This window comes from Streptomyces sp. NPDC060035 (assembly GCF_042736635.1).
In the GTDB taxonomy this organism is placed as follows: Bacteria; Actinomycetota; Actinomycetes; order Streptomycetales; family Streptomycetaceae; genus Streptomyces.
Genome location: NZ_JBHWVO010000006.1, coordinates 1 through 109,532, shown reverse-complemented (window position 1 = coordinate 109,532; position 109,532 = coordinate 1). Strand labels below are relative to the sequence as shown.

At 67.8% G+C, this 109,532-nt stretch carries 104 protein-coding genes and 25 pseudogenes; 63 read left to right on the top strand and 66 right to left on the bottom strand.

Annotated elements, in window-relative coordinates:
• The first annotated feature begins 238 nt into the window (after positions 1 to 238).
• Both ACFWBQ_RS11780 and ACFWBQ_RS11775 read left to right on the top strand, forming a co-directional pair.
• The gene (locus ACFWBQ_RS11780; protein ID WP_385486704.1) at positions 239 to 838 is read left to right on the top strand and encodes a GNAT family N-acetyltransferase; all 600 of its coding nucleotides are present in this window, start codon (positions 239 to 241) and stop codon (positions 836 to 838) included.
• A 62-nt stretch (positions 839 to 900) separates the two neighbouring features.
• A complete protein-coding gene (locus ACFWBQ_RS11775) occupies positions 901 to 1,641 on the top strand; it encodes a Type 1 glutamine amidotransferase-like domain-containing protein (RefSeq protein ID WP_385486702.1) in 741 nt (246 codons plus the stop codon).
• A 673-nt stretch (positions 1,642 to 2,314) separates the two neighbouring features.
• Here ACFWBQ_RS11775 and ACFWBQ_RS11770 read toward each other — a convergent pair.
• Entirely contained in the window at positions 2,315 to 4,375 is a 2,061-nt protein-coding gene (locus ACFWBQ_RS11770; RefSeq protein ID WP_385486700.1) for a phosphocholine-specific phospholipase C, read from the bottom strand.
• A 522-nt stretch (positions 4,376 to 4,897) separates the two neighbouring features.
• Here ACFWBQ_RS11770 and ACFWBQ_RS11765 point away from each other — a divergent pair.
• Positions 4,898 to 5,290, top strand: coding sequence for a glyoxalase (locus tag ACFWBQ_RS11765; RefSeq protein ID WP_385486698.1), 393 nt, complete (start codon positions 4,898 to 4,900; stop codon positions 5,288 to 5,290).
• A gap of 827 nt (positions 5,291 to 6,117) precedes the next feature.
• Here ACFWBQ_RS11765 and ACFWBQ_RS11760 read toward each other — a convergent pair.
• From ACFWBQ_RS11760 to ACFWBQ_RS11750, 3 genes are all read right to left on the bottom strand, one after another.
• Positions 6,118 to 6,930 carry an alpha/beta fold hydrolase gene (locus tag ACFWBQ_RS11760; protein WP_385486696.1) on the bottom strand — a complete coding sequence of 271 codons (813 nt, stop codon included), beginning with the start codon at positions 6,928 to 6,930 and terminating at the stop codon, positions 6,118 to 6,120.
• A 375-nt stretch (positions 6,931 to 7,305) separates the two neighbouring features.
• Complete coding sequence (locus ACFWBQ_RS11755) at positions 7,306 to 8,229, bottom strand: LLM class F420-dependent oxidoreductase (protein WP_385486694.1); 924 nt, start codon at positions 8,227 to 8,229, stop codon at positions 7,306 to 7,308.
• Between the two features lie 866 nt (positions 8,230 to 9,095).
• Entirely contained in the window at positions 9,096 to 10,196 is a 1,101-nt protein-coding gene (locus ACFWBQ_RS11750) for a DUF4037 domain-containing protein (RefSeq protein ID WP_385487177.1), read from the bottom strand.
• A gap of 209 nt (positions 10,197 to 10,405) precedes the next feature.
• Between ACFWBQ_RS11750 and ACFWBQ_RS11745 the strand changes: the two are divergent.
• Both ACFWBQ_RS11745 and ACFWBQ_RS11740 read left to right on the top strand, forming a co-directional pair.
• A pseudogene (locus ACFWBQ_RS11745) lies at positions 10,406 to 10,498 on the top strand (IS5/IS1182 family transposase); the annotation flags it as partial.
• 184 nt (positions 10,499 to 10,682) lie between these two features.
• Positions 10,683 to 11,009: pseudogene (locus ACFWBQ_RS11740) on the top strand (ATP-binding protein); the annotation flags it as partial.
• 16 nt (positions 11,010 to 11,025) lie between these two features.
• Here ACFWBQ_RS11740 and ACFWBQ_RS11735 read toward each other — a convergent pair.
• From ACFWBQ_RS11735 to ACFWBQ_RS11715, 5 genes and pseudogenes are all read right to left on the bottom strand, one after another.
• The gene (locus tag ACFWBQ_RS11735) at positions 11,026 to 11,475 is read right to left on the bottom strand and encodes an NUDIX domain-containing protein (protein WP_385486692.1); all 450 of its coding nucleotides are present in this window, start codon (positions 11,473 to 11,475) and stop codon (positions 11,026 to 11,028) included.
• A 306-nt stretch (positions 11,476 to 11,781) separates the two neighbouring features.
• Positions 11,782 to 12,546 (bottom strand): crotonase/enoyl-CoA hydratase family protein, encoded by a 765-nt coding sequence (locus ACFWBQ_RS11730; RefSeq protein WP_385486690.1) that lies wholly within the window; start codon positions 12,544 to 12,546, stop codon positions 11,782 to 11,784.
• A gap of 159 nt (positions 12,547 to 12,705) precedes the next feature.
• Positions 12,706 to 13,010, bottom strand: a pseudogene (locus ACFWBQ_RS11725) (transposase family protein); the annotation flags it as partial.
• A 160-nt stretch (positions 13,011 to 13,170) separates the two neighbouring features.
• Complete coding sequence (locus ACFWBQ_RS11720) at positions 13,171 to 13,686, bottom strand: hypothetical protein (protein ID WP_385486688.1); 516 nt, start codon at positions 13,684 to 13,686, stop codon at positions 13,171 to 13,173.
• A gap of 697 nt (positions 13,687 to 14,383) precedes the next feature.
• A complete protein-coding gene (locus ACFWBQ_RS11715; protein ID WP_385486686.1) occupies positions 14,384 to 15,184 on the bottom strand; it encodes a GAP family protein in 801 nt (266 codons plus the stop codon).
• 362 nt (positions 15,185 to 15,546) lie between these two features.
• Here ACFWBQ_RS11715 and ACFWBQ_RS11710 point away from each other — a divergent pair, with 362 nt between their 5' ends.
• A complete protein-coding gene (locus ACFWBQ_RS11710; protein WP_385486684.1) occupies positions 15,547 to 16,605 on the top strand; it encodes an NAD(P)-dependent oxidoreductase in 1,059 nt (352 codons plus the stop codon).
• A gap of 196 nt (positions 16,606 to 16,801) precedes the next feature.
• Here the strand turns inward: ACFWBQ_RS11710 and ACFWBQ_RS11705 are convergent, their stop codons facing one another.
• On the bottom strand, positions 16,802 to 16,963 hold the full coding sequence (locus ACFWBQ_RS11705; RefSeq protein WP_385486682.1) for a hypothetical protein: 162 nt from the start codon (positions 16,961 to 16,963) through the stop codon (positions 16,802 to 16,804).
• 393 nt (positions 16,964 to 17,356) lie between these two features.
• On the opposite strand from ACFWBQ_RS11705, the gene ACFWBQ_RS11700 reads away from it, so the two are divergent.
• The gene (locus ACFWBQ_RS11700) at positions 17,357 to 17,806 is read left to right on the top strand and encodes a spore-associated protein (protein ID WP_385486680.1); all 450 of its coding nucleotides are present in this window, start codon (positions 17,357 to 17,359) and stop codon (positions 17,804 to 17,806) included.
• 545 nt (positions 17,807 to 18,351) lie between these two features.
• Here ACFWBQ_RS11700 and ACFWBQ_RS11695 read toward each other — a convergent pair.
• The 4 genes from ACFWBQ_RS11695 to bagM all read right to left on the bottom strand — a co-directional run bounded on the left by ACFWBQ_RS11695 (position 18,352) and on the right by bagM (position 21,879).
• Positions 18,352 to 19,437, bottom strand: a complete 1,086-nt coding sequence (locus ACFWBQ_RS11695; protein ID WP_385486678.1) for a prephenate dehydrogenase — start codon at positions 19,435 to 19,437, stop codon at positions 18,352 to 18,354.
• On the bottom strand, positions 19,434 to 19,583 hold the full coding sequence (locus tag ACFWBQ_RS11690; RefSeq protein WP_385486676.1) for a hypothetical protein: 150 nt from the start codon (positions 19,581 to 19,583) through the stop codon (positions 19,434 to 19,436). The genes ACFWBQ_RS11695 and ACFWBQ_RS11690 overlap by 4 nt, the downstream gene beginning before the upstream one ends.
• Positions 19,584 to 19,741: 158 nt before the next feature.
• Entirely contained in the window at positions 19,742 to 21,235 is a 1,494-nt protein-coding gene (bagN, locus tag ACFWBQ_RS11685; protein WP_385486674.1) for a bagremycin/ferroverdin biosynthesis UbiD family decarboxylase BagN/FevL, read from the bottom strand.
• Positions 21,232 to 21,879: a bagremycin/ferroverdin biosynthesis UbiX family decarboxylase BagM/FevK gene (gene bagM / locus ACFWBQ_RS11680; RefSeq protein WP_385486672.1), complete on the bottom strand. Its 648-nt coding sequence runs from the start codon at positions 21,877 to 21,879 to the stop codon at positions 21,232 to 21,234. The genes bagN and bagM overlap by 4 nt, the downstream gene beginning before the upstream one ends.
• A 59-nt stretch (positions 21,880 to 21,938) precedes the next feature.
• On the opposite strand from bagM, the gene bagL reads away from it, so the two are divergent.
• On the top strand, positions 21,939 to 22,403 hold the full coding sequence (gene bagL / locus ACFWBQ_RS11675; protein ID WP_385486670.1) for a MarR family transcriptional regulator BagL/FevM: 465 nt from the start codon (positions 21,939 to 21,941) through the stop codon (positions 22,401 to 22,403).
• Here the strand turns inward: bagL and ACFWBQ_RS11670 are convergent.
• Positions 22,393 to 22,515: pseudogene (locus ACFWBQ_RS11670) on the bottom strand (IS5/IS1182 family transposase); the annotation flags it as partial. The gene bagL and the pseudogene ACFWBQ_RS11670 overlap by 11 nt on opposite strands.
• Before the next feature lie 758 nt (positions 22,516 to 23,273).
• Positions 23,274 to 24,146: a Rieske 2Fe-2S domain-containing protein gene (locus tag ACFWBQ_RS11665; protein WP_385486668.1), complete on the bottom strand. Its 873-nt coding sequence runs from the start codon at positions 24,144 to 24,146 to the stop codon at positions 23,274 to 23,276.
• 1,106 nt (positions 24,147 to 25,252) lie between these two features.
• Between ACFWBQ_RS11665 and ACFWBQ_RS11660 the strand changes: the two genes are divergently transcribed.
• The 3 genes and pseudogenes from ACFWBQ_RS11660 (at position 25,253) to ACFWBQ_RS11650 (ending at position 27,393) form a co-directional block, all read left to right on the top strand.
• Positions 25,253 to 26,218: a hypothetical protein gene (locus tag ACFWBQ_RS11660; protein ID WP_385486666.1), complete on the top strand. Its 966-nt coding sequence runs from the start codon at positions 25,253 to 25,255 to the stop codon at positions 26,216 to 26,218.
• A gap of 61 nt (positions 26,219 to 26,279) precedes the next feature.
• A pseudogene (locus ACFWBQ_RS11655) lies at positions 26,280 to 26,595 on the top strand (transposase family protein); the annotation flags it as partial.
• Positions 26,596 to 27,051: 456 nt separating this feature from the next.
• Positions 27,052 to 27,393: a SpoIIE family protein phosphatase gene (locus ACFWBQ_RS11650; protein ID WP_385486664.1), complete on the top strand. Its 342-nt coding sequence runs from the start codon at positions 27,052 to 27,054 to the stop codon at positions 27,391 to 27,393.
• Positions 27,394 to 27,406: 13 nt separating this feature from the next.
• On the opposite strand, the gene ACFWBQ_RS11645 is transcribed toward ACFWBQ_RS11650, so the two are convergent.
• Both ACFWBQ_RS11645 and ACFWBQ_RS11640 read right to left on the bottom strand, forming a co-directional pair.
• Entirely contained in the window at positions 27,407 to 27,589 is a 183-nt protein-coding gene (locus ACFWBQ_RS11645) for a hypothetical protein (protein WP_385486662.1), read from the bottom strand.
• 68 nt (positions 27,590 to 27,657) lie between these two features.
• Positions 27,658 to 28,323: an aromatic acid exporter family protein gene (locus tag ACFWBQ_RS11640; protein ID WP_385486660.1), complete on the bottom strand. Its 666-nt coding sequence runs from the start codon at positions 28,321 to 28,323 to the stop codon at positions 27,658 to 27,660.
• A gap of 877 nt (positions 28,324 to 29,200) precedes the next feature.
• On the opposite strand from ACFWBQ_RS11640, the gene ACFWBQ_RS11635 reads away from it, so the two are divergent.
• Positions 29,201 to 29,518 carry a hypothetical protein gene (locus ACFWBQ_RS11635; RefSeq protein ID WP_385486658.1) on the top strand — a complete coding sequence of 106 codons (318 nt, stop codon included), beginning with the start codon at positions 29,201 to 29,203 and terminating at the stop codon, positions 29,516 to 29,518.
• A 279-nt stretch (positions 29,519 to 29,797) separates the two neighbouring features.
• Here ACFWBQ_RS11635 and ACFWBQ_RS11630 read toward each other — a convergent pair whose 3' ends face one another.
• Positions 29,798 to 30,481: a TetR/AcrR family transcriptional regulator C-terminal domain-containing protein gene (locus ACFWBQ_RS11630; RefSeq protein ID WP_385486656.1), complete on the bottom strand. Its 684-nt coding sequence runs from the start codon at positions 30,479 to 30,481 to the stop codon at positions 29,798 to 29,800.
• A 119-nt stretch (positions 30,482 to 30,600) separates the two neighbouring features.
• Here ACFWBQ_RS11630 and ACFWBQ_RS11625 point away from each other — a divergent pair, with 119 nt between their 5' ends.
• Positions 30,601 to 31,305 (top strand): DUF4386 domain-containing protein, encoded by a 705-nt coding sequence (locus tag ACFWBQ_RS11625; RefSeq protein WP_385486654.1) that lies wholly within the window; start codon positions 30,601 to 30,603, stop codon positions 31,303 to 31,305.
• Positions 31,306 to 31,430: 125 nt separating this feature from the next.
• Here ACFWBQ_RS11625 and ACFWBQ_RS11620 read toward each other — a convergent pair.
• Positions 31,431 to 31,975, bottom strand: a pseudogene (locus tag ACFWBQ_RS11620) (alanine--tRNA ligase-related protein); the annotation flags it as partial.
• 6 nt (positions 31,976 to 31,981) lie between these two features.
• Between ACFWBQ_RS11620 and ACFWBQ_RS11615 the strand changes: the two are divergent.
• The 4 genes and pseudogenes from ACFWBQ_RS11615 to ACFWBQ_RS11600 form a co-directional block, all read left to right on the top strand.
• Positions 31,982 to 32,140: pseudogene (locus ACFWBQ_RS11615) on the top strand (lamin tail domain-containing protein); the annotation flags it as partial.
• A 486-nt stretch (positions 32,141 to 32,626) separates the two neighbouring features.
• Entirely contained in the window at positions 32,627 to 33,361 is a 735-nt protein-coding gene (locus tag ACFWBQ_RS11610; protein WP_385486652.1) for a dienelactone hydrolase family protein, read from the top strand.
• Between the two features lie 556 nt (positions 33,362 to 33,917).
• Complete coding sequence (locus tag ACFWBQ_RS11605) at positions 33,918 to 34,613, top strand: restriction endonuclease (RefSeq protein WP_385486650.1); 696 nt, start codon at positions 33,918 to 33,920, stop codon at positions 34,611 to 34,613.
• 242 nt (positions 34,614 to 34,855) lie between these two features.
• Entirely contained in the window at positions 34,856 to 35,062 is a 207-nt protein-coding gene (locus ACFWBQ_RS11600) for a hypothetical protein (protein WP_385486648.1), read from the top strand.
• A 373-nt stretch (positions 35,063 to 35,435) separates the two neighbouring features.
• Here ACFWBQ_RS11600 and ACFWBQ_RS11595 read toward each other — a convergent pair whose 3' ends face one another.
• The 4 genes from ACFWBQ_RS11595 to ACFWBQ_RS11580 all read right to left on the bottom strand — a co-directional run bounded on the left by ACFWBQ_RS11595 (position 35,436) and on the right by ACFWBQ_RS11580 (position 38,147).
• Positions 35,436 to 36,383 carry a hypothetical protein gene (locus ACFWBQ_RS11595; RefSeq protein ID WP_385486646.1) on the bottom strand — a complete coding sequence of 316 codons (948 nt, stop codon included), beginning with the start codon at positions 36,381 to 36,383 and terminating at the stop codon, positions 35,436 to 35,438.
• Positions 36,323 to 36,715, bottom strand: coding sequence for a hypothetical protein (locus ACFWBQ_RS11590; RefSeq protein ID WP_385486644.1), 393 nt, complete (start codon positions 36,713 to 36,715; stop codon positions 36,323 to 36,325). The genes ACFWBQ_RS11595 and ACFWBQ_RS11590 overlap by 61 nt, the downstream gene beginning before the upstream one ends.
• Before the next feature lie 202 nt (positions 36,716 to 36,917).
• Positions 36,918 to 37,706 (bottom strand): N-acetylmuramoyl-L-alanine amidase, encoded by a 789-nt coding sequence (locus ACFWBQ_RS11585; RefSeq protein ID WP_385486642.1) that lies wholly within the window; start codon positions 37,704 to 37,706, stop codon positions 36,918 to 36,920.
• A gap of 123 nt (positions 37,707 to 37,829) precedes the next feature.
• The gene (locus tag ACFWBQ_RS11580; protein WP_385486640.1) at positions 37,830 to 38,147 is read right to left on the bottom strand and encodes a hypothetical protein; all 318 of its coding nucleotides are present in this window, start codon (positions 38,145 to 38,147) and stop codon (positions 37,830 to 37,832) included.
• A gap of 395 nt (positions 38,148 to 38,542) precedes the next feature.
• On the opposite strand from ACFWBQ_RS11580, the gene ACFWBQ_RS11575 reads away from it, so the two are divergent.
• Entirely contained in the window at positions 38,543 to 39,034 is a 492-nt protein-coding gene (locus ACFWBQ_RS11575) for a DUF4279 domain-containing protein (RefSeq protein WP_385486638.1), read from the top strand.
• Positions 39,035 to 39,224: 190 nt separating this feature from the next.
• On the opposite strand, the pseudogene ACFWBQ_RS11570 reads toward ACFWBQ_RS11575, so the two are convergent.
• From ACFWBQ_RS11570 to ACFWBQ_RS11560, 3 genes and pseudogenes are all read right to left on the bottom strand, one after another.
• Positions 39,225 to 40,019: pseudogene (locus ACFWBQ_RS11570) on the bottom strand (IS110 family transposase); the annotation flags it as partial.
• Positions 40,020 to 40,471: 452 nt separating this feature from the next.
• The gene (locus ACFWBQ_RS11565) at positions 40,472 to 41,104 is read right to left on the bottom strand and encodes a hypothetical protein (protein ID WP_385486636.1); all 633 of its coding nucleotides are present in this window, start codon (positions 41,102 to 41,104) and stop codon (positions 40,472 to 40,474) included.
• A 123-nt stretch (positions 41,105 to 41,227) separates the two neighbouring features.
• Positions 41,228 to 41,308: pseudogene (locus ACFWBQ_RS11560) on the bottom strand (IS5/IS1182 family transposase); the annotation flags it as partial.
• A gap of 72 nt (positions 41,309 to 41,380) precedes the next feature.
• On the opposite strand from ACFWBQ_RS11560, the gene ACFWBQ_RS11555 reads away from it, so the two are divergent.
• From ACFWBQ_RS11555 to ACFWBQ_RS11535, 5 genes and pseudogenes are all read left to right on the top strand, one after another.
• Positions 41,381 to 41,764: a hypothetical protein gene (locus ACFWBQ_RS11555; protein WP_385486634.1), complete on the top strand. Its 384-nt coding sequence runs from the start codon at positions 41,381 to 41,383 to the stop codon at positions 41,762 to 41,764.
• A gap of 75 nt (positions 41,765 to 41,839) precedes the next feature.
• Positions 41,840 to 42,199, top strand: coding sequence for a hypothetical protein (locus tag ACFWBQ_RS11550; protein ID WP_385486632.1), 360 nt, complete (start codon positions 41,840 to 41,842; stop codon positions 42,197 to 42,199).
• An 85-nt stretch (positions 42,200 to 42,284) separates the two neighbouring features.
• Entirely contained in the window at positions 42,285 to 42,542 is a 258-nt protein-coding gene (locus ACFWBQ_RS11545; protein ID WP_385486630.1) for a hypothetical protein, read from the top strand.
• 135 nt (positions 42,543 to 42,677) lie between these two features.
• Positions 42,678 to 43,827, top strand: a pseudogene (locus ACFWBQ_RS11540) (NF041680 family putative transposase); the annotation flags it as partial.
• Between the two features lie 298 nt (positions 43,828 to 44,125).
• Positions 44,126 to 45,142, top strand: a complete 1,017-nt coding sequence (locus tag ACFWBQ_RS11535; protein ID WP_385486628.1) for a hypothetical protein — start codon at positions 44,126 to 44,128, stop codon at positions 45,140 to 45,142.
• A 425-nt stretch (positions 45,143 to 45,567) separates the two neighbouring features.
• Here ACFWBQ_RS11535 and ACFWBQ_RS11530 read toward each other — a convergent pair whose 3' ends face one another.
• The 4 genes from ACFWBQ_RS11530 to ACFWBQ_RS11515 form a co-directional block, all read right to left on the bottom strand.
• Positions 45,568 to 46,308, bottom strand: coding sequence for a PP2C family protein-serine/threonine phosphatase (locus tag ACFWBQ_RS11530; RefSeq protein WP_385487175.1), 741 nt, complete (start codon positions 46,306 to 46,308; stop codon positions 45,568 to 45,570).
• A 173-nt stretch (positions 46,309 to 46,481) separates the two neighbouring features.
• Positions 46,482 to 47,612 (bottom strand): site-2 protease family protein, encoded by a 1,131-nt coding sequence (locus ACFWBQ_RS11525; RefSeq protein WP_385486626.1) that lies wholly within the window; start codon positions 47,610 to 47,612, stop codon positions 46,482 to 46,484.
• Between the two features lie 887 nt (positions 47,613 to 48,499).
• On the bottom strand, positions 48,500 to 49,072 hold the full coding sequence (locus ACFWBQ_RS11520; protein ID WP_385486624.1) for a SixA phosphatase family protein: 573 nt from the start codon (positions 49,070 to 49,072) through the stop codon (positions 48,500 to 48,502).
• Positions 49,069 to 49,872 carry a hypothetical protein gene (locus ACFWBQ_RS11515; RefSeq protein WP_385486622.1) on the bottom strand — a complete coding sequence of 268 codons (804 nt, stop codon included), beginning with the start codon at positions 49,870 to 49,872 and terminating at the stop codon, positions 49,069 to 49,071. Before ACFWBQ_RS11515 ends, ACFWBQ_RS11520 begins: the two co-directional genes overlap by 4 nt.
• Before the next feature lie 247 nt (positions 49,873 to 50,119).
• Here ACFWBQ_RS11515 and ACFWBQ_RS11510 point away from each other — a divergent pair, with 247 nt between their 5' ends.
• On the top strand, positions 50,120 to 50,461 hold the full coding sequence (locus ACFWBQ_RS11510; protein WP_385486620.1) for a hypothetical protein: 342 nt from the start codon (positions 50,120 to 50,122) through the stop codon (positions 50,459 to 50,461).
• Positions 50,462 to 50,635: 174 nt separating this feature from the next.
• The gene (locus ACFWBQ_RS11505; RefSeq protein ID WP_385486618.1) at positions 50,636 to 51,373 is read left to right on the top strand and encodes an alpha/beta hydrolase; all 738 of its coding nucleotides are present in this window, start codon (positions 50,636 to 50,638) and stop codon (positions 51,371 to 51,373) included.
• Positions 51,374 to 51,525: 152 nt separating this feature from the next.
• Here the strand turns inward: ACFWBQ_RS11505 and ACFWBQ_RS11500 are convergent, their stop codons facing one another.
• A complete protein-coding gene (locus ACFWBQ_RS11500) occupies positions 51,526 to 52,485 on the bottom strand; it encodes an alpha/beta hydrolase (protein WP_385486616.1) in 960 nt (319 codons plus the stop codon).
• A gap of 703 nt (positions 52,486 to 53,188) precedes the next feature.
• Here ACFWBQ_RS11500 and ACFWBQ_RS11495 point away from each other — a divergent pair.
• Positions 53,189 to 54,196 (top strand): alpha/beta fold hydrolase, encoded by a 1,008-nt coding sequence (locus tag ACFWBQ_RS11495; protein WP_385486614.1) that lies wholly within the window; start codon positions 53,189 to 53,191, stop codon positions 54,194 to 54,196.
• 464 nt (positions 54,197 to 54,660) lie between these two features.
• On the opposite strand, the gene ACFWBQ_RS11490 is transcribed toward ACFWBQ_RS11495, so the two are convergent.
• The 3 genes and pseudogenes from ACFWBQ_RS11490 to ACFWBQ_RS11480 all read right to left on the bottom strand — a co-directional run bounded on the left by ACFWBQ_RS11490 (position 54,661) and on the right by ACFWBQ_RS11480 (position 56,227).
• The gene (locus tag ACFWBQ_RS11490; protein WP_385486612.1) at positions 54,661 to 55,233 is read right to left on the bottom strand and encodes a YceI family protein; all 573 of its coding nucleotides are present in this window, start codon (positions 55,231 to 55,233) and stop codon (positions 54,661 to 54,663) included.
• A gap of 98 nt (positions 55,234 to 55,331) precedes the next feature.
• A complete protein-coding gene (locus ACFWBQ_RS11485) occupies positions 55,332 to 55,766 on the bottom strand; it encodes a hypothetical protein (RefSeq protein WP_385486610.1) in 435 nt (144 codons plus the stop codon).
• A gap of 102 nt (positions 55,767 to 55,868) precedes the next feature.
• Positions 55,869 to 56,227 (bottom strand): annotated as a pseudogene (locus ACFWBQ_RS11480) (UBP-type zinc finger domain-containing protein).
• 256 nt (positions 56,228 to 56,483) lie between these two features.
• Here ACFWBQ_RS11480 and ACFWBQ_RS11475 point away from each other — a divergent pair.
• On the top strand, positions 56,484 to 56,657 hold the full coding sequence (locus ACFWBQ_RS11475) for an ATP-dependent DNA ligase (RefSeq protein ID WP_385486608.1): 174 nt from the start codon (positions 56,484 to 56,486) through the stop codon (positions 56,655 to 56,657).
• Between the two features lie 94 nt (positions 56,658 to 56,751).
• Here the strand turns inward: ACFWBQ_RS11475 and ACFWBQ_RS11470 are convergent, their stop codons facing one another.
• Positions 56,752 to 57,708: a transposase family protein gene (locus ACFWBQ_RS11470; protein WP_385486606.1), complete on the bottom strand. Its 957-nt coding sequence runs from the start codon at positions 57,706 to 57,708 to the stop codon at positions 56,752 to 56,754.
• 100 nt (positions 57,709 to 57,808) lie between these two features.
• Between ACFWBQ_RS11470 and ACFWBQ_RS11465 the strand changes: the two genes are divergently transcribed.
• From ACFWBQ_RS11465 to ACFWBQ_RS11435, 7 genes and pseudogenes are all read left to right on the top strand, one after another.
• Entirely contained in the window at positions 57,809 to 58,435 is a 627-nt protein-coding gene (locus tag ACFWBQ_RS11465; RefSeq protein WP_385486604.1) for an SMI1/KNR4 family protein, read from the top strand.
• A 309-nt stretch (positions 58,436 to 58,744) separates the two neighbouring features.
• Entirely contained in the window at positions 58,745 to 59,113 is a 369-nt protein-coding gene (locus ACFWBQ_RS11460) for a transposase family protein (protein ID WP_385486602.1), read from the top strand.
• Between the two features lie 181 nt (positions 59,114 to 59,294).
• A complete protein-coding gene (locus ACFWBQ_RS11455; RefSeq protein ID WP_384270134.1) occupies positions 59,295 to 59,618 on the top strand; it encodes a hypothetical protein in 324 nt (107 codons plus the stop codon).
• Positions 59,619 to 59,718: 100 nt separating this feature from the next.
• Positions 59,719 to 59,964, top strand: coding sequence for a transposase (locus ACFWBQ_RS11450; protein ID WP_385486599.1), 246 nt, complete (start codon positions 59,719 to 59,721; stop codon positions 59,962 to 59,964).
• 123 nt (positions 59,965 to 60,087) lie between these two features.
• Positions 60,088 to 60,216, top strand: a pseudogene (locus tag ACFWBQ_RS11445) (IS5/IS1182 family transposase); the annotation flags it as partial.
• A 22-nt stretch (positions 60,217 to 60,238) separates the two neighbouring features.
• Positions 60,239 to 60,496: a hypothetical protein gene (locus tag ACFWBQ_RS11440; protein ID WP_385487207.1), complete on the top strand. Its 258-nt coding sequence runs from the start codon at positions 60,239 to 60,241 to the stop codon at positions 60,494 to 60,496.
• Positions 60,497 to 60,884: 388 nt separating this feature from the next.
• Entirely contained in the window at positions 60,885 to 61,712 is an 828-nt protein-coding gene (locus tag ACFWBQ_RS11435) for an alpha/beta fold hydrolase (protein ID WP_385486597.1), read from the top strand.
• Between the two features lie 117 nt (positions 61,713 to 61,829).
• On the opposite strand, the gene ACFWBQ_RS11430 is transcribed toward ACFWBQ_RS11435, so the two are convergent.
• Complete coding sequence (locus ACFWBQ_RS11430) at positions 61,830 to 62,066, bottom strand: hypothetical protein (RefSeq protein WP_385486595.1); 237 nt, start codon at positions 62,064 to 62,066, stop codon at positions 61,830 to 61,832.
• Here ACFWBQ_RS11430 and ACFWBQ_RS11425 point away from each other — a divergent pair.
• Positions 62,034 to 62,111, top strand: a complete 78-nt coding sequence (locus tag ACFWBQ_RS11425; protein ID WP_385487173.1) for a hypothetical protein — start codon at positions 62,034 to 62,036, stop codon at positions 62,109 to 62,111. The two genes, ACFWBQ_RS11430 and ACFWBQ_RS11425, sit on opposite strands and share 33 nt — an antisense overlap.
• A gap of 93 nt (positions 62,112 to 62,204) precedes the next feature.
• Here ACFWBQ_RS11425 and ACFWBQ_RS11420 read toward each other — a convergent pair whose 3' ends face one another.
• Complete coding sequence (locus ACFWBQ_RS11420; protein ID WP_385486593.1) at positions 62,205 to 62,588, bottom strand: hypothetical protein; 384 nt, start codon at positions 62,586 to 62,588, stop codon at positions 62,205 to 62,207.
• A 228-nt stretch (positions 62,589 to 62,816) separates the two neighbouring features.
• On the opposite strand from ACFWBQ_RS11420, the gene ACFWBQ_RS11415 reads away from it, so the two are divergent.
• On the top strand, positions 62,817 to 64,910 hold the full coding sequence (locus tag ACFWBQ_RS11415; protein WP_385486591.1) for a SpoIIE family protein phosphatase: 2,094 nt from the start codon (positions 62,817 to 62,819) through the stop codon (positions 64,908 to 64,910).
• Positions 64,911 to 64,998: 88 nt separating this feature from the next.
• On the opposite strand, the pseudogene ACFWBQ_RS11410 reads toward ACFWBQ_RS11415, so the two are convergent.
• A pseudogene (locus tag ACFWBQ_RS11410) lies at positions 64,999 to 65,132 on the bottom strand (magnesium transporter CorA); the annotation flags it as partial.
• 16 nt (positions 65,133 to 65,148) lie between these two features.
• On the opposite strand from ACFWBQ_RS11410, the pseudogene ACFWBQ_RS11405 reads away from it, so the two are divergent.
• Positions 65,149 to 65,391: pseudogene (locus ACFWBQ_RS11405) on the top strand (hypothetical protein); the annotation flags it as partial.
• On the opposite strand, the pseudogene ACFWBQ_RS11400 reads toward ACFWBQ_RS11405, so the two are convergent.
• Positions 65,384 to 65,518, bottom strand: a pseudogene (locus ACFWBQ_RS11400) (hypothetical protein); the annotation flags it as partial. The pseudogenes ACFWBQ_RS11405 and ACFWBQ_RS11400 overlap by 8 nt on opposite strands.
• A gap of 336 nt (positions 65,519 to 65,854) precedes the next feature.
• On the opposite strand from ACFWBQ_RS11400, the gene ACFWBQ_RS11395 reads away from it, so the two are divergent.
• The 4 genes and pseudogenes from ACFWBQ_RS11395 to ACFWBQ_RS11380 all read left to right on the top strand — a co-directional run bounded on the left by ACFWBQ_RS11395 (position 65,855) and on the right by ACFWBQ_RS11380 (position 68,844).
• Positions 65,855 to 66,331, top strand: coding sequence for a DUF6294 family protein (locus ACFWBQ_RS11395; protein ID WP_385486589.1), 477 nt, complete (start codon positions 65,855 to 65,857; stop codon positions 66,329 to 66,331).
• A 290-nt stretch (positions 66,332 to 66,621) separates the two neighbouring features.
• Positions 66,622 to 66,783, top strand: a complete 162-nt coding sequence (locus ACFWBQ_RS11390) for a ferritin-like domain-containing protein (RefSeq protein ID WP_385486587.1) — start codon at positions 66,622 to 66,624, stop codon at positions 66,781 to 66,783.
• A 15-nt stretch (positions 66,784 to 66,798) separates the two neighbouring features.
• Positions 66,799 to 67,092: pseudogene (locus ACFWBQ_RS11385) on the top strand (ferritin-like domain-containing protein); the annotation flags it as partial.
• Positions 67,093 to 67,416: 324 nt separating this feature from the next.
• Positions 67,417 to 68,844 carry a phytoene desaturase family protein gene (locus ACFWBQ_RS11380; protein WP_385486585.1) on the top strand — a complete coding sequence of 476 codons (1,428 nt, stop codon included), beginning with the start codon at positions 67,417 to 67,419 and terminating at the stop codon, positions 68,842 to 68,844.
• Positions 68,845 to 69,101: 257 nt separating this feature from the next.
• Here the strand turns inward: ACFWBQ_RS11380 and ACFWBQ_RS11375 are convergent, their stop codons facing one another.
• Positions 69,102 to 69,746: a dihydrofolate reductase family protein gene (locus tag ACFWBQ_RS11375; protein ID WP_385486583.1), complete on the bottom strand. Its 645-nt coding sequence runs from the start codon at positions 69,744 to 69,746 to the stop codon at positions 69,102 to 69,104.
• A 260-nt stretch (positions 69,747 to 70,006) separates the two neighbouring features.
• On the opposite strand from ACFWBQ_RS11375, the gene ACFWBQ_RS11370 reads away from it, so the two are divergent.
• Both ACFWBQ_RS11370 and ACFWBQ_RS11365 read left to right on the top strand, forming a co-directional pair.
• Positions 70,007 to 70,273 carry a hypothetical protein gene (locus ACFWBQ_RS11370; RefSeq protein ID WP_385486581.1) on the top strand — a complete coding sequence of 89 codons (267 nt, stop codon included), beginning with the start codon at positions 70,007 to 70,009 and terminating at the stop codon, positions 70,271 to 70,273.
• 51 nt (positions 70,274 to 70,324) lie between these two features.
• A pseudogene (locus ACFWBQ_RS11365) lies at positions 70,325 to 71,456 on the top strand (IS630 family transposase).
• 7 nt (positions 71,457 to 71,463) lie between these two features.
• Here the strand turns inward: ACFWBQ_RS11365 and ACFWBQ_RS11360 are convergent.
• A complete protein-coding gene (locus ACFWBQ_RS11360) occupies positions 71,464 to 71,757 on the bottom strand; it encodes a hypothetical protein (protein ID WP_385486579.1) in 294 nt (97 codons plus the stop codon).
• 129 nt (positions 71,758 to 71,886) lie between these two features.
• Here ACFWBQ_RS11360 and ACFWBQ_RS11355 point away from each other — a divergent pair, with 129 nt between their 5' ends.
• Positions 71,887 to 73,182 (top strand): IS630 family transposase, encoded by a 1,296-nt coding sequence (locus ACFWBQ_RS11355; protein WP_385486577.1) that lies wholly within the window; start codon positions 71,887 to 71,889, stop codon positions 73,180 to 73,182.
• Here the strand turns inward: ACFWBQ_RS11355 and ACFWBQ_RS11350 are convergent.
• The 4 genes and pseudogenes from ACFWBQ_RS11350 to ACFWBQ_RS11335 all read right to left on the bottom strand — a co-directional run.
• Positions 73,179 to 73,522: pseudogene (locus ACFWBQ_RS11350) on the bottom strand (integrase core domain-containing protein); the annotation flags it as partial. The gene ACFWBQ_RS11355 and the pseudogene ACFWBQ_RS11350 sit on opposite strands and share 4 nt — an antisense overlap.
• A gap of 502 nt (positions 73,523 to 74,024) precedes the next feature.
• Entirely contained in the window at positions 74,025 to 74,276 is a 252-nt protein-coding gene (locus ACFWBQ_RS11345; RefSeq protein ID WP_385486575.1) for a hypothetical protein, read from the bottom strand.
• A 139-nt stretch (positions 74,277 to 74,415) separates the two neighbouring features.
• Positions 74,416 to 74,802 (bottom strand): hypothetical protein, encoded by a 387-nt coding sequence (locus ACFWBQ_RS11340; protein WP_385486573.1) that lies wholly within the window; start codon positions 74,800 to 74,802, stop codon positions 74,416 to 74,418.
• A gap of 228 nt (positions 74,803 to 75,030) precedes the next feature.
• Positions 75,031 to 75,978, bottom strand: coding sequence for an RNA-binding protein (locus tag ACFWBQ_RS11335; protein ID WP_385486571.1), 948 nt, complete (start codon positions 75,976 to 75,978; stop codon positions 75,031 to 75,033).
• A 316-nt stretch (positions 75,979 to 76,294) separates the two neighbouring features.
• On the opposite strand from ACFWBQ_RS11335, the gene ACFWBQ_RS11330 reads away from it, so the two are divergent.
• Positions 76,295 to 76,828 carry a pyridoxamine 5'-phosphate oxidase family protein gene (locus ACFWBQ_RS11330; RefSeq protein ID WP_385486569.1) on the top strand — a complete coding sequence of 178 codons (534 nt, stop codon included), beginning with the start codon at positions 76,295 to 76,297 and terminating at the stop codon, positions 76,826 to 76,828.
• 30 nt (positions 76,829 to 76,858) lie between these two features.
• On the opposite strand, the gene istB is transcribed toward ACFWBQ_RS11330, so the two are convergent.
• Together istB and istA are read right to left on the bottom strand one after the other, a co-directional pair.
• Positions 76,859 to 77,653 (bottom strand): IS21-like element helper ATPase IstB, encoded by a 795-nt coding sequence (gene istB, locus ACFWBQ_RS11325; protein ID WP_385486567.1) that lies wholly within the window; start codon positions 77,651 to 77,653, stop codon positions 76,859 to 76,861.
• Positions 77,650 to 79,285: pseudogene (gene istA / locus ACFWBQ_RS11320) on the bottom strand (IS21 family transposase). Before istA ends, istB begins: the two are co-directional and overlap by 4 nt.
• A 395-nt stretch (positions 79,286 to 79,680) precedes the next feature.
• Here istA and ACFWBQ_RS11315 point away from each other — a divergent pair.
• Both ACFWBQ_RS11315 and ACFWBQ_RS11310 read left to right on the top strand, forming a co-directional pair.
• Positions 79,681 to 80,574 carry a hypothetical protein gene (locus ACFWBQ_RS11315; RefSeq protein ID WP_385486565.1) on the top strand — a complete coding sequence of 298 codons (894 nt, stop codon included), beginning with the start codon at positions 79,681 to 79,683 and terminating at the stop codon, positions 80,572 to 80,574.
• Between the two features lie 686 nt (positions 80,575 to 81,260).
• Positions 81,261 to 81,737: an SRPBCC family protein gene (locus tag ACFWBQ_RS11310; protein WP_385486563.1), complete on the top strand. Its 477-nt coding sequence runs from the start codon at positions 81,261 to 81,263 to the stop codon at positions 81,735 to 81,737.
• 659 nt (positions 81,738 to 82,396) lie between these two features.
• Here the strand turns inward: ACFWBQ_RS11310 and ACFWBQ_RS11305 are convergent.
• From ACFWBQ_RS11305 to ACFWBQ_RS11290, 4 genes are all read right to left on the bottom strand, one after another.
• Positions 82,397 to 82,972: a class I SAM-dependent methyltransferase gene (locus tag ACFWBQ_RS11305; protein WP_385486561.1), complete on the bottom strand. Its 576-nt coding sequence runs from the start codon at positions 82,970 to 82,972 to the stop codon at positions 82,397 to 82,399.
• Positions 82,969 to 84,909 carry an ATP-binding cassette domain-containing protein gene (locus tag ACFWBQ_RS11300; protein ID WP_385486559.1) on the bottom strand — a complete coding sequence of 647 codons (1,941 nt, stop codon included), beginning with the start codon at positions 84,907 to 84,909 and terminating at the stop codon, positions 82,969 to 82,971. Before ACFWBQ_RS11300 ends, ACFWBQ_RS11305 begins: the two co-directional genes overlap by 4 nt.
• Positions 84,910 to 85,625: 716 nt before the next feature.
• On the bottom strand, positions 85,626 to 85,919 hold the full coding sequence (locus ACFWBQ_RS11295) for a hypothetical protein (protein ID WP_385486557.1): 294 nt from the start codon (positions 85,917 to 85,919) through the stop codon (positions 85,626 to 85,628).
• 344 nt (positions 85,920 to 86,263) lie between these two features.
• Positions 86,264 to 86,521 carry a WhiB family transcriptional regulator gene (locus tag ACFWBQ_RS11290; protein ID WP_385486555.1) on the bottom strand — a complete coding sequence of 86 codons (258 nt, stop codon included), beginning with the start codon at positions 86,519 to 86,521 and terminating at the stop codon, positions 86,264 to 86,266.
• A gap of 767 nt (positions 86,522 to 87,288) precedes the next feature.
• Between ACFWBQ_RS11290 and ACFWBQ_RS11285 the strand changes: the two are divergent.
• The 3 pseudogenes from ACFWBQ_RS11285 to ACFWBQ_RS11275 form a co-directional block, all read left to right on the top strand.
• Positions 87,289 to 87,974 (top strand): annotated as a pseudogene (locus ACFWBQ_RS11285) (IS701 family transposase); the annotation flags it as partial.
• Positions 87,907 to 88,176 (top strand): annotated as a pseudogene (locus ACFWBQ_RS11280) (hypothetical protein); the annotation flags it as partial. The pseudogenes ACFWBQ_RS11285 and ACFWBQ_RS11280, both read left to right, overlap by 68 nt.
• Positions 88,109 to 88,618: pseudogene (locus ACFWBQ_RS11275) on the top strand (DUF2199 domain-containing protein); the annotation flags it as partial. The pseudogenes ACFWBQ_RS11280 and ACFWBQ_RS11275, both read left to right, overlap by 68 nt.
• Here ACFWBQ_RS11275 and ACFWBQ_RS11270 read toward each other — a convergent pair.
• The 4 genes from ACFWBQ_RS11270 to ACFWBQ_RS11255 form a co-directional block, all read right to left on the bottom strand.
• A complete protein-coding gene (locus ACFWBQ_RS11270) occupies positions 88,551 to 89,741 on the bottom strand; it encodes an SUKH-4 family immunity protein (RefSeq protein WP_385486553.1) in 1,191 nt (396 codons plus the stop codon). The pseudogene ACFWBQ_RS11275 and the gene ACFWBQ_RS11270 sit on opposite strands and share 68 nt — an antisense overlap.
• Positions 89,742 to 89,812: 71 nt before the next feature.
• Positions 89,813 to 90,013, bottom strand: coding sequence for a transposase (locus ACFWBQ_RS11265; RefSeq protein ID WP_385486551.1), 201 nt, complete (start codon positions 90,011 to 90,013; stop codon positions 89,813 to 89,815).
• A 36-nt stretch (positions 90,014 to 90,049) separates the two neighbouring features.
• The gene (locus tag ACFWBQ_RS11260; RefSeq protein WP_385486549.1) at positions 90,050 to 90,337 is read right to left on the bottom strand and encodes a hypothetical protein; all 288 of its coding nucleotides are present in this window, start codon (positions 90,335 to 90,337) and stop codon (positions 90,050 to 90,052) included.
• A 373-nt stretch (positions 90,338 to 90,710) separates the two neighbouring features.
• Positions 90,711 to 91,154, bottom strand: a complete 444-nt coding sequence (locus tag ACFWBQ_RS11255; RefSeq protein WP_385486547.1) for a VOC family protein — start codon at positions 91,152 to 91,154, stop codon at positions 90,711 to 90,713.
• A 373-nt stretch (positions 91,155 to 91,527) separates the two neighbouring features.
• Here ACFWBQ_RS11255 and ACFWBQ_RS11250 point away from each other — a divergent pair, with 373 nt between their 5' ends.
• Together ACFWBQ_RS11250 and ACFWBQ_RS11245 are read left to right on the top strand one after the other, a co-directional pair.
• Positions 91,528 to 92,307 carry an IS5 family transposase gene (locus ACFWBQ_RS11250; protein WP_385486545.1) on the top strand — a complete coding sequence of 260 codons (780 nt, stop codon included), beginning with the start codon at positions 91,528 to 91,530 and terminating at the stop codon, positions 92,305 to 92,307.
• A 270-nt stretch (positions 92,308 to 92,577) separates the two neighbouring features.
• The gene (locus ACFWBQ_RS11245) at positions 92,578 to 92,724 is read left to right on the top strand and encodes a hypothetical protein (RefSeq protein WP_385486543.1); all 147 of its coding nucleotides are present in this window, start codon (positions 92,578 to 92,580) and stop codon (positions 92,722 to 92,724) included.
• Here ACFWBQ_RS11245 and ACFWBQ_RS11240 read toward each other — a convergent pair.
• The 6 genes and pseudogenes from ACFWBQ_RS11240 to ACFWBQ_RS11215 all read right to left on the bottom strand — a co-directional run bounded on the left by ACFWBQ_RS11240 (position 92,705) and on the right by ACFWBQ_RS11215 (position 96,604).
• On the bottom strand, positions 92,705 to 93,439 hold the full coding sequence (locus ACFWBQ_RS11240) for a DUF6193 family natural product biosynthesis protein (protein ID WP_385486541.1): 735 nt from the start codon (positions 93,437 to 93,439) through the stop codon (positions 92,705 to 92,707). The genes ACFWBQ_RS11245 and ACFWBQ_RS11240 overlap by 20 nt on opposite strands.
• Positions 93,440 to 93,666: 227 nt before the next feature.
• Positions 93,667 to 94,028: pseudogene (locus tag ACFWBQ_RS11235) on the bottom strand (cytidine deaminase family protein); the annotation flags it as partial.
• Positions 94,029 to 94,178: 150 nt separating this feature from the next.
• Positions 94,179 to 94,610 (bottom strand): hypothetical protein, encoded by a 432-nt coding sequence (locus tag ACFWBQ_RS11230; RefSeq protein WP_385486539.1) that lies wholly within the window; start codon positions 94,608 to 94,610, stop codon positions 94,179 to 94,181.
• 158 nt (positions 94,611 to 94,768) lie between these two features.
• Positions 94,769 to 95,746, bottom strand: a pseudogene (locus tag ACFWBQ_RS11225) (FAD-dependent monooxygenase); the annotation flags it as partial.
• Positions 95,747 to 95,836: 90 nt separating this feature from the next.
• The gene (locus ACFWBQ_RS11220) at positions 95,837 to 96,289 is read right to left on the bottom strand and encodes a serine hydrolase domain-containing protein (RefSeq protein ID WP_385486537.1); all 453 of its coding nucleotides are present in this window, start codon (positions 96,287 to 96,289) and stop codon (positions 95,837 to 95,839) included.
• A 138-nt stretch (positions 96,290 to 96,427) separates the two neighbouring features.
• Complete coding sequence (locus ACFWBQ_RS11215; protein WP_385486535.1) at positions 96,428 to 96,604, bottom strand: hypothetical protein; 177 nt, start codon at positions 96,602 to 96,604, stop codon at positions 96,428 to 96,430.
• A gap of 132 nt (positions 96,605 to 96,736) precedes the next feature.
• Here ACFWBQ_RS11215 and ACFWBQ_RS11210 point away from each other — a divergent pair, with 132 nt between their 5' ends.
• Positions 96,737 to 97,819: a hypothetical protein gene (locus tag ACFWBQ_RS11210; protein ID WP_385486533.1), complete on the top strand. Its 1,083-nt coding sequence runs from the start codon at positions 96,737 to 96,739 to the stop codon at positions 97,817 to 97,819.
• On the opposite strand, the gene ACFWBQ_RS11205 is transcribed toward ACFWBQ_RS11210, so the two are convergent.
• Entirely contained in the window at positions 97,717 to 99,321 is a 1,605-nt protein-coding gene (locus tag ACFWBQ_RS11205) for an FAD-binding oxidoreductase (protein WP_385486531.1), read from the bottom strand. The two genes, ACFWBQ_RS11210 and ACFWBQ_RS11205, sit on opposite strands and share 103 nt — an antisense overlap.
• A gap of 67 nt (positions 99,322 to 99,388) precedes the next feature.
• Here ACFWBQ_RS11205 and ACFWBQ_RS11200 point away from each other — a divergent pair, with 67 nt between their 5' ends.
• Complete coding sequence (locus ACFWBQ_RS11200) at positions 99,389 to 100,027, top strand: TetR/AcrR family transcriptional regulator (protein ID WP_385486529.1); 639 nt, start codon at positions 99,389 to 99,391, stop codon at positions 100,025 to 100,027.
• Between the two features lie 35 nt (positions 100,028 to 100,062).
• On the opposite strand, the gene ACFWBQ_RS11195 is transcribed toward ACFWBQ_RS11200, so the two are convergent.
• Positions 100,063 to 100,278, bottom strand: a complete 216-nt coding sequence (locus tag ACFWBQ_RS11195) for a hypothetical protein (RefSeq protein WP_385487205.1) — start codon at positions 100,276 to 100,278, stop codon at positions 100,063 to 100,065.
• A gap of 101 nt (positions 100,279 to 100,379) precedes the next feature.
• On the opposite strand from ACFWBQ_RS11195, the pseudogene ACFWBQ_RS11190 reads away from it, so the two are divergent.
• The 5 genes and pseudogenes from ACFWBQ_RS11190 to ACFWBQ_RS11170 all read left to right on the top strand — a co-directional run.
• Positions 100,380 to 100,499 (top strand): annotated as a pseudogene (locus ACFWBQ_RS11190) (DUF4396 domain-containing protein); the annotation flags it as partial.
• 150 nt (positions 100,500 to 100,649) lie between these two features.
• Positions 100,650 to 101,060 (top strand): four-helix bundle copper-binding protein, encoded by a 411-nt coding sequence (locus tag ACFWBQ_RS11185; protein ID WP_385486527.1) that lies wholly within the window; start codon positions 100,650 to 100,652, stop codon positions 101,058 to 101,060.
• A gap of 380 nt (positions 101,061 to 101,440) precedes the next feature.
• Complete coding sequence (locus tag ACFWBQ_RS11180; protein WP_385486525.1) at positions 101,441 to 102,118, top strand: response regulator transcription factor; 678 nt, start codon at positions 101,441 to 101,443, stop codon at positions 102,116 to 102,118.
• 20 nt (positions 102,119 to 102,138) lie between these two features.
• A complete protein-coding gene (locus ACFWBQ_RS11175; RefSeq protein WP_385486523.1) occupies positions 102,139 to 103,479 on the top strand; it encodes an ATP-binding protein in 1,341 nt (446 codons plus the stop codon).
• Positions 103,480 to 103,582: 103 nt separating this feature from the next.
• Positions 103,583 to 104,938, top strand: a complete 1,356-nt coding sequence (locus tag ACFWBQ_RS11170) for a hypothetical protein (protein ID WP_385486521.1) — start codon at positions 103,583 to 103,585, stop codon at positions 104,936 to 104,938.
• 79 nt (positions 104,939 to 105,017) lie between these two features.
• Here the strand turns inward: ACFWBQ_RS11170 and ACFWBQ_RS11165 are convergent, their stop codons facing one another.
• Together ACFWBQ_RS11165 and ACFWBQ_RS11160 are read right to left on the bottom strand one after the other, a co-directional pair.
• Positions 105,018 to 105,305, bottom strand: coding sequence for a CorA family divalent cation transporter (locus tag ACFWBQ_RS11165; RefSeq protein ID WP_385486519.1), 288 nt, complete (start codon positions 105,303 to 105,305; stop codon positions 105,018 to 105,020).
• A gap of 376 nt (positions 105,306 to 105,681) precedes the next feature.
• Positions 105,682 to 106,905: an MFS transporter gene (locus tag ACFWBQ_RS11160; protein WP_385486517.1), complete on the bottom strand. Its 1,224-nt coding sequence runs from the start codon at positions 106,903 to 106,905 to the stop codon at positions 105,682 to 105,684.
• A gap of 55 nt (positions 106,906 to 106,960) precedes the next feature.
• Here ACFWBQ_RS11160 and ACFWBQ_RS11155 point away from each other — a divergent pair, with 55 nt between their 5' ends.
• The 4 genes from ACFWBQ_RS11155 to ACFWBQ_RS11140 form a co-directional block, all read left to right on the top strand.
• Positions 106,961 to 107,323, top strand: coding sequence for a winged helix-turn-helix transcriptional regulator (locus tag ACFWBQ_RS11155; RefSeq protein ID WP_385486515.1), 363 nt, complete (start codon positions 106,961 to 106,963; stop codon positions 107,321 to 107,323).
• 146 nt (positions 107,324 to 107,469) lie between these two features.
• The gene (locus ACFWBQ_RS11150) at positions 107,470 to 108,570 is read left to right on the top strand and encodes a hypothetical protein (RefSeq protein ID WP_385486513.1); all 1,101 of its coding nucleotides are present in this window, start codon (positions 107,470 to 107,472) and stop codon (positions 108,568 to 108,570) included.
• An 11-nt stretch (positions 108,571 to 108,581) separates the two neighbouring features.
• Positions 108,582 to 109,160: a hypothetical protein gene (locus ACFWBQ_RS11145; RefSeq protein WP_385486511.1), complete on the top strand. Its 579-nt coding sequence runs from the start codon at positions 108,582 to 108,584 to the stop codon at positions 109,158 to 109,160.
• Positions 109,161 to 109,241: 81 nt separating this feature from the next.
• A partial coding sequence (locus ACFWBQ_RS11140) for a transposase (protein ID WP_385487171.1) occupies positions 109,242 to 109,532 on the top strand: 291 nt, incomplete at its 3' end.

Sequence of the window (109,532 nt, the reverse complement as noted above, 5' to 3'; positions counted from 1 at the left end):
AGAACCTCAGCAAGGCATCAGTCGAGTTCGGTTCGGCGTCGGTGCTTGCAGCGGCCACGTCATCCGGAGTCAGGGAGCGGATGCGCGGTACGGGGGAGGAGAGCAGCGACAGCACTCCGCCGACGGCACCGATGAGCAAGGGTGCCCGCAGGCCGAAGGCTGAGCAACGTACCCACGTCGGAAGCTGCCGCCGCAAAACGCGATTGCTCGGTTTGAGATCATCGCCGAGGATCTATCGATGACGTCGCTGACCTCACACCCGAAGTCCAACTTCTCGATCAAGCCGGTCCTGACGGCCGAGAAGGTGCTCCTGCGCCCGTTCACCATGGACGATGTCCCGACGATGGCTGAGATCCTGGACGACTTCGAAGTGCGGAAGTTTACCGGGGCCATCGACGCCTCGTTCGATGAACAGCATCTACGCTCCTGGTACTCGAGCCGCCACGATCAGGACGACCGGCTCGACCTGGCCGTGGTGGACCGAGTGACCGGCGACCTGGTGGGTGAGGTCGTCCTCAACGAGTGGGATGAGGCCAATCGGAGCTGCAACTTCCGCACACTGATTGGCCCGAAAGGCCGTGGCCGTGGCCTTGGCACCGGGGCTGCCCGGCTGATGGTCGACTATGGCTTCGAACAACTCGGCCTGCACCGCGTTTCCCTCCATGTTTTCACCTTCAACCCCCGGGCCCATCGCGTGTACGAGAAGGTCGGGTTCGTCGCGGAGGGCACTGAGCGCGAAACGCTGCTGTACAACGGCCTGTGGGTCGACTCCGTCCGGATGTCCATCTTGAACCGGGAGTGGGCTGCACATCGCGGCCGGCGTAAGGATGTTCTTTGAGGCGTCAGCGGACGGAGACCCAACGGAGGGGGATTGATCGCCGGGCGATATGGTCGGGAGTCATGACTGCATCGGAGCGCACCATCGTCGCCACTTCTGGTGGGCATCGTGCCGGAGGCCGCACCATGGTGATGTTCGATGCCTTGGTACACCACGCCGTCGATCTGTCGGGTGCTCATGGACGCCGTCCCCGGGTGATGTACGTCGGTACGGCCATCGGCGATGCCGAGCACTTCACGGCGCGCATGGCCGAAGCCGCCCGAGTCGCCGGCTTCGACCTGACGCCACTTCAACTGTTCCCCATGCCCAACCTTGAGGATGTGGAGAGCGCCGTTCTCCGTCAGGACGTCGTCTGGGTGATGGGGGGCTCGGTGGCGAACCTGCTGGCGGTATGGCGAGTCCACGGACTCGACCGCATTCTGCGCCGGGCATGGGAGGCAGGCGTTGTGCTCAGCGGGGTCAGCGCGGGGTCGATCTGCTGGTTCCGGGGCGGCACCACCGACTCCTTCGGGCCCGCACTTCAGCCGCTCACCAACGCGCTCGGCTTCCTGCCGTACGGCAATGGCGTGCACTACGACACCGACGAGGGCCGCCGTCCGCTGGTCCACCAGCTCGTCGCAGACGGCACGTTGCCAGTGACGCACTGTACTGACGACGGTGTAGGTCTGGTCTACCGGGGCACAGAGCTGGTTGAAGCTGTCACTGAAGTGCCTGGGAAGGGTGCTTATATCGTCGCGCGCGAAGGTGACTCTGCCGTGGAAGAGCGCATCGAGCCGCGCAAACTGCCCTCGTTGCAGCTCTGAAGACCTTGGACGAGGGCAGCGGAGACACCGGCAGGGAAGGTGGGCAGCTCACCCGCCCAAATTCCGCGCAGGCCGCGACGATGCACAAGGGCTGCCGACCGGCCCGGACTCGTTCGTCCGGCCCCGCCGCTGTTTGGCGGAACTCGGCCCGCTGAAGCCGAACGGCGTGATCTGGTGGATGTTTCGACGCCGTGGCCGCGGAGATGGACTGTGGCTTCAGCTGATCTCGATCCACCAACGTGTCCAGGCCAGAGCACGCGACCCAGGGTGTGTGCGTGCAGATTGGCCTCTTCACCAGGGAGGAGGCCGGTTGACCTCAGCGCCGGCCGCTCCTCGGCGCAGTGAGCCGGCTCCGGAAAGCCGACCCTTCATTACCGGAGAAGCCCTCCGGTACCGGAGAAGCTCGCCAGTACCGGAGAAGCTCGCCAGTACCGGAGAAGCTCGCCAGTACCGGAGAAGCTCGCCAGTACCGGAGAAGTCGGATCCGTCGCAGCACCCGGAACCAGAATCCGATGCCAAGCCTTCCTCTTTGCCTTGTCTGCCCAGCCCCGACAGTTCCTCTTTTTGAGACCCCTGGTGATCGCGAGGCGTCGGCTGGTGCACGCCCGCAGCCAACGCCCCACGGACCTGCCGGTCCTGGAACGGCGGCTGCTGCGCACACCGGAGGACCGCGTCAGACTGTCCTGATCGCCGGGTCGGAGACGCCCGAGGCGCCGGTCTCCACGTGACCGGCGAAGCGGCGCAGGAAGGTGGCGTCGGCGTCGGAGACGACCTTGATGTCGTACCAGCGGGCAGTCGTGCGCAGGTCGACCGTGTGGGAGACGGTCGCGCCCGGGTTGACCTTGAAGGTCTGAGCCGCGCCGCCGTAGGCATTGGTCACCGTCAGGTTGACCGCGGCCCGGGCGGAGTTGGTCATGCTGAGCGTCAAGTTGCCGCCGGCCGCCGCGTGACGGGCGGTGACCTCGGGGCCGGCCTTCTTCGCCGGACCCTGCCATGTGCGCAGGAAGCCGTTCGGGCCCCAGACCGTGAGATTGATCTGGTTGCCGGTGGAGCTGCTGGTGCTCCACGTGTCCGAGAGGGTCTTGCCCGCCTCGACGGTGTAGGGCCAGGGGCCGTCGGTACGGTTGCCCGAGGTGCTGTGGAAGTGGGCGCCCAGGGTTGGCCCTCCGGCGAAGGTCAGGGTGAACTTGCCGGTGGAGACGGTCGCGCGGCCGTCCACGTACGGGCTGTAGCCGAGGGCGCGGGTCGGCTTGGAGCCTGCCTCCTGCTTCGGGAGGGTGCCCGTTGCCGGCGGGGTCGGGTGGTAGGACGGGTGGCGGTTCTTGTCCGGCGGCGCGTATCCGGCCGTGGAGGGCAGCGCGGCGGGGGCCGCGTCCGCGCGGGCGAAGTCGAAGGCCGAGGTCAGGTCCCCGCATACGGCGCGGCGCCACGGCGAGATGTTGGGCTCCTGCACCCCGAAGCGCTTCTCCATGAAGCGGATCACCGAGGTGTGATCGAAGGTTTCGGAGCAGACGTAGCCGCCCTTGCTCCACGGCGAGACCACGGTCATCGGCACGCGCGGGCCGAGCCCGTACGGGCCCGCCGCGTAACCCCCGCCGCCCGTGTACAGGTCCTTCGACACGTCCGTCGTGGACAGGCCCCAGGCGGACGAGGCCGGCGGGTACGGCGGGACCACGTGGTCGAAGAAGCCGTCGTTCTCGTCGTAGGTGATGAACAGAGCAGTCTTCGCCCACACCGCCGGGTTCGCCGTCAGCGCGTCCAGGACCTGCGAGATGTACCAGGCGCCGAAGTTCGTGGGCCAGTTCGCGTGCTCGCTGAAGGCCTCGGGGGCGGCGATCCAGGAGACCTTCGGGAGGGTCCCGTTGACCACGTCAGCGCGCAGCCGGTCGAAGTACGTGCCGCCCGCCTTGACGTCGGTGCCGGTGCGGGCCTTCTCGTACAGGGCGCTGCCGGGCTGGGCATTGCGGTAGTTGTTGAAGTACAGCAGGGAGTTGTCGCCGTAGTTGCCGCGGAAGGCGTCGTTGATCCAGCCCCAGGACCCGGCGGCGTTCAGGCCGTCGCCGATGTCCTGGTAGACCTTCCAGGAGACCCCGGCTGACTCCAGCCGCTCGGGGTAGGTCTTCCAGCTGTAGCCGGCCTCCTGGTTGCCGAGGACCGGGCCGCCGCCCGTGCCGTCGTTGCCGGTGTGGCCCGACCAGAGGTAGTAGCGGTTGGGGTCGGTGGCTCCGATGAAGGAGCAGTGGTAGGCGTCGCACACGGTGAAGGCGTCGGCGAGGGCGTAGTGGAACGGGATGTCGTTCCGTGTCATGTACGACATGGTCGTGGCCGTCTTGGCCGGCACCCACTTGTCGTACTTGCCGTTGTTGTAGGCCTGGTGGCCGCCGGCCCAGTCGTGGTCCAGTCCCTCCAGGAACTGCATCCCGAGGTCGGCCACCTGCGGGTTGAAGGGGAGGATGTCCTTCGTCCCGTTGGACTGGTGGAAGACGGACTTGCCGTTGTCCTGGAGCACCGGTCGGGGGTCCCCGAAGCCTCGCACCCCCTTCATCGCCCCGAAGTAGTGGTCGAAGGAACGGTTCTCCTGCATCAGGACGACGATGTGCTCGATGTCCTGGATCGTTCCTGTGCTGCCCTGCGCCGGAATGGCGGCGGCCCTCGCGATGCTCTCGTTCAGCATCGTGAAGGCCGCGGTGCCTCCGGCGATCTGCAGGAACCTGCGACGGTCGAGCTCTGTCATGGGTGACGACCTCTGGGGTGATGGGGGGAGTATCAGGGGCGCCCCTAGGACAGCGGTCCCGGGGTACCGGACGGGGGTGGGTTCGTGACACCACGCCGTACACCTGGAGAACGAAAGCCCTCCCCAGCGGTACCACCTGCCCACGCCAGCTGCTGTGGTGGGAGGGTACGGGCAACAGGTCTGCGCACAACAGGCCCCGGTGGCAAGCTCTTTGCACAGGGGTCAGTTCCCGCCACGCGTACTCAACCCCGTGCGGATCGCGGTATGAGCATGCGTACTATCGAAAATTTTCCCCGGCCTTGGACGCCACCCGGTCGCAAGAACACCCGGTCGGACCCCGCCCCCACGCCACGACGTTCACTCAGCCTCAAACCCAACCCCGCAAAGCGACGGACGAGGAAATCAACCACTCCGCGTCCGCGCCGCACAGGTTAAGGAACGAGCTAACGGTGACACTGCTCCCCTTGCCCGCCTCTTCCGCTCCATATTACCTTGGCGTCAAGATAATATGGAGGAGTAGATGTGACTCAGCGGAACCCCGGGTACACCTTCGACGGCCTGCATCATGTGCAACTCGCGATCCCTCCGGGGGCCGAAGAGCTCTGCCGCGAGTTCTGGGGAGAAATTCTCGGCATGACCGAGCTGGAGAAGCCGTCGGTGTTGGCAGCTCGCGGTGGCTGCTGGTTCCGTGGGGGCGGTGTGGAAGTCCACTTGGGAGTCGAAGACGACTTTCGCCCGAACAAGAAGGCGCATCCGGGCATCCTTGTGAGCTCATTGGACGCGCTCGCCAAGCAGTTGGACGACAACGGAGTGAGCGTTACCTGGGACGACAACTTCCCTGGGCACAACCGTTTCTACGCGCTCGACAAGCTGGGCAACCGGCTTGAGTTCCTGGAGCCTGTCCGCGATGCCTGAAGCAGCGCGAGGAGGGGCCCCCAGCTGGCGCGCCGAATCTCACTCGCCCCGGACCCGGACGACCACCTGCGCTCGAAGAACCGCCACCCGGCCACCCGCCACGACGTGAGCGCCGAGTGCTGGCTGTCGCCGAGGCCAATTGCCGCCGTGTCCACCACAAAACAGGCACCGAGCCACGGCGCTGGTGATGAACATGCTCGGCGGCGATCCTCAGCGGAATCACCCACGCTCACCACCGGCTCCGGGGCGGAGGCCGCCATGAGCGCAAGGCGCAGTTCCCGTCGGCCGTGCGAACGCTCCAAGCGGCTATCCGCGATGGCTTCCTGAAGCGCAGCCTCAGCCACCTCGCATGCCTGCTGCATGCCGGTCCCTTGCGCGCGTGCCGTGTCACTCCAGCGGGACTGAGCCGTTTGAGCGGACATGCTCAACCAACGCCAAGCGCGCCGCATAGACGGCGCGTTGCAAGGCAAACAGGGACGCGGGGACCTCAATGCCAGCCGTGAACGCATGGCAGATGCCAGACCGTCAGATCGGCCGGACTTTGAACGTCGAGCTCAGCGCTATCCCACCACGAGAATCCGGTCTGGGTCTGCGGTCATGGAGTCGCCCGAGCGGGGTCCGGGAACGGGGTTCGTTTCCTCTCGGAGGATCTGCCGCTGGAGCAGCAGCAGCTGCGCAGGTCGCGGTCGGGCCGGGTGATGCGGCTTCGGTCAGCCGGCCACGTGGGCGACCCCGATGATCGGCAGGACCGTTCCCGCGCCGTCGACCCGTTTGGACGCCGACCTCGGTACCTGACGCGAACCGGCCGAGGCATGGGCGAGCTCCGGTCAGCGGGTGGTCACTCTCTCAGCGAGGAAGCCGAGCAGAGCAGTGTTGAACTGCTCCGGCTGCTCGGCGCAGGGAAGATGTCCTGCCTTGTCGATGACGGTGAGCCCGGCATGGGGGATATGCCGTTGGATCTCCTGCGCGTCGCTGAGGGGCGTGTAGACGTCGTCTGCACCGACAACGATCAGTACCGGGGCATGGACGTCGGCCAAGGTCTCTCGGTAGTCGGGACGTTCGGCGCGACCGCGCAGGGCGGCGGCGGCACCCCGGGGGTCGGTGGCGCGCATCATGCCCAGAACGCGTGCGGCCACGTCCGGGAGTGCGGCGACGTTGTACGAAGCGAGCATCTTGCCGATGACCTCCTCCGCGTAGTCGTTCATGCCTTCGGCGAGCAGCCGGTCGGCGAGGCGGTTGCGGGACTGCCTGCCCTCGTCGGTTTCGGCGAGGGCCGAGGTGTCGGACAGGACCAGTGCCCGTACCCGCTGCGGGTGGCGGCGGCAGAATTCCATGGTGATCTGGCCCCCCATGGAGACCCCGCCGACCACCGCTCGCTCTATGCCCAAGTGGTCGAGGAGAGCGGCGATGTCGTCCGCGAAGCAGGAGAGGAACACCTTGCAGGGTGTGACACTGCTGTCCCCGTACCCGCGCAGGTCGGGGGTGATCACCCGGTATCCGACCGCAACCAGTGCCTGGGCCTGCGGAGCCCACAGCGTGCGGTTGAACGGATGCCCGTGAACCAGGACGACAGGCATCCCGTCCGAAGGTCCGAGGTCGTCGTAGTGAAGCGTGGCGTCGTTCACCGTTACGCGGCTCATCGCGGGCACCCCTGGTGTTGATCGTCGGCGCTGTGGCGGCACGGTACGCCGGTGTCTGTTGCTCGAGCAAGCAGACAATGTTCGAGCGATGGCTGGTCAGGTCGGTGGACGAGGTCGTCAGCGTGGGCAGGCCGCTGTCGGTCCCGGCATTCATCCGTGTCTCGAGGTGCCCGCGGCGCTGGGTGAGGATGTCGGTGAACAGACGGACCAGGTCGGCTCGAGCCGGTCGGCAGACCTTCCACCCTCCAACAACGGGGGCTGACGCCCACTGCGATGGGTACCTGGGCCGGTCGGTGCCGGCGCTGTCCGTGCGGTCGGGTGCTGTTGCTTCCGGCGCGCAGCGGGCCGGGGAGGCGGGCCTCCCCGGCGCTGGGTTCACTCTGCCAGCTCGCCGAGCAGATCCCAGGTACGGCGCCGGTCGGTGTCCCCGGCGATGCCTGTCCCTGAGAACACCACCTCCGTGGCCCCGGCGTCCCGATAGCGCTGCACCTCGTCGGAGACGGCGCGCTCGTTGCCGATCACAGCCACATCGGCAGCCCGTTTGCCGCCGGAGAGTTCGATGACCCGTGCATAGGACGGGAACTGCTCATAGAACGCGAGCTGTTCAGCAGCCTTTGTGCGCACGGAGTCGGCATCGTCGGTGACCACGCCGTACACCAGAGCCACAATCCTGGGCGCAGGTCGGCCCGCGGCCTCCGCCGCCGCGGTCACGGCCGGCACGATGTGCTCAGCCAGGGCGCGCGGCCCGGCGAGGTAGGGAAGGATCCCGTCCGCCAGCTCGCCGCTGACGCGCAGCGCCTGAGGCCCCATCGCGGCGACCAGAAGCGGCACACCACCTTCGGCTCCCGGAACTCGTGCCGGGAGTGGTGTGGTCGCGGTGAGCAGCTCGCCGTGGAAGTCGGCGGCACCGGTCTCGGTCAGCTGCCTCAGAGCGGTGAGGAACTCGCGCAGCCGAGCAATGGGCCGTTCGTAGGGAATACCGAAGGCTCCCTCGGTCAGAAGCTTGGTCCCGAGCGCGAGCCCGAGGTGATAGCGGCCGTGCGTTGCCGCCTGGGCGGTCTGGGCCTGGCTGGAGACGAGCAGCGGGTGGCGGCCGAAGATGGGGATAGCGGACGTGCCCACCTGCAGGCCGGGTACTTCACGCCCGACGATCGCCGCGAGTTGAGGCGAATCGGCACCGAAGGTCTGCCCGAACCACGCGGAACGCAGTCCCGCAGCCGCCGCTTCCCTGGCAAGCTGCACGGTGGCGTCGATCTGGTTGTCGGGGCCGGATGCTTGAAGTGCTACTCCTACAGTCATGTCAGTCCAAACCAGAAGTCGGCCGACACGAATTCCGATTTCTGTGTGACAGCTTCTTGTCAGCTGTGTGTACGCGAGTGGCTCGCGGAGGCCGGCCACCCCGCCACCTGTGGGACGAGAGTGGCCAACACACGCCCGACCTCTGCGTCTTGGGGCTGGGGAGAACTCCGGGCGGATGATGACCGGACGGAGTCGGCACACCGGCCCCACGAAAGCCTCCCCTCTGCGGCTTCAGCGCGCCGCGTAAGGCAGGGGCCGAACTGCGTCGAGTCCACGGGCGGCACTCTCCGTCCTTCCGGTCTCGGCACTGCAGGACCGGGACGGTCGCACGGAAGTCGGGACGGTCATCGGCGAGACAGGTGACGCCGACGATCACGATGGGGCCTGCGCGGTCGAGGACCTCGCCAGGTGATCGACGTGGGCGTGGGCGTCGCGCGAGCACCCGTGCTGGGTAGTGAGGAGCCGGCGCCGACCTGAAACTGCCCGGACGAAACGCATTCGTCCGGTTGCTGGCCGCCCGATGCCGACACCGAAGTGCTTGCTGCCGCCGTGAGGCTGCTCGACGACCCCGGGCGAAGCAGGCTGCCGTAACGGGAGAGGAATGCGCTGAAGGAGAGCGGGTCGTGCAGCTCCCGCGACGGTGTGACGCTGAACCTGATCAGGACTGCGGCGTCAAGGGTGCTGCCCAGCGCCGCGTTCGGACCGAACCGGCGCTTGGCCGGCCTCGGCGGATAGATCCAGCGGATCTCCGTCTCCATCGACTGGGCCTGGCTGGCATTGCTCGCACTACGTACGACCCTGCCAGCCTGAACAACTTTCGCGCACCTCATCAAGAGCGTCCCACGGCACCGGAGGCTCCAAGCACTTCACCTGAGCGCGTTGATCGCCGCGCGCACGGGACGTTGTTGCCCGAGAAGATCTGTGTTGTCCGTCCACTGATCCACGCTCCCGGACAGGGGCAGGTCGCGCAGCGTCTGATCAGTGATCGTCTGAGCCAGAGCCTGCGCGAATCGTTCGGCATGCAGCACCTGGAACGGGCGGCTATGGTACTGCCGCCGTGTTGGGTCCACGTACTGGGCGAGCCTCGTGTCGTTCTGCAGAGCGGCCACGACCTCGTAGGCCTCACAGAGGTGCTGCTCACGCGCCGGGTATTCCGTTGCCGTCACCGCGCCCCGCAGCGATGGCAACAGCGCATCGGCAACCGGCAGTTGACCGAACGCACTCCCCAGCCACTTGTCGTAGGGCGCGTACCGTCGTCCGAGGAGCAGACACAGTCGCATCAGATCACGTACCAGCCGTCCGGCGACCACGGCCGATCCGAGGTCGTCTCCCACCTCGGCACAGCGTCCGACGAATGCTTCCTCCTGGGAGATCCGCTGCCACTGGCAGGCCAGCAGGTACCGCCACACCTCATCGGGGTACCAAGCCAGCCGCCGCCGCGCTTCCGTGAGAGTGCCGAGCCCGTCGTGAAACACTGCGCCGCCAGTGACCTCCGCAAGCCTCTGCTGCGGCATTGCCAGCCAGTCACCGACCGTCGGTTCACCGGACACCGTACCGAGGCCGAGCTGGTCGGTCAGCCACGCGCTGACGTCGTTCACAGGGACACGGTGGTTCACCAGGCCGTCCGTCAGCTCCATGAGACCGACCGGGTCACCCGGGTCACCATGAATGAAGTGCGTCGGCCAGCCCCGCACGTGCTTCGGGAGCCGTTCCCCCAGGAGTTCGTGCAGGTCGGCTCCGTAGTCGGCGGCTTCCTCCGGCGCGAGGAAAAGGTCCAGGCGCGGGCCCCACTCGTGGTCTGCTGACCGCGCGGTATCGAAACCAAGTACCTCAGATCCAGTCCCGACCCTTGCGGCGGCGTACTGAAGCCCGGGGTATGCCTCATCGAGAATCGGCCGCACTGCCTCCTCGTACAAGATCCGCGACAGTTCGAGACCGGGAATGAACTCGGGAACAGGTGTCATCATGCGATCACTTTGCGCGGCGAGATCCCCAAAAGCCACTGGGTATCGGCGTCTGCCCCTGCGATCGAGAACGGCTGGGGCTGACACTCGCTGAGGCGACTGGAGCAGCATCTGCCTTCAACAGGGCGGTGTGGCGGGGCGGGCGCTGGAACGATCACCGGACGGTGACCAATGGGTCCGGCGAGCGATTCAGGCCTACGCCGGCCACGTTCGGCCGTATCGACTGGAGCGTGGTCAGCGTGGACTCGACATCCTGTCGCGCCTGCCGGTGTGCGGCTGGAGCGAGCAAGAGAAGACCCCGCGTTCCGAATTCGCACGACGCCCGGGTGTCGGATCAGCGGGAGGCGCAGCCGACCGACGCGTGGCCGGCGCCGTTCACAGCGCTGCCGCATTCGCTGCGCATGGCACCGATGCCGTACCGAAGAGGATGGTCCGCTTTAGATCCGTCCCTGAACATCCCGGACTTCACCTGCTTCGGGGCAGGGGTGGGCGGGCTTTCCGCGGCAGAAGTCTCTGCGGGCCTTCGGCTTCGACGCCAACCCGACCATCGATGCAGCTACTGACCACACCCTCGCCAGCTGCGCTACGTGCAACTCGACCGACGCGGTGCCGAGCTTCTCTTTCAGGTCCGCACTGAACGCGAGGAGAACAACGGCGGCGCCATGCGTCGCACGAGTCCTTCGGCGGCTGGACCAAGACGTTCACGGACTCCCGCCTCTGCGCGGCAATCGTCGACGCCTCACCCTCAACGGCTCGATCATCGAGACCGGCACCGACTCCTATCCCTTCGCCATCGCCCGAGCCGAGGCCGGATGATCCGTGCGGAGGGGGCTCACCGAGCAACAATCGGCTCGGCACTGTCCTCAAGGAACCGCGCCACGGCCTCCGCAACATGCGAGGGCACCTTGGAGGGGAGGTTCGAGAGCGGGAAGAACCTCAGCTCTCGTCCTTCCCCTACCATCAGATCTTGCACCGGGCCTGCGTGATGAATGTGAAAGACGGTGAGGATCTTTCCGTTTCCTCCATCATCAAGAGCGTCAACCAGCTCAAAGAGCGGACGAGCGGCCTCCACATGGATGCCCGTCTCTTCGCGAAGCTCACGCTTGATCGCGGCCGGAGAATCCTCGCCTGCCTCAAGTGACCCTCCGGGGAAGCCCCAGCATCCGGGATGAGCAATCCCAGCAATGTCATCCCGAAGCTGCAGCAGCACCTCACGATCCGAGTTGGTCACGATGGCCACCGCAGCACGTCGAGAGTCGGGTACAGCAACTATGTCGATCATCACCTCACCGTATCGATCTTGGTGACCCGCGACCAGGCATGAGCCGAAGGCCTCCCACGTGAGACGGGTTGTGGTGCCGTCATTTCTCGGGTTCTGGTCCACGTTCCGTGGAGCGGTCGCAGGCTGTCGTTGACGCCCGCCGAGGTGATCACCCTTCATGCACAGTTGAGGGGCTGGGGCCAGGATGAGCGGATGGTCGCCAGAGGTGCATGAGGTTCTCATCTCCATGAGGGTCCGCGCCCGGACGGCCCAGATGCTGCGGCCGACGCACCCGGCGACGGCTGCCGCACCGGGTGCAGGACGGCATCAGGGTTCGCGAAAGGATCCGTGCCGTCCCGCCCCGGCCGAGAACCGTGCCGCGCCCTCCATGCTGTCGCCCAGCACGCGCGTCCCGTGGCGAAGTTCGCCCTGCATGGCGGCTTGCTCGTTGAGGCCCTCCTGGTCGAGGACGGAGTTCCGGTCGGCCTGGAGGCAGGCTTGCGGGAAGCGGGCGATCGAGGCGGCCAGGGCCTCGGCCTCCGCGCGTGCCCGGCCCGCTGGGACGATACGGTTCGCGAGTCCCATCTCGTGCGCCTCGGGGGCCGCAACGGGGCGGCCGGTCAGGATCATGTCCATCGCGCGGCTGGTGCCGATGAGGCGGGGGAGCCGTACGGTGCCGCCGTCGATGAGCGGTACGCCCCAGCGACGGCAGAAGACGCCGAAGACCGCGTCTTCCTCGGCGACCCGCAGATCGCACCAGAGTGCCAGCTCCAGACCGCCGGCGACGGCATGGCCGGCCACCGCCGCGATAACCGGCTTGGACAGCCGCATTCGCGTGGGGCCCATCGGCCCGTCGCCGTCCTCGGTGACGTGGTTGCCGCGTTCCGTGGCGAGCGCTTTGAGGTCTGCGCCCGCGCAGAACGTGCCGCCCTCGCCCCACAGGACCGCCACCCGGGCCGTCTCGTCGTTTTCGAACGCCCTGAATGCGTCGGCGAGTTCGGCCGCCGTCGGACCGTCCACCGCGTTGCGGACCTCCGGGCGGGAGAGGATGACGGTGGTGACGTGTTTCTGGCGTTCGATCCGGACAGGCATCGCGCGGACCCCTTCGTGTGGCGAAGCCAGCAGGTTACTCCCGAGTCACTCCGAGGGGCCAGATCACCTTGAGCCGTTCCAGGGGCCGGGCCGCGGGCGGCTTCTGGCTCACTTGTCGTGATGGGGGCACGCTCGTGAGGTCAGGATGGCAGAGCACATTTTGCCGACCACGACGACCGGGCGGGTGTCGCCGTCGATGATGACCTGCTGGTTGGTGGAGTACCGGTGGTTCCTCGACTGTGCGGCGATAGTGTGGTCGCGGGCGGGAACCAGGGTGCCGTCCACGATGAGCACGGTGCCCTGGCGAACCTCGTGCGGGACTGGGGCGCAAGCATCGGCCCGAGGTGGTCGATGATCCGGTCGACCGCCGACTTGGACGCTCCCAACAGCGGGACGATCTGGCGCATCGTCAGGTTCGTGCGCCAGGACGCCGCGACCAGCAGGGCCCGGTCCTTCAGCGGCAGACCCGGGTGAGCCCGGTGGGCGCGCCGCGCGGCACCGGGCAACTGCGGTCCAGCGGCTGCCCGCTCTCGGCGGCTGGTCACCTCCGGGAGCTACAAACCCGTGGCCTCTCGGGCGTTTTCCGCCCGCCGGGCCCGCGCGGCACGCCGCCGGGCGGAACCGTCAGGCGGCGCGGCAGAGCACCGCCGGGCCGGCCGGGGCCGAGGCGCGGGCCACAGTCGCGTGCACGGGGCGGACGGTGGCCGCAGCCGGCGAGTGGTTCCGCGCGAAGACGACGAGGCGCAGCACCGCGAACCGCGCGGCACCGGCGAGCGCGGAGGCCGACAGGTAGACGACCTGCTCGAGCACCGCACCGGGCTCCGCCACCAGCTGCTGCAGGACAAGCATCGCCACGCAGGTCACCACGTACGCGGCCGCCGCGGACCCGGCCGACTGCGCATGCTGGCGCCAGGTCGCGCGCCCGCCCGCGCCGAAGGTGAAGCGTGCGTGCAGCTCGGTGGCGAGGAGCGTGGAGGCCACGGTGATCAGGGCGTTGGCCAGGACCCAGGGAATCCATGAGGCGAAGGCCGCCACGGCGAAGCTGGAGGCGATTCCCACCCCGCCGCCGCAGAGAACGAAGCGGGCGAAGGCAGTGAAGGCGCCGGGCGTGGCCTGCTCCTGGCTCTGTGCTGTCTCCATGATTCGACCCCTTTGACGGCTCTCCGCGAAACGCGCATCCCTCTGCCTGCGAGGCCGAGGGATGCGCTGCCCATGCGCCATCATGGCACATGAGTAACGCCATGACGAGCCATATATGGCGCCATATGTGTCGCCAATGGCACCACTGCGTGGAAGGGGTCGTGAATGTGCAGGTCAGCGGCTGACTGCGTCCGAGACGTCCGTCTTGCGGCCGAGTAGGTTCTTGACCTGCCGGGTGTCGACCACAGCGATCGCGCAGGACTCCACGGCCTTGCTCCCTCCCTCACCGGACGGCCGAACAGCTCGCCGTTCCGGGATCAGCGCAGCTTCGGTGCGCGCCGGGGGTGTGGAAAATGCCGCGGCACGCGCCGGAGGTGCTTCTGTCTGCCCTGGCGTCGGCTGATGCCGGTCCGGGCGCCGGTCTCGACATCAGCAAGAAGGACGCCAAAACATGCATCCGCACCTCCCACGCACGCAGAGCCGGGGATTGTTCACCACCCAGACCTCCACGAACGACGACGCCGTGCTCGAGCTGTGGGACCGTCTGCTCGCCGCCGAGGTGACCTGTATGGCCCAGGCGAACGGGAGTGAGTCGGCTATGACCGCTGATGGGGCACTCCGACGCTCCCGCGTCCTGCTCAGGCTGTGGACGACCTTGCCCGGCCTCATGCCTCACCCGTGCTGACGATGGGCGGACCTACCGGCCGAGTCCGGTGAGTCCGTCGCCGAGGATGTTCGCGCCCAGAAGGACCAGCACGATCACCGTGATCACGAGGCTGTTGGTGACCATGAATTGGCTGATGCTGTCCAAAAACGATGCCGCACGCTGTCCACCACTGAGATGAATGACGACGGAGCCGAGAACTGTGCAGGAGCCGATGAGCACGAAGGCAATGACGGCCAGGGCGAGATCGACATCGTGAGCGCCGGCTTCGACGATCGACGCGGCGGCCGACGCCGTCAGGACGAGGTTCTTCGGATTGGCGCCCGACAGCAGCGCACCGAGGAGCAGGGCCCGCCCGGCCGTGGCGCCGCCGAGTGACGCCATCCAGCGCGGCGCCTCGGCCTCGTCACCGGCACGCGGACGCTTCCACCACTTGCGTGCCCCCAGCACGATGAGGGCTACTCCGGCGAATACCCGTCCCCAGTCGGCGATCGCCGACGACGTGCTGTCGGGGTCGTCGGCTCCGCCGAACACCACCACGACGAGCGTTGCCACGATCCCGAGCCCGGTGATCCACCCGGCCGCGAACAGCAGGCCGTTACGGCGGCCGTGCCGGCCGGTCAGGATCAAGACGACCCCAATGAGCGGGAAGGGGCTGAGTGCGACCGCCAACGCGGCCGGCAGCACGGCTCCGATTGCCTGGATCAGCACCTGCTTCCCTTCCGAACTCCACGCCTGGGCGAAGCATCGACTTGTCCCCTTCGATGGCCGCGCCGGATCGCTGCGAACAGCTCGACCTTCGGCATCTCCGGCATGACCAGCGCTCTTCGCCAAGGGCATTCTGATGCTGCCCTGGCAAACGCTGCGATGCCTCCCAAACTCATCAACATCACCCGACCGCGGATCGGGGCGCCTCCCAAACGATCGAAGACTGCACGAGCCCGATGAAGCCGGACTTGGGTTCGTTCACGGAATGTGTGCCAGCACCATTACTGCTCGATGAAGCCAGTTCATATCTGGCCGTGGCGGTGCTCGGACCTCCCCGCGGAGGCAAGCCCCGGCAGGCCCCGTGACGTGTCCGTTCAGGTGATCTGTCGGCGGGCCGGGAGCCACGGGGGCAGCCGACCGCATTAATGATCACCAGCGGGACAGCCCCTGGACTTCAGTAGGGTCCGTGCAGGGGAAGGGGGGACCACATGGAGCGGGCCCGAGTCCTGCTGCTGGACGCAGCTCCTGGAGATTCGCTCGGCCGGGAGCTGGAGCGTCTGCTCGGCTACGGGTTGGCCGTCACGCTGAACCTCCGGCGGGTGGCCGATCATGCCGGAGTGCGGGCTGCCTGGGCCGGCCGGGTAGACCTCATCGACTTTGACGCCTTCGACGAGTCCGCGCTGCTCGCCGAGGCCGTCCGGGACGGACTCGGTTACCACGCGGTCAAGTCCCGTGCCGGTGTGCCGCTGCGAGCCCCGTTCCTCGCGACGGCGACCGACGCCACGCTGGTCAACCGGCTCCGGGTGGTCGGCAGGGCCGGGGCGGGCACCGACCACGTCGACTTGACAGCCGCTGCCCGTCACGGGATCGCTGTCACCCATACCCCAGGGTCCAACGCGAACGCGGTCGCCGAGTTCGCCCTGGCCCAGCTACTCGCCCTGACCCGAGATCTTCCCGCGCACAACGAGGCCGCGCACCGTGGCAGCTGGCGCGCACCGGCCGCACCGACGGCAGAGCTGTCGGAGCTGATCCTGGGCATCGTCGGGCTGGGCCGCATCGGTCTGGCACTGGCCGAGCGGGCGACCGCCCTGGGCATGGAGGTCCAGGGCCTCTCGCGGCGCCCGACCAAGGCCTCGGTGGCCCCAGCTCACTCACTCGGCGCGCTGCTGGCGACCAGCAATGTCATTTCCCTGCACCTGCCGCTCACTGCGCAGACCCGAGGGCTGGTCGGGCGGGCGGAACTGGCACTGATGCGTCCAGGGTCGATCCTGCTGAACACCGCCCGGGGCGGAATCGTCGACGAGCAGGCGCTGGCCGACGCACTGCGCGACCCCGCACACCCTCTCGCGGCCGCCGCCATCGACACCTTCGAGCACGAGCACGCCGCCTTCACCTCGCCGCTTTTCGGCCTGCCGAACGCCTTGCTGACCCCGCATGTCGCCGGGATGACCAGGAGCGCCATGACCACAGCAGCCCTGCGTTGCGCGGACCACATCGCGGCTCTGCTCGCTGACCGCCCCGAAGGCGTACCCCTGGTGACCGTGTGACAGTCGCCATCAACGCGACGAGGCCCACCGCCCCGCAGAGTTGGGCGACCAACTGCCCCGCCGCCGCGTGGGTCATCGGACGCTACGGGGTGTCGCGGCCGCTCGCCCTTGGGCACCCACCGGGTGCCTGCCCCGCCCCCGGCCGGCTTTCTCCGGCCGGGGGCCCGCCCGTACGCGCCCGGCAGTCGGCTCCGCCTCAACCCTCCTGGCGGGGCGGGGCAACGACGCCATCGTCCCCTTCGTCGTGTGCGGTGGCGGTCCTGACGGCGTTGCAGATGATGGCTGTGGCTTCGTGCGGGTTGCGGTTCATCCAGTGCGTGAGGTGTTCGCCGACGATCTCCCGGAGATAGGTATGCACGTCGGTGTTGGCGAGCCTGGTCGCTCATTTGCGCAGGACAGCGGCCGGCACGGGTGGACACCAGCGTTCGCGGTGTCCTTCGGCGGTCGGGCAGCGGCGCAACCGAGGCATCCGGGACGGGCAATCGGGAATACCGGGTCAGCGTCTCTTTCCGTGAACTCTGGTTGTACGGGACGCCGCTGCATCTCACGGGACCGCCGCCGACCGGCATCGCGCAGGGCGGAGCTCCCGCCCCCGCTACCCGGCCAAGAGACCCCCTGCCCCGAGCACGAGGCAGGGCAATGCGGGATTCCGGGTAGGTCCGGTGCTTGGGGGCCCCGGTACAACCATCTGTGCGGCTTGTGGGTCACATCAAGTGGGAGCAAACGGCTCTCAGGGGCACAAGGGGGAAATATGAGAATCACCCGTAATATCGCGGCTGCCGGGGCGTTAACGGCGCTGGCGGTGGGCGCAACGACCGCACTCAGCACGACTGCGTCCGCGGCACCCAATGTCACACCGCGGACCGTCTGCGGTAGCGCCTACAAGACCGTGAATTCGGTGCCTGTTGGTTCGCTGGGTACCGTCTACCTGACGTACAACTCCTCGAACGGCAAGAACTGTGTCGCGACGATCCGCGCCAACCCGGGCACGGTCAAGAACATGTCGGCGTACATCTACGTCCCCGACACCGACGAGTGGGCCGGGGACTTCGGGAACTACACGTCGTATGCGGGGCCGGCCTACGTCTACGGCAGGGGTTACTGCGTGAGCTGGGGCGGCAACATCGACAACGTGTACGTGTCGGTGGAGAACTCCAACTGTGCCGCTCGGACAGAGCGCCGGGTCACCGAAGTCCGCTGATCCGGCTCATTTCCGGGCCGCGAGTTCCCGCGCCGCCGCCTTCCACAGTCCGTCCGGCGTTGCGGACCTTGCCGCTGACGGTTGTCGGGTAGGCAGCGATGAGCCGCAGGTGGCGTGGGATCTTGTAGTGGGCCGGCCTGCCAGAACCCGGGAGGTCGCTGTCAGTTGGTGTCCGTCGTCTGCCGGGGGAGTGCACCGTCGGCTAGTTGTGTGTGGCAAGGGCGCCGGTTGGGGCCTGGTGATGCACGACGTGCTCAGTTGGGACAAGGGCGACTGTGACTCCGTCGGCTGTCGGAAGGTCTGCCTGGCCGACGGTGAACTCGCTGTGTTTGTCACCGTGCTGTGCAGCGCGAAAGCGCCAAACCCTTCGGGCCCTTTCGTTCGTCGGAACGGTTCGAAGGGGGTCTTGGCGTGAGGTGTGTGCTCTGCATTCCCGCACGTGTGTTGTGTGAAGTCCTGGCGTGTTCCTGGTCTGTTCCTGGCTCGCCCGGGGCGTGTTCTCGGTGGGTGTGTGGGGTGCTGTCCGCCCCTTCCTGGTTTGGTTGTTACCGGCGGATCGACCAGCCGCGTTCGCTGAGGGCGGCGCTCAGGGCGGTGGCTGCTGCGGGGCCTGCCATGAGTTGTACGAGGCCTGCCTGTTGCCCGGTGGCGTGATCGATCCGTACGTCCTCGATGTTGACCCCGGCGCGTCCGGCGTCCGCGAAGATCCGTGCCAGTTCGCCTGGCTGGTCGCTGATGAGGACCGCCACCGTCTCGTATGCGGCGGGGGCTTCGCCGTGCTTGCCGGGCACCCGTGCCCGGCCCGCGTTGCCGCGGCGCAGGACGTTCGCGATGCCGGTGGTGCCGCCGCGCTGTTTGGCCTCGTCGGCGGACTGGAGGGCACGCAGTGATTCGATGGTTTCCTCGAGGTCGGCGGCCACCCCCGCGAGCACGTCGGCGACCGGGCCCGGGTTGGCCGAGAGGATCTCGGTCCACATCCGGGGGTCGGAGGCCGCGATCCGCGTGACGTCGCGGATGCCCTGGCCGCAGAGCCGTACGACTGTTTCGTCTGCGGCTTCCAGTTGTGCGGCGACCATCGAGGAGATGAGTTGGGGGGTGTGCGAGACGAGGGCGACGGCCCTGTCATGGGCGGCGGCGTCCATGACCACCGGCACGGCGCGGCAGAGCGCGACCAGTTCGAGGGCGAGATTCAGTACCTCGGTGTCGGTGTCGGGCATGGGGGTGAGTACCCAGGGGCGGCCCTCGAAGAGATCGGCGGTCGCCGCGAGCGGGCCCGAACTCTCCTTGCCCGCCATCGGGTGCGTGCCGATGTACGCGCTGAGATCGATGTCCAGGTCCTCCAGCTCGCGCCGGGGGCCGCCCTTGACACTGGCGACGTCGATGTAGCCGCGCGCGATCCTTGTGCGCATGGCGTCGGCGAGCACAGTGGCGGTGTGCGCGGGCGGTACGGCGATGATCGCGAGGTCGACGCGGCCGGGCGGCGGCCCGTCACTGCCGGCGCCGAGGGCCGCCGCCGTCCGGGCCCTGTCCGGGTCGTGGTCGGTCAGATGGACGGTGACGCCGCGTCCGGCGAGGGTCAGGGCTGCCGATGTGCCGATCAGGCCGGCGCCTATGACCAGGGCGCTTCTCACCGGCCGACGTCCTCGCGCAGGGCTGCCGCGGCGCCGGGGCGGATGTGCGCGTTTCCGGAGCGGGGAAGGCCGGACTCGGTAGGGGCGGAAACCCGGATGAGGCGGGGCAGGGCGTCGTGCGCCGCGTGCTGCTGCTCAGTGTTCACGTGCTCCGTCCAGGTTCGCCGAGATCTTCCACCACGACCGCGCCGGGCGGGGCCGGGGCCCCGGCCGGCCTGTCGCCCGTCGTGCGTGCGCGGGGCCGGCGGCGGGCCCGGTGTCTTCGTGGTGCTCGTGCCGTGGCCCGTCCGGTCCGGGTGTCGCATCAGTCGTCCCAGTGATCGAGGACCTGGCGGCGGATCCGCTCCGGGTAGGCCTGGGCGAAGGAGCTGTGCGGAAGGCGGCTTGCGCCCGGGGCGGGAAGGAGCCCGTCGTGGAAGACGATGGGGCCCAGCTGGGCGGCGCGTTCCTCGGGTGTGTAGCAGTTCAGCAGGGGGTGGACGAAGCCGTACGACGCCTCCGCACGGTCCAGGGGGTGGATCCGGGTGGCCAGCGCCCACAACAGGTCGGTGTCGTCGGCCGGGTCGATGTCGTCGTCCAGGACGAAGGTGGCCGCCGTGGCACGGCCGGAGTGGGATTCGCGGAGCACTTCGCCGATCCGGTGGGTGAGCTCGGCCGAGTCGACTCCGGGCAGCTGCTCCCGCCAGTCCTGCGGGACGGTGACCACCATCCAGTGCGATGCGGCGCGCAGCGGTGACCAGGCGGTGGTGACCGGCAGTCCGGCAGCGCGCAACTCCGCCAGTACCTCGGCCGCCTGGCCGACACCGGTGACGGTGTGGAACTCGTCCACCGGCCGGCCCTCGGCCACCAGCGGCCAGATCGGGTCGTCCCGGTGGGTGATGGCTTCGACTGTGTACACCGGCTGCATCGAGGTCTCGGTGGAGGCGTAGCCGGCGAACTCGCCGAACGGTCCCTCCCGCGCGTCGCGGCCGACGGACAGGTGCCCCTCTATGACGATCTCCGCGCCGGCAGGTACCTCCAGGTCCACCGTCTCGCATCGCACGACGTCGATCGGCTCGCCGTACAGCGCCCCGATGTACCCGGCCTCGTCGACCCCCGGTGGCAGCGGAATGCCCCCGACGAACGGGACCGCCGGGTCCCCGCCCTGCACCAGCGCATACGGCATGGGCTCGCCGATCCGGACCCACTCCTGCCAGATCATGCCGATGTGCTGCGCCGGTATCACCAGGCCGGTCATGTGCTTGCCGTCGATCAGCATGATCCGGGCGATGGACCAGTTGGTCCACCGGCCGTCGGGGGTCCTGGCGACGATGATCCCCCAGGTATTGGCATAGCGTCCGCCGTCGAACTCGTGGACCCGGGGCACCGGGAAACGGTCGAGGGTCGCGTCGTCGCCCAGCAGCACGTTCTGCTTGCAGGGGGCGTCCTCACGGGCGACGGGCCGGGGTGGCACGGGTGCCGCGTGGCGGGTGCGGGCCAGGTGCTCGACCAGCTCGGCCGCGGTGGCCGAGGGGGGCAGCCCGACGGACATGGCCACCCGGGCCAGCGGCTTGCCGGCAGCGGCACTGAGCGCGGCGGGTGCGCCGAGCAGCCGGAAGCCGGGCGCGACGCCGGCCACGCTCTCGAACAGCGGGGCGGGTGACTGGCGTTCGCAGGACAGGCGGCTGATCGCGGCGGCCTCCAGGTCGGCGCTCACCGTCCGCTTGACGCGCTTGAGGTCGCCGAGAGCTTCCAGCGCGTCGAGGTAACCGCGAAGGTCCCTGAATCGGGTCGCAGGGCTGGTCACGGGACTGGTCATGGACGGGCGCTCCTCTGCTTCGTGCCGTTGTGGTCTAACGGGGAGACGCCGGGCAGGGGGCCCGGCCGTCCGGCCGTGGGCCGCGGAAAGCCGTCCCAGCGCCGGGCTCCGGCGGCCTCGATCCCGAACTGGTCGAGAACTCGGGTGACGATGTGGTCGACGATGTCGTCGACCGTGTCGGGCCGGTTGTAGAAGGCGGGCATCGGCGGCACGATCGAGGCGCCCATGCGGGCCAGCGCCAGCATGTTCTCCAGATGGATCTCGCTGAGCGGGGTCTCCCGTGGCACCAGGACCATCCGGCGCCGCTCCTTGAGCGTGACGTCGGCGGCGCGGGCTATCAGCCCTTCGGCGTACCCGGCCCGGATGCCGGCCAGCGTCTTCATGCTGCACGGGACGACCACCATGCCGTCGGTGGGGAAGGAGCCGGAGGATATCGCCGCTCCCTGATCGTCGGGCGAGTAGGTGACATCCGCCAGCGCGGCCACCTCACGCGCACTGAGCCCGGTCTCCAGCTCCACCGTGGCGCGCGCCCAGCGGCTGAGCACCAGGTGCGTTTCCACCTGCGGGTTTTTGCTCAGCTCGGTGAGCAGTCGAACCCCCAGCACCGCGCCCGTGGCGCCGGTCATTGCCACGATCAGCCGCATCGTGCCCCACCGTAACCTTCCGTGTACGGAATATCCTTGTACTGAATATACTGGCTGCCATGACGAACACAAGCCCCCGTCCACGGCCACAACTGGAAGAGGCGCTGCCACATCAGCTGCGCCGCGCCGGGCAGGCGTGGGCGGCGCTGTGGCAGCAGAGCCTGCCCGACCTGACCAGCCCTCAGTTCGCGGTACTGCTCGCCCTGGACGACCACGGCAGCCAGGACCAGTCCGCGCTGGGAGCCCTGGCCGCCATCGACCGTTCCACGCTCACGGTGCTGCTGGACCGCCTGGAGGCGCGTGGCCTGGTGACCAAGGAGATGGACCCGGCCAATCGCAGGCGCCGTATCGTCGCTCTCACCGATACCGGCCGCCGCTGTCTGACCGCGGCGGTCCAGGAGGCCGGTCAGCTGCACGCGCGGGTGGAGGATCTGCTGGGTGAACGCCGGCTGGGGCAACTGGTGGAGATGCTCCGCGTTCTGGGCGATATGCCGGTGCAGCCCTCCGCGCCTTCGGCGGGGTAGGCATAGCCCGTCCGCGCCGCACCCGGTTGGCTTTCTGGTCGGCCCGTTCCGGGACCACTGCGCGGATGCCACGCCGCCGCATGACCTGGCGGATCGCCCGCGACGCATACGCCTAATGGGAAGCGAACGCCGGCGGTAGCTGCCGTTCTGGGGGCGCGAGTCGAGCCTTTGAATACGCCCGGGCCTGAGAGCTCTGTTGACAAGGTGAGGCTGGCTCGCGCCCAGCAGTCTGGGCATGAGTGCTCGGAACCTGGACCCGTTCTGTCTGTTTGGGCCTCGAATTGGTCCTGTTGCTGCGGGCCGGCCCGTCTGCGGACGGCCGCCCCGAATGGGGCGCACACGCAGGGCCTTCGTAGCGGTGAGTCCTTGGCTCTTCGTGCCGAGGGCGAGGGGGCATTCGCTTAGGTGTTGAGCGTAGACGCTCAGGGTTGTCGCTCGGACTGCTCTATCAACTCACTCGGCAAGATGCTCTGGGGAGCACGCAACTACTCTGCGCTTCCCGGTCAACCATGGATCACGGGTAAGGGTGGCTGAGGGATCCCGTACGAGAGCGCTCGGTGCTGATTCTCCTGGCATCAGGACGCCGCACCAGATCGCACCGCTCGGACTCGTCCCCTCCGTGACTGCTCACATTCGACTCACCGTTCGCCATCCCCCTTTCTAGCGCCCTGCCCCGGCTTCCGCCTTCCTACGTTTTGGCATTCAAGGAATGGGCTGTGCCCACGTCGCCGCATGCTGTTGTGGACGTGCCCCTTTATCGCTCCGAAAGTATACGTATGTGGTTCGGTGAATAGCAGCCAGTGTCAGCCCAGACTCGCGGCTTCGCCGCAAGCCAGTGTTTCCGGCCGACGGACCGGTGGTGTGCCGACGTCACGCCATCTTGGCCGGCACTTCGGCGGAACCGCCGGGCTCCAAATTGCGCAGCCGGACTTCCACGCGAGTGTCGACGACTCGCGTGTCGAAGGCTGGCTGGGGTGCGGTGGCGGGCCCGCCTACGTTCCAGCCGTCGACCAGACGGAAGACACTGCCATGCCAAGGGCAACGCACGCAGCCGTCGCTGACGGTACCTTCGGACAGCGGGCCTCCCATGTGACTGCACGAATCGGCAAGGACGTGCACCTCGTTGCCGCTTTCGCGCACAACTACAACGGGCACTTGGTCGACGTACCGTCGGATCGACTGGCCGACCTCGAAGTCGGAAACGGCGCCGACTTCGTGCCACCCGGCTCCTACCAAGTTCGAAACCGATTCTGCGTGATTAGCCCCCGATGCCTGCCGGTATGCCAAGTGGCCGCCGAGTGCGCTGCCGAGTCCGACCACTGACAGTCCCGCCAACCCGAGGGCCTTCCCCAAGCCGGTACGCCCCCGCATGCGAACAATCAGCGACCCGCTGTACAAGGCCACGGCCGTGCCGTTTACTGCCGCGTGGACGAGTCCTACGCGCTTTTGTCGAGGTCCCTGCTCTGCCCAGTCGACCCAGCCCGTCAGGGCCGCTGGAGCGGCGGCTGCGATTCCCACGCCGATCAAAATACCCGCTGCCCGTTGCTGTCCCGGAAGGCAGTCGAGTACTGCTGCGGAGAACCAGGTGCCGATCGGCACCTCCACCAGCACCGGGTGGGCGGGGTGGCCCAGCCAGCGTCCGTGCAGCACATCCCGCCAGGAACCCAAAGGAAGTGCCCGGACTCGGCTACTCAGCAGTGCGACCGTCGAGTCGAGCGCGGAGGCGCGCTCCAGCCGGTCCATGCCGCGGATGATGGGGCCGGGGCCCAGCGGCGATGGCAGCATGCGCCTCACCGCCCGGAGCGCAGTGCCGCCGATATGACCGCGGCTATCGAGTTGAGACATTTCGTCCATATAAGGCGAATAACCGTTCGCTGACGCCGAAAACGGCCTCGCCGCGTTGTCCCTCCAAAGGAGGAGGCTGTGTGGACGCCACACGTGAGGGCGATGTGATCCACCCGCACTTACGACCTCGTGCTTGGTTGGCGTGACCGTGTTCGGGCGTGGTCGTTGAGCTGTGCGTGGCGGGAGGCTACGGCTCGCGGGTTGATCATGTCTGAGTGTTGGATCAGTGGGCTTTCGGCGCGCGTGATTGTTGTCTGGTGGCGGGGTTGGGGCCGATGTGGCACGGCCGCTTGTTGTTCTGCGGCGAGGTCCGTGCGGGTTCCGTCGCCGACATCACCCAAGACCGCGAGCCGGCCTCACCGATCTCTGCGCCGACTCGATCCACCTGCGGATCCTGGCAGACGCCGGCTATCACGGGCTGGGCGACAGACTTGCGGCCAGGGTCGTCACACCACCACTACGCAAACGCCGGGGCAAGCACTTCGAACACCTGCAATGGCTCATGACCTGCCGCGAAGCAGCCCGCTCCGCCCACTCACCAGCCCGGATCCCCGTCGAGCGCGGCATCGCGCACCTCAAGAACCAGGCGGCGTCTGGCCAGACAGGACTCCTCACCGACCAGCAGACAACACCGACCTCGAAAGTACTTACTCCGTCCACCACACGAACCTGATCCACAGGACGACCGTGCAGGCCAGCAGGTCCTCACGCTGACCATGCACGAGGTCGTAAGAGCCGTCCCGTAGTTGATGGTTACGGGTGAAGTGGCTGAGTGCCTCTCGCGCCGGCGAGCCGTGCGCTCAGTTCCTTCACGAGGCGACGTTGCACTCCTCGTAGGGCCGGCTCACCGCGCTGTGCGGGAGGACTCGTCGTGGTGGTCCTTCGGTACTCAGTTGCCACCCGCCGCCTCCCCCGGGTGGGGGAGGCGAATACGTCCGGCGGGGGATGTGGCCGGGCCGGTAAGGCCGGAGGCTGGGTTTCCTGCTGATGGAAGGAAAGTTCGGGTGGAACGCTGGGATCGGGTCGGGCGGAACGCGGCGTATGGGGCAGCTCTGGCGCTGTTGCCGTACTTGCTGATCAAAGTCTCGTGGGTGGTCGGGTCCCTCCTGGGGGTGCTACCGGTCGGCAATGGGTTCGGCTTGGCGGAGTGGATAGTGCTCAACATCGTCACGGTCGGTATGGCGGTGATCGGGATCGCTCTGGCGCTCGCGCTGGTGCGGCCATGGGGGATGCGGATGCCGGGGGCGCTGGTCGCGTTCTGTTCGTGGGTGGGGTCGGGCTTCCTCGTCTCGGTGCTGCCTTTCGTTTTCTTCAGTGCGCTCCTGAAGGTGGGCGGTGACTCGCAGGGCGGCGGCGGTGACGACCCGGCCATGCCTCTCTGGGAGGGCGTACTCGTTCAGTTCAGCTTCGTGGGGATGGGGCTGGGGCTAGCTCTCGCCGTCCCGGCGTATTTGCGGCGCCGCTGGCCCGATGCATTCGTCGGGCGCCTCGGTGACAGTCCGCGTACGGCACCGCCGTGGGCGGCTGTCGTCGGTGCCGCGGTCGGCCTGGTCTGGCTCTACTGGGCGGCCGGAGGCACCCTGGGGATCGCCCACCCGACCGAGCGGAACACCGACGGTTACGTGCTGGCCGCCGTATGGGGGTTCTGGGCACTCGCCGGATCCGCCGCCGTCTGGACGGTTGCCCGGGCGCGCCCTGCAGGGTTGGCGCGCCGGCTCCCTCTGGTGTTCGGGTGGGTCGGATCGGGCTCACTGTTCGCATGGAGCGCCTGGAAGCTGCCCCTCATGCTGTATGTAGCGGTGGCGGATCCGGCCGATGTCGCGCCGCTGGAAAACCCAACCGTCGCGGTGGTGCTGCATCTCTGCGCAGTGGTGGCAGGCGCGGCGATGATGCGGACACTCGTCCGCCCGCACACCCCCGTCGCCGAGAACCATGCCCAGCCCGAGGTTGCCATTCGGCTCGAGGACTGAGTGCCTCAGACGGGCGAAAACCAACCCCTGAGCGCCCAGCCGAGGGTGAGATGATCTTGTAGTGGCTGGTGTGATCCCCGGCGTCGGAGCCCGTCTTGGGTAGCCCCGTTCACCGGGTTGAGCGCGCGCTTGTTCGGCAGGCTGGCGACCGCGCTGCGGCGGAAGGGGGCTGATGCGGTCCGCAAGGGACGGCCATGGAGCCTTCCGCTGGAGGCCCGGGCCTTGTTGGTTACGGCGTACTGGAGCACGACTTGACGATGCGCCAGCTCGCCCCGCTGTTCGGAATGTCCAGGTCGGCAGCGGACCGCATCATCGACCACCTCGGGTCGATGCTCGCGCTCCAGCCACGCAAGCGGTTCACCAAGAACACCACGCTCAAGAACTACCTCCACCCACAAATGCGGCCTTGAGCCCGAGGCGTACGACCCGCACCTGGTGTCGATTTCAGCCCGCTGCGGCGACGGCCCGCCCGGCGCGGACGACTACGGCCAGGCGGCCTGACCACACATGCTAGGACGACGATGAACGACTCCGCGCCCAACCCGTCGGGCGAATGTGTGTACGGGCGCCAGCCACCCGTAGGACCACCGGCTTCGCGGACACCGCCAGGGTGGGCGCAGCACAGGTGACATCACCGGCCATGACATGCACGCCACGACCTTGCTGGGCCTGACCCGCAGATGCTGTGCCAGGCGGATGTCGATCATGCCGACGGCGGACCGGCTACGGTGATTGGCGCGCTCGAACGCGCGAACCCGGCGCTGAATGTGGACGCCAGCGGCACTCTCGTTCACGCGCACCTGCGGCCTTCCGGCACTGCCGGGGCGTGGTAGATGACCTGGACGAACGCCGGCCATCCGCCGCCGATCCTGATCAGTCCGGACGGCGGCGTCGAGCGCCTCACCGGTCACGGGCTGCTGATCCATCCGGCGATTGCCCTGCGCCCCCGTGCCGACCACTGCCGGATGCTGGAACCGGGGACGCTGCTGCAGATCTACACCGATGGTCTGGTCGAGCAGCCCGGTGTCGACTTCGAGGTCGCGACGCGGGAAACCGCAGACCTGCTGCGGTTGCTGAGGGAAGGGGCTTGCGTCAGTGCTGGAGCAATCGGCATCGTCGGCCCGATGGAGGACGGGTGGCTGGTGCCGCTCAGGGCAGCGGCGCCAGTTCCGTAAGCAACTGCCGTGTCTACAGCAATAGTTCGCCTCCGACGGCGGCCGCTGTTCCTTTTTGTTGCTGGAAGTTGTCGGCGAGAGTGCGGTGTGCGGACCACCATGCCTTGTCGAACGCCGCTTCGCGGCACTCGGTGGCGGGGGAGGGGACCGGCGGCTCGGTCTCCTCGGCGCATACGCGTGCGGCCTGCTCCAGCACGTCGGACAGTTCGACGAGAAAGCAGGGGGACGGCGTGGGGAGGCCCTTATCGCCGTCGCCGATTCCATTCAGGGGTCCGTGCGACGGCGAGCATGCGGGTGCAGATCCGGCCCCAGCGAATGTCTTCCGCAAAGGGTGGGGGGCGGGGGCCCCGTCCGCCGCAGTCGTCCGCCCGGATTCCAGCGCGCTCCCTCCGCGGCCCAGTGCCTGGCGTCGGCCACGCCCTGGAGGGACAGTGTGAGACGGGACGCCTCGGCGTGCCAGTTCTCCGCCTTCTCCAACGCCCTGTCCTCGCGCAGGCCGTGCGCCATGGTGTCGAGCAGGTCTGCGGATTCCCGCGCGAGTCGGCGCAGGCGATCACGGACGCTGCGCAGATGGACCGGGGGCAGGACGAGGGCGTTGACCGTGATGCCCACTACCGCGCCGATCAGTGTCTCCAGTAGCCGGTGACCGACAGTGGGAGCGCTGGACGATCCGTAGGTGATCACAAAAAGGGCCGTGCTCGCCCCGAGGATGCCCTGGCTCCCGAATCGGCGGTAGTTTCCGAGCAGAGTCATGAACGGCAGGGTGAGCAGCATGGCGGCCATGGTCTGGTCATGCGTGATGGCCATGGCGGCCGAGGCCCACACCGTGCCGAGGGCGATGATGGCGAATTGCTGCGGCCCCGTGCGCAGCGATTGGTAGACGGTGCCACTGACCAGAGCGACCGCCGTCCAGGGAGCCAGGAACGCCATGGGTGCCTGGAGCCACCATCCGCTCAGGGCCCAGGCGATGATCGCTGCTGCTGCTTTGAGGGACTGGACGAGGTGTCCCGTTCGGGCCCGGACTCCTCGAACGCGCTATGGACGGAACGCCGGACCGCCGCCCACTCCCGTCCGGCCCACCGCCCGGCAGCCAACCACAGTTCGTCCAGTGCCACCCGTGCCACCCGTTCCACTCCCCACAGCGCGGTCCCCGCCCGCGTATACCGTTCGCCGGCCTTCTGCCTCGGTGCCCCCGAGCGGAGAAAATATGCACCGCAAGGGGCCGAAGAGGCACGGACCGGGCGCACCGGAAAGTGATGGATAGGAGCCGGCCCGCAGAGCCCAGCAGCCCCACCCAGCTGCGCTGAGAATGCGTGCAGACGGGCCCGCCCGCGCGGCCACTGCTGGAATGCGTCCGAAGGTGCTGAGTTCTCCGCACTCGCGTCGATCTGGTCACCTGTCCCGGAGCTGCCTACCTCATCTCCGACGATCCCGCGGCCATCGAAGCAGACACCGCCCGGCTCCGAGCGCTGGAGGTGGCCGGCCTGACCGGTGTCTGGCTGAATCCGGTCAGGCCGAGAAGGGCCGGGTCCGCCCCTCCTCGATCGTGTCTGTCGGCGGGGTCGCGGCGGGGCCCGACCGTATCGAGCGCGACCTGCTCCTTCGGCTCCAGGCGTACGACGTGACGCACCTCAGCCAACGGCTACGCCGTCGGCAGCCCCCGGCCGGACACCGCATGATCCACATGCGGTCACCCCGGGTGAGCGTGACGATCGAGGTACGGGCCACGGCCAAGACGCGCGCGGCCGGCCCGGCTGGAAGAGCGTCGCGCGACGCGACTCGGTCCCTCTCACACCGGGAGCAGAGCATGACGAGCAGAGCGAACGGACCCGACGACATCGACACCGAGGGCAAGGCCGTACCACCGTACGAGGGCCGACGCCGGTCCGGCGATGTCCAGGGCAAGGAGAAGTCGAGCAAGGGCGGGGCGAAGACCGCCGGCGCGACGGGACCAGTCAAGGACGACGACATGAAGGCAGCCACTCCCGAGCGGACAGACCGAGGCGCCACCGCCTCGCCGTCCGGCCGAGACTCGACTGAGCGGAGCGCCCGGCGTGGGTCCGAGGACACCGGAATCGGGCCTGCGCACCACCGTGGGACAGGGCGCGCCGAGGATCAGTCCTGAGGTCGCCCGCCTCTAGGCGGTCGAGGCTTCCGAGCTGGGGCCCGTCACCGTAGCGTCCGGGTGCGCCACCACGGCCGCCACTGCGACCACATGTGTTCGGCCGGGCCAGGCACAGGTGCCCACGGTCAGCGCCATGGCCGGATCATCACGGGGAGGCCGAGGGTGTCGAGATCGACCGCCCTGGCCCGCAGGCATCTTCCTCCGGTCCGCCCTCGGAGCGAACAGGCAGCTCAAGGCCGGAGGCATTCCCTTCGACGCTCGATCAGCCCCCCGCACCCGCTACGCCTTCCGCGCGGACGTCCAGCCCTGGCGGCGGAGGCTTTCGAAGCCGTCCAGGAGGAGGTCCAGGGCGAATTCGAACTCGAACTGGTCGTCGCAGCCGCCACCGACCGTGGAGCCCCCGTCGTGTGCGGCCGTCGCGGCCAGTTCCGCGATGTGCGGGTAGCGCGCCGCCAGCCCGGGGTCCGGCGGGCCGGAGGGGCCCGAGGTGTCGAACAGTTCCTGGCTGAAGCCGAGCAGGCGGCTGCCCATCGCGTGCATGACGTGGTGCGTGAGGTCGGCGGAGAGGCCGCCGTCCCGGAAGCTCCCGGCCATCGAGTCCAGGTACGCCAGCACGGCCGGGGTGGGGCCGGTCCGCGACTCGATGACCCGGGCCGCCCAGGGGTGGCGCAGCAGGACCCGCCGGGCCGCGAGGATCCGCCCGCGGACCACGCGCTGCCAGTCGGGGCCCGCGGCCGGCGGGTCGATCTCGCCGACGACGGCGTCGGCCATGCCGTCGAGCAGCTCCTCCTTGTTGGCCACGTGCTTGTAGAGGGCCATCGGTACGACGTCCAGCTCCTGCGCGAGCCTGCGCATGCTGAGCGCGTCGATGCCGGTGGCGTCGGCGAGCGCGACGGCGGCGCGCAGGACGCGATCCCTGTTCAGGGGGATCCGTTGCCTGTATGTGGCTTCCTGCCGGGTCATTCCGGTTCGGCCCCTTTCCTCCTCGACTGCGCCCTCTCCTTGACGAGTGTACGCCGTACACCTATGGTTGCTGCCAGGTGTACGGCGTACACCACCATCGAGCTGGGGGTACCGAGAAGATGAGTCCGGACCGAAGAACCGCGGTGGCCGCCGGGTCGTTGTTCCTGCTGACCGAGGCCGCCGCGATAGCTGGGGCGGTTCTGTACCGCCCCCTGCTGGGCGCGGCGGACGGCCGGCTCGCGCAGGGCGCCGACACGCGGGCGCTGCTCGGGGTGCTCTGCGAGGTGGTGCTGGTGGTGGCGGTGGCCGGTACCGGGGCGGCGCTGTTCCCGGTCCTGCGGCGCCACGGTGAGGGGCTCGCGCTCGGGTACGCCTTCGGGCGGCTGCTGGAGGCGGCCGTTATCGCCCTCGGGATCGTCGCCGTCCTGGCGCTCGTCACCCTGCGGCGGGACGCGGGGGCGGCGGCCGGAGCCGACGTCGCGCTGGCCGCCGTGCACGACTGGACGTTCCTGCTGGGGCCCAACATCGCCCTCGGCCTGAATACCTTCCTGCTTGCGTACCTGGCGTACCGCGCACGGCTCGTGCCGCGCTTCATTGCCGTGCTCGGGCTGGTCGGAGGGCCGCTGATCTGTGCCTCGGCCGTCGCCGTGATGTTCGGGGCTTACGCGCAGCTCTCCGTGGCGGGGTCGGCCGCCGCGCTCCCGGTGTTCGCCTGGGAGCTGGGGCTGGCCGGGTGGTTGATCGTCAGGGGGTTCGGGCCCGGCTCAGGTGCCGCGTCCCGGGCAGACGAAGAAGTAGCTGATCCGGCAAGTGCCTGTCGGTGACGCCGTCCCGACTCCAGTTGGCATCATTCACCAGATGAAGTGCTCAGCTCGCGAAGCGCGTCACCATTCCACAGGCCCGGTGGCATGGCTGCCTGTTGTGCCGGGCCCGCTTGCACCCCGCGCCTTCACTCTTGCCTAAGGCTCGTGACCAGGTTGCGTGGCAGACCATGGGTGTCGTGGAGGTAGGGGAAGTCCTCCTCGGTCAGCGGGCCTTGGAACCGGGGTCGGGCGAGCACCTGCCGGCCACGCTCCAGGAGCCGACTGAACCGGCGCTCCTCCTCGAGCAACATCCCGAGCACGTCGACCGGGCGCATGTCCTGCCGGAAGAACTGGTCCAGGGTGTGCTGGACCAGTTCTTCCGGCAGGTCTTCGACACCCCGCGAGGGATTGTCCCGCCAGAGCACGGTGAGCACCCGTCGTGCCAGGCGGCGCAGCACGTAGCCCCGTCCGGTGTCGGCCGGGCGCACGCCGTCGCCGAGCACCACGATGGCCAAGCGCAGGTGTCGCAGACCAGACGCAACGACGGTTCTTCCAGGGGCCACAGGGTCGGCACGAGACGGCGCCAGGGGTCGAAGTCGTCGCATTCGAACACGGAGGACTTGGCCTGGAGGAGTGAGGCCAGCCGCTCCAGGCCGAGTCCGGTGTCGACGTTGCGCTGGGGAAGGAGCACGCCCCCCGTGTCCACACCGGCATCGGCCGCGACACCCGCACCGACCTCTTCCAGGACCGCCGCGCCTACGTCTGGGACAACACTTCCGACACCGCGATCCTGCGCGATGCCCGCGGCCGCACCGCGGACACCGAGGCTTGGGGGCGCAACCACTACCGCCGCTGACCACACCCCAGTTTCTCCATGCGGGCCGGCCCGCTGTGCCCCAAGTAGGGAGCGGGGCCGGCCTGTCCGAGAGGGCTGACCTCGATTCGTCTGTAACAAAGCAGTGCTCCCCGGGAGTCGCTCCCGGCCCAGGCGGGGCTGGTTTCCCGCGCACAGACGCCGAGTGCACGCACCGGTCTGTCCGGTGCGAGCTTTCGGGAATGTACTCACCACGAATTGATGGTTCGTCCCGGTCTCAGACGTGCCGTGGTGAGGCTGTCGCACCGGTAGTGACTGGCACCGAGCCTGTCCGGTGGGCTACGTTGTGCGGCGATGACTCCCGGGACGGCATTGCGCCACACACGGATTGGTGACCCGGTGCTCCTCTGAGCGCCGTACGGGCCGGTGCTGGCCCCCTGTTGGATCGAGGATGTGCCGCTGCTGCGCGGGCTCCGCCTCCTGCCGTGTTGATCACAGCTCGACACGTCAACCACGACAGGAGAACTCATGCCCACCAAGATGCTGCACATTCCCACCGCGGACGGCCAGGCCGACGCTTTCGCCGCCTTTCCCGAAGGTGGCGAGCGGCACCCAGGGGTGCTGATGTACCCGGACGGCTTCGGTATCCGGCCCGTGCTGCGGGAGATGGCCCGCGAACTGGCAGGGCACGGGTACTACGTAGTCGTCCCCAACTTCCTCTACCGGCACGGCCCTACACCGGTGATCGAACTTCCCGAGCACATCGGAGAAGAGGCCCGGCCCGCGGTCTTCGCCCAGCTGATGCCTTTGATCGAGGCGCACACCGCCGAACGTGTCCTGAGCGACGCCGACGCCTACCTCGGGTTCCTGGCCGCCCAGCCCGAGGTCGGCGCCGGACCGGTCGCGGTGACCGGCTACTGCATAGGCGGCCTCCTGGCGATGCGCACCGCCGCGGCCCATCCCGGCCAGGTGGCCGCCGTCGCCGGATTCCACGGCCCCGTGGGCGCCGACGGGCCCGACGTCCTCGCCAAGCTCACCGCCCAGGTCCACTTCGGCCACGCCGAAGGCGACATGACGCCCGAGACTCTCGGCGCGCTCAACCAAGCCTTGGACGCCGCGGGTGTTGGCTACACCTCCGAGATCTACCCCGGCACCGTCCACGGCTTCACCATGTCCGACACCGACGCCTTCAACCCCGCCGCACTACAGCGCCACTGGGACCGCCTGCTCCCCCTCCTCAGCCGCACCCTGGCCCGCAGCTGAGCCTCGGCCCCGGAATCCAACTGAAGGCTCCGGCTGGCCGCCCCCAACCAGCCGGGGCTTTCCCATGTGCTGCCCTACCGTCCGGCGGAAGCCCCTTGTTGTCTTTTCAGGCCGTGTGACTGGAAGTGATCTTCAGGTGACGTGTTGTCAGTGGTGGCTGCTTTGATGGTCCGGCTGCGCAAGGGGGCGTGGTTTGGTGGGGGAGGGGGCTGGTTGTGTCGTGGGTGCGGGAGTACGTGCGCAGGGACAGGACGAGGGTGAAAGCCCATTCTCGGGGGGCTGCGGGCGGGCGCCGGGAATTGTCCATCGTGGGGCTGGCCGTTGTGGTGCTCGGTAATCCATCGAGTTCGGCCGACGATCCGGGGAAGTCGCCCGGTCCGGCGTCGACGTTCGTGTATCCGGCCAAGCTCCCCGGGACGCAGAAGTCGACGAGCAGGCCGAGGTCTCGGCCGACGGTCTCGTACCCGATCAGGTTTCCCGAGACGCGGAAGGCTCCGGCTCGGCCGTGGCCGCGGTCCACGGTGACGTACCCGATCTCGTGGGACCGGAGCAGCTGATGAGAGGCAGCCGCCCGGCCTGGCGACGCGGACGGCCCCGGTCACGCAAACGCAAACAGGCTTACACCGGCGGCGAGGTGCTGCTTGGCGTCGTGGTCATCGTGTGGCTGGTCTCCGCACTGATGGACTGGCTCGCCGCCCACCCCTGGGTCCTGCCTCTCGCTCTGGTGACAGCAGGGGCCGGAGCCTTCTTCCGGTTCCGACTCCGGGTACTGGAGGGACTGCAGCGGCAAGCACAGGTGCAGGCGGTGCGGTACCCGATGGATCGCCTGGACCAGTTGGAGCACCGCCAGTTCGAGCATGCGATACGTGACCTGATGCTCCGCGACGGCTGCCCGGACGCCGTCCAGGTCGGCGGCGCCGGCGACAACGGCGCGGACGTCAAGGCCACCGACCCTTTCGGGCGCCGCTGGGTCATCCAATGCAAACACCGCCGCGCCGGCCTCGCCGGCGCAGCCGTCGGAACGCCGGATCTGCAGGTTCTGAACGGCACCGGACGCCCCGTACACAAGGGCGACGTCATCGTCCTGGTCACCAACGGCCGCTTCACCAAGCCTGCCGCCGACTTCGCCAAGTCACAGCGCCTGCACCTGGTCGATCGGCACACCCTGGCCGCGTGGGCAGGCGGATCACGTCCCCTGTGGGAGCTCCTGCGGGCGGTGCCACCTCCCCGCAGACCGACCTCGCTCTCGTGAGTGGCCGCTCTGGTGCCCAGCCGGTGCTCCGGGGGCCGACTCGCCAAGTACGTGGGCCAGTGGATTCGGCTGGAGTTGAGTACCGACTTCCCGCCCATGCCTGACCTGGTTTGCGGCGACGGATCCAGCCAGAAAGGTGTCCTCCTGTCGCCAATGAGGGAGAACCTGCCCGCTTCGTCGACAGGTTCGCGCTACACCAGAAGGTCGGTGCGATACGTGGCTGCGACTGGAGGACTGACTCGGTGTTGACGATCAACGTGGCGGTCCTGCTCGCTTTCATCGTGGTCATGCGGCTGCGCCGGCGTACCGAAGCGCGGAGCCGGTTGGACGAGAAGTTCACCGTTGTTATCGTCCTGGCCCTCGGGATTCTGCTCGCTCCGACGGAGCTTGGGCAGGGGATCCTGAACGTCTTGACCCAGCTCGTACAGGGGGTTTCCAGCTCCGGCTGAAAGACCCCGGCCAGACGTGGAGTGGTTGGCCCGCTGTCCCTTCCGCACGTAAGAAGGGGTGCGAAGGCTGGGCAATGCAGGAGGCGCCCAGGCCGAAGTGCCCCGGCTGTCGCTGCCGGAACGCGTGGCCCGGGCGGTGGCCTGACCGGTCTGGCTGGGCGCCCGCCTGGCGCCCAGCGACCCCATCGCGCCTCATCCAGCGGAGGCACCATGGGGCTTGGTTGCCGCCTGATCGAGCTGCTAACGCCGAAAGGTGAGTTCCCACCTGCGCACCTGCACGGCATCCTGTTCGAGCCCTCGGTCTGTCACCTGATAGCGATACGGCTCGTACCACTTCCGGGAGGAGGCCACCAGGTGGTCCCACACGTATCGGTTATCGGCACTCAGGGCCTGGGGGGCCTCCGCTTTGGTCACGGCGCGGGCGAAGCGGATCAGCCCGAAGCTGCGCAGCCGCTGACAGCCGTCCTCCCAGGCGTCGCGGCGGAGTCCGAAAGTATTCGTCCGCCTCGCCGTGGACGTAGACACCGGATGTCAGATGGTTGTCCGGGGCCCACTTGCTGAGCACCCTGAATGCGAGCCAGGACGCGACCTCTGAAGGGTTGAGTACCTTGGCCCAGCCGTTCAGGAAGAAGTGCGCCGGATCTTGATCGTTGCGCGGGCTCGACAGTTCGAAATTTTCGAACGCGGCGATTATCTGCGGCGGAGTGCCCAGGGACGCCGCGTCGGTGGCGGGGGCGCACACGCACTCGCCGGAACCGGCCCGGCAGTCCTCCTCGTCGGTGCTTGTCCGATGGGCGGGGGTGAGCCGGCCCAGCAGGTCGATTGCCGTTGGCACGGTGCTGACGCTGATGGTCTCCGGGCCGCAACGGGCGCGGTGGACAAGGGCGGCGAGCCGGCTGTCGGGGTTTGCCATGATGTCGCCGGCCAGGGCGTCGAGCCAGGCCGTGGCGGCGGCCCGCGGGGAGGGCAGCCGCAGCGCCAGATCGGCCATCGTCCGGACGACGACAGGCCGTTCCACGATTTCGCCCTCAGCCGGAAGCCGGCCGCGGAGGAGGTCGACCGCGCGATCGGCGTCATCGAGGAAGAGGCCCAGGCTCTCGATCGCGGTACGCCGCACGCCTTGATCCGGGTCGGCCGCGTAGGAGACGAACGCATCGGCGTGGTCGCGCATCACCGCCGCGCTGTGCGCGTAGGCCGTCGAGATGGTGCCGTCCGGTGCGAAGCGGATGCCGTCGTCGTCGCGGTCGACGGATCCGCGTCCTATGCTGAGCAGCAACTCGACGATCGAGGCGCGGTCGGGTGCCGCGGGGGCGTCGGCCAATGCGAAGAGAAACGGCAGCTCGCAGTGGTGCAGGCGTACACGTCGCCCTGGTGGTGGGCCGCACTGTAGAAGTGGCCGAGGGCCTTGTCCCGGACGCTGGGGTCGGCAGCGGCCATCTCCCTCAGCCACACCGGAACGGCGCTGGCCGGACCGCGGTCGTCCCCGTCCTTGCTGCCGCCCTTGTCACGGGTGGGCGCGGGCCCGTTGGCGGCTATGTGGCGGCGCGTCTGGAGCCTCTGGCGTATCTCCTCCTCACCAAGGCCGCAGGCACGGGCGAAGGCGTGGACGAACTGTTGGCGGGGCAGGGTGGCGCGGCCGAGCGTGGTCGCCATCGTGCTGGCTGGCAGAGAGTCGCCATGTGCGATGGCTTTGCTCTCGAGCTGACGGTAGGTCCGCCCGGACCAGGTCCGTAATGCGGGTAGAGCCGAGATGAATGCGGCGGGAGAGTTGGCCTGAGCCAGCTGCGGTGGCTTCGATACCGGCTCGGGTGAAGTCGTACCGGCCGCCCTCGGTCCGGCTGAGACTCACCAGGATTCAGATACCGAGCGCATCGAACAGGGCGCGTACCACGCGGTTGACGCCGCCCGGGCCGGTCAGCAGAGCCTTGTCGTCCCGGTTGGTGAGGAACCCGCACTCGGCGATGAACGCTCGCTGGTTACCGGCTTCGATGGCAATTCGCGTGCCGTAGTACTTCTTCAGGTTCTCGGTGTAATTGTCGTCCCGAAACCCGCCCGACCAGCCGTGCTGTTCGTAGGCATGTTTCCATGCCTGAGCGAGAGACTGCCCTGCGGCGTTGCGGTAGCCGACGCTCGCCCCCCGCGCGTTCTGATTGGTCGAGCCGTCGCAGTGGAAGGCGACGAACGCGTCGCCGGCGTACTGCTCCACGGGCTCGTCGGCTTTGATGACCCGCAGGTGCCAAAACTCCCGGCCCGGCGGACCGGGCTTTCCGAGTTCCTCGGCACAGGCATCGGCCACCGCTTTCACGAGCGTCTGTTCCCCTGGTGTGCCGGTGGCACCCGATGTACGGAAGCAATGGCCCATCTGCACCACGAGGATCCGTGCAGTCGGCCTCTGCTCCTCGTCCTGAGACCACGGCGGGGCATCGGACTCCTCGGCCGTGGCGTGGACAGGAGCGTCTGCGGCGTCGGGGAGAGACCGGTCGTTTTCCGGGCCGCCTTCGGCCTCGGCGTTGGGCTCGTGTTCGTGAGTCACGTTGGGCTCCCGCTGAGTTGCTTTGTTCCGCAGTGGCGTACTGGGAAGGGCCGGCGTTTCGAGGCCTTCACCCCGCACCTGCGCCGGCAGGCCGACCTCATCGATCCTCATCCCCCGCGGGTCTCCGGCACCGAGGCGGGGCCGGTGACCCGCGGGGGAGTGACTGCTCGCCCGTGACCGTCGGCCTGGCCTGGCCCGCCCAGTCGGGGTGCGTGGCAGGCCTTTCAATCACCGTCACACCGTCCGCACCGCACCGCAACACAGCGCCGTCCATCGGGAGCCCAGTATTAGTCGTGAGCCCTGTGCAAAAGCGTCGCCGGCCTGCACGGGCGCAGCTGCCTGGATGAACTCGGCAATGTCCTTGGGTCGGTCGGTGTGCAGTGCTGCCAGGCGCTGCGCCTCGCCGGCGATCCGGGCAGCGAGTACGGCGGCGTCGGCCTGGGCTTTGCCACCCCGGGACTGGAACGCCGCGCCGATCACGTTGCCCGCCAAGCCGCCGACGATGCCGAGTGCTGCAACGGTGGCGAATACCTCGGAGTTGTCCTTGAACAAGAAGATCTACGTGGTCACGCCCCCATCCTCCAGTGGGATCGTGTGGGCCGAGCGCAGGTTCGGGCCCTCCCTCGCGCGGGTTACACCCGCCAGCAGGATTCCGTTCGGCTCCCGGGTCACACTTGCCCCGCGAGGAATACCCTCCAATCGTCGGCCCTCACGCCGACTACCGGCGTTTGCGCAGCTCAAGCGGCCTCGGGCATGACCAGCATCCGGGTGGGAGGCCAAGTGGAATGCACAACGGGCTTCCCGATGGAGAAGTCACGACAGCTCCGGAGTCCGCTGCGGGTAGTGGAGTCTTTCCTCAGATGTTTTGACCATGGCCCCACTGGGGCGTCGGGACTTACTCACCGTCAGGCGAGTGGGGATGACGGGTGAACGCGTATTCTCCGGGGATGCCTCTCCACCAGTACGTCTACTTCGCTCTGTCCAGCCGACGCATTACTGCGCAGGAGATAACTGATGCGCTGGGTATCGAGCCTGATGAGACGAAAGTGGTCAACCCGCGCCGTCTCCCTGTTGACCCGGCGAATCCGTTCTGTCAGATCTGGAAGGTCGTGTGCAGGGAACCGGGCCTGTGCGTAGACGAACAGATCGCGCATGTCCTGGGCCGTCTCCGGCCACAGACCGATCGCATAGCCGAGCTCATGAAGCAGTTCAACAGTGCAGAAGACGAAGAAGAGCCGGGCCTCGAAGCTGTGCTGGAGGTCGTGCGCTACTTCAACGACGACGAGCAGCAGGACGAGGCCGGGCAGCCGGAGGAGAGGGACAAGCCCAACCTCTTCGGCTGGGCGCTGGACCGCGAAGCAGTCGCTTTTCTTGCCGCTACTGGCGCGTTTCTGGACGTCGACGAGTACGACATGGCCCCCGCCCCGCCCTCGGACTGAAAGCCGACGAGGATCTGGGATCCGTGGTCAACGTCACGAGACCTGCGAATGTGCCCGCCTACTCCTGTCGTACTCGGTGCGTGGAAACACCGACCTGGCACCGGGCCAGGTCAGTGCGGCGTGGCCAGTGGTGGTGCGACTTCGTAGAGTCGCCGGTCACGGATCAGGGCCCAGAGGACGTTGATGCGGCGGCGGGCGAGTGAGCACGGAAGCGGTCCTCGATGAGCTGGTCCATCTCCGCGACCTTGTCGTTCAACACCCGCACGTCGGCGGCGAGGGTCCGCACCAGCTGCGCGATGACCGCCTCCCCGGGGACTGCGGTGTGCTGCTGTTCGGCGGCTTCGACTGCCGTCGTCGCGAGCGCCGCTGGGCTGCGGACACCTCGGGCGCGGAGCCAGCGGGTCAGCCGGGCGGTGCCCATGCGCCGTATCGTGGCCGAGCTCTGGTAGCCGTCGAAGAGGATGAGCGGGCCGGCGCTCGTGAGGACGAGGGCGCGTTCCAGGACGGGGAACATGCCGTTCAGTGCGGAGCGCAGGCGGTTGATGACGCGGGTGCGGTCGCGGACGAGGTCGGTGCGGCGGCTGGTGAGGATCTTCAGCTCGGTGGTGGCTTCGTCGGTGGGCCGCATCGGCTTGAGATCCCTGCGGATGCGGGCCTGATCGGCGATTACCAGTGCGTCGCGGGCGTCGGTCTTGCCCTCGCCGCGTTAGCCGTCGCTGGCACGGTTCACGACCCGGCCTGGGATGTAGAGGAGGTCCTGGCTGTGTCCAGTGAGCAGGGCCAGGAGGAGTGCGGGCTCGCCGCCGGCCATGTCGACGGCCCAGGCGACGTGGTCGCCTGGTGCGAGGACATCTTGGAGGAGCTGGAGTAACTCCGGTTCTCCGTTCGGCACCCGCCGGGACAGCAGCTTCGTGCTGTCCTGGTCGATGGCGACGCAGTGGTGGTGGGTCTTGCCGCTGTCGATTCCGGCCCAGATCCGGTTCATCGTGCTCCAGACGATCGTGCGTGCAGGTCTGCCGCAGACGACCTCGCCGGCATGGCCTTACGCAGCGATTTTTGTCGCACTTCCCAATCTGGCGGCCGGGTCGTCGCGGGGCGCCGGCGGCCAAGCCCGTGCAGCCACGGATGGCAGCCAACCAGAAGCCACACCCGGCACCCCCGGGTGGCCCAACCACACGAAGGGCTCGACCATCCCGTCGCAGGAACGTAAGGCCAACTATCGCGCTCAAGGGCCAGGTGGCGCGCTCAGTCACAACAACTGTGTGAGCGCCGTAGATGGCCCCTCTGGCCGACTATCCGCTCAGAGGGCCCAGTGCGCTCCTGAGGGTGATCCGACGAAACAGGGCCCACTTCCGGCCCCTCGTCTCATGGCCTTGCGGGCGTACGAGAGGTAGTCGGCGGCGGCCACCAGAACCTGTCGAGGCGGCCCGGCCGGCTTCAGCACCGCTGCCCGGGCCCGATGACCGTGAGACCCACCTGCTCGGCGAGCCAGTGCGCGTACGGCTCCCGCATCTGGCGGCCGTCGACGCTGAAGCTGCGGACGTGGACGAGGACGGTGTGGTCGGCGGCGGGCTCGTCGAGCTCGCGGGTGCGGGTGTTGAGGAGGAGCGTCACCTCGGCGTGCTTGGAGTCGCCGAGATAGCCCAGCTCGGGTGCGTCCGGCCAGCACAGGCTCGCCCAGTTGATCTTTCCCACGTTCGGGCCGATCGCCGCCGTAACGGCGCCCTCGATGCTACCGACCGGCAGGTCGAGAAGCTCGCACTCCACCGGCAGCCGCCCTTCGTACGCCGACGGGTCGGCCGGCAGACCGGGCCCCTGAACCCCGACGACCAGCGCGGGCCGGTCCTCCAACGGCACGCCGTCGAACTCCCCGTACTCCTCCTGCCCCCGGAACCACCCCGCGGGCAGCTCCTTCGCCACCCGCCGCACCTCGGCGACGGAACGGAGCTCGGCGTACACCGAGACCTCGGAGTACTCGCAGCGGCCCAACTCCATGAGACGGCGCGCAGTGCTCAGGGCGAGTGCGGGGTCAGGGGTACGGAAGACGGGATAGGCGACGTCGTTGGACATGCGGTGACTGTGCCACGACCCGTCATCGCAGGTCATCGCATTTATGGCATGGGTCGTACGCGCGCGTCCGGCCGTGAGGCGAACGCTCAGAAGGCCAAGACGCCGGCCGTCTTCGCCTTCAGGCAGCTTCCCGAAGGCGCGGGGGCTCAGCCCGGTGAACGGGGCTATCCAGGCAGGCTCTGACGCCATGATCACAACAGCCAGTCTGAGATCATCTCAGTTGCCGACGCTGCCCCACGTCGTCGATCCTGTGTGCTCGGCAAGCAGGGAGGGCACATGGGGCTGATACTTTTCCCCGGCGACGGCGACAACAGCAGTCCGGACGTTTCCTGGTCCTGCAGCGGCTTCGACGCCTTCCGGCAGCGTCTGGCGGAGGCCGAGGGGTTCGTCCTCTCCGAGATGTGGGGCTTCGGCGGCGAGAGCCCGTGGAGCGAGGTATCCACCGCTCTGAAGCCACTCCTCGATCATCCAGATGTCGGCGGTGACGATCTCTCGCCTGCCGAGTGCGCGTCGGTTCTGGCCCGTCTGGGGGCGATCACCGATCAGTGGGAGCAGGAGGACGGTGACCAGCTCCTCAAGCGGCACATCGAGGACGCTCGCCAGCTCGGGCGCGTCCTACGACTCTGCATCGAGAAAGACGTTCCGCTGGCCTTCCTCTGAACTCCACCGGTCACGGAACCCACTTACGGGACAGCCCTTAGCTTGATCTTTAACCTATGCGGCGAGGAGTGTCCTGTGAAGGAGTGGCCAAAATGGACCGAGGACGAGTACTGCCTCTACGTGAACTGCCAGGAACTGTCTCCTCTCTGGTCGCTTCTGGCCGATCGCACGCAGTCTGATGACCCAGAAGTGTGGGCGACGAAGATTCCCGCGTTCACCGAGCTGATCGAGCGGTGGGCACGATTGAAATTCGTGCAATTGTATGCAGGGTCGGAGTGGCCGCCGCCGCATGTCAGTGGGCAGAAGGTCCCTGATGCCGATGTAGCGGCAGTTCTTTCGGACCCGGAGAGCTGGCGGTGCCTCGATAACCCCACCCGTGTTATTACCGTCGCACTCAGTGAACGAGATTTCTCCGAACTGGAGGAAGGTATGTGAGAGGTGCTGACGGGCCGGCGAGTGCCGGCCCGTCAGACAACGGGCGGGCGGCGGTGGTGACCGTGGGCCACGCCCGTGGTGTTCCATGGAGCCGACAGGCAGGCAGATGATCGACTCGCGGGTCAGTTCGACGGCGGTGCGCATCGACGTCAGGATGCCGAACGAAGATGGTGCGCTGGTGTCTGTGATGCTGCGGACGGCGTCCGAGGCGGATGAGGAACTCGTTCTCGTGCCGGGCCTGCTGCACCACTGTGAAATAATCTGCATCAACGGCCCCAGCTACCAGCTCAGGAACCGGCTCGCTGCCATCGAGCGAGACCCGGGAAAGTGCAGCCTAACTTGATCTTTAACCTCGAGGTCCGAACGGCTCGTCGTACTTGATCACTCGGACTGGTAACTGCGGTACATGCGGGCGGCCTTCGGCTGAGCATGTGATCCGACCAAGGAACACACAACGCTCAGCACGAAGGCTGTGGGGATGAGCCCGTCGCATCACGTCGTCCGGCAGGATCCGATTGCGGGACTGTCACGCTTCCGGGGTGAGTTCTACTCCTGTCTGACCCGGCGTTCGGATGGACTGTTCGAACTCGTGGACGCGGTGTTGTGCGCGGACGGGCCGGTCCGGTCCCTGGTGGAACTGTCACTGGTCGGCGAACACCGGCAGGGACACGGCGGGCTCTACGACGCCCTGGCCGCGGGCCGGGGTCGACGTCGCCCGGCTGCGACGGGCCCTGGCCACGGTGCCGCTGCCGAGGGCGGCGGACGGCCGGCTGGTCCTTGCCGCCGACCTCACCTGCTGGCTGCGGCCCAGCGCCCACACCTCACCGCAGCGAATCCTGTGCCACACCTACGGACGGGGCAAGGACCAGCACATCCCAGTTCCCGGATGGCCCTACTCGGTGATCTGCGCGCTGGAGACCGGCCGAAGTTCCTGGACCGCACCACTGGACGCACTACGTCTGGCACCGGGCGACGACGCCGCCACCGTCACCGCCAGGCAGATGCGCGAGCTCGTCGAACGGCTCATCACGGCCGGCCGGTGGAAAGACGCCGACCCGGAGATCCTGATCGTGGTGGACGCCGGATACGACGTGCCACGTCTGGCCTTCCTGCTGAAGGATCTGCCGGTGCAGGTGCTGGGCCGGATGCGCTCGGACCGCGTACTGCGACGCGCGGTCCCACCCCGTGAGCCCGGAGTTCGGGGCCGCCCGCCCCGCCACGGCGGCGAGTTCGTCTTCGGTGACCCGGCCACCTGGAACACACCCGACACCCAGACGGTGACCGCGACCCGCCTTTACGGCACCGCCACCGCACGGGCCTGGGACCGGCTCCACCCGAGACTGACCCACCGCTCGGCCTGGACCGCCGAGCTGGGTGCCCTGCCGGTCATCGAGGGCACCGTGATCCGTCTGCAGGTCGAGCACCTGCCCAGCGGCGCGACACCGAAGCCGGTCTGGCTGTGGTGGTCAGGCACCGACGCCACCGAAACCACCGTCGACCTGCTCTGGCAGGCATTCCTGCGACGCTTCGACATCGAACACACCTTGCGGCTCTTCAAACAGACCCTGGGCTGGACCTGCCCGAAGATCCGCAGCCCCGAAGCCGCCGATCGCTGGACCTGGCTGATCCGTGGCGACAGCCGTTGCCGTGAGGGCAAGGCTGGGCACCGACGAAATGCGCTGATGAGGTGCTTCGAATATTGTCCAGAGGTCGTTTCCCGCAATAGCAAGGATCTTTCCCGCCACATAGCCCGCCCCACCGCAACTGTGCGCGTGGCAGCCAAGCTCCAGCGGCGTCTGGCGTAGCCGCCGGCAGCGACACACCCCGCGCGCCCTTTGCGGATCAGTCCGCCATCCTGCGGAACAGTGTTCCATGGCCACAGGTCTATATCGGCTTCCCGACAACTCCGCGAGAAAAGGGCTTCACATGACCGTGGGACAGATGCGATTCGGCACGACCAACGACGCCGGCGCGGACCCGACCACCCTGCGTTCCAATGCCGGCGGCAGCGGGACATTGGAGGTCACCGGCGCTGGCAACTTCGGAACGGCCATCTTCGCTACCGGGGCGTTTACGGGCATCGTGGCCCGTGGCCAGAATGAGGGAGTATGGGCCGAAGGCGGGCAGCAAGGTACAGGCCTCCGTGGAACGTCGGCCGACGGAACCGGGGTGGCCGGTGTCAGTAATACACATCAGGGCGTGGTGGGGCAATCTTTTACCGGCAATGGCGTCAGAGGGCTCGTCCTAAAGGACAACACCGCGGTGGCGGGGGTGCTTGGAGAGGGCTGGGGGCGGAACGGCAACGGAGTGATCGGCCAGGCGGACAACGGGCCCCTCGCCTACGGCATCTGGGGCAAGAGCACCAGTGGCTACGCCGGGACCTTCAGCGGGAAGGTCCAGGTAATCGGCACCCTGACCAAGGCGGCCGGCGGATTTCTGATTGACCATCCGCTCGACCCGGAGAACCGCTATCTGCTGCACTCGTTCGTCGAGTCCCCCGAGCGGCTGAACGTGTACAGCGGCACGGTGGTAACGGACGCCGACGGCGCTGCGATCATCGAACTGCCGGAATACTTCGAGGCCCTGAACGAAGACTTCCGTTACCAACTCACCGCCATCGGCGCCTTTGCCCAGGCGATCGTGACGGAGGAGGTACGGGACAACCGCTTCGCCATCGCCACCGACCGCCCCGAGGTGAAGGTCTCGTGGCAGGTGAGCGGTGTCCGGCGGGACGCTTTCGCGCGGGCGAACCCCTTGGTGGCGGACGAGGAGAAGCCCGAGGAGGAACGAGGCACCTATCTCCACCCCGATGCCTGGGGCAAGCCGGCGGAGGCGGGTAGGGACTTCGCGCGGACCGCAGCGCTGAACGAGCAGCAGATGGAGCCGTTCAAGCCCTCCGACTACCGCATGCCGCCCGGTGCCGGTGACGAGAAGCGAGCCTGAGCCCGACGAGCAGAGCTCGCAGCGCCACGGCCGGGGTGGGGGGACCTCATGCCGCGCACAGGCCAACGCTGAGCGCCAAAGTGGCCAACTGAAGTACTCAATGGCCAACTGAGGCACTCAGTCACAGCGCCGCACCGTGTCACCTGGCAGGCAAGCTGCTTGCTCCGGGTTAGCCAGCGCCCACTTCAGGCGTGGTGGTGCCAGCGGGCAACCGGCGTAGATGTTCCGTGCCCGGGCGGTGTGGCCGGGCACGTGCGTGCACAGGGCACTTGAGGTGGGTTGAGTTCGACGCCACGGCCACGGCCGAGCCGATCCTGGGCGGCCTGGGCCACGTCGAGGCGGAACGGTGCTCCATTCCCCCACGAACGACAGACGGTCCCGGCCTTCTCCGTGTGCCGATCAAGATGGCGGCGCGGCATCGGCCACTACTCGCCGATGCCGATCACCGCGAGCGTGATGTTGTCGGGACCTCCCGCTTCGATGGCGGCCTTCCACAGCTCGAAAGCGGCCCTGCCGTCGCCATGGACCCGCAGCAAGTCACCGAGTGCCTCCTCCGGCACGGGGTCGGTCAGACCATCGGTGCACACCAAGTAACGATCGCCGACAGAGAGCGGCGACGTCGTGACGTGGGGCGTGATGGTGCTGAACCGGGGAGCGCCGCCGAGCGCCTGCGTGACGAGTGATGTGGTGCGTCGTCCCCGTGCCGGCGGCGGACTGTCGTCCACGCTCGCCTGGCGAAGTCGGTCCTGAGTCGCATCAAACACTCTGCTGTCGCCGACGTTGAATACCAGCAGTGACTCGGCCAGCACGACGGCACCCGCGACCGTAGTGCCCATGGTGATCAGCGCCGGATCACGGTCGGCGGCCGCATACACCACATGATTGCATGCGTGCAGAACGTCACGAACAGCTTCCTCGCTGTCCAGTGAAGGGCCGAACGATGCCAGTTGCCGGACGACCAGTGCACTGGCCACCTCGCCGGCCGGCTGCCCGCCGATGCCGTCGGCAACGGCGACGACCAGCGGTTTGCCGAGAGGGAACACAAGCGTCTGCGGGTTCTCGGTCACGGTGCCGCACAGCGTCCACGGACCGGCCACAAGGCTGTCCTCATTGTGATCACGAACCAGCCCGGTATGACTCAGGGCAGTCACCCTTATGTACGGCATCAACGTGTCCGCCTCTCCGCAACGGCAGGCGCGTCCCACACCACCCATTGTGGCGCCACTAGCATGCAGATGCCCTCGTCGGCCAGGAGACAGGCGAGGAACACGGTGCTTGGGGTCCCGAGTGCGCACCCGCCATGAGGGACAAGAAGCGACGACACCATTGTTCCTCGTGCTCAGCTGGGCCCCTTGCCGCCCAGTGTGTGCCGCTGCATCAGCCGGGAGATGTCCTTCGCGGTGACGATCCCCACCAGATGCCCCGCGTCCGCGACGAGGATGTACATGCCGGTACGCAGGCTGAGCCTGTCGAGGGCCTCACTCAGAAGATCGCCCGGAGCGGCAACCGCGCACTGGGACAGCGGGGTCGCCACTTCGCGCACGCGCAGCGTCTCCCGGCGCCCTCCCGGTACCGCTGCAAGCCTGCGTACCTGCACGATTCCGCTGGGTCGGCCTTCGAAGTCGAGCAGCGGCAGAGCGGAATGATGAGACTTCACTGCCACCTCGTCGATGAAGCGCTGGGCGGTCAGCCAGTCGGCACCGGTTGCCACCGGGCTGGACATGGCGTCGGCCACCCGCACCCCCCGCAGTGCGGTGTGGAGAGTGGCGCGCCGCCGTTCCGCCCCGGCGACGACCATGATGAAGAGGCCGATGAAGGCGAGCCACAGCCCGCCCGGCGCCCCGCGCAGGAGGGAGATCCAGCCGGCGGCCACCAGCAGCATTCCCATGACCTGGCCGCTTCGGGAGGCCGTAAGCTCCGCACGTTCCTGGTCTCCGGTGCGCCACCACAGCAGCGCCTGCAGCACCCTTCCGCCGTCGAGCGGCGCGGCGGGCAGCAGATTGAAGACGCCCAGGAACAGATTCGCCCAGCCGAGCCACACCAGGACGGCGGCGGGCACTGGCCAGCCGGACAGGGCATGAAGCCCGATTCCCGCTCCGAGCGCTGCGGCTCCAATGGCCAGGCTGGTGAGCGGCCCGCTGACCGCCACCGCGAAAGCCGACGCGGCGGTCTGCGGTCGCCCCATCCGCGTCATGCCGCCCAGCGCCCACAGCGTCACGTCCTGGACCGAGATCTTCTTCCTTCGGGCAGTCGCGGCGTGTGCCGTCTCGTGGAGCAGCAGGCTGCCCATGAACAGTCCGGCTCCTACGACGCCGGCGAAGGCGTAGACGACATCCGAGCGCCCCGGAGTCCATGCGGGGAGGGTCTGGCTGCCGAGCCCGTACGCGAACAGCACCACCAGCATCGGCACACTCCAGTGCATCCGCAGCGGTACCCCGACAACACGTCCGACACGGACCGAGCCCTTCATCGTCGTCTCCTGCCGGCTCAGCACCCGGTCCATCCGAGCAAGGCCTCGCGACCTGCACTCCGTGACCGACCAGGGCGGCACTCACCACAATTGTCACTCTTGGAATCTCCCGCAGTCGGCCAGCGGGTCCAGGGGGATGCAGCGTGCCCGGACCACGGTGACGACGGCCCGGGCACAGAAGGAGAGATAGAGCTCCCGGTAGACGGCAATGGGCACCTATCAGAAGGAGCACGGCCCGGGGATGGATGTGCTGACCGGCGAGAGTGCCCAAGCAGCCCGCCCGTCTATTCCGAGTACTGGTGCGTCAGCCGCGCCTCTTCCCGTCCCGGCCCAGATGCACGGTGGACCGGGACGGCGTGGAACAGCCCGTGCTGTGAGCTTCCTGTTGCGTGACCGGCCGCGTCACGCCGCCTGCTGTCGCCGTGCTCATCTGTGTCCTTCAGTACGGTCCACAGCGGACAAACGGGCACCGGAAGGGCAGCGAACCGGCGGAATTTCCGGCACCTTTTCGCAGTTTTCAGCGCGGGCGGCATCCGTGAACAAGCAGGTCAGAGACCGGGGCCTGGTTGTTGTCTCGACCATCTTGGGCGGCGTGCCGTAAGGGCACCTCCACCAGCGCAAGCCGTATCGAACGGCCTACGGCAGCGACCTCTGGCGCCTCATGCCCATATCGCGAGAGCGACTCTCGGAAATCTGCGCCACAGGTTCCCGACGGGTCGGCAGTGCGCGGACGCGAAGTTACAGTCATCCACTGACGTTCGCGGTGCTCGGTCGCACCGTCTGCCTGCACCTCGCTGCCAGTTGACCGACGCCGAGTAGGCGTGGCACGAGGGGTCGTGTAGGGGTCCATCGCCGTCTTTCGAGTGCCCAGCGGCCTGTGCCGCCGGTCAAGGCGAGCGGCGTACGCACCTCTGGGCTTCGGCGCCGTCCCGTCGTGGCTTCGCGCCGCGGGGCACGACCGTTTCGGTCAGCCGGGCAGCACCCGGTTCCAGACCCGACCAGGGCCCTGGCAGGCACAGCACGGAGATCGCGGACGTAGGGAACTTCGTACGCGTCTGCTCCAGGGCGTTGCGCTCCGCCTCACCGGTGAGCATCAGGACCAGGTCCTGCACGCCGGGATTGTGCCCGATCAGTATCAGCGTCCGTACGTGCGTCGGGATGTCCCGTACGACGCCGAGCACCTCCCCGGCGCTCGCCTGGTAGAGGCGTGCGTCGTGGGTCACCGGCGTGCCGGATTCGAGCTCGACCGAGACGAGAGCCCATGTCTGTCGGGTGCGCCGGGCGGTGGAGCACACGACGAGGTCGGGAACGCAGCCGGCCTCGCGCAGCCAACGACCCGCCGCCCGGGCGTCACTACGGCCGCGCGGGGCGAGAGGCCGCTCGTGGTCGGCCACGTCGTCGGGCCAGGCGGATTTGGCGTGCCGTAGCACGACCAGGCGTCGGGAGCTGCCCGAGATCATGGTGTCACCTGGCGCTGGTGGCCGACCTCGCGCGCGAGGTCCAGCCCGAGGACGCGGTCGAGATGGGCGAACGTCTCGAACTTGGCACCGGCCGGCACATCCGTGTCCGTCTCCACGCTGCGCAACATGTCCAGGACGGCGGGGACGCCGAGATTGTCAGCGAGCGTGGCATGACTCTGTCGCAGCAGGTCGGCAGGGATCGGCCTGGATGGCTCCTGCGCCCAGTCGGCCACCAGTTGCCGCCAGTGCCGCAGTGTTCGCCGGGCCTCGGCGAGCGCGGCTCCGGTGACCATGACGGGCGTGCGGTAGGCATGGCCGAGCAACAGCATCCTGACAGCCAGCGGATCGGTTTCCTCTGGGGCTGTGTCCAGGGAGCCTGGGATGCCCTCGTCCGGGGGCGCTGTGCCGACCTGGCCCACGGCGATCTGTACCCCGCCAACGATGTCTTGCTGGTCGGTGCCGTGCGCGAGCACGTGCACGTCGGCAGGAGCGCTCGATGTCTCACTCGGATGGTGAGCAACGACGGTGGCGGGCGGGCGGATACCGAGTACGGCCATGACCCGGTCGAGCGCCTGAACTTGCTCCTGCGGCAGGTCCGGCGCCGTGAGCACCGTGAGGGCCTGCACGCCGTGCAACTCAGCGGTGCGCGCCAGTACGTCGCCGAGCAGCAGCACGCGCGGGTGCACCGCACCGATCCCGTTGTCGGTTGCCGGCAGATGGACGCAGATGCGCAGGAGGTGGCGGTGCGCGGAGGGAATCTCTACGATCCGGCCGGTGTGGGCGTCAGCGATACGCAGCATGCTGCGAAGGCTAGCCGTGGAAACCTCCGATATGGAGGAAGCCGGCAGCTGAAGCCTCGGGCCATGGAAACCCGGGTTCGGTCGGTGCGGGCTCATCGCGGCCGCTTGCGGCGGACCTGCAGCCGAACCCCACGTGCCACTACGCACCATTCGTAGAGGTAACAGGGGTCACTACGGGCACCTGGCACGGCGCGCGCTGCGGAGGTCAGGGTGGTGTTTCGGAGCCGCGTACAGTAGAAGGGGGCCCATGTCCGACCAGCAGCCGGCCCCGCACACGGCCCAGATACCCGGTGCGCCCAATGCGTACGCGCGACCGCAAGCCCGGGGGGTCAGCGCCGGCTACCGGCGATGGGCCAGCATTCTCCTCTGGCTCGCAATCATCATCGCGGTACTCATGGTGGTTGCGTTCGTGGTGAGCCTTGTTTTTCTTGTACAGGCGGACAAGGACGTGGGGAACGCTTCCTACGGTTACCTCGCCATCTTTCTCTGGTTCGGCATCGCCGCCGCCATCCCGGTCCTGCTCGCGGTCGGCATCCCCGGTGCGGTCATGACGCGGCGCGTGCGGCAGCAGGGGATCACGCCTTCGTAAGCCGCCAGGTGTGTACGAAGGCGGCGGTGGCGAGCGGGGCGAACGCCGCGGCAGGCAGCAGGTGGGGCGGGCCGACGGCGCCGCGGCGTCGGTTCCGCCCATGCCTGCCTGTCCACGGTGATGGCGCGGCGTAGAGGGAACCGCGACCCTCCGCCGAGCAGCACCACGATCTGGGTGAGCGCGACGACGCCGCCGAGCCCGCCGAGCCGACTGCGTGTCACCTTTCACCAGGAGCATCCCTTCGCTGCGGTCGAGTCGCTCAACGCCGACCCGACGCCTATCGAAGAGGTCGCCGTCGCGCAGATCGTCGAGAGCTTGGAGGCCTTGGTCCGCGACCTGGACAAGCCGCCGATCCTCGTCGGGCATAGTGCCGGCGGCGTCTTCGTGCAGCTCCTGCTCGACCACGGTCTGGGTGCGGCGGGGGTGGCGATCAACTCCGCGCCCACCGAGGGGGTCGCCGTGGTGCCGCTGACCCAGATCAAGGCGGCCTTCCCGGTGCTGAAGAACCCGGCCAACCGGCACCGGGCGGTCGGCCTGAATGCCGAGCAGTGGCACTACACGTTCGCCAACACGTTCACCGAGGAGGAGTCCCTGGCGCTGTACGAGCGCTATGCCGTCCCCTCTTCCGGCGCCATCTTCTGGGACAGTGCCCTGGCCACCCTGCGCCCCGGCCACCCAAGCACATACGTCAACTACCGCAATGGCGACCGGGCGCCGCTGCTGTTCGTCTCCGGCGAGAAGGACCATCTGATGCCGCCGAAGGTGCAGCAGCCCAACGCCCGGCACTACAAATCGAACACGATCACCGAGGTCAAGGAGTTCCCGGGCCGCCCGCACCTGCTGCCCGCAGCACCTGGCCGGGAGGAGGTCGCCGACTACGTCCTCGACTGGGCCGCCTTGCACGCCCGGTAGGCCTCAGGTCCGGCGCGGCGCCGTCATTGGGCGCCCCGGAACCTCCGGAAACGACCATCGACAGGTGCCACGAGGCTGGCAGGCGCGATCGCCGCGCAATCCGGGCGCACCCGATCCCTGTTGCAGGTCGATCGGGTTCGTCTGCGGGTGACTCAACCGGTTCCGAGCCCGGCGCGCAGGAAAGCGGTGGCCTGGCCGATGGCGGCTCGCGCGGCTCGGGTCTCGCTGAGGCCATTGAGCAGCATGAAGTCGTGGATGGTGCCGTTGTAGCGCACGGTTGTCACGGGGACGTCAGCTGAGCGGAGCTTGGCTGCGTAGGCCTCTCCCTCATCACGCAGCACATCGGCCTCGTCAACGCACAAATAGGTGGGTGGCAGCCCACTGACCTGCTCGGTGCTGGCCTGGTTCGGCGATGCCGTTATCTCGGCGCGCTGTGCCGGGTCGGTGGTGTAGGCGTCCCAGAACCACTCCATCGCCTTTCGGGTGAGGTAGTAGCCGGTGGCGAACTGTTCATATGACGCGGTGTCCATCGCCGCGTCGGTGACCGGGTAGTAAATCGACTGCTGCAGGAAGGTGACGTCGCCCCGTTCCTTGGCCATCAGAGCCAGCGCGGCCGTCATGTTGCCACCCACCGATTCGCCTGCCACCGCCATGCGGCTGGAGTCCAGGTTCTTGGATGCCCCGTCTCGGGTGATCCACTGGGCGGTTGCGTAGCCCTGCTCGATCGCGGTCGGGTAGCGGGCTTCCGGCGAGTTCGGGTACTCCACGAACGCGAGCGCCGCGCCGGCGCCGACGGCGAGCTCGCGTACGAGCCGGTCGTGGGTTCCAGCGTTTCCGAGGATCCAGCCACCCCCGTGCATGTACACAATGACCGGCAGCATGCCAGTAGTGCCCTGCGCCTTGATGATGCGTACGCGGACGTCCCCCACCTGGGCGGGAACCGTGATCCACTCTTCGTCAACCGGGAGTTTGCTGATCGGGGCAGACTGCGCGTCTACGAGGATCTTCCGGGCATCAGCTGGCGCCATCTCGTACAAGAACGGCGGTTTCGAGAATGCCTCAGCAACATCCTGTGCCGCAGGCTCAAGGACGACCGGGCTGGCAGCAGTCATGACAGTACTCCTCAGGCGAAGGATCACATGTGGACTCAGCCAGAGTGCGCGGCACTTCGTCGGCGCCAGTTTCTTGCGCACCGGATCTTCTCGATAGCCAGAATCAGCGGCTTGGTGGCTGACCGTCGTTACGGCACGTCTCCACGATCGTGACGCTTTCTATTCAACACCCAGAAATGGGGCAATTCCAGTCCGGGGCGATCGCCGTCAGCTGCGCAGCCCGAGTCTCCGCGCGCTCGAGGTGCTTGCCGGGCCCGCGCTTGCGGCGGGGGTTGCCAGGTGCCGGCCTGCCGGTACGAGCGACTCGCCCTCGTCTCAGACGCGTGGTCCGGAGGATGGTTGCGGGCATCCCGTGGGGGTCCAACAGCCGCCTCCGTAGGGCGCTTTGCACGCCCCTCCGGCGCGCGGCGGTGGCCGCGGCTCCTGTGCGCCTGCCCGGGCTCTCGCCCACAGGCGTCGATAGCTTCTGTCCCATGCCGGCGTGCTGTAGGAGGGAGGCCCGGTTTGCGGTGCTCCCACCCGCCCGGATACGCGCGCCACGGCAGCGACTGCTCTGGTGTCCGGCCGGCCCACCACCGTGCAGGCCTTGGCGGATTGGGAAAGTACGTCACCCGGTCAGACCTCCTGGTCGAGCAGGCGGCTGTAGAGGCAAGCAGTGTCAGCAGGGCAGCAGGCCACGCTCCCCGTCCCAGAAAGAACGATCATGAAGCGTATGCCATACACGGTCCGTCTTCGCCTCCTGGCCGTGGCTCCGGTCCTGCCCATGACAGCACTGATATCCGTCGGCACGGCCTTCGCCTCCGGGGGCGGCGGAAGCCATACCGACCCCCGCCAGGACGCCAAGCCGACCGTGGTCCTGGTGCACGGCGCTTGGGCGGACGCTTCCGGTTGGAACGCGGTCACGCAGCGCCTGCAGGCTCAGGGCTATCCCGTCGTCGCCACAGCGAATCCGCTTCGCAGCCTCTCCGGAGACTCCGCCTACCTCGCCGCCCGTCTGAAGGCGATCCAGGGCCCGATCGTGCTCGTCGGTCACTCCTACGGAGGCGCGGTCATCACCAACGCCGCGACCGGGAACCCGAACGTCAAGTCACTGGTCTACGTCGCCGCCTTCGTTCCCGACGTCGGAGAAGGCACCCTGGAACTGACGGCCAAGTACCCGGGAAGCCGACTGACCGACGATCCGACGGCTCCCATCCCGACAGCCCTGAATGCAGTCCCACTCGGTGGCGGCCCCACCGATGTGGACCTCTACATCAAGCCGGAGAAGTACAGCGACGTCTTCCTGAGCAATCGGCTCAACAAGACCACAGCTGGTGTCCTGGCCGTCTCACAGCGGCCGGCAGCTCCGGTGACCGGCAGCGAGCCGACGAAGACCGCGGCGTGGAAGACGATCCCCTCCTGGGCCCTCGTTGCAGGTGACGACCGGACAATCGGAACCGACAACGTCCGTTACATGGCCAAGCGCGCCACGTCCCACACAGTGGAGGTCGCCGACGCACCGCATGGGGTCATGCTGACCAACCCTGAGGAAGTCACCGACATAATCCGTCAGGCGGCTGGCGCCGCGGCCTCGGATGCGCCCGGCCTGGCGGACACGGGGTCAAGCCTGCAGTCCTGGGCCCTTGCAGGAGGCTCGGCACTCGCCCTGAGCACAGGCGTGGCCCTGGTGCTCACCACGAGGCGGTTCAGAGCTCGAGGTTCCCGCACGTAGGACTGCTTGCAGTCTTCGGCGCGCCGTAGCTGATGCGTCCTGGCTCCCGACGGGCGTTGGCCGGTCTCGGCTTGAACGTCGCAGTCAGCCGACGTGCCCCTGATCACGAGGGCTTCAAGGTCATCCCGCGGCGTTGGGTCGTCGCGCGGACCCTCGGCCGACTCACGAACCGAACGCGATTCACGCAGACTTGATCACGTGCCGGGGGAACTGAGCTGCTGGGCCAGCTCGCCGGCCAGGCAGGCGACGCGATGCTGTGCCTCCAGCTCCGGCTGTTCGGCTTCCTGGCGGCGCCCGTCAGCCGGGCTTCGTCGGTCAGCGCGAGCGGTGTCCTTGGCGATGTCGCACTGGCTGGACTGCGGCGCCTGATTCAGGCGGTCATTCCATCGCGAGCTGTGCAGGCCACACCCAGTGGTGCCGTTCGCTGCTCGGTCGTTTCCGCTCGCAGCCCGATCTGGTCGTGCTCAGGCGGCCTTCTCGCTGGGCTCGAGGACGGCCTCGACGTCGACCATGACATCGATCATGGGGCTGACGACCACTCCGCCGCGTTCGACCGTGTCGTTCCAACTCGCCCCGAAGTCATGTCGATTGATACGCGTCGTGGCGGCGAAGCCGGCGCGTCGCCTGGGCCCGAGATCCCGCCCCTCCTCCCACCAAGGGGTAGCCCACTGTCCCAAGTAGGTGACGTCGAAGGTTACGGGGCGCGTCGCGCCACGTACCGTGAGATCTCCGGTGACTTCGAACTCGATTCCGCTCACCTGATGAATGTGCGACCCGACGAACGTCCAGGTCGGGTGGTGCTCGACGTCGAAGAAATCGGCACTGCGGAGGTGCGCGTCGCGCTGGGGTTGACCGGTATACACCTGGGTCGCGTCGACCGTCGCCTCGACGCGGGCCTTCTCCGGTTCGTCGGGATCGACCTCCAGCGAGCCGTGCATGTTCTTGAGCTGCCCGCGCACGTAGCTGACCATCATGTGCCTGGCTCGGAATTCCGCCGCGCTATGGCCGGGCTCGAAGAACCATTTGGTCGTAGCCATGTGCGCCCCTGACCGTATTACCCCTTCAACCAACTTAGGTCCGAAGGCGGGTCACGGAGCGCGTACGGCAGGGGTGGGGCCGGCGTGCTCGTGGTGCGTCACCGGTGTTCGTTCACGCCCTCGGCGATGAGTGCGACGCCGATGCCCAGCATCCAGACGTCCTTGGCCAGCGCGATTCCCTGCTCAGTCGGGCGTAGGCTGCCTTCCCGCCGCATCCCCGGCGTACGCAGATAGAGCCCCAGGGTGCCGACGGAGAATGCGGTCAGCGCAACCCCGGCGACAGCGGCAGGGATGACCGGCAGGAGCAGCATGGTGGCAACGGCGACCTCCCCGGCGGAGAGCAGCCGGACGAACTTCTGGGCGTCGTGCTTGCCCAGGAACGGATAGGTAGTGGCGGCGAACTGCTGCAGACTCTCGGCGGTGGCCTCGTCCGCACCGCGTTTCGAGAGCCCGGAGTTCAGGAAGAACGCGCCGACTGTGAGTCTGAGCGGAAGTTGCCGCGCTGCGGAAAGCCATGCCGAACCGGATGCCATGCCGAGCCTCCCGACGTTGGTCCCACCTACAGCCTGCCAGCCGTCCGAAGCATGTCAAACGGTGGTTAATCACTCTTACTGGTCCCGGAGTCCCGGACCAGGTCAGTGCAGGTGAAGCTGCCAGTCCGTCGGGACTTGTCCCGCGGCCCTGGGGTCGGCTGCGAGGTCGGGTGTGAGGTGGGCGGTGCCAGTGGCGGACCCTGGTAGTACTGCTCGGTCTCGATGTTCCAGAACCCGGACTCGCCTGGCCCGAAGCTCGTCAGGAAGGGGTGCCCGGTCGCCCGGGCACGCTGTGTGCCGTGCTGGGAGGGCGAGGAGTCACAGCATCCGATGTGCCCGCACGCCGCGCAGCGCCGCAGGTGGAACCACCACCCCGGTCCATCGCCTGCCAGACACTCCACGCACCCGTCCCCACTCGGCCGCGCCGTGGGATCAATACCGGGGATCTGCTCGTCAGCCATGCGCTCCGCCTCCCTGGCGAGGCTTTGCTCAGGTGCCGTTTCGGACGGCGTTTCGGCACTTGGAACCGAAGTCGAGAGGGTCGAACGTTCCTCCAGGGAAATCGGCGCGGATCAGGCTCGCAGGCTGCGGAAGCAACTCGGCCGGGCGGCCAGCACCACCCTGCCAGCCCACGAACCCGCATATGCACGGTCACCTTCTCGCTGAGAGACGCGGGCGCTGCCAAGGCTGTCGTCCCAGCGCGCTCGCAGGCCGGGTGTGACCGTCGCTCCCCGCTCGGGCCGCAGCCTCATCGAGCCGGAACTCGCCGTCGAGATCGCGCCGGACGGCTCCCTGGCCCCGGCCCGCCGGCGGCAGCACCCCGTGAGACTCCTCCGCGCCCGCCCCGACCTCTCCTCCGCCGAAGTGCCGCTGTACGGCTACGACACCTGATCGTGCGCAGGGCCTTCAACCCGCCGATTTCTAACGGGCTGCCCCGCGATTGGTGTTGGGCCGTGCCTGGCTGGTCGTTCGGCTGGTGGGTGATTCAGTAGGCCGTGGTGTCGACGAGCACGAGTTCGGCGGTCGATTTCTGCAGAGTGGCCCGCTTGGCTGCTCGGTCAGAGACCAGGCTGGCGATGGCGCGGTGAGTCTCGGCGTACTCCTCACGTCGTCCGGTGTACCGCTGGAGCGGGCGCCACTGTCGGTGCTCGGCGTTGGCGTGCTCGACGCAGATCCGCCGAGAGGATTGACGACGGCGCATCTCGCGCCATCCGTACCGCTCGGTCAGCGGTGCATTGTTGATGTCCTTTGGCCTTCTGAGCGGTGCGCTGACCTGGTCGGGGAACTCGTTGGCCAGCCCTCGGTAGCCCTCGTCGACCTCGGCTCTCACGGCTGGGTACTGCCGGAATTGCTCCGCGATGCCCTCGGTGCGCACGGCGGTCTGGTCATGCATCCGGCCGGGCCGGGTGGCGCCGGACCACAGTGTGCGGCCCTGGTGGTCGCTGATCGTGGTGGTTTTGATCGTGTTCTGCCTCCGCTTGCCGGACACGAAGGCTCGGCGTCCGGGGCAGTGTGCCTGCGGGCGGCGGACCGGGGTCTCGGTGCCGTCGATCCTCAGCGTGACGTTCTCGGCCGCGGCATAGGCGAACACGTCCTCCGGTGTTCGTAGCCGAAGGCCGGGCCGGTCGGGCACTGCGAATCCACGCGTGGCCAGCAGCGGACGGATCTCGTGGATCGCCCGCCCGACGGTGGAAGAAGCAACGTCGTAGATCGCTCCGAGCGCCTCGTGGGTCAGTCCCGTCCGCAGGTGGACGAGCGTCACCAGGACCCGGTCGGTGAAGACGAGTTCGTACTTCGGTCCGGCGCCGCCCTTCCGCTTCCGGGCGCCACGCCGCCGCTCGTTTCGGTCTGACTCGCATCGTGCATCCCAGCGTGTCGCGAGCTCGGCAATCAACTCTCCGAGATGCTGAGCCGAGATGCCGCAGAACGCACGATGCGACATGGCAGCACGAGCCTGCTTGTTCTTCACACCTCGAGAACCTGGCGGGGCGTTCCCACGTCACGGCAGAGTCCGACGGATCGCTCGGTCTAACCTCACTCGTATGACGACCGACTGGATAGCGGAAGCACAACGCGTTGCCCGGGGGCGGCGCTTTGACGAGCTCAGCTCTCCCACCTCGCGGCAGAGCGCCTGCCCGGCGGCGCCGCTGTCCGAAGCGGAGATCTGCGAAGCGGAGGTGGAGCTGGGAATCGCGTTCCCGGACCAGTACCGCGAGTACTTGCTCCGTCAGGACGCCGGCGGCGCGGTGAACCGCCTGTGCCGATCCGCGACAGGCTGGGGCTGGCATGGGGACTCGGACACCAACTACGACCTGCTCACCACCGCCTTCCCGCATCCCGACTCCTACCGTGCCTACGAGGACGAGCTGGTCGCGCGCGAGCCGCTGACGGAGGACTCCCTGAACCACAACGCCTACCAGGCAGCGTGTGAGCAGTGGAACGCCGAATACGAGGTGTTCCAGGAGCGCAAGACGTCCGGCGCTGTATTCATCCAGGACAACGGCTGTGGCTTCTCGACCCTGCTTGTTGTCACCGGTCCGGACCACGGCTCACTGTGGTTCGACGGCCGGGCCACCTGCGACCAGATCCTGCCTCTGAACCTGGATGATCAGCCCGTGTCTTTCACGGACTGGCTCGCGCGAAGGTCCATGGACCTGGCCGGCTGGTGAACGCTGCCAGGCCGGCATCCCGCGAGGACGGTGTCGGCAGCCCGGCAGCACAACTCCCGAAACTCGCCCACCGATCAGAACGGCCAGGCTAATCGTGGGGCGGGTCGTAAGCCACAGCACAGGGCCGCGGCCCCGCGAACTCGATGGACAACGGACAGCTTCGAACCCCTGTCCATAACTTGACCTCGGCGACGGCGCTTGGCCGGCTGCGGGCACGTTCGCAGAGGTCTCGAGCCTCACGAGCTCGTGCACAGTTGACGGTGAGACGTCGAGCTCTGGATCGTCGATCATGGCTGCGTGGTGGGGAACGTGACGCGCACAGCGATCATCAGTGACCGGAGGATCACCGGCCTGTCAGCCGTTGAGATCGCCGAACTCGTCGCCGAGGTAGGGCCGTTGTGGCATGAACGGCACCAGGGCAGGCTTGCATCCCGGCCGCGGAAGCGTGCCTTGGGCGCCGGCGCGAAGCACCGCATGGTCTTCGTCGACCGGCTCCTGGCCACGCTCGTGCACCTTCGCCATGGGGTTACTCATGACGTGCTGGCCTGCTGGTTCGGCGTGGACCGCTCGACTGGTACCCGGGCCATCGGCGAGGTGCGGCCCCTGCTCGCCGAGCGAGGATGCACCATCAGCCCCGACGTGCGGCTGCTAGGCCGTGTTGCTAAAGGAAGCTGGTGAGCCGGGTGCACCCCAGACTTCGGCGTCGAGCAGCGTCATTCCCAGCACGGGGCACGCCTCCCGCCTGCGACGGTGCAGCCGCGTGGTGTCCATCTCGCTGCGTAAACTGTTGGCTCGTATGCCCGTCTGTGATGGCTACGCGCACACTGACGGTTTCCCGTTTGACCCGAAGGACTGAGCCGTGCCCGACCGACCTGAGATTGTCTGCATCTGCGGCTCTACCCGGTTCGTGGACGAGATGAGCGCGGCAAACCGTGATCTGACCTTCGCAGGTGTCATCGTCGTCGCGCCAGGCGTCTTCCTGCGCGCCGAGGATCACGAAGCAGACGAGTTGATCACCAACGAGCAGAAGACCGCGCTGGACGCCCTCCACCTGCGCAAGATCGACCTGGCTGACCGGGTTCTGGTCGTCAACCCAGGCGGGTATATCGGCGAGTCCACGAGCAGGGAGATCGCATACGCCCACGCCACCGGCAAGCCGATCTCGTTCACCGATCCCTTCTGACCAGTAGACGCTTCGTGGTGCGCGCGGGCAACGAGTTTCGATCAGCCTTGGAGTGTGTTGCTAGTGGGTCTTCGAATTCGTCGGGCGCAGCCTTGTGCTTGTGTCGCGTGACGTGATCTCGGATGAGACGTGGGCCGTGCTCGGGCCGTTGTTGCCGGGCGTGAAGGCCACGGGCCGCCCGCCTGTCGATCGACGCACGGTCGTCGAGGCGGCGGCGTGGCGGTTCCGCACCGGGGCGCCTTGGCGGGATCTGCCGGAGCGGTTCGGGAACTGGAACACGATCTACAAGAACTTCGATCGGTGGTCGAAACACCGGGGCGAGGTCGAACTACTAGAAGTTCGGTGATGAACCCGCTGATCACGCGATCGGCAGCTCCCGCGGCGGGCTGACGACCAAGTCGCACCTGGTCGCGGACGGCAACGGGTACTGGCGTTCATCCTTACCGGCGGCCAGGCCGCGGACACAACCATGCTGCCCGACACGCTCGACGAGATACGCGTCGCCGGTGCGACGGGGCGTCCGCGCAAGCGCCCGGACCGCCTGCTCGCGGACAAGGGCTACCAGTCCAAGGCGAACCAGGGCTGGCTACGCGAGCGTGGCATCGCCACGACAATCCCGGGTGCTGTTCTGCAGCCCGACCGAGCCCGGAAGCTGTGCAGACATCACCCACGCCCGCCAGCTGGGGCTGGTCAAGCTCCTGGCCGACGGACCCGTGGTGGAGATCCTCGCGGATGTCGGCTACCAGGGTCTGGGTGCTCAGACCGGCGGACGAGTGGTGACGCCACCGCACCGCAAGTTCAAGAAGAACGCCCCGGACTGGTACGAGGAGATGCGCGAGCGGCAACGCAGGGCGCATTCCTCGCGCTGTCCGGGTTGAACATGGCATCGCGGCGCACCTGCAGAACTGGCGGGCGCAGGCCCGGCACCTCGGCCGCCGCGAGCACATGAGCGACACCGTCCAACCCGTCGCCAGCCTGCTGTCCCACCAGCAGACCATGGGCCTGAGCTCGGCACGACAGATGTGAACACCGAGCCGCACCGCAGCCCTCGACGTATCACCGCCAACTGTGCACGAGCTCGTTAGTGGTGCGTCCGAACCCACGCGGAAGACGTCGGCCGAAGGATCTGTCACCCGATCAGTCCGCCTGGGGGAGGGTCCGACAGCCCCTTGAGGTCAAACTGATCGAGGGTGTCCTGCATGCATCCCTGCACTCGTAGGCCGCTGCTGTCCCGGTGGCAGGCCGCTACCGCAACAGGAGAGCCACATGCCCATCTGCACCACGCGCGACGGCGTCGAGATCTTCTACAAGGACTGGGGCCGGGGGCGCCCTGTGGTGTTCATCCACGGGTGGCCGCTGAACGGCGATGCGTGGCAGGACCAGCTGAAGGCGGTGGCCGACGCCGGCTACCGCGGCATCGCGCACGACCGGCGTGGTCACGGTCGCTCGACGCCGGTGTACGACGGTTACGATTTCGACACCTTCGCGGACGACCTGAACGACCTGATCACGGGTCTCGACCTACGGGACGTGACGCTCGTGGCGCACTCGATGGGCGGTGGTGAACTCGCCCGCTACATTGGTCGCCACGGCACCGAGCGCATCCGCTCGGCCGTCCTGCTGTCCGCGATCCCGCCGTTGATGCTGCAGGGCCCGGACAACCCGGAGGGTGTCCCGCAGTCTGTCTTCGACGACCTCAAGGCGGGCATCCTCAAGGAGCGGTCGCAGTTCTGGAAGGACACCGCGATCGGCTTCTTCGGCGCCAACCGCGATGGCAACAAGGTCACCCAGGGCAACAAGGACGCGTTCTGGTACATGGGCATGGAGCAGACCGTTGAAGGGGGCGTCGACTGCGTGGACGCCTTCGGCACGACGGACTTCCACGAGGACCTGAAGAAGTTCGACATCCCGACGCTCGTCGTCCATGGCGACGACGACCAGGTCGTGCCGATCGACGCCACCGGCCGCAAGTCCGCCCAGCTCATCGCCAACGCCGAGCTGAAGGTCTACGAGGGCGGCTCGCACGGCATCGCCCTCGTGCCCGGCGACAAGGAGAGGTTCAACCAGGACCTCCTGGAGTTCCTGAGGAAGTAGTCCCTAGGCGAGTGCTCGACATTGCCCCGCAGGTCATCTCGGACACAGCCTCATCGTCGTCGACCAGGCCCGCGCTCACCTGCTCTACGGCGAGTGTCTGCGTCGCCGGATGTGCCGTCAGGAGAGCCAGAGCGAGCTCCTTTCCGCTTCCCGGACCTTCAGGCCGACGGCTTCGCCGAACGCGCCCAGCGGGAAATTCTGGCGACAGGGAAATCGACACGCAACCGTGCGGTCGGCGCCAGCGTCGAATTCACAAGCCAGGAGGCTCGGATCGCCGGATTGGCCCAGAACTGATACACCAACCGCGAGATCGCCGACCACCTGTTCATCAGCCCGCGCACCGTCGAATGGCACCTCACAACATACTCGCCAAGCTCGGGCCCTTGCAGCCCGGGATGACGACGAACCGGCAGGCGACGGGCCAGCTTCAGTCGGCGACGGAGGACTGAAGCAACACCATGCGCCACCTGCGGCCGTCAGGCAGCGCGTGAGTCATTCAAGGCCGCGCCAGACGTTGTCGAAGGCAGCTTGCTCGAAACCCCGCTTCTGCCGTTCGGCCTCCAGTTCCAGCAGTACGTCGTTGGCGGCTGCCAGGAGGGTCGCCACGGCATGGTCCGCGACCTCTGGCGGGCCTGAGATCTCGCGATGGACCCCAAGACCTTCCGCGAGGCTCACAAGCACCGGCTCAGCAGATTCCCAGCGCTCCACTGCCTGGTGGTGGGAAGGCGAATCGACCAGGACTCTCTGCCTGTCGAGGAACCGCCGGCCGCCTCGCCGCACTGCCAGTCGGCGGCCCGGCTCCCGCCAGAGCTGCACCTGAACCAGCGATTCCGCCGCATCTGTTGTAGCGTCGACGAAACCGGCGCTGAGCTGCACAAAGATCCATCAGCTCGCCTCACGTCACAGTTCCTGTCCGAGAGAAACCGCCTCACCCCCGTGTGGCGCGAAGTGGTGCTGGCTGGCCATGCAGCGGTGCTTCGGGCGTTAAGCACCTGGGTGGCAGTGATGTCCGAACGGCGCGGGGCGGGCAGAATTGCCTGCGAGCCCCGTCCACCAGCGACTGAGTGCGCGCGGTCGGTCCGTGCGCGCCTGAAAGGGGGCCTGGTGTCATCCGACCGGCCGGGGGAAGAGCATGCTCCTGGTCCGCTGTGGTCGGAGCCGGGCACCCTGCTGGAGCATGTGGCCGTGGCCGTGCTGGGCATCGATGACCATGATCGGATCTGCTACTGGGGGCCGGGCGCGCAGCGACTCTTCGGCTACGCGGCCGCGGACATCCTGTCCCAGCCCGCCGCCGCCCTCTTTCCCGCAGCCCCGCAGGACGGTACGAGCGCGGCCGAGCGACTCGCGGAGCGCGGCCGGACCCTGGGCTACTGGCGGGTGAGGATGCCGGCCCTGCACCGGGACGGAACCGTCTTCGACTGTGGCTTCCGGGTATTTCCCGTGACGGGCGAGTACGGCCGTTCCGTCATCGTGGGACTGGCCAGCAGGGGCGACGAACTCGACCGGGTGAAGACCAACCTCGCCTTCCTCGACGCGCTCTTCGAGACGTGCCCCATCGGCCTCGTCATGCTCGACGAGGACCTGCGTTACGTCCACCTCAACCAAGCCCTCGCCGACATGGACGGCGTCCCGATCCAGGACCACATCGGGCGGCCCATGACCGACATCATGATCACCTCGGACGGCGGCGAGTACCGGCGCCTGCTGCGCGCTGTAGCGGATGAGGGCCGGCCCGTCGTGAGCGCCTTGGTCGGCCTCCGCACCCCCGGACACCCCGACCGTGACCAGGTACGTTCCGTGAGCTTCTTCCCCTTGAGCCAGGCCGGAGACACGCGGCCGGGACTGGGCGGGCTGCTCGTGGACGTCACCGATCGCGAGCAGGCGATCGTGGAAGCGACGGCCGCGCGGCAACGCCTGGCTCTCCTCGACCGGGCCTCCGCCCGGATCGGCACCACCCTGGACGTGAACGTCACCGCCCGTGAGCTGGTCGACGCGGCCGTTCCGGACTTCTCCGACGCGTCGGTCGTCGAGGTCGTGGAGTGGGCGGACGAGCGTGAGGTGTTCGACCCGGCTGCTCCGCTGATCACCCGCCGGATCGCTTCCGGAACCAGCCTGCCCCCTCCCGCCGCCGAGCTCGTGAGCGGGCTGGCGAGGGTCACCTACCCGCCGGGCTCCACCATCCACGAGATGATCCGCATGGGTGGCCCCGTGTGCGTCCCGGTCAACGACGAGTTCATGACTCGCACCGTCATCCACCGGGCCCGCGTCCGACTGCTTCTCGACAGCGGCCTGACCAGTCTGCTCCTCGCTCCCCTCGTCGCGCGGGGCACGGTGCAGGGCATCGCCATGTTCGGCCGCTCCGCCGCCCGCCCCGTCTTCACCGAGCAAGATCTCAGCCTGGCCGGCGAACTCGCCTCCCGCGCCGCGCTCTGTCTGGACAACGCCCGCCTCTACAGCCGTGTCCAGGACATCGCGCTCACCCTCCAACGCGCCCTGCTCCCCAGCGCCCTGACGGCAGGTCCGTATGTGCGGATTGCCCACAGGTACCTGCCCGGCAGCCACATCAGCGAGGTCGGAGGCGACTGGTACGACGCGATCGAGCTGCCGGGTGGCCGGGTGGCGCTCGTCGTGGGCGACGTGGTGGGACACGGCGTACCGGCGGCCGCGGCGATGGGCAGACTGCGCATCACCGCCAAGGCCCTGGCCCGCCAGAACTTGGAACCGAACGCCGTTCTCGAGGAACTCGACGTGTGCGCACAGGAAGCCGGGATCGAGCTGGCGACCTGCCTCTACATCCGCTACGACCCCGCGACCGGCGAAGCTTGCATCGCGAACGCGGGCCACCCCCCACCTCTGGTCCGGCAGCCCGACGGCACGGTCAATATCATCGACGAGGTCCTCGGGGTTCCCCTCGGCGTCGGCGGCTTCCCGTTCCGCACGACCGAGATCGAACTCCAGGAGGGCGCCACTCTGGCCCTGTACACCGACGGTCTCGTCGAAGCGGGTAGGGACATCAGCGAGGGTATCGAGGCGCTCCGATCCCAACTTGCCCGTGTCGCTGGGGGACTGGAAGCGTCGGTGGAGGGCATCCTGGCGAGCATGCTGCCGTCCTCGCCCACCGACGACACGGTGATCGTCCTCGCCCAGGTAAGCCGGTCATCGCCTGATCCGGCCGGGGCGAGCCCGTCTGATGGTTAATGAGTTCGCGGTCAGTCTGACCGGTGGGCACTGGCCAGCCGCGCGGCGTGGCACCGCCGCAGCGTTCGACTTCACCGTCGCCGTAGTGCCGTACGCCCTCGCGATAGCGAAGACCAAGTTCACCACCGAGCTTCCCAGCGGCGAACGTGCTGGATGACTCAGGTCCACGGCATGCCGGTAACTGCGGCGGACTGCTCGGCGGATGTTGCTGAACATCGACATTGCAACTCACTGCGTTCGCCGGATGGCGCACGGCAACATCTGCGAAGCGGAGAAGATCGACGCTGCGCCGTCCAACTGCTCTCGGCCAGGAAACCTCCCCGCATTGCGGGAGTTGGCCCTGCTGTGGGTGGCGGGACGAGTCGACGAGGCGATGCAGAAGTATCGCTCCGAACAGGGCATGGACCATGTCTGGGAAACGAGACGAACTGCTTCTCGGCTAGCCCCCCAAGGGCTTCCTCCCAGTCGTCGAGGTCATCGGACGTGAGATGGACGGGGAAGCTGCCCTTGACTGTCTCGGTCTCCACGACGAACTCGCGTCCAAAAAGTCCCTGCCGGGGGATGGCAGCTCCAGTACGCGCCCTCCGGCAGCACGGGCACCGCAACATCGCCGCCGGCCTCCGCCACGCCTCCTACGACCCGTTCAACCGGCCGCTGGACCTGCTGAACATCCCCTGACCAGCAGGTCTACGTGAGCACCGCGGCTTTGAAACGCCCCTGACAGAGCCGGCCTCACTGTGGGACTGGCTGCATAGGCAGGACGCCACAGTTCGAGAGGATTGGCAATCAGCCATTCACCTGTTCGGCCTACCCCGAATGTTGCAAGTAGCAGAGCTGAGCAAGCCTTGCAGCGTGGCTCCGCAGCGTTCATCGAGCCTGCGGGAGACGGTGGGACCTTGTCACACCAATCCGCGTCAGCCACTTCAACCAAGATGGAGGTCTCCATGGCCGAAAAGTCATACGCCGCGCCGGAAACCCAGCCCCGCGCCGCTCAGGACGGGGCTCCTCACGTCGATGGGGGTGGACACATCCACGCACCCACGGACGGGATCGTACTGAGCGAATCCATCCACGATCCCGTGGACGCCGAACCCCGCGGAGGGGCAATCGACTTCTTCTTCTCCGGTCCGTTCTTTGCCGGAGACTGCAAGCTGGCCGCAGCTACGCTCACAGCCTTCTCCGACGGAACTGCTCACTGGCGAGCCAACACGGTGATGTCGACCAGCGGCGACGACTCCTGGCTGGCCACGTTCGAGTTCTTCGACCGCAACGGGCTCTCGCTGTGGCGGTTCGGAAGAATCTCGTCCCCCAGTCTCTCTCCTCCTCATGCAGTGATCACCTGGGTGAGCGCGAATCAGCTCTTCTACCACGCGCACCTTTTCCCGCAAATCGCAAGGGTGTCGATGACCTATCGCTGTTAAGTGCATCAACAGGGACCCTCGCGTCGGAGGTAAGGGTATGCCCCGTCGGCGGCGAAACCGCGGATGGGCATGCCTGACACGGAGTCGCCGGCGAGACGCGAACCAGGCTTACGCATGCGGGAGTCGTGCCCGATTCCTCACCGCTGCCGGCGAAGTGGCGCCCGGGTCCCGACACAGGCTGCTCGAACTCAACGGTTCCGGGCGGAGCGGCGACCGCCGCTCCCGCCTCTGAGCCGTGGTCGTTCGTGCCTCTGCGCTCCAGCTCAAGACCAGGTCGAACGGGTACGTCCGTGACCACGCCTCTCGACTACGAAAGCAACAAGATCGTCATATTGATTGACGAATCAGCCGAGGAGCGCAACGCCCAGTGGCTGAAAGGCTCGTTCCAGCAGGCAGTTCTGCTGGAACTCGCAACGATTCCGCCCTACTTGTGCGGTCTCTGGTCCATCTAGGATCCCGACGAGAACACAGACGTGTTCAACGCGATCCGGGAGATCAATTTCGACGAGATGTCGGATCTGGGCCTGGCGTGCAACTTGCTCGCCACGACCGGTGGAGCTCCCCAACTGGCCGACGAGTTCCCTGCGGCGTTCCTGCCGCAGACACAGTCTCGTGGGCGTTCTCGAGCGCCATGCGGGCTTCGACCACCTCGCACCACCACCTTCCACCGTCGCCCGGAACGGGTGGGTGGACGCCGCGATGCTGGGTCGAGCAACTCCTTCCGGAGCTGGGTCACCTCTTCGTGCTGTTTCGGGGTGTAGCCCGGGCTGTCGGCCTTCTCGGACCGGTAGCCGCTGTGCAGTTGCTTCTCCTTCTTCCACCCGGGCATCGGCTCGGGCAGGCCTGCGGCACGGCGTTCCAGGGCAGCGCGGGTCTGGTGAAGGGCGATCTGGGCATCGCGCAGGTCTTGGGGAAAGTCGCACGTCGGCACACCTGACTAATACATCTGTTCGATTAGCGTCCGCGGGTGTGACTGAGCGCTCTGGGGGGCGGATGAGCGGCTTAGCCGGCGGGCTGAGTGTTGTAGTTGGCGGAGTCCCTGGTAGCGGAGATTGTTGCGGGCTGTGGCCGTTAGGGTCGCTCGCATGAGTACCGCGATCGTTGTCGGCAGCGGGCCCAACGGGCTCGCCGCTGCTGTCGTCCTTGCCCGGTCGGGGGCTCAGGTCACTGTGCTGGAGGCGGCCAGCGAGATCGGCGGCGGCACGCGCTCGGGCGAGGCCATCATGCCGGGGCTGCTGCACGATCACTGCTCGGCCATCCACCCGATGGCCGTCGGATCGGCATTCCTGCAGAGCCTCGGCCTTGAGCGGCACGGGTTGACCTGGCGCTGGCCGGAGATCGACTGTGTCCACCCGCTCGATGGCGGTGAGGCCGGCGTGCTGCACCGCTCGGTTGAGGCGACTGCCGCCGGGCTCGGCCGGGACGGTTCCCGCTGGCGGCTGGCGTTCGCCGGGCCGGCGTCCCGCTTCGACATGCTGGCCGAGGACATCATGGGGCCGCTGTTGCGCCTGCCCAGGCACCCGCTTGCCCTTGCCCGGTTCGGCCTGCCGGCGCTGCTGCCGGGCTCGGCCATCGCGCGGCTGTTTACCACCGAGCGGGGCAGGGCGTTGTTCGGCGGGGTGGCCGCGCACGCGTTCCGGCCGTTGCATTACCCGCTCTCCTCCGCCATCGCCCTGGGCATCATCGCCGCCGGGCATCGGCACGGCTGGCCCGTCGCCGCCGGCGGATCGCGGTCGATCTCGGCAGCGCTGGCCGCAGTCCTCGCCGAACACGGCGGCAAGATCGAGACCGGCATCGAGGTGCGGCACGCACGTGACCTGCCACCTGCGGACATCACGATGTTCGACCTCGCTCCGCAGGCCGTCGCCGGCATCATCGGCGACCGGCTGCCGTCTCGTGTCACCCGCGCGTACCGGCGCTTCCGGCATGCCCCGGGAGCCTTCAAGGTCGACTTCGCGGTCGACGGCGGCGTCCCGTGGACGAACCCGGACGCCCACCGAGCCGGCACGCTCCATCTCGGCGGCCCGTACGCCGAGATCGCCGCCACCGAACGGGACATCCACGCGGGCCGCATGCCCGAGCGCCCGTTCGTCCTCGTCGGCCAGCAGTACCTCGCCGACCCCCAGCGCTCCGTCGGCGACATCCACCCCCTCTACAGCTACGCGCACGTGCCCCACGGCTACACCGGCGACGCGACCCAGGCGGTGATCAACCAGATCGAGAGGTTCGCCCCCGGTTTCCGGGAACGCATCGTCGGACACGTGTCGCGATCCACCATGGACATGCACGCCTACAATCCCAACTACGTGGGCGGCGACATCGTCACCGGCGCCAAGGACGTACGCCAGCTCGTCTTCGGCCCGCAGTCCACACTCTCCCCCTATGACACCGGTATCCCCGGCATGTACATCTGCTCGGCCGCCACACCGCCAGGACCGGGCGCGCACGGCATGTGCGGCGCCAACGCGGCCGAGGCGGCGCTGCGCCACTACCGCCACTCGCACCTGGCGTAGCTCCCCCACTCGACCAGAGACTCCGCCGACTACAACGCTCAGCCGGCCAACTACGCCGCTCATCCGCCATCCATAGCGCTCAGCCACAGCTGTGACTGAGCGCGCTACCTGGCCCGTGTGGACAACTTCGATGCTCAGACTCCGGTCGCCCTCACCGCGCTGCGGCCTCTCCGGCCCGGGGCAGGGTGGGCATCCGGGGCGGCTGGCATCCCGGTGCCCGTTCCGCAGCGGCACGGACCCACCAAGCGGGGGTAGCCTCAGCCTTCGTTTCCGGCACCGCGATCGGGTGCGCTCATGTCCCCCGTAGCAGGAGCACCGTCGGCGAGCCCGTAGCGCAGGTACACGGTGCCCTTCGGGCTGGCTACCGGGGGTGCGAGGAGCGTGACGTTGGTGGGCACCGCGCCATCGTCGAACACCTTCTTCCCGACGCCGAGCACGATCGGATGCAGCCAGAGGTCGAGACGGTCGAAGAGCTTCTCGCGCAGGAGGGTCTGCACGAGGTTCAGGCTCCCGACGACCTTCACGTGCTCGTGCCGGTCACGGATCCCGCGCACCGAGTGGGCGAGGTCCGGGCCGAGCTGCGTGGACCCGGCCCACGAGAGGTCGGGCCTGCCGCGAGAGGCCACGTACTTCGGGACGCTGTTGAAGAGCGTGGCGATCTCGTTGTCCTCGCCGCCCTCCTGGTGAGGCCAGTAGGCGGCGAAGATGTCGTACGTCCGCCGGCCGAGCAGGAGGGCGTCCGTGCCCTCGTACGCGGCGCCGATCTGGGCCCCGGCGGCCTCGTCCAGCAGGGGCGCCTGCCAGCCGCCGAACGGGAATCCCACCGGGTCCTCGTCGGGGCCGCCGGGCGCCTGCCCGACGAGGTCGAGGGTCGCGAACAGCTCGATGTGGATGAGGCCCATGGCTTACTCCCGATGAGTTGGTTGTCTCCTTCAAGAGATAGACCTGCGGACGCCCGCAGGCTCATCGCCACGACGGAACCCGGTTTCACCCAGTCGGGTGGAATGACCACGAGGCCGCCTCGCCGGGGAACGATAAGAGGACCTGTCCGTTGCGGGGGCGATTCACCGGGCTGGCCGCTCCTCTGCGGGCACCTGCAGCGCTCACCCGGGCGAACTAGTGCCGCATCAGGCAACGTTTGCCCTGCCTGTACGGTCAGGACATGGATGCAGGGCACCAGCCGACGCTTGGTGAGGTTGAGGATTGCTTCACGTCGCTCATCGAGGGTCGGTTGACGAGGGATGAGGCTGACCGCTGGGCTGCGCGGTGGGTGGCCGACGACCGGCTGGCTTGGGACGACATCTCGTGGTGGGCGCTGAACCTCCTGTGTGGAATTGACCTGCCCGCGGATGAGGGCGGCGGATACCTGCACGACGACGAGCTTGTACGGGGTTGGCTCGCTGAGCTGAGGAAACGCCGAATGGTGTGACACGGCCGGGATACTGGCAGCCAGGGTCCAGGGCGCTGGCAGGCTGTGCGCATGGCCGAGCGGGTACGGATGCGTGAGATTGATGATGACGAGGGCCGGCGTTTGCTGCGGATCATCCGCCGTGGCACCGGGTCGGTTGTGACCCGGCGTCGGCCCAGATGGTGCTGCTGTCCGCGCAGGGCATGGCCGTGGCGAAGATCGCCGAGGTCACGTTCACCAGCGCGGACCGGGTCCGGGATGTGATCCACAACTTCGATACCGACGGCTTCGCATCGCTCTACCCGAAGTACAAGGGCGGACGGCCGAAGACCTTCACTCTGCCCGAACGCCGGGAGATCAAGAAGGTCGCCAAGTCCAAGCCGGCCGAGCACGACCTGCCGTTCTCGACCTGGAGCCTGGTCAAGCTGGCCGACTTCCTGGTCGCCGAGGGGGTGGTCGACGACATCAGCCACGAGGGCCTGCGCATCCTGCTCCGCGAGGAAGGCGTCACCTTTCAACGCGTGGAGACCTGGAAAGCCTCCAACGACCCCGACTACGCGGCGAAGAAGGCCCGCGTCGAGCACCTCTACGCCATCGCCGACCGCGAGGTCATACCCGAGGCCGCGAGCCCGAGGTCATCTACTGCATGGACGAGTTCGGCCCGCTCAACCTCCAGCCCCACCCCGGACGCCAGTGGGCCGAACGCAGTGGCAAGGGCAAGGACCCCGACCGGGAACCCAGGCCCCGGCGGCGGGCCACCTACACCCGCCCGCACGGCGTCCGCCACCTCTTCGCCGCCTACGACCTGCGCAAAGACCAGCTCTACGGCCACATCAAGAAGACCAAGAACCGCTCCAAGTTCCTGGAATTCTGCCGCTACCTACGCAGCCTCCACCCTGCGACGGTGCGGATCGCCATCGTCTGCGACAACTACTCCCCGCACCTGACCACGAAACGCTGCCAGCGAGTTGCCACCTGGGCCGAGGCGAACAACGTCGAGATCGCCTACACCCCGACCAACAGTTCCTGGCTCAACCGCATCGAAGCCCAGTTCACGGCCCTGCGCTACTTCACCCTCGACGGCACCGACCACGCCAGCCACAGGGAGCAGGGCAGTATGATCCGCCGTTACATCATTTGGCGAAACCACCACACTCACGACCAGCAACTACGAACCGTAGTCAACAAAGCCAACACTGCCTGACGCGGTGCTAGAGCGGGATTACCCGGACTCGCACCGCGAGCTCTGTACCGACCTGACGCGCGATCGTAGCCACCAACTCCTCAACCATGGGTTTGTCTGGTGTGCCGTGAACCGTGACCTGAAGGCCGGGCATTTCCCAAGCGAACTCAATCTCCATGCCCTCGACAGCGATCCGGTAGTGGCCATCGCCAGCCACCGGCACCGCCCCCCAGCCCGTTGGCTGCAGCACATCCGGGCACCTATCCGAGCGCACCGGCCCGAGGAAATCGTCGTCATCGGTCGCAAGCAAGTACTCAAGCACACCAACAGTATGCCGACCTGACAGGGCGAACGTTGCTTGATGCGGCACTAGTGTGATGCGCCGGAAATTCTGGCGTTAAGTTGCTACGGTTTCAGGATGTCGTTTTCGGGACGCCCTTCCGTCGAGTTCATGTTGACCGCTGACGAGCGTGACCAGCTGGTGCGCTGGTCGCAGGGGGCTTCGAGGTTGGCTGTTCGGGCGCGCATTGTGTTGCGGTGTGCTGAGCCGGACGTTGTGTACGCACGGGTTGCCGATGACTTGGGTGTGTCGGCCATGACGGTCGGCAAGTGGCGCAAGCGGTTCGCGGAGTCACGGCTGGAGGGCCTAGCGGACACCGACCGGCCGGGGAGACCGAAGACCGGCCTGTCTCTGAGTGATCTTGAACGGGAACAGCTGACGCGTTGGGCCCGACGGGCGAAGTCCTCGCAGGCATTGGCGTTGCGGTCGAAGGTCGTGCTGGCGTGCGCCGAAGACACGTCGAACAAGCGGGTCGCCAGCCAGCTGGGGACCTCGGTGTCCACGGTGGCCCGGTGGCGGCGCCGGTTCGTTGAGCTGCGGCTGGAAGGTCTGGCCGACGAACTGCGGCCGGGCCGGCCACCGTCGATCCTCCTCGACCGGGTCGAGGAAGTTGTCGTCACCACGCTGGAGACGCCGCCGCGTGATGCCACGCACTGGTCGCGGGCGTCGATGGCCGAGCGGACCGGCCTGTCGAAGTCGACGATCGGACGGATCTGGCGGCAGTTCGACCTGAAGCCGCACGTCCAGGACACGTTCAAGCTGTCCACGGATCCGCAGTTCGTGGAGAAGGTCGTCGACGTCGTCGGCCTCTACCACCATCCGCCGGAGAAGGCGGTGGTGCTGTGTGTCGACGAGAAGTCCCAGGTGCAGGCTCTGGACCGCACGCAGCCGGTCCTGCCGATGATGCCCGGCATGCCAGAAAGGCGCACCCACGACTACCAACGGCACGGTGTGACCAGCCTGTTCGCCGCGTTCGACATCGAAGACGGAAGCGTCATCAGCTCCCTTCATCGCCGCCATCGGGCCGTGGAGTTCAAGAAATTCCTGGTCAAGATAGACAAGGCGGTACCGGCTGAACTCGACGTCCACTTGATCTGTGACAACTACGCCACCCACAAGACGCCCGCGATCAAAGCCTGGCTCGGACGGCACCCTCGATTCCACGTCCACTTCACACCGACTGGTTCCAGCTGGATCAACCAGGTCGAGCGGTGGTTCGGGCACCTCACCGACAAGCTCATCCGCCGCGGGACCCACCGATCGGTCCAAGCACTTGAGGCCGACATCCGCGCCTGGATCCAGACCTGGAACGAGGACCCCAAACCGTTCACATGGACCAAGAGCGCCGACGAAATCCTCGACTCGTTATCGAAATATATTGCCAGGATTTCCGGCGCAGGACACTAGGTATATTGACCCGCAGGGTTGTTGACGCGGCTGATCGGCGGGTGTCCGTCGAGTGCGGTGTGGCAGCGATGGTAGTTGTCGCTGTGGAGGAAGTCGTCGAGGCCTGCTGTCCGCTCGGTGTTGTTGGTGTAGGGCCGTAGGTAGGCCCATTCCTCCAGCAGGGTGCGGTTGAAGCGTTCGACCTTGCCGTTCGTCCAGCACCCGTTCGAATCTGGGATGTTGCCGATTTCTTGATGTCGACGTGCACCAGTTCGCCGAGGCGGCTGCGTTCGTAGCGGCGTATCGGCTCGCCGGTCGGCCGGTACAGCCAGGCCAGACGGTTCAGGCCGGGGCGGGTCAGGCTACTCGCGCCCGGGCGATCGCCCGGCACCTGGGCTGGGGCCTCAACACCGTGCTCCGATACGCGACCGCCGCACGCTGGCAGGACACCATCCGCGAGAACCCGCCCCGGCCCAGCAGACTGGTCCCCTACAAGCCCTACCTGGAACGACGATTTGCCGCAGGATGTACCAGCGTCACCCGCCTCCACCGTGAACTCCTCGCCGACAACGCGCCCGTCACCTACCAGATGGTTCGCGCCCATATCGCCACCCTGCGCGCGCGGTTCCGGCCAGCCCACCGCCCCGACCGCCGACGTGCGGCAGGTAACCGGCTGGCTCACCCGTCATCCCACGGCCCTGGGCGAGGAAGACCGCGCCGGTCTGAAGGAGGTCCTGGCCGCTGCCCTGAACTGGACACGGCCGCCGGCCACATCCGAGACTTCGGCGAGATCCTCAGCAACCGCCTCGGCGCCATGCTCCCCGTCTGGATCGAGGCCGTCGATGCCAGTCAGTTGCCCGGCTTCACCGGCGGTTCGAGACCGTCCGCGCCCACCAGTAGTAAGCACGACGAAGGCCCAGGTCACCGGTACAGAACTGGGAGCCTGGGCCTTGTTCGTTCGTCAGCCGCGGGGGCCGGGGGAGAGGCGTCGTGCCAGATGCGTCGCCGGGCTCTACCGGCCGGGCCTTTTTGATCTGCTCGTCGACGTGGGCGGCGATCGCGTGGTCGCGGCCGTTCACCAGGTTTCCCTGGGGCGTGTCCAGTGCAGAAGGCATGAGTGGAACGGTGGCCGAGCCGAGCATCAAGCCGACAGACCACGGCCGAGCACTGGACGAGTAGATCTGGAGTCTCCGCGCCGGCCACCCGCCCCCTCGTTGCGTACCACCACTGATCGCGGCTGCTGCCGTCCGCCACTTATCGGGTCGGCATGCCTCCGTGGGGGCTGTTGACCACGATCGGCACAGACCCTTCGAGGAGGTAGGGATGCTCAGGGAAGTAGTCAACGTGGAGGTGACCGCCGTCCTCGGCGGTAGCCATAGCCCTCAGGTTGTCTGCCAAGATCGCCCTGGCACCGGGATCACCGCTGATCACCAGGACCTGCCGCGAAGCGTCGAGTTCGATCCGCACCCCGGTGATGGAAGCCTTCCTGGCTTCGATACCGGTCAAGGTGCCTCCGTCCCGCGATGAGGTGGATCCGATGAACCCGTCGCCCTCGGCCACTGCCTTTGCCAAGTCGGCCAGCTCCTCCGCTGACGCGGTGAGATCTACTTCGCCGAAGACTGGATCGAAAGCGAGTCGCACGAGCGGCACTCCTTCATGGTCGAACCTCCATGATGCTGTTGGTTTGTCCTGCCCCAGATAGCTGTGGGCAGGGCAAGGCTCTGACCTGTGGTGCCTTCAGATGATTGGGACACGACGGTGGTCAATGTCCCGCATAACCGTGGGCACGGTGATGGTTCGCCCGCGGAGCCAGCCAGCAGCGTTGGGGAATGCCCACCCACCGCGCACGCAGGACACGGAGGGGCCAGGTCACCATCGGGCGCGCAGCACGCCGTCGCTGTCGGGCAGAGCGGCATGGAAGAGCGGGGGATGTTCCTCGAAAAGGGGCAGCACGCAGGCCGCCCGCGCGCCCGCCACCAAGGTGGCGAGTTGTTGGTGGTCGGTCTCGTCAAGGGTGACGTGGCGGATCGTTGCGTCCGTTGCCTCCCAGACGAACTGCACGGGTTCGTCCTGGGGCAGCGCGGCGAGGACCGCGTCGACATCAGGGGTGAGGTCGGGCCAGATGGTCAGAAGCGCGCGTGTGCCTAGAGCGACGCGCACGGTGTCGAGGTTGTCCTCGGTGAGGCGGTGCCAACGGGCGGCGTTGCGGACGCATGTCTCTTCCAGAAGTAGCGCCTGCGATGAGGCCAGTGCTGCGCGTACTCGTTCCCAGAAGTCCTCGTCCGCGGCGTGTGTCACCTCTGGTTCCTCAAGGTCTGCGGCGTAGGGCGAGGCCGTGATCGGTTCTGCGAACAAGCCGACCTCGCGGGTCTGGGCGAGGGCTCCTTCGCAGGGCTGGTCGCTGCCGACGTACACGTACTGGTCAAACCCGACGTGCACGGTGAATGTGTCCCCACGCTCCAGTCTGCACCAGGCACCATTGTCTCGGAGCATGGCACGGACCAACTCCAGCGCGATGGGCACGGAGACCTCGGCCCCGTCGTAGTAGCCCGCGAGGTCGGGCGGGAACAGCCCAGCGAGGCCGTGTCCTTCAACCGGCGCCTCCAGGCCGAAGTTGACCAAGCCGGTGACCTGGGGCTCGCGGATCTCCAGCCGGTCGATACCCGAGTCCTGTGCGAAGGCGGCGATCACCTCCAAGTAAGCCGCTTCTACCGGCCCGTGGTCGCTCACCGTGTTCTCGGCGCCGTTGTAGCGGCCGTGCTCGTCGCAGTCGGCGGGGTTGTATTTGGTTATCTGGTGGACGAAGGACGGTGGCACGCTGCTCCCTGGGCGGTGGGAAGGAGGTGCCAGCGTAGTTCGTGGCAACCGCCTGCCGGGTGGCGCCTGCCGCGACCTCCACCGCCAGGCCCGTCGACAGGGGCGCGCACTTTTATCCCGCCGCTGTCACCGTCCGGGCTTACGCGCTGGTATCTCGGTCGACATCCGACAGTGGCTTCGTTCACTTCAAGCGACAGCGTTTGTCGATGGCTTGCGGCGGCAGTTGGTGTTCAGTGGCTGAGGGGTTGTCGACGAGTTTTGACGGCACGGCTGACGGCCGTGTCTGCTTTGGCTCTGGAGAGCCAAGGGATGAGGCATGGGATACTCGATCATGTCTGTGACTAACCCGTGGCTGGCTGGCCCGTCACCGAAGAAGCGGCTCGATCGCGAGCGTCTGGAAGAACGAATACTCAACCTGCTGTCGTCGCAGAACATGTGTGTGCTCGCGACGGCAGGGCCGGAAGGGCCGCTCGCGACGCCGGTGCGGTATTTCCACCTCGACTTCGCGGTGATGTTCAGCACGGCTCCCGGTTCTCCGAAGATGAGGAACCTCGGCGCCGACCCCCGGGTGTCGGTGGGGATCTTCGCTCCGCTGGTCGGGCAGGCCAGCAGTCGAGGGGCTCAGCTCTTCGGGCGAGCTCGTGTGCTGTCTGAGGACGATCCCGATTTCGAGCACTACTGGCCGGCATTCCGCTGGCAGTCCGACCATGTCGAGCGGTCGCGTTCTCTCGACGAACCCCAGTCGGGCCCTCTGGTCGTGATCGAGGCCGAGCGGATCGTCTATACCGAGCACTGGTTGCGGCGCGAGGGTTTGGCGCCGCGTCAGTTCTGGACTAAGCCGGGCCGGTAGTCCGGCAATTCTGATCGATTCTCGGGGCGGTCAGCCGGCCTTGGCGGGTTCCTCGGCCCGGGCTCGGGTACTGGCGAGGCGGTAGGAGTCGGTGCCGGTCTCGATGATGGTGCCGTTGAAGGTGAGGCGGTCGACGATGGCCGCGCAGAGCCGGGGATCGGTGAAGGTCTTGGTCCAGCCGCCGAACGACTCGTTCGAGGCGATGGCGACGCTGTTCTTCTCCTCGCGTTCGGTGAGCACCTGGAAGAGTTCTGCGCCGCGGCGGTCCAGTTCCATGTAGCCGAGCTCGTCGATGCAGAGCAGGTCGACGCGGCCGTAGCGGGCGATGGTCTTGTTCAGCTGCTTCTCGTCGGCCGCTTCGACCAGCTCGTTCACGAGCTTCGTGGCCAGCGTGTAGCGGACGCGGTAGCCCTTCATGGCCGCTTCGGTGCCCAGGGCGATGAGCATGTGGGACTTGCCCGTGCCCGAGTCACCGATCAGGCAGAGTGGCTGGCTCTTCTTGATCCATTCACAGCTGGCGAGGGTGTGGATGGTGGCGGCGTCGATGTTGGGGTTCGCGTCGAAGTCGAACGCCCGAAGCGACTTCTCCCGCGGGAATCCGGCCGCCTTGATCCGCCTCTCCGAACGTCGACGGGACCGGTCGTCACACTCGGTCATCAGCAGCTCAGCGAGGAAACCCCGATAGGTCATCTGGTCCTTCATCGCCCGGTCGGCAATGTCGGAGAACTCGTTGCGAATCGACGGCAGCCGCAGAAGACGACAGGCGCTGTCGATCGCGGCGTCGGCGGCCTGCTCGGTCAAGCCTCGCTGGCGGGGCAGGGTCACTGTGCTTCTCCCTCACGATGGTCGCCGTCGCTGGTGCGACGGCGTCGGAGCAATTGGTCATAAGGGGCCACCGAGGGCAGCGGCCTGGTGTCCGCAGGAAGGTGCGCGAGCCGCCACTCGTGCAGGGACGTCACCGTCGCCGACGTTTCGCCAGGAGCCCGCCGGTCCGCTGCGGGGGCGGGCTCGGTCTCCGCCTGGGCGGCTTTGCGGGCTTCCAGAGCGACCGCGTCTGCGGTCATCGCCCCGGCCCGCAGAGCCGCAGCCAGGCCGGCGACAACATGCTCATGGGGCAGATGACGCCCCAGCAGGAGAACCTCGATCAAAGCCCGGGTGCCGTCCCGCTCACCATGCATCTTGCGGGCCTGATCCCACCAAGCGTCGTGAACTGGGGTGAACCTGCCTGCCGAGCGAGCCTGTTCGAGAGCTGTGGAGCCAGGGAAGGCGCCGGGCTTGCGGACCAGGACTTCCAGATAGTGGTCCAGGTCCAAGCGGACGGCACCTTTCGCAATCAGCCGTTCATGCCGGGCCACTTCCACGTTCTGGTCGTAAATCACCAGATGAGAGGCGTGCAGCACGACGCGCACGCGTTTGCCAATCAGCCCGACCGGGACCGAGTAGCGATTGGTGCGGACCGGGATCTGGCCGTAGCGGTCGACCCGCGGGGTGAACAGTCGGCCCGTCTCGAACGGTTCCTCGGGCAGCGGCATCAGCAGCGGTTGTTCGAGTGCGAAGTACTCCGCGACCGTCTTGGGCCTGGCCCCGATGCGGCGGGCGTCGTCCTGCCGGTCCCACTGCTCGACCATCTCGTTCAGCTCGGCGAGCGAGGAGACCTCGGGGACAGGGACGAAGTGGTTACGGCGAAAATAGCCGATCATCCCTTCGACTCCGCCCTTCTCATGGGCGCCTTCGATGCCGGGTCGGCAGTAGAAGCTCTCGATGCCGAAATGCGAGCGGAAGGCGATCCACCGGTCGGCCTCGACTCTCCCCCGGCTCTGCCCCCAGCACCCTGGCGACGGCGGCCTTCAGGTTGTCGTAGCGGACCTTGGTGCGTGGGACCCCGCCCAGGGTCCGCAGTGCGTGGACGTGGCCTTCGAAGAACGCCTCTTGGCCGCAGGAGGCGAACACACGGTGGACGGCCTTGCCCGAATACGACAGCCGGAAGGAGAACAGATAGCAGGTCACCAGCTCGCCGCCCAGCCGCACAGTTACGTCACCGAAGTCGACCTCGGCTTCGTGACCGGGCAGGTGGGTCTGCGGGACGAATGCTTCCAGCGGCGCCTTGCCGGACTCGACCAGGATCTCCGGCTTCCGACCGGCGACGTAGTAGCGCACCACCCCGTAGGAGACGTCCGCCCCGTGCTCCTCGACCAGCCGGTGAAAGATCCGGGTGACCGTGTGCCGCTGCTTGCGCGGCGCGTCCAGATCCGCCCGCAGGATCTCGTCGATCACCGGCTTGTACGGGTCCAGCGTGGTGGCTCGGGGAGGCAGCTTCTTACGAGGCTCAGGCCAGGACGAGTCCTACGCCTTGCGTACCGTCCGCCACGTCACGCCGTGCTTGCGCTCAAGCTCCCGCATCGACATGCCGCCGCGATGGTCACGCCGGATCGCCGCGTACAGCTCGACCTTCGACATCTGCGTCATGACCAGGACCTTTCACCAGGAGCATCCCGATGCTGCCCGGGCAAGAACCCCAGCGCCTCCCGAACTCATCAACATCACCCGACCGTGGTTCTGGGCGCCTCCCAAACCAGTCGACAAGTGCCGTCGCTACTGCTCGATAAGGCCACTGCGGGCCAACTCGGCCTCTCGATCCCACCACACCCCTCCAGGAACTCACGCGGAGCAGCACTGGAGATAAGGCCCGCGAGCCCAACTTCTTCCCCTTCGCCCGCCAAGCAGGGTGAAGGCCCATGGCAGCCCGAAGGCAGCGGCGGCGGAGTTCATGCCGGGCGGGAGCCCCCGGCAGGCGTGACGGGGCGGCTGGCAAGATGTGGCGACAGCGAGGCATTCGAGACTGGGGAAAAGACATGACGGTGCAGGCTGTGGAGGCTCGAGAGGACCGGTGGTCCGGTTCCGGGCAGGCGCGGGGGCGCGGCGCCGGGTTGTGGGTCCTGCTGTTCACGGTGACGGCACTTGTTGCCGGGGCCACGGGAGTGGCGGGTACCTTGCTCTACCAGAGAATCACCGCTCCGGACACGTCCGCCGTCGACGCTCAGGCCGCCGAGCTCGCCCAGGACCTCCGTAGCGACCTAAATGCGGGCTTTTGGTCGCCAGGGCACACCTTCGGGGGCCAGTTTACCGAGGGTACGCTCGTCGCCCAGGTCGAGGCACACGGCGGAGCGCTGCTGAGCGCCGGCTCGGGGCAGGGACAGCCCGGCGGTCATGTCCACACGGCAAAGGTGATGTTGGGGCTGCTGCCACCCGGCACGGAGACCGTCGCCGCGGACGCCTATCCAGTCCGCTGCTACCGCTATACCTTCGGTTTCGGCGCACATAGCGTGAAACAGTCCACCATGGCTTGCCCCGCCTCGCGGACCGACAGCGAGCCCGGCAGCCTCGCGGCGCAGATGGGCGAGCTGCTCGCACGGCAGCCCACCGGGGCGTATGTGTACCGGCAAATGGCTACCGCAGGATATGCGCATACCCCGCAGGGCGCTGTGGACTTGCTGAAGGACAAGCGGTTGGTATCCGCCCGGGACACCGTGCGCGTGGTCTCCGGCAAGGCTGACGGCGGTGACGTCTACGTTCTCGCGCTGCACATCAACGGCGCCTGCCACTACCTGCGCATGGACTCCTCGTCTTCGGCATCGCGTCTGATACCACTGTGGCTCGCCCCGGCCGATGAGCAGGAGGCTTGTAGCGTGAAACAGGCCGTGGCCGCCGCCGCCCTGTCCGGGATTGACCCCGCAAAGGCGGGGTGACTACCCGCAGTCGAAGACTTAGCGGCGGCCAGCTCCACAGAGCCAAGGGACCCCGTGTGGACCACACCCCCGCGCGAGACCGGAGGTCGGTAGGTTGTAGCCGCTTCGCTCCGGGTGGGACGCTGCCTCATAGCAGCCGGTATCGCCATTGCTGACCGATCCGGCTAGAACTACGGATCAGAAGGTTTCCGACATCTACCACTGACATCAACGGCGCCGGACAGGGGCGTACATGAGCATCTCTGTCCGGTCGTCATGACGGCGGGACCTCGGGGCCACGTCGCCGACCGATCAAACTTACAAAGCAGGTGTCGGCGGTTCGAAACCGTCCGCGCCCACCAGCAGGAACCACGACAAAGGCTCAGGCCACCGGTACCGAGCCGGGAGCCTGGGCCTTCCTCGATTCTCTTCGATTCCGGCGGGCGGGTGGCATCGTCTCCACGGCTTGAGGCAGCGGCCATGGGGGTGCGCCCCATGGCCGCTCCCGCCCGAAGCCGTTCCGTCAACCGAGGGGGGCCCAGCCCATCTGCCTGTGGTGTGCGAGAGGCAGCTCGACCCACCCGTCTGGACCTGTCGGACTGTGCATGTGGTGCGGTCGCATGAGGCTGGAGGTCAAGCCCAAGGGCGGCCGGACATGATCGGCGGCGCCTTCCATGTCCGCATCCACCAGAAGGAGCGTGATCAGCGTGGCCCGGAACTGCCGTCTGATCCTGAGCTCGCCGTCCGAGGTTTGGCGTCTGCTGTCCGATGGCCACCGCTACGGGGAGTGGGTGACAGGAACCCAGCAGGTCCTTGCCGCAGACCCGCACTGGCCAGAAGTAGGCGCCCGCCTGAAAGTCCGAGTCGGTGCCGGGGCGCTGAATCTCGATGACACCTGCGTTGTCCGCATCTGCGAGCCCCACCACCGCCTGGAACTGGAAGCGAAGGCGGATCCCTTCGGTGCAGCCCGCATCGCCATGAACTTGATTCCCTGGGGCGAGAACACCTTCTTCACCCTCGACTGGCACCCCCTTCGGGGCCCCGGCACCCGGATGCACGGACTCCCCGTGGATTACCTCGTTGCGGTCCGCAACGGAATGATGCTGACGAAGCTGGCCCGGATCGCGGTGCGCGAACATGACGGGGCTGCTCGTGAGGCACCTTCCAACACCCGAGGCGGATGAGTGCTGGGCCAAGCTGCGAGCCGGCTGCCGACGCTCTCAACGTCGACGCGAGGCGCCGAGCTCACGGACTGCCACTGCCGTGCCGGAACGACCGACCACTGGCGGTCGGTCGAGGGCGGCATCGGGGCCGACGAGCGCCCTGCGGTCGTGATAGTGCCCAGGCAGGATGAGCTGCACGAGCGCCTCGGAGACCATCGCGCCTGAGTGCCCGCCGACGCCGGCCCACGGGGGAGATGGTCCTTGGGGTGGACATGTACCGGGACGCTCATGTGGCTGCCGTGCTCTCCCTGGTGGGGGAAGTGATCGGCACTGAACGTTCCCGGCCACCGCGGCCGGATACCGCGAACTGCACCAGTGGGCCGGCCGCCTGGGCACGGTGCGCCGGGCCGGGGTGGAGGGGACCGGTTCCTTCGGGGCATCCCTGTCCCGTTACCTGGTGGCCCTGGGCGTGGAAGTGCTGGACGTGAACCGGCCCGATGGGAGCGACCGCCGTCAGCGCGGCAAATCAAAGCTATCCGCACACCGCGCGGGTGCGTCCGGGAGTACAGCCGATCCCGGTCGAGGAATACCGGCAGACCGGGCGTGCCTGGAAGTACGGATAAGGACCCGATGGCGTCACCCGGACGTGGAGTGAGTTGTGCGGGTGTCGAAGGCGGGCTTCAGGGCCGCAGTGCGTAACAGCGGAGGACATCGAGGTCAGCGATCCGAACAATGGACCAGCCGGCGGTGAGGATCTCAGCCTCGGCGCCGGTGATCCCTAGGCGCTCCAGGCCGTTGGAGTCCTCGCGGCGGCCCTCGATCTCGGTGACGACCCAGAAGCAGCCGCCGGGTGCGAGTAGTTGGCGCATACGGTCGAGGAAGGCGGGCTTGTCGTCCATCCACCGGTAGACCAGGCGGCAGGTGATGGCTGCGTAGGCGAGGTCCGGCAGGGCGTTGAAGCCGTCGGCGGTGATGTCCGCGCACCGCCAAGTCGGGTTGGGGCCAGAGGTGGTGTCTTGGGATGCGGCAAGGGCGACGGCGCTGGGGGCGCAGTCGATGCCGGTGGTGCGGTAGCTGAGCTGGTGGTGGAGGTGCCGCGCGAGGGCGCCGTCGCCGCTCCCGATGTCGAGCGCAGGGCGTCCGTTGCCGGGGCCGAGGTGCTGGGCCAGCAGAGCGGTCTCGGCGGGGGCGAGCTGACGGTAGTAGCGGCCCTTCGACCACAGAGGTTCCCAGTAGGACCGCGGGGACTTGATCATGTGCGTCCTCCCTCGGGCCGGTAGGCATCGCGGTCCTGTTGCAGGTGCCACAGGTCCTGCATGAGACCGGCCTGGTTGATCAGCTGGTGGAAGCTGCCGTTCTGCACGACACGTCCCTTGTCCATCACCACGACTCGGTCGGCGACGGAGGTATTGGCGAGGTTGTGGGTGACCAGGACGACAGCCCGCTCGCCGGCCAGCTCTCGCAGCCCGGTGAAGATGCGGTGCTCGGCCCTGGCGTCGAGGTCGCTGGTGGGCTCGTCCATGACGAGCAGGCCCGCGTCGCGGTGGGCTGCCCGAGCCACAGCGATGCGTTGCCATTGACCTGGCGAGAGCGCCACTCCGCCCCACCACTCCCGAGCCAGCAGGGTATTCAGGCCGGACCGCAGGGTCGTAAGGACGTCGTCGGCGCCACTGGCCTCGGCTGCGCGCAGGACTGCTCGGTCCCCCTCCGGCCGCGGTTGGCCCAGCGTGATGTTCTCGCGCGCGCTCATGGGCCAACGGGCGAAGTCCTGCGGGACCACCGAGGTCTCCCGCCACATCGCGTGCGGATCTAGATCCGTGACGCTCACGCCATCCCAGGTTACGGTGCCGCTGGTGGCCAGGTTGAGTCCGGACAGCAGCTTCATCAGGGTGCTCTTGCCGGACCCGTTCTCTCCGATCACAGCCACGATCTCGCCCTGGCGGACGTCGAAGTCGACGGCGTGGAGGGTGTCCTGTGTGGCTTCCGGGTAGCGGAAGGTGACCTGGCGAAGAGCGATGTGCCTGGGCCTGCCAGGGACGAGGGTGCCTCGGTCCAGGCGCTGACCGGCGGCTTCGTTGACGAAGCGCTCCCAGTCGTCGAGGTACAGCCCGGTGCGGAGCAGGTCCCGGCCGTATCCGACGAGTCCTTGCAGCCCGGTGGCGGCAGAGCGCAGGGCGAACACGGCGGTGCCGGCTGCCGCGGCGGAGATCCGGCCGGATCCCAGCAGCAGGAGGACCGCGCCCCAAACGACCGCCGACCCGAGCCCCGTGGCAGCCGCCCCAACGAGAGTGACCTTGGCTCGTTTCCAGGTGGCGGTGTTGCTGGTGGCCTCCACACGTTCCGCGCTCGCCCGGTACTTCTTCAGAAGGTAGGGGGCCAGGGTGTCGGTGCGGACCTGGTCGGACTGGTCCTTGGCGATCAGGTGCCAGCGGAGCATGTACATCACACGACGGTCTTTGTGCGTGGCGACTGTCGCCAGGTAGGTGATGCGCTCGCCCCGGATGCCGGCGACGGCCTGCGGTACGGCGGCCAGCACGAGCAGCGGAAGCAGGAGGGGGTACAGGCTGGCCAGTACCCCGGCTGCCCCGAGGAGGGTGGCGAGGGAGGAGACGTAGTTCTGGGACTGGCCGACCATGTCACGGGTGACGTCGACGCCTCGCTCTGCGGCATCAAAGCGGTCGTTGAACCCCGGGTGATCGTAAGCCGCCTGCTCGGCGTTGGTGGCTGCCTCCAGCATCCGGAACTCCGCCTCGCGACTAATCCGCGGGGACAGCCGGTTGGACAGGGCCTGGATTGCGATGCCGAGCAGCGCCCGCAGGCCGGCCGTGCCGGCGAGAACGGACACGGCCGGAATCGCCCCGGTGAGCCGACTCGTGTCCTGAGCCGTCGCGATGAGCGCGGAGAACGCCTGGGTGGTGGCGAACAGGCCGAGTGCCCCCGACACCCCGGAGACGACTTGGCAGGCGAGCAGGACCGCTACTGTCCGGCCGTCGACCTCCCACGCCAGGGAGAAGGTCCGCCGAATCAGGGAGGGAAGTCGCCGGGCCATGCTGCGTCCGGTCAGCAGGTCGGCGGGTTCCAGGCTGTCCCCGCCCGGATGGTCGAACGTCAGGGTCTCTTCGACGAGGGGCGTCTTGGAGGCATCCTCCTGTTCACCGTTCTCGTCGTACAGCTTGCTCGTGGTGTCAGTCACAGGCACCCGAATCCTTTCTGAAGGGGAGTGCTACAGCTGGCGAGCTCGGCGGCGCTTGGTCTAACGACGGGACAGGTGGTTCGAACATGCTCGATTCCGGACGGACTGGAACCCTTGGAGAGCGCGGCCTCGGTCACGAAGGGCCTGCGCTGGGGGCATCTGTCGAGCACCCGACTTGGCCGAAACGACCACTGGACGGGACAGAGCCCGAATCGGGGCTGCCCCGCGTGTGAGGTCGTCAGTTGTTACGCCGGAGGAAGGCCGCTCCTGCCCCTCCTCCGACGTCGGCTTCATGAGCTGGCGGACCGCCCTGCCGCGCCACGTGTGAGGCACCCTCCCGCGTACTGGGTGAGGAGGCTCTCGGCTCGTGCAAGATCCTCCGGGGTGTCCACCGCTACGCCGTCGTCCAGGACAGGGGCCGAGGCGTACCTCGCCCGCCACCCGGACGAACGCGACTCCCTCACCCTGCTGTTCACCGCGCTCGCCGACGCCGACGACCCCACGAACCGCAAGACGTTCCCCGCCCACGTAACGTGCAGCGCCATCGTCATCAACGGCGCCCGGCGGCCGGCCCACTGGCTTCGACAGCGAGGGCTACAAGAAACGCAACACCGTCGAACGTGCCATCAATCGTCTCAACGGCTTCCGCGCCGTCGCCACCCGCCACGAGAAACGCGCCTACATCCACCTCGGCACCGTTACCCTCGCGGCCCTCTTCATCTGGCTCCGCACATGATCCAGGAAACCAGTGCCCAAATGGGCCAGGCGAAGTCGCCGGGGGTCATCTCCTCGTTGCGCCGGTATGACGGCACGTCGCTGCTGGCGTCGGTCACGGACACCGTCGCGCTGCCGCGTGCGACGTCGAGGCGGAAGCCGACGATGCCGCCGGCATGCCGCTGGGCGTTGGTCGCCAACTCCGGGACGACGAGCAGTAGATCCCCGATCCGGTGCTCGTCGACAGGCGGGGGTCGGCGAGCCGTCGTCCGGCGAACGCACGGGCCTCGGTGCACGTGCGTACCTGCCGGTCGTCCCTGGCGCAGCACGCACGAGGACGCGGATGCGCTGACGTTCGGAACCATGCCTCGCCCGGCGGCCGCATCAGGGTCCCCTTCGTCCCGTTTTTGCGTCATCGTTCCCCACCCGCCCTGTCCTGTCGCCGCGCTGACACCCCTGCGAGGCGGCGCGTTCCGTCTCTTGACAGGCCGTTGCCTGCAGCGGGACGGCTGAGGACGGCAAACGGAGGCGCGAGGTGACCGGGACGAGCCCGGTCCGCCACCGCCGCGGTGATGACCTGGGTGCTGGGGGTGGAGTTCTGCTGCCCTGCCGGGGATGCGCGACAGCCCCGGAACTGAGCTCAACTCACCTCGCTCGCCCGGCGGCGCAACCGCCGCTTCAGAGCGCGCCGTTCTTCCTCGCCCAGGCCGCCCCACACTCCCGTCAACTGACGGGAGTCGTCCATGGCCCATCGAAGACATGCCTCGCGCACGGGGCAGCGCCGGCATACCTCCTTCGCCTCCTCGGCCTGGATCAGAGCGGGGCCACTGGTCCCCACCGGGAAGAAGAGGTCGGGGTCGACGTTCTGACAGGCTGCGGATGCACGCCAGTTGTCCATCAGTCCTCCTGTGTTGTGAGCGTAGGACTCGCTCCTGCTCGGCTCACCGGTCGTCGGCAGTTGAAACGTCGCCACCTTCCATGGGCAGCGAGCCTGCTCCCGATACGACACTCCGGGACGGCGCTGCGCGTACTCCCGGACGGACGGGGTTCACCTCGCATTTCGCCCAGTTCAGCACCGGTGGTCTCGACGCGATCGCCGAAGCCGAGTCCCGTGCCCCTACATGGCAGGGACAGCCGTTGCTGGCCGACGGGTTCGGGCTGACCCAGGTCACGACCGCCGCCGCCCCGGCGCCGACGAACACCGGCACCAACTTCGTGATCACGGTGAAGTCCGCTGAAGTCCACGGCGAGCAGAACATCCGGATCATCCTGCCGAGCGACTATGCGGCCAACCCCGGCAAGCGCTGCCCGCTCCTGTACTTCCTGCACGGCTCACCGGACGACCCGTCCAGCGCCTTCCACGGCAAAGTAGCGCTCGGCCGCCGCCGGCGTACTGCATCCCGATTTCCACTGCCAAGCTGGCGACGGTGTCGAGCATCCGGTTCACAGCATCCCCGACCGCTTCCGGCCCCAACATCTGCACACGCTCGGCCGCCTGCCGCAATGGCCGTCTGTCCTCCTCCATGCCATCCACGACCGCGTCATGCGCGTCGGCCCAGTCGCTCATCCGGTCGATGTACGCCATCTGCTCCTCGTCTAGTAGGGCCTTGGCCAGGTCGCTTGTGGTGAGCGTTTCCTTTTGGCTCGGTGTTGCGTGGAGAGGGTGTGACTCCGGACGGGATTGCTGCTGTACGTGGCGAGTTGGAGGACTTCGCGGCGGAGGTTTTCGAGCCGTTCGCGAGGAACGACCAGCGTCGGTGGGGGCAGGTCTACCTGCGGGGCCTGCTCACGGACGGGCAGCGTAAGTCGGTCGAGCCGATGGCCGCCCGGCTGGGCGGCGACGGGAACCGTCAGGCCCTGGCCCCACTCATCACCACCAGCCCGGGGGATCCGGCGCATGTGCGCGCCCGGCTGGCCTGGAGGATGGAAAAGGCGATCCGGCCCACCGCGCTGGTCTTCGATGACACCGGGTTCCTCAAGGACGGCAATGCCTCGGCGTGTGCGTCGCGGCAGTACACCGGCACCGTGGGCAAGGCCACCAACTGCCAGGTGGGCGTCTTCCTGCACATGGCCTCGGATCATGCCTCGGCGGCGGATGACTGGCGGCTGTTCCTGCCCTAGACCTGGGCGCCCGGATCCGTGAAGGCGGATCCGGACAAGGTCGCCCGCCGCGCCGCCTGCGGTATCCCCGACGACATCGGGCATGTGGAGAAATGGCAGCTCGCGCTTGACATGCTCGATGAGACCCGCTCGTGGGCATCGAGGTGCCGCTGGCCATCGCGTATGCCGGATACGGCGATGCCGCGGCCTTCCGCCTCGGCCTACAGGCCCGCGGCCTCAACTACGGCGTGTCGGCCATCGGCAGAAGAGGCGTTCTCCTGGGCTGTCTGGGTCTCCCTCAGTCGCGAGAACTTCTCCCGCGCGGCGGACCTGTGGGGCCCCGGGCCGGGAGTCCGAGAAGCCGTACTTCAGCTGGCTCACCACCGACCTGCCGGTCTACTCGCCCACGACGCTCAACCTCAAGACCAACGTCCACACCCGCCCGGTTGGCCAGCGCCCCTTCGTCGAGCTCGAACCGACCATCCCCTCGCAGTCGAACAGCGCACGGGGATCACCCAGGACCGAGTACGGGAGATTGTCGCAGCCGTGCTCCACCCCGTCGGCGACGAGCGACCGTGACGGCAGACGCACGTATTCCGCTGACCCCTCAGGCTCCGGAAGGCCTGAGCGCAGAGCCCGGAACTTCGTCGAGGCGCACGGACTTCGCGTCCCGCACCCGGACATCCGGCCCCACGCGCATATATGGCTCAGGCACGGCATACCCGCAGTGGAGATCGATCGCGCCGTGGCATTCGGTGACCGCTGGGGTGGTATCGCCCTGCCGCCGGCCCCCGCGTACGAGGGCCTCGGGAAGCGCGCCGCCGGACTCATAGCACGCCTCCCGCCGCGTCATGGAACACCTCGGGCCAGTAGCGGTAGTCCTCCTCGCCTGTAGAGGGGAGGCAGGCGACGGGGTCCACCGACGAGAGAACCTCGACCATCGTGTCTGCGAGCTGGTGGTAGAAGTCCTGGGTGAAGCCGTGCTCATCGTTCAGCCGACGCTCCCGGCTGTACATCCACATCGTGAACGCCAGGGTGGATATGTCGGCGTTGACCGGAGTCGTCGTGTCGTCACCGTAGTGGTGGTACGAGAGGAACCCTGTACGGCCGTCGATCACGACTTCCAAGTCATGGATCAGGCTGCCCAGGCAGACCAGGTTGTCCGCGTCGGCCGGCATCCGGCCGGAGTCGTCGTCCGTGGTGATCGTGACCTCCGCAAGTGTCCGGAGCAGGGATTCGTCGCGCCACAGGCAGAACATGAGCTCCGCCGTCGGGAACCCGACCTCCGTGAGGAACCGACGAGTCGGCGCGTGGACCAGAGCCACTGGCAGCGCAGATGGTTCGACACGCACCATCTCTTCCGGGCCGAACTCCTCGTCCAACAGACCCGTCGGCAGGTCCAGCCGAAGGCCCCCGCCCGGTCCCGCGACCAGAGCCAGCGGTCGGATGACGGCTGCGATCCGCCAGATCGCAGGGAGGGAATGCTCCCAAGCGGACGCCGGGCCCGCGATGCCCCAGCCGTCGTCGCCCCAGTCCACGTCGGTGAAGACAGACATCAGCAGGGCCGATGCCTCCGCCACTACGTCGGTGCCGGTCCGCCCCGCCAACACGGCGAACCTGCCCCGCAGCAACCGGAGGTCGTCCACATGTCCGAGGAACCACGCCAGAGCATCGACGGATGGGGCGAGAGGGATCGGGTCGATCCGGCGGGGTGAGAGGTACATGCTGAAAACCCGGCCTGTGGCCCCGTCGAGGACGACTTCCTGGGCGTCGTGCTCCTCGCAGCGGAGGTGTCCGATCAGCAGCAGGTCCGCAATGTGCGGATCGAGCTTGTCTGGGTCGGCCCCCTCGGCGAGCAGATCCCGGACAGGCACCAGCCTGGCCTCGGCAAGCGGCCCGAACCGGATCACTGCGTGCTCCGCAGGCAGTCCGGGCCCGGTGAGGCGGCGGCGGGTCGCCTCGTGCGTGATGGACGCAGGCAGTACATGCGCGGGCACGATGATGCTGGTCGCGGACATGGATCCCCCGTGATTGTTGTGCCGTGACTCTCTTTACGGCCACGACGATAGGAGCCACCACTGACAACGGGTCAGCTCCAGGCTACGTACGCGACGAAGGGTCGCCGTTGCCGTACTTCTCCGGCAGGTGCACCCACTTTGATCCGGTTTGGAAGCTTCCACACGATCGCGGCGATCACTTCTCGGTGGTCCCTCCACCGGCCGCCTCGCTTCGGCCTACGGTCTGGGAGTAACGGCTCGATCCGCGCCCATTGCGCGTCAGCCAACGACACACCTGGACCAACGATCCGACGATCTGGAGGGAGCGGCTACGCGCTGCGGCCGTCAGCTTTCCCAACAGCTGCCCACCAGGCGACCACTCGGGTGGCCATCGCTTCCGGTCGCAGGCCAAGAGAATCGAGACCGAAGTGCTCCTCCACCTCGTGCCGCAGGAACTCACCGATTTCCGTCTCCTTGGCACCGCCACGGAGCCGCCGGAGCATGGGGGCGAGCATGCAGTCGTACTCGTCCTGCGAATCGTCGGCGACGCCGATCGGGTCCCACTCATTGAGCAGGTGCCGCAGATCGTTCGCAACAAATGGGCTCCAGGGCTGCATCGCCCCAGATTGCCACCTTGGAAACGCCCGCAGCACTCGCCCCCACGTTGATCCAAACGAGAGGCCCTAGCCCACTTCGAGGGCCGCACCTTCAACGGGTGGCACCACCACGTCACCCTCGTCTCCGTCGCGCATGCCTTCTGTACTTTGCGGCGACTGGCCAGAGCCCCAAAGGACATGGCGCCGGCCTGAGCCTCTACCGCGTCGTCCGCGAGCTACAGACCATCCTCGCGACATGGACCGGCGTCTGCCCCACCTGTCACCGCGGCATACCCACACCAACACTGGGCCGAAGAACGATAGTTGACACCTGCGGGACTCGGTGACCTGGCCGGTGTGGGATGGCAAAGCACGTTGGTTGTCACCGAGCTCTTCAGTTGATGTCGAACTCGTTCCCTTCGGGGTCCTTCATTCCGACCGCGTAGTGGTCGATTCCTTCCTCGTACATGACAACGGTGATGATGGCGCCCAATCCCATCAGGCGGTCGGCTTCGGCGTCCACCCGCTTCTTCCGCGTCTCGATCGGGTCTGTCCGGTCGCCGCTAGCGTGGATGTCGATGTGCAGCCGGTTCTTCACGGCCTTCGCGTCCGGGACCACATGGAACCAGATGGCCGGTCCACCGCCCTGCGGGTCGCTGATCCGGTCTGCGCCGCCGGTCAACGCTTCCGCGGGCAGCCCCAGGTCACGGTAGTAGTCGTCCCATGTGGCGAAACCGGATGGGGGCGGCGCGAGTTCATAGCCCAGTGCGGCGGCCCAGAAGTGGGCCTGTCGGTCGGGATCGGCGCAGTCGATCACCAGCTGGTAGCGAACGGACATTGGGATTCCTTTCTCAGCCGCACAACTCAACCCGCCATCCTGCCAGTCGCGAGACAAGAGCCGCGACCCTGGAGAGCCACGCACCGACGCGAAGTGACAACAAGCCTGCCCATGTGACAACCATCGCGCTTCGGCTCAAACACCGACCTGACCAAGCCCTACTAGTGCCGCATCAGGCAACGTTCGCCCTGTTTATGTCTGGCGGCGTCAGCTCGTGCTGAGAGGGCGGTTCGCGAGGCGATGGGTGATTTGTCGTCACCTGATGGTGTGGGGCTGGGGCGTCTCGGCTGATTGGCAAGGTTCGGGCTGCTGGGCTGAACGGGTGGGTGAGCGCAAGCGGTACCCGAGCGACCTGACGGACGAGCGGTGAGCGTTGAGCGAGCCGGTGATCACCGCGTGGGAGGCCGTGTATCCGACGGTCAGCGGTCACCAGGGCCGTTTCGAGATGCGGGAGATCGTGAACGCGATCCTCTATCAGTCCCGGACCGGCTGCCAGCGGGACTACCTGCCGCACGACCTGCCGCCCCGCTCGGCAACGTACTACTACTTCGCCAAGTGGCGCGAGGACGGCATCGACCAGACGATCCATGACCTGCTGCGCTGGCAAGTCCGCGAGAAGGCGGGACGGTCGGAGGACCCGAGCCTGGTGGTGCTGGACACCCAGAGCGTCCATGCCGCGGTGAACGTCCCGGCCGCCACGACCGGGAAGGACGCGGCGAACAAGGTTCCCGGGCGCAGGCGCGGGCTCGCGGTCGACGTGCTGGGCCTGGTCATCGCGGTCGCCGTGTTCGCGGCCTCGGTGCACGACAACCGGGCCGGGACCGTGCTACTTGACCGCGTCGTCGCAGCAGACGGCGACCGTGTCGAAGGTGCTGGTCGACCAGGGGTTCAAGAGCACGGTCGTCGCGCACGGTGCGACGCGGGCATCGACGTCGAGATCGTCGAGCGCAATCCAGCCGACCGGGGCTTCGTCCCGCAGGCGAAGCGATGGGTCGTTGAACGCACCTACGGGATCTTGATGCTGCATCGCCGCCTCGTCCGCGACTACGAGGGCCGTCCGGCCAGCTCCGAGTCGCGGGTCTACTGGGCGATGACCGACGTGATAGCCCGCCGGCTCACCGGTACCAGCACCCCGAGCTGGCGCGACGCATGACCGGAACGGAGCTGCTGGGACCGCTGCTGGACAAGATCGCGGCACGCGAGCAGGCCGTCGCGGCCGAGGCGGAGCAGGTTCGCACGTACATCGACGAAATGACCGGCCGACTGGGCGAACTGGACCAGGAAGCGGAGCATCTGCGGATCACGCGGAAGACGCTGCTCGCCTTCGCCGATGATGACCTCGACGAGCCCCCGATTCCAGTAGTGCCGGAGCATCCGGCCCTGCCAGCAGATCCTGGCCGCGTTCGCCGAGATGCGACAGCCGATGCGGGCTCGCGACCTGTGCCAGGCCCTCGACCTGGACATCATCCCGAAGAACATCGAAGGCACGCGGCACAAGCTCAAGCGCCTCGTCGACCGCGGCATCCTCTCCGAGGCCGAGCCCGGCCTGTTCAGTCCGCCCCGGGCGTGACGGCGACAAGGTCGGAGGGCAGATGACGCAGGGCCATCGACACGGCCTCCTCTGCTGTCGTGGCCTCGGCGAGGACCTCTGCCATGTAGTGGGTGCTGAGGGTGTAAGGCTTCTGCCGATGCGCGTCCAGGCACAGCGGGACGACAGTGAGGCGCGGGCGAGTGCTAGTGGAGAATCGCAGCGTCCAGTGGCTGGTGAACGGGTAGAGCCCCCGCAGCGTCGGTTCGGCGTACGCGGCCGCGATGAGTGCGCGGTATTCCGGCCAGTCCACCTCGTCGGCCTCTATGCGCAGGTGCTGCCACTCGGACTCGGTCAGTCGCTCCGGATCATGGTCGGGTACCTCGAAGCGCCCGGTGAGGTGCACGAACGGCGCGGCGCGACGGATCTCGGCCAGCTCTACCCCGTCCTGCCATGCCTGCGATGCCCGAGCAACCTGGGCGAGGTCCTGCGTGTTGCCTTCCACGAGCGCCATGTCCTGGAACGGCTCGCAGCCGCGGATCGCCCAACGACGTTCGACCGCCCAGGCACTGATAGCCAGGACCGTCCGATGCGAAACCATGCTCGTGACCGAGGCATGGAGCAGCGGATTGGATTCGGAAGCCTCGAACGTAACGGCGAGGCCGTCCCTGTCCGCTGCGGCCTGGAGTGCCGCAGCGAGGCTGCCCTCAGTTGCGATGTCGGGATACAGGACGGCTGGATCACGGGAGGTGGCCATGAAGAAAGATTGTGCCGCAGTTTCGACCCGTGACGCAGTTCGGTTCCGAGTTCCGCTGTGGCACCAGCACACACCACTGTGACTCCTCGGCCTCGGCGAGTTGAGCCCGCTTGTTGCCAACGGCCGTCCGTAGCCTGGCATCCTCACTCTCGCCCAGGCCGCCCTACCCAATCCCAGCCTCGAAATGGACAATCACTCGCGAACAGCGCTCTGAGAGGTTCGGTTTGCTCAGTGTCGAGCTGGTGGTCCGCCCAGATGTAGCTTTCGGGAAGCAGGTCGGTGATGGAGACTGTCCGGAGGCGGTCGCCTGCCCGGACGATGACCTTCAGGGCCGGGAAATGGTCGACAAGGACCTGGCGACACCGTCCGCACGGAGGAACGACCTCCCGGTCGCGGTCGCCCACGGCGACGATCGTGTCCAGCTCGTAGGCGCCCTGGGCGGTTGCCGCGCCGAGGAGAACCAGCTCGGCGCAGGGCCGCCGGTGAAGTGGTAGGCGTTCACCGCGGTGATGATCCGGCCGTCCTGGGCACGGGCTGCGGCCGCCATGGTGTGGTTGTCGCCCCGGCAGCGAGTGCGACGGAGATCCATCTGGCGAGCGACTGCGGCTCCCCCCAGTCGTCCTGGTCCTGGACCGCGTCCGTGTTCCGTGTCCGGCCGGCGGACACTCGCGAAGGCGAGAGAGCGGGTGTCTCGGTGCCACGGAATCGGCAACGGTTGGCGTCATCGGGTGCTGGGCTGTCAGGGGGGTGTCGAGCGGGTGATTGCGGTGAGGGCGTGGTGGAGGGTGGCGTCGCTCGGTGGGCGGTCGCGCCAGCGGGCGCCGATGTGGCCGTCGGGTCGGATGAGCAGTGCTCCGTGGGGGCTGAGGCCGCAGCGATCGGCGTGCTCGTCGGGAAGGGGCTCGATGTGCAGGGCCCCTGGTGCGGTGGTTTGTTGCTCCCAGGTGACGGGGTCCGGGGTGAGCAGGGTGAACCATTCACCGAAGGTGTCGAGCGTGGAGCGGTTGGGTGTGAGCCAGAGGTGTGGCATGCGGTGGCCGGGCTCTGCGGTGGGGACATAGTCCGTGCGTGTGTCGGATGGCTCGGGTGGGGTGCTGCCGTCAGTGAGGACGGCGTCGGAGTGGTAGGTGACGCCGAGCACGAGACCGAGTTGGGCGAAATACCTGTCCACCAGGGCAGTTTGATCGGGGCCGGTGGTGCTTCGCTGGTGTGGAGCTGCTCGCGGCGCAGACTTTGTGCTTCGAACATGAGTTGGCTGTTGGCCACCGCTTGGCGGAGAGTCAGGTGAGCGACGGGTTGTCGTTCCGTCTCGTAGGTTGCCAACAGGCTTGGTCCGGCCCACCCGTGGAGAACGCCCGCCAGCTTCCAGCACAGGTTGTGCACATCGGCGATGCCGGTGTTCATACCCAGGCCGCCGATGATCGGGATCGCGTGCGCGGCATCGCCGGCCAGGAGGATCCGGCCGTGGCGGAAGCGGTCGGCGACGAACGCGTTCATCGTCCAGTGCTGGACCCGCAGCACGTCGGCTTGTATGCCGGCGCCGGGGCCGACGGCGCGCGAGACGAGGCCGGGCCAGTCGGCGTGCTCAGCGTCCTCGGGTGTGGGAGCGAGCCAGGCCCAGCCTCCTTCCGGGTAGAGCGGGAGGAATGATCCGTGCGCGGTGACGTAGACCCCGGCAGGCTGGTCGGTACACCAACTATTGAGGTCGGCGTCGAACACGACGGTGGTGACGGCCGCCAGCGCTCCGGGGCCAGTGGTGTCGATTCCCAGCCGTTGCCGGACGGTGGAGTGCGCGCCGTCGGAGGCGAGTACATAACCGGCGCGGACGCGGGTCTCTTCACCGCGTTGGTGGTCGATGAGCAAGGCCACGACGCTGTCGGCTGTTTCGGTCAGGTCGATGAGCTCGACCCCGAACCTCATCTGTGCGTCTGCTGCGGCGAGCAGGGTGGGTTCCAGCCGATCCTGCGAGGTGACGACGCCGATCACGGGGCTTTCGGGGATCGGCGCGTTGATCCCGACCATCGCCGCTGTGGCGAAGTCGCGGTCGTGCAGGGTGTCGCGGAAGCGGATGCGTCCGTACTCCGGTGCGAACGCGTAGGCCGTGAGCTTGCCAGCGAGCCCGAGCTGGCGATAGATCTCCATCGAGCGCGCGTTGACCAGCCGGGCCCGTGGAAAGGGTGAAAGCTCGCCGTGTTTCTCGACCAGCAACACCCGCACGCCCCAGCGTTCCAGTAACGCTCGGGCGGTGAGCCCGACCGGCCCGCCACCCACGATCAATACCTCCACCTCGGCGTCTGCTACGGGCATGTCGAGCTCCTCCTGCTCACCTTGGATCTGTCGGGACACTGTGTGACTGCAACCATGCCGTCTCGGGATTTCGGCCGGTCCAGGCGGTGATCAGGCCGGCGCCGACAACAGCCGGCGCCTCAGGACCGCGTCCGGGTGGCCGCGACAGGCATGCAACCCGTAGTCGCCTTCGATGACGAGCGGCCTGGCAACGCCGTCGCGGAGGAGTTCGTCGACTGTGCGGCTGGTCGTGTGACAGAGGATCTCCGCGACCAGCCGGCCGTAGGTCCCATCCTGGTCATCGGTGGCCGTACATGATTCCGAGTGCGGGGGTACGGTCGACAGCTCGGTCGCCGCGCCTTGATCGAACAGAATTTCGGGAGCGAGGTCCGGCGGCGGACAGGTCAGGCCGGTGACATGGCCCAGCACGTGACCGACCGTGATCCCGTTCTTGCCGTGCCGGGCGAAAGCCGGCCAGTACTCGGCCACGACGTAGGCAGCCACTGGCACGCCGATCCCGTCCCCCGACACGATGGCCGCCTCGACAATGACCTGAACCGCCATGAGGTCAATCATGCGTGCCCGGCGGCCGGCCGCAATGTCAGCGCCTCGGCAGGAACCCGAACGTGCGCAGGTAGGTATACACATCTGGATCCCGGTCTTCGTTGGCCTCAGGCCGGCGGCAGTGCAAGGCTCGCCACGTCACCAGAGTGCGAAACAGTGACCGGCGTAGCGGGCGCCCTGCGGGTCACGCTGCATTCCGCCATTGCGTACGACGATCTCTCCCACGGTCCCGTTCGGGACGTCCTGGTCGTCCTGAGCGGCCACCTTCACCTCCGCACCGACGATCGCGCGCCCCGTGCGGACCAGCCACACCATCGAAAGGGGCGACCGTGCGTCCCACTGTGTTCAACGAGGAACACGAAGCCTTCCGGGATACGATCCGGGACCGACCAGCCTCTGATCGACAAGCCTTTCACCAGTGAGCTGGGCGGGGTCAGCCCCTGCATCGTGGTGCCGGGGGAGTGGAGTGCGGCGGACTTCCGCTTCCAGGCCGAGCACATCGTCACCAGCAAGATGAACAACTCCGGCCACAACTGCATCGCCAGCCAGGTGCTGGTCCTGCCCCGCGACTGGGGCGGCACCGAGCGGCTGCTCGAGGAGATCCGGCAGGTACTTTGCGCCCTGCCGACCCGCTCCGACTACTACCCCGGGGCAGAGCAGCGGCTGGACGCCGTGCTCAAGGCCCACCCGGATGCCGAGAGTTACGCCGACGGCTGCCGCCTCCTGGTACCGGACATAGCCGACCACGACGACGTCCTGCTCACCCGCGAGGTGTTCGCCAGCGCGCTGGGCGTGGTCCGCCTCCCCGGCGACACCGCGGCCGCATTCCTGCGCAACGCTGTCGACTTCGCCAACGACAAGGTGCCCGGCACCCTCGGCGCGACGATGATGGTCCACCCCAGGACCGAGAAGGACCACCGCGCCGCGACAGAAAGGGCCGTCGCCGAGCTGCGCTACGGCACCCTCGGCATCACTTGCTCGTCCGCGATCGGTTTCCTGCTCGGCTACACCCCCTGGGGCGCCTGTCCCGGCCACACCCGGCAGCAGATCGGCAGCGGCATCGGCTTCGTCAACAACGTCTTCATGCTCGAGGACATCGAGAAGACCCTGGTGCGTGCTCCCTTCGCACCGGCCCCCGCGGGCTGTTCGCCGGCTCCGCTTCCCTGTCGCTGCGCCCGCCGTACTTCGTCACCAGCCGTACCGGCCGCACAACCCTCGAACGTGTCTCCCGCTTCACCACCGCACCCGGCATCACCAGGCTGCCCGCGATCCTCGCCTCCGCCCTCCGTGGCTGACCAGGAACCGTCCTGCTGGTGGGGAAAGCCGCATCTGTCCCGGCTGGACGGCCGCTGCACGGCCAGCGATGCGCTTCGCGAGCGCGCCGTTGCGGCAGTTCTCGCCGCCCGCGCCCGATTGCCGCAGTCTTGTCAGTCGAGCAGGACGCCGGGATTGAGGATGCGGTGGGGGTCCAGGGCGTCCTTGACGGCATGCAGCGCCAGAGCGAAGGGCTCTGGGCGCTGGAGGTCGTAGCCGGGGCGGTGGTCGCGGCCGACGGCGTGGTGGTGGGTGATGGTGGCGCGGTGGCGGTGCAGGACGTCGGTCGCGGCGGCTTTGATGTCGTCCCAGACCTCGACCTCGTCGCCGGGCCGGCCCGCGACGGCCACGGTGAAGTAGGGGGCGGCGCCGTCGGGGTAGACGTGGGTGAGGCGGCAGTTGATGGTGGCCGGGTGGCCTGTGGCCTTCGAGGCGGCGGCGCCGACCTCGTTGCGGACGGCGTCGATCAGGGCGGGAATCGTGTCCCAGGTGGCGGCGGTCTCGAAGGTCTCGACGACGGCCCCCATGCGGGCCAGGCCGTCGCGTAGGTAGGGCATGCGCACAAACGCTGAGCGCCAGGCGCCCACGGCCGCGTCTGCCGGGGCGTCGCGGTCCGCCGCAGCCGTCTCGCCGCGACCGCCGTGGGCGCGGGCCAGGTCCACGGCGGCCGCGAGGCGGTCGTCGACGGGGGTGGTGGCGGACTCGAAGCCCAGGATCAGGACGGAGGAGCCGTCGTGGGAGGCGCCGGACAGCAGCGCCTCGCCGGGGTCGAGCAGTCGGCAGTTGGCCGGGGCGAGGTCGGACTGGGCGATGGCCCGCACCGCGTCCAGTGCGCGGTGCCAGTCGGCGTAGGCCACGGACGCGGAGGCTTTGTGGCGGGGGCGCTCCTGCAGGCGCATCCATGCCTCGGTGATGACGCCGAGCGTGCCCTCGGATCCGAGGAAGAGCCGGTCGGGAGACGGTCCGGCGCCGGATGCGGGCAGTCGCCAGGACGTGCTGGCCCCGGCGGGCGTGACCACGCGCAGGGATTGCACGAAGTCGTCGATGTGGGTGTGGACGGTGGCGTAGTGGCCGCCGGCCCGGGTGGCCAGCCAGCCGCCGAGGGTGGAGAACTCGAAGCTCTGTGGGAAGTGGCGCAGGGTCAGGCCGTTGGGCCGCAACTGGGCCTCCAGCACGGGGCCGAGGGCCCCGGCCTGGATGCGGGCTGAGCGGCTGGCGGTGTCGATCTCCAGGACGCGGTCCATCGAGGTCAGGTCGAGCGAGAGTACTGCGTGGTGGGTGTCGCCGCGGTACTCCACGCCGCCGACCACCGAGGAGCCGCCCCCGAAGGGGATGACGGCCACGCCGTGCTCGCCGGCCCAGTCCAGCAGGTCGGCCACGTCCTGGTCGCTGGTCGGGTGGGCGACGAGGTCGGGGATCCGGCCGGGCCGGCCGCGCAGGGCCCGGATGACGTCGCGGTACGCCTTGCCCATGGCGTGGGCGGCCCGCGCCTGAGGGTCGGCCGTGACCCGGTGTGCCAGGGAGGGCGGGGGTGTCGCTGCGGGGCGGCCGATGGGCAGGTCGACGACCCGGGGGACCGGCAGCGGGCGGGCCAGGGTGCCCGGCAACAGGGCCCCCATCGCGACGCATTCGGCGTCGTCGGGGTGGGCGTCGGCATAGCCCCAGCCCCACCAGGAGCGGGTGCGGGAGGTGTGGGGGTCGGTCGCGGTGGCAGGCATGGGTGCGCTCCAGCGGGGTCCAAGGAATTTACCCGTCGGTAAATTACCCTAGGGTAAGATCTGGCCCATGACAACGCTCTCCTCCAAGGCCGGCACCAAGGGCATGCCGAGGGCCGCACGCGAACGACAGGTCCTGGCCGCGGCCACCGAGGAGTTCGGCCGCCACGGCTACGAGGCCACCACCGTGGCCGCCATCGCCACCCGCGTCGGCGTCACCAAGCCACTCGTGCACCAGTACTTCGGCAGCAAACAGGACCTCTACCTCGCCTGCCTCAACCCGGTCGGCGACCGGCTGCTGGGCGCCATCCGTGCTGCGATGGCCGAACATGACACCGGCGCACCGGCCACGCCTCTGCGCGTGCTGCACGCCCTGTTCACCGCACTCGACGGGCAGCGCGAGGCATGGTTCGTCCTCTACGACCCTTCGCTGCCGCCCGACAGCGACGCCGCCCACCGCGCGGCCTACTACCGCGACGCCATCGACGACCTCGCCGCGACCGGCACCGCCGACCTCCTGCACGCCGCCGGAACCAGCGACCCGCTCGACGCCGACGCCCTCAAACACGCATGGCGCGGCCTGTGCACCGCCCTGGTCCGCTGGTGGATCAACCACCCCGACCAGTCACCCACGGCCATGACCCAGCGCTGCGCACGGCTCTTGGGAGCCGCCCGCACCATCTTCGCCACCGGCGACTACGACGCGTGAGCCAGCCCGACGCCTCACGCGCTTACTGTCAAAAATCACAGGACGTCGATGCACACCTGGCGTTGTTCTGCCCAGTCGTCGGCGAGGCGGGCGAGGGCGTAGACGCCGGCGAGGCGGACGGCGGCCTGGTCGTGGCCGAGGGATCTGTGGAAGGCGCCGGGAGTTGCGGGAACCCGGCGCCATCCGTAGCGACACGCCGCGACCCCGACCGGCGCCGTCGGGGCAAGCCAGCCGAGGGCGCCATGGGCCACTCCATGCACGGCACGGGCGGCGCCACCGGCACCTACTTCTTCTTCGTCTTCCCTGCGGAGACCTCGGCACGACCGGCTGCCCTTCCGGTGCCATCCAGACCCGGCTGTTCTGGACGGCGCTGCTGGGCGGCTTCGCCGTGGCCTTCGTGATCACGACACCGGTCAACAAGTGGATGATCGGCCGCGGCAAGGGCCATGCTGTCGTCCACGCCTACCACTGACCTTCCGCACCCCCAAGCGCGCCCGGAGAGCCGCCCTCGCCGAGGTGGCCTCCGGGCGCGTTCGCGTCTGGAGGCGTTAGCTGGAGGTACCAGGGGTTTTGACGACGGCCACCCCGGTCCGCCGACCCCGCGGGGAACGGAGGCACCCTGATGTCCAGCACCGTGAAGGACATGCTCGCCACCTACCCGGCCGACCTGGGCGACATCGACCAGGCCAAACTGATTGCCTGCATCGAGAAGTGCATCGCCTGCGCGCAGGCGTGTACGGCATGCGCGGACGCCTGCCTGTCTGAGGGAATGGCGGGCGACCTGGCCAAGTGCATCCGTACCGGCATGGACTGCGCCGACATCTGCACCGCCACCGCCGCGGTCCTCTCCCGACACACCGGCTACGACGCCGACATCACCGCCGCGATCCTGAAGGCGTGCGCCATGGGCTGCAAAGCGTGCGCCGACGAATGCGGACAGCACGCGGACATGCACGAACACTGCCGCGTCTGCGCCGAAGCCTGCCGCTCCTGCGAGCAGGCGTGCAACGAGCTCCTTGGTGCCCTTGGCTGACCGAATGCGCTGGACACGGCTGGGGGCGACGGTTCGGCGCGGCTGGGAGACCTGCTCGCGTCGGCGGCGCCCGTAGCGGGTCGGTCACCGTACCCGTCCAGACGGGCTACAGGGTGCTGGTGGAGGTGCTGGTCGACGGCAAGGAAACCAGCCACGCCACCGCACAGGGTGACCACTCGGTCATCGTACGCATAGAGCTGCCAACCGATCCGTCGACGACGGCGCGCGACTCAGGGTCCCGACATGCCCAGGTGACTCTTCGAGGCTGAAGGGGCCCAGCCGCAGGTCATGTCGCCGCGCGCCTACTGACGGGGACGGCGGACTCCCGACACCGGCCCGCGTTCAGCGCCGGTTCAGGTGCCGGGGGCCACAATCGGGCCATGCGAGTTCTGGTCATTGAGGACGAGGAGCGGTTCGCCGAAGGGCTGCGCAACGGCCTGGAGGCGGAGGGCTTCGCCGTCGACGTCGCACTCGACGGTACGGACGGCCTGTGGCGGGCCCGCGAGAACCCGTACGACGCGATCGTCCTCGATATCATGCTGCCCGGCCTGAACGGCTACCGCGTCTGCGCGGCCCTGCGCGCCGAGGAAAACTGGACACCGATCCTGATGCTCACAGCCAAGGAAGGCGAGTGGGATGAGGTCGAGGGCTTGGACACCGGCGCCGACGACTATCTGACCAAGCCGTTCTCGTACGCCGTGCTGCTGGCCAGGCTGCGGGCGCTGCTGCGCCGCGACCCCCGCGAGCGGCCCGCCGCGCTCACCGCCGGTGATCTGAGGCTCGACCCGGCGGCCAAAGAGGTCTCACGCGACGGAGTAAGGGTCGAACTCACCGCCCGCGAACTCGCGTTGCTCGAGTTTCTGCTGCGCAGGAGCGGCGAGACCGTGTCCAAGCGGGAGATCCTCGCGCATGTCTGGGATGACGACTTCGAGGGCGACGCGAACATCGTCGAGGTCTACGTCCGACATCTGCGCAACAAGCTCGACCGGCCCTTCGGGCGGGCGTCGATCGAGACCGTGCGCGGCAGCGGATACCGGCTGGCTCCCGATGGGGGGTAGCGATGGCGTTTAGCCGTGGAATGAGATTCCGGTCGACCGTTGCGGCCGTCCTCGTCGTCGCGGTGGGACTGGTCGCCGGAGCGGTGGCCCTGGTCGCGCTGTTGCGGGCCGAGCTGACCGATGACGTACGGCAGGTGGCGGGCGCCCGCGCCGAACGGGTGGCCTCCGTCATCGAGGCGGGGCGCGGGGTGCCCTCACTGACGGTGGCCGACCGGGACGAGCAGTTCATCCAGGTCCTGGACGCCGAGGGCAGGGTCGTCGCGGCCAGCGCGAACGTCGAGGATCTGCCTGCGCTGGCAGCCCCGGACGGGGACTCCGAGTCCCGGATCACCACACCGCTGGACGAGGACGAGTTCCTGGTGGTGGCGGTCACCGCCGACGGGCCGGACGGCCCCGAGAGCGGCAAAACGGTACTGGTCGGGCGGGCGCTCATCGCCGTCGCCGAGTCCACGCAGATCGTCACCCGGCTGCTCCTGGTGGGGCTGCCGCTGCTCCTCGTCCTGGCGGCAGGGGCCACCTGGATGGCCGTCGGGCGGGTCCTGGCCCCGGTCACGGCGATCCGGACGGAGGTCGAGGCGATCTCATCGGCCGAACTGCACCGCCGGGTGCCGCTACCGAGCGGCCGCGACGAGATCGCACGGCTCGCGGCCACCATGAACCGCATGCTGGACCGCCTCGAACGGTCCCAGTCCGCCCAGCGACGCTTCATCTCGGACGCCTCGCACGAGCTGCGCTCCCCGGTCGCCTCCATCCGCCAGCACGCCGAGGTCGCGCTCGCCCACCCCGGCAGCACGACCCAGGAGCGGCTGGCCGGGACCGTACTGGCAGAGGATGTCCGCATCCAGCACCTGGTCGACGACCTGCTGCTGCTGGCCCGTGCCGACGAGGACGCGCTGCGCCCGCAACTGCACCAGGTTGATCTGGACGACCTGGTCCTGGACGAGGCGCGACGGCTTCGCTCGGCGGGGGCCGGGCTGCGGATCGGCACAACCGGGGTATCGGCCGCGCGGCTCGATGCGGACGCGCAGGGTCTGCGCCGGGTGCTGCGAAACCTGGGAGACAACGCCGCCCGGCACGCCCGCTCACAGGTGGCGTTCAATCTTGCCCAGGAGGAGGACGGCCGGATCGTGCTCGGGGTCGAGGACGACGGGACCGGGGTGCCGCCCGCCGACCGGGAGCGTGTCTTCGAGCGGTTCGTACGCCTCGATGACGCGCGGGCCCGTGCCGGGGAAGGGGCTGCCGGAAGCGGGCTGGGGCTGGCCATCGTCAAGGAACTGGTGGCGGCCCACGGCGGTACCACCACGGTTTCCGAGAGCTCCCTGGGCGGGGCCCGATTCGAGGTGTCCTTCCCCCGCCCCTGAACGCGGATTCAGTTTCATTCAGCGTCCCTTCAGCGCCCGGGTGGCAGCGTCCCGAATACGGCAGAGGGGGCAGCCATGAGGAGGCAGCCATGAGGAGGCAGCCATGAGGAACCGGAAGCTGGCAGCCGCGGCGAGCGTGGCCATGACCGCGGCACTCACGGCGGGCGCATGCAGCGCAGGCGCCGTCGGCAAGGCACCGAGTGCCGGCACGACGGACTGCGTACAGATCGTGGACGAGGCCACCGGCAAGAAGACCGGGACCTGCCTGCCGCTCGCACCGGAGAAGGCCCGAGTCGACGTGATCGAACCCGTGTTCTCGAACCCGACCTCCATCTCCAACCCGCTGCACCCCAGCTCGGAGATCCAGCAGGTGATCTACGGAGGCCAGGTGGACGGCAAGCCGTTCCGTACCGAGTTCACGTTGCTGCCCGGCACGAAGCCCATCGCGCTGAACGGCGAGCAGGTGAAGGTGCGGACCCTTCAGTACATGGCGCTCTCCGACGGGCGGATCCAGGAGGTCGCACTCGACCGGTTCGCCCAGGCCGACGACGGATCGGTGTGGTACCTCGGCGAGGACGTCTTCAACTACGAGCACGGAGTGGTCGCCGACACCGACGGCACCTGGCTGGCCGGCAAGACCGGACCAGCCGCGATGATCATGCCCTCCCATCCGAAGGCCGGGGATGTCTACCGGCCCGAGAACACGCCGGAGGTCGTCTTCGAAGAGGTCACCGTCAAGAAGACCGGGCAGGCGGTCCCCGGTCCGTACGGGCCCGTGAAGGGCGCGATCACAGTGGCCGAACTGCACATGGACGGCACCCGCGAGGACAAGGTCTTCGCTCCGGGTTACGGGGAGTTCTCCACCGGCAAGGCAGGCGCCGACCTGGAGGCGGTCGAACTGGCCGTTCCCACCGACGCCACGCCGGGCCCGGTACCACCAGAACTGACCACCTTGTCGGACACCGTCCGCGCAGCACACAACCACGCAACCGACACGACGGTGCAGCAGGTCCGCCAAGCCTGGAACACGTACCGGACGTCGGACCGTGTGCCGGACCTGCTCACGACACAGATGAACCGCGACCTGGACGCACTCACCGCAGCCGTCAAGGCACGCGACGCGGACCTGGTACGCGGTGCTGTGCTCCGGGTCGCACAGAACGACCTGGACCTGCACCTGCGCTACGAACCGCTCCCCATCGTGGAGGCGGCTCGCATGACCCTGTGGACGCAACAGCTGCAACTGGACTCCACCGCAGCCGACACGGGCGCCGTAGCCGGAGACGTCACCAGCCTCGAACTCACCTGGGACCGGGTGGAACCCGACACGGAACCGTCCAAGGCGGCCCGGATCAACGCACAGTTGCGTGAACTGCGCAGTGCGGCGGACCACAAGGACACGGCCGCGGCAGCCGAGTCTGCACTCAGGCTCTCCGCAGCCCTGACCGGTCAGAACTGACAATCAGTCTCGGCCCAGATATCGCTCGCCGCCGACCTGGGACTGCGCTCCGGAGGGCCGAGCGGGGCTGCTAAAGCCATCAATTGTGGCGCAGAGCCCGGTAGATGACGGTGCAGGCAACGGCGATGACGGTGAGGACTGCCGGGTAGCCGTACGGGGATTTGAGTTCTGGCATGTACTCGAAGTTCATGCCGTACACGCCGACGACCATGGTGGGGACGGCGATGAGGGCGGCCCAGGCGCTGATGCGGCGCATGTCGACGTTCTGCTGGACACCGAGCTGGGAGATGCTGGCGCTGAGCATGCCGGTGACGACCTCGTCGAAGGAGAGGATCTGTTCCCCGCACCCCGACGCTCGCGTCCCCATGCGCGCACCTGACACAACGGAGACTGGAGCGGCGAAAAGCTATCCGAACGCCACCCGGTTGGGGAGTCGACGAGCGCGCACGTATTCGCGCAGCCATGGACCGCATCTTCAGGGACGCTCCCGCCCGCTCCGATGGAGCCTGGACCATCGTCGCTCCGGTAGCTGAAGCTGGCGCTCCGCGCAATGCCTTTACCCAGCGACACCCCGACCTCAGAAGCGAGTTGGGTGCGGTTCCTCTGAAGGGAATCCCGTTCAGGCTGTGAGGGCGTATTCCTGCTGCTCGCCCGATACCGGCGCCCCCTCGCGCTTGCCAACACATCGGAGCGTCATCCAACCGCCATGGCCGCCAACCCGGCAAACCTATGCGGTCACGGCACTAGACACTTCCGATGCGGCTCTGAGCCGCTGGCACCACTTTGCCGATCGTAGTGGCGAGCGTGGCTCCGAGTACGCTGACGCCGGCCAGGGTCAGCCAGATCGCGGCTGCCCCGAGGGACAGCAACCCGGAGAGCCCGGCCGGAGCGACCGCTCCTGCGACAGTCACGGCGAGCTGGTTGAGGGCCAAGTACCGGCCACGGAGGGCCTCTGGGGCGCTCTCCGCGGCGACAGTCGACGTGATGGGGCCGCCGAGGATTTCACCCAAGGTGTAGCTGCCTGCGCCGAGCAACACGACGCCGACCGCGAGGGCGAGCGCCACGCGGTCGGCGGCGAGGAACAGGAGGTAGCCGGCCGCAAAGCAGGCGTGTCCGGCGACGAGGACGCGGCTGCGGATCCGCCCGCTGAGCCACCCGATGACGATGCCTTGGCCGAAGCCGACCATCAGGGTGTTGAGGACGAAGACCGCGCCGGCAGTCCAGCCAGGCAGTCCCAGCACGTCCACGGCGTAGACCGGTATCGCGATGTTGAGGGCGAACAAGGAGATCGCGAAGCACAGTTGATGCGCGACCAGTGACAGGTACCGCCGGTCCCGGAGCACGCGCCCCCAGCCTCCAGCACCGTCCTGGCCCGCCTCGGGACGGATATTCGGCGCGGCCCGCAGCAGAACGAAGGCGGTGACATAGGACAGGGCGTTGACGACCACGATCGAGGCGTAGACGCCGTGAGTACCGAAACTGACGGCGACGGCGCAGAGGAGGCCGCCGAGTGCGTAGCCGAGGTTGCGTACCGACCCCAGAAGACCGAACCAGCGCTCGCGTTGGCCGGGCGCGGCCAGCGCCGTGACGGTCACGCCGTAGCAGCTGAAGGATACCGCCCGCCCGGCACTGTTCAACCAGGCGCAGATGGCGATCTGCCATGTCTGGTCCACGAGGAGATACCCGGCGAAGCCGAGCGCCTGGGCCAGGTTTGCCGCCTGCAGCACCGACTTGGCGCCGTACCGGTCGACCAGTCCTCCGACCAGAGGGCCCGCCGGGAGCGCCAGCAGCCCGGCCGTCGTCAGTGCCGCGCCCACCTGCACCAGCGTCAGCGGCGTCGTGGCCAGGAAATACAACATCGAAACGGGGATGAAGACGCCGGTGCCGATCGAGTCGATGACGATCGCTGCGACGAAACGGCCGTGCCGGGCTTTCGAGGGACGGACCGTGCAATCGGGAATAGACACAACCCGGACGGTATAGATTCTATACTGGTATCTACAACGCTACCGGGAGTCGTGCATGGGTAACGCCTACAACATCATGGCCGCGACCTGCCCCAGTCGCACCGTTCTGCACCGGATCGGGGCGCGCTGGACGGTGTTCATCGTCAACGCGCTGGACAACGGGCCGAAGCGATTCACCGAGCTCAAGGCGCACATCCGGGGGATCACACCGAAGGCGCTCACCGAGACGCTTCGCGCGATGGAGTACGACGGTCTGATCTCTCGCACGGAGATTCCCGCAAATCCCCCGCATGTCGAGTACGCCCTCACCGACCTCGGGCGGTCACTGCTGGCACCCCTACGTGCCGTCCGGGAATGGGCCGAGAGCCACGTCCCCGACATCGAACGCGCCCGCGCACAAGCCGACGCGCAACGGTAACCCCGGTGGGTGCGGATCCTAATTCTCTGAAGGGAAGGGCCCGGCGACCGTCGCTGAAGTGGGCAGCGGCGAGGAGGTCACGCGGACCTTCGTGGCTCAGTGGGACCTTGCTTGCGAATGAGCAATGAGCCTGCCAGGGTCCCGACGTGACCGTACTTCTGGGAGACAAGAACAGGTTCGCTGCCGAGGTCGGTGAGTGGGACAACGCGTTGCGCCGGGTGGATCTGTGGGCTGCAGGGAAGTGGCTGACCTGCGACGACAACTCGTCTTTCGTCAGGCAGTTCCGCCGGGACGTGCTGGACACGGCCGCCTGGCTGCGTGCCGGGCAGGGCTCTCCGCTGCCGTTCGACGGCCTGTCACCGGAAGCCACGCATCGGCGTCTCATGCACCGTGCCGGGGCTGACGAGGAGACCGAAGCCGACTATGAGCTTCGCAGCCAGTTCCGTGTCCTGAGCTGGGGGCCCACGACTGACAACGTAACGGCTCACGTCTTCCGCGACGCGGACCGCTTGGTGCTCACTCTTCAGTTCTGGCGCGAGGCCGAAGGCGAGCCGGAACGAAGGGCCTTCACCCGGCCCGAGCTGGAGGCGTTCTTCGATCACGCCGACGAGGAGGTGCTGCGCGTTCGCGGCAAGGGCCGCAAGGGCTGGCTGCCGGCCTTCCGCGATGCCGCCTTGTTCAAGGTTGCGTCCCTCGACGACGGCACCGGCCGTGTCGCTCCTTCACTGCAACCGCTGGTCACTGCCCTGCTGGAGATGGACCGGCCCAAGAGCCGCCTGATCTGGCTCCGCAACCCCAACGTCGTCCGCCTCCTGCGGGACCTGGCCACCGGCACCGTCCCGCTCACCCACGACGGGCTGCACCAGGAAGCGCCCTGGCGAACTGTCGTCCATCTGCGTGACCTGCTGATGGAAAGCGGCGTCCTGCCACGCGTCGACCGGCAGCTCATGCTCTATCAGCGCTGGCTGACCGAACGGCTCGCCACGATCGAGGACCCCGACCACCGTCGGCATCTTCAGCACTTCGCCATCTGGCACCAGATGCGGCGCCTGCGGAGCAAGGGCCGTTGGGACGCTCCCAGACCAGTCAGACGAAACAAGAGATCACCCAGGCCGGCGCCTTCCTCACCTGGCTCGCCGACCGAGGCCGCAGCATCGAACACTGTCAACAGGCCGACCTCGACGCCTGGCACACGGAGAAGCTGGCCACCCGGCGCCCGGCCCAGACGTTCCTGCGCTGGTGCATGAAGACGAGCCGGATGTCCCGCCTCACTCTGCCACCCCAGGTCATCGACCAGGACCAAGCGCCACTGCACCAGCACCGACGACTCGCCATTCTCCGGCGGGCCCTCAACGACGACTCCCTGCCCCTGCGAGCCCGGGTCGCCGCCGCGCTGGTTCTCCTCTACGCGCAACCCGTCACCCGCATCGTCCGCCTCACGGTCGACGACGTCCTCGACGACGGGGCCACCGTCGCCGTCCGGCTGGGAGATCCGCCGTCCCCGCTGCCGGAGCCCGTCGCTGACCTCATGCGGGCCTACATCCAGTCCTGCCAGCACCTGCCCTACGCCAGCAGCAGAAGCTCACAGTGGCTCTTCCCCGGCCGCCAGCCCGGACAGCCGATGAACCCGGTCAGCCTCCAAGTCCACCTGCGAGAGATCGGCGTCCCGCCGCAACGCTGCAGGACCTCCGCGATCCGCCAACTCGTCCTCCAGGCCCCGGCCCCCGTCATCGCGAAGGCCCTCGGTTACCACGACAAGACAGCCACTCGCCTGGTCACCGAAGCCGGAGGAACCTGGAGCCGATACGCCCCTGGCAACCATGAACGGCGCAGATGACTGACAATGCTGGGATGACCCGACCTAGTACTGCAACGGTGTTTGCTGTGACTGGTGGCCAGCGTCGTCGTTGGTCTGGTTATGGGTGGGGACCTTGGTGGTGTCAGGTTGTGGGCCGGGGAACTGAGTGCGGTGCACGAGCGGTTCGTGCACCGATTCAACCGGCAGGAGCCGCGGGATTCGGCGCTCGCGTATATGCGAGGGTTGATTGCTCCGCTGGAGCGGAAGAACGGCTGGACGCTCGCGGAAGAAGCCGGGCACACAGGCCCTGACCGCGTTCATCGGTTACTGAACCGGATCGAGTGGGAGGCGGACGAGGTCCTGGACGACGTGCGCGACTACGTCGTGGAACATCTCGGAGATCAGGACGCT

Coding starts and splice junctions, on each gene's coding strand:
- ACFWBQ_RS11780 (WP_385486704.1), top strand. CDS start 239: ATGACGTCGCTGACCTCACACCCGAAGTCCAACTTCTCGATCAAGCCG.
- ACFWBQ_RS11775 (WP_385486702.1), top strand. CDS start 901: ATGACTGCATCGGAGCGCACCATCGTCGCCACTTCTGGTGGGCATCGT.
- ACFWBQ_RS11770 (WP_385486700.1), bottom strand. CDS start 4,375: ATGACAGAGCTCGACCGTCGCAGGTTCCTGCAGATCGCCGGAGGCACC.
- ACFWBQ_RS11760 (WP_385486696.1), bottom strand. CDS start 6,930: ATGAGCCGCGTAACGGTGAACGACGCCACGCTTCACTACGACGACCTC.
- ACFWBQ_RS11755 (WP_385486694.1), bottom strand. CDS start 8,229: ATGACTGTAGGAGTAGCACTTCAAGCATCCGGCCCCGACAACCAGATC.
- ACFWBQ_RS11750 (WP_385487177.1), bottom strand. CDS start 10,196: ATGATGACACCTGTTCCCGAGTTCATTCCCGGTCTCGAACTGTCGCGG.
- ACFWBQ_RS11735 (WP_385486692.1), bottom strand. CDS start 11,475: ATGATCGACATAGTTGCTGTACCCGACTCTCGACGTGCTGCGGTGGCC.
- ACFWBQ_RS11730 (WP_385486690.1), bottom strand. CDS start 12,546: ATGCCTGTCCGGATCGAACGCCAGAAACACGTCACCACCGTCATCCTC.
- ACFWBQ_RS11720 (WP_385486688.1), bottom strand. CDS start 13,686: ATGGAGACAGCACAGAGCCAGGAGCAGGCCACGCCCGGCGCCTTCACT.
- ACFWBQ_RS11710 (WP_385486684.1), top strand. CDS start 15,547: ATGGAGCGGGCCCGAGTCCTGCTGCTGGACGCAGCTCCTGGAGATTCG.
- ACFWBQ_RS11700 (WP_385486680.1), top strand. CDS start 17,357: ATGAGAATCACCCGTAATATCGCGGCTGCCGGGGCGTTAACGGCGCTG.
- bagN (WP_385486674.1), bottom strand. CDS start 21,235: ATGACCAGTCCCGTGACCAGCCCTGCGACCCGATTCAGGGACCTTCGC.
- bagM (WP_385486672.1), bottom strand. CDS start 21,879: ATGCGGCTGATCGTGGCAATGACCGGCGCCACGGGCGCGGTGCTGGGG.
- bagL (WP_385486670.1), top strand. CDS start 21,939: ATGACGAACACAAGCCCCCGTCCACGGCCACAACTGGAAGAGGCGCTG.
- ACFWBQ_RS11665 (WP_385486668.1), bottom strand. CDS start 24,146: ATGGACCGGCTGGAGCGCGCCTCCGCGCTCGACTCGACGGTCGCACTG.
- ACFWBQ_RS11650 (WP_385486664.1), top strand. CDS start 27,052: ATGACCTGGACGAACGCCGGCCATCCGCCGCCGATCCTGATCAGTCCG.
- ACFWBQ_RS11640 (WP_385486660.1), bottom strand. CDS start 28,323: ATGGCGTTCCTGGCTCCCTGGACGGCGGTCGCTCTGGTCAGTGGCACC.
- ACFWBQ_RS11635 (WP_385486658.1), top strand. CDS start 29,201: ATGACGAGCAGAGCGAACGGACCCGACGACATCGACACCGAGGGCAAG.
- ACFWBQ_RS11630 (WP_385486656.1), bottom strand. CDS start 30,481: ATGACCCGGCAGGAAGCCACATACAGGCAACGGATCCCCCTGAACAGG.
- ACFWBQ_RS11625 (WP_385486654.1), top strand. CDS start 30,601: ATGAGTCCGGACCGAAGAACCGCGGTGGCCGCCGGGTCGTTGTTCCTG.
- ACFWBQ_RS11610 (WP_385486652.1), top strand. CDS start 32,627: ATGCCCACCAAGATGCTGCACATTCCCACCGCGGACGGCCAGGCCGAC.
- ACFWBQ_RS11605 (WP_385486650.1), top strand. CDS start 33,918: ATGAGAGGCAGCCGCCCGGCCTGGCGACGCGGACGGCCCCGGTCACGC.
- ACFWBQ_RS11590 (WP_385486644.1), bottom strand. CDS start 36,715: ATGGCGACCACGCTCGGCCGCGCCACCCTGCCCCGCCAACAGTTCGTC.
- ACFWBQ_RS11585 (WP_385486642.1), bottom strand. CDS start 37,706: ATGAGGATCGATGAGGTCGGCCTGCCGGCGCAGGTGCGGGGTGAAGGC.
- ACFWBQ_RS11575 (WP_385486638.1), top strand. CDS start 38,543: ATGCCTCTCCACCAGTACGTCTACTTCGCTCTGTCCAGCCGACGCATT.
- ACFWBQ_RS11565 (WP_385486636.1), bottom strand. CDS start 41,104: ATGTCCAACGACGTCGCCTATCCCGTCTTCCGTACCCCTGACCCCGCA.
- ACFWBQ_RS11555 (WP_385486634.1), top strand. CDS start 41,381: ATGGGGCTGATACTTTTCCCCGGCGACGGCGACAACAGCAGTCCGGAC.
- ACFWBQ_RS11545 (WP_385486630.1), top strand. CDS start 42,285: ATGGAGCCGACAGGCAGGCAGATGATCGACTCGCGGGTCAGTTCGACG.
- ACFWBQ_RS11535 (WP_385486628.1), top strand. CDS start 44,126: ATGACCGTGGGACAGATGCGATTCGGCACGACCAACGACGCCGGCGCG.
- ACFWBQ_RS11530 (WP_385487175.1), bottom strand. CDS start 46,308: ATGCCGTACATAAGGGTGACTGCCCTGAGTCATACCGGGCTGGTTCGT.
- ACFWBQ_RS11525 (WP_385486626.1), bottom strand. CDS start 47,612: ATGAAGGGCTCGGTCCGTGTCGGACGTGTTGTCGGGGTACCGCTGCGG.
- ACFWBQ_RS11520 (WP_385486624.1), bottom strand. CDS start 49,072: ATGATCTCGGGCAGCTCCCGACGCCTGGTCGTGCTACGGCACGCCAAA.
- ACFWBQ_RS11515 (WP_385486622.1), bottom strand. CDS start 49,872: ATGCTGCGTATCGCTGACGCCCACACCGGCCGGATCGTAGAGATTCCC.
- ACFWBQ_RS11510 (WP_385486620.1), top strand. CDS start 50,120: ATGTCCGACCAGCAGCCGGCCCCGCACACGGCCCAGATACCCGGTGCG.
- ACFWBQ_RS11500 (WP_385486616.1), bottom strand. CDS start 52,485: ATGACTGCTGCCAGCCCGGTCGTCCTTGAGCCTGCGGCACAGGATGTT.
- ACFWBQ_RS11495 (WP_385486614.1), top strand. CDS start 53,189: ATGAAGCGTATGCCATACACGGTCCGTCTTCGCCTCCTGGCCGTGGCT.
- ACFWBQ_RS11490 (WP_385486612.1), bottom strand. CDS start 55,233: ATGGCTACGACCAAATGGTTCTTCGAGCCCGGCCATAGCGCGGCGGAA.
- ACFWBQ_RS11485 (WP_385486610.1), bottom strand. CDS start 55,766: ATGGCATCCGGTTCGGCATGGCTTTCCGCAGCGCGGCAACTTCCGCTC.
- ACFWBQ_RS11470 (WP_385486606.1), bottom strand. CDS start 57,708: ATGTCGCATCGTGCGTTCTGCGGCATCTCGGCTCAGCATCTCGGAGAG.
- ACFWBQ_RS11465 (WP_385486604.1), top strand. CDS start 57,809: ATGACGACCGACTGGATAGCGGAAGCACAACGCGTTGCCCGGGGGCGG.
- ACFWBQ_RS11435 (WP_385486597.1), top strand. CDS start 60,885: ATGCCCATCTGCACCACGCGCGACGGCGTCGAGATCTTCTACAAGGAC.
- ACFWBQ_RS11395 (WP_385486589.1), top strand. CDS start 65,855: ATGGCCGAAAAGTCATACGCCGCGCCGGAAACCCAGCCCCGCGCCGCT.
- ACFWBQ_RS11380 (WP_385486585.1), top strand. CDS start 67,417: ATGAGTACCGCGATCGTTGTCGGCAGCGGGCCCAACGGGCTCGCCGCT.
- ACFWBQ_RS11375 (WP_385486583.1), bottom strand. CDS start 69,746: ATGGGCCTCATCCACATCGAGCTGTTCGCGACCCTCGACCTCGTCGGG.
- ACFWBQ_RS11370 (WP_385486581.1), top strand. CDS start 70,007: ATGGATGCAGGGCACCAGCCGACGCTTGGTGAGGTTGAGGATTGCTTC.
- ACFWBQ_RS11355 (WP_385486577.1), top strand. CDS start 71,887: ATGTTGACCGCTGACGAGCGTGACCAGCTGGTGCGCTGGTCGCAGGGG.
- ACFWBQ_RS11345 (WP_385486575.1), bottom strand. CDS start 74,276: ATGCCTTCTGCACTGGACACGCCCCAGGGAAACCTGGTGAACGGCCGC.
- ACFWBQ_RS11330 (WP_385486569.1), top strand. CDS start 76,295: ATGGGATACTCGATCATGTCTGTGACTAACCCGTGGCTGGCTGGCCCG.
- ACFWBQ_RS11315 (WP_385486565.1), top strand. CDS start 79,681: ATGACGGTGCAGGCTGTGGAGGCTCGAGAGGACCGGTGGTCCGGTTCC.
- ACFWBQ_RS11305 (WP_385486561.1), bottom strand. CDS start 82,972: ATGATCAAGTCCCCGCGGTCCTACTGGGAACCTCTGTGGTCGAAGGGC.
- ACFWBQ_RS11290 (WP_385486555.1), bottom strand. CDS start 86,521: ATGGACAACTGGCGTGCATCCGCAGCCTGTCAGAACGTCGACCCCGAC.
- ACFWBQ_RS11270 (WP_385486553.1), bottom strand. CDS start 89,741: ATGTCCGCGACCAGCATCATCGTGCCCGCGCATGTACTGCCTGCGTCC.
- ACFWBQ_RS11260 (WP_385486549.1), bottom strand. CDS start 90,337: ATGCAGCCCTGGAGCCCATTTGTTGCGAACGATCTGCGGCACCTGCTC.
- ACFWBQ_RS11255 (WP_385486547.1), bottom strand. CDS start 91,154: ATGTCCGTTCGCTACCAGCTGGTGATCGACTGCGCCGATCCCGACCGA.
- ACFWBQ_RS11245 (WP_385486543.1), top strand. CDS start 92,578: ATGCGGGCTCGCGACCTGTGCCAGGCCCTCGACCTGGACATCATCCCG.
- ACFWBQ_RS11240 (WP_385486541.1), bottom strand. CDS start 93,439: ATGGCCACCTCCCGTGATCCAGCCGTCCTGTATCCCGACATCGCAACT.
- ACFWBQ_RS11220 (WP_385486537.1), bottom strand. CDS start 96,289: ATGGCGGTTCAGGTCATTGTCGAGGCGGCCATCGTGTCGGGGGACGGG.
- ACFWBQ_RS11215 (WP_385486535.1), bottom strand. CDS start 96,604: ATGGTGTGGCTGGTCCGCACGGGGCGCGCGATCGTCGGTGCGGAGGTG.
- ACFWBQ_RS11205 (WP_385486531.1), bottom strand. CDS start 99,321: ATGCCTGCCACCGCGACCGACCCCCACACCTCCCGCACCCGCTCCTGG.
- ACFWBQ_RS11200 (WP_385486529.1), top strand. CDS start 99,389: ATGACAACGCTCTCCTCCAAGGCCGGCACCAAGGGCATGCCGAGGGCC.
- ACFWBQ_RS11185 (WP_385486527.1), top strand. CDS start 100,650: ATGTCCAGCACCGTGAAGGACATGCTCGCCACCTACCCGGCCGACCTG.
- ACFWBQ_RS11180 (WP_385486525.1), top strand. CDS start 101,441: ATGCGAGTTCTGGTCATTGAGGACGAGGAGCGGTTCGCCGAAGGGCTG.
- ACFWBQ_RS11175 (WP_385486523.1), top strand. CDS start 102,139: ATGAGATTCCGGTCGACCGTTGCGGCCGTCCTCGTCGTCGCGGTGGGA.
- ACFWBQ_RS11170 (WP_385486521.1), top strand. CDS start 103,583: ATGAGGAACCGGAAGCTGGCAGCCGCGGCGAGCGTGGCCATGACCGCG.
- ACFWBQ_RS11165 (WP_385486519.1), bottom strand. CDS start 105,305: ATGGGGACGCGAGCGTCGGGGTGCGGGGAACAGATCCTCTCCTTCGAC.
- ACFWBQ_RS11155 (WP_385486515.1), top strand. CDS start 106,961: ATGGGTAACGCCTACAACATCATGGCCGCGACCTGCCCCAGTCGCACC.
- ACFWBQ_RS11145 (WP_385486511.1), top strand. CDS start 108,582: ATGTCCCGCCTCACTCTGCCACCCCAGGTCATCGACCAGGACCAAGCG.